General features: G+C 35.6%; 95 protein-coding genes, 1 pseudogene and 1 riboswitch (1 of these 97 only partly in view). Of the genes and pseudogenes, 59 read left to right on the plus strand and 37 right to left on the minus strand.

The window, feature by feature from the left end; all coding sequences use genetic code 11:
• The 6 genes from BW946_RS08085 to BW946_RS08110 form a co-directional block, all read left to right on the plus strand.
• Positions 1-657: the end of a vitamin K epoxide reductase family protein gene (locus BW946_RS08085; RefSeq protein ID WP_076595689.1), read on the plus strand. The gene continues 987 nt to the left of window position 1, outside the view; the window shows 657 of its 1,644 coding nt (coding positions 988-1,644); its start codon lies beyond the left edge, outside the window; it ends in the stop codon at positions 655-657.
• Between the two features lie 19 nt (positions 658-676).
• Entirely contained in the window at positions 677-1,246 is a 570-nt protein-coding gene (locus tag BW946_RS08090; protein WP_076595690.1) for a 2OG-Fe(II) oxygenase, read from the plus strand.
• Positions 1,247-1,321: 75 nt separating this feature from the next.
• Positions 1,322-1,528, plus strand: a complete 207-nt coding sequence (locus tag BW946_RS08095) for a hypothetical protein (protein WP_076595691.1) — start codon at positions 1,322-1,324, stop codon at positions 1,526-1,528.
• Positions 1,529-1,674: 146 nt separating this feature from the next.
• Positions 1,675-2,841, plus strand: a complete 1,167-nt coding sequence (locus BW946_RS08100) for a TlpA disulfide reductase family protein (protein WP_076595692.1) — start codon at positions 1,675-1,677, stop codon at positions 2,839-2,841.
• 17 nt (positions 2,842-2,858) lie between these two features.
• The gene (locus BW946_RS08105) at positions 2,859-4,211 is read left to right on the plus strand and encodes a hypothetical protein (protein ID WP_076595693.1); all 1,353 of its coding nucleotides are present in this window, start codon (positions 2,859-2,861) and stop codon (positions 4,209-4,211) included.
• Positions 4,211-5,002 (plus strand): hypothetical protein, encoded by a 792-nt coding sequence (locus BW946_RS08110; RefSeq protein ID WP_076595694.1) that lies wholly within the window; start codon positions 4,211-4,213, stop codon positions 5,000-5,002. The genes BW946_RS08105 and BW946_RS08110 overlap by 1 nt, the downstream gene beginning before the upstream one ends.
• 28 nt (positions 5,003-5,030) lie before the next feature.
• Here the strand turns inward: BW946_RS08110 and BW946_RS08115 are convergent, their stop codons facing one another.
• Together BW946_RS08115 and BW946_RS08125 are read right to left on the minus strand one after the other, a co-directional pair.
• On the minus strand, positions 5,031-6,035 hold the full coding sequence (locus BW946_RS08115) for a glycosyltransferase family 2 protein (RefSeq protein WP_076595695.1): 1,005 nt from the start codon (positions 6,033-6,035) through the stop codon (positions 5,031-5,033).
• Between the two features lie 693 nt (positions 6,036-6,728).
• Positions 6,729-7,895 (minus strand): THUMP domain-containing class I SAM-dependent RNA methyltransferase, encoded by a 1,167-nt coding sequence (locus tag BW946_RS08125; RefSeq protein WP_076595697.1) that lies wholly within the window; start codon positions 7,893-7,895, stop codon positions 6,729-6,731.
• A gap of 137 nt (positions 7,896-8,032) precedes the next feature.
• Between BW946_RS08125 and BW946_RS08130 the strand changes: the two genes are divergently transcribed.
• The 4 genes from BW946_RS08130 (at position 8,033) to BW946_RS08145 (ending at position 14,165) form a co-directional block, all read left to right on the plus strand.
• A complete protein-coding gene (locus BW946_RS08130) occupies positions 8,033-8,758 on the plus strand; it encodes a class I SAM-dependent DNA methyltransferase (RefSeq protein ID WP_076595698.1) in 726 nt (241 codons plus the stop codon).
• Entirely contained in the window at positions 8,758-9,486 is a 729-nt protein-coding gene (locus BW946_RS08135) for a ZIP family metal transporter (protein WP_076595699.1), read from the plus strand. The genes BW946_RS08130 and BW946_RS08135 overlap by 1 nt, the downstream gene beginning before the upstream one ends.
• 278 nt (positions 9,487-9,764) lie before the next feature.
• Complete coding sequence (locus BW946_RS08140; RefSeq protein WP_076595700.1) at positions 9,765-12,503, plus strand: SusC/RagA family TonB-linked outer membrane protein; 2,739 nt, start codon at positions 9,765-9,767, stop codon at positions 12,501-12,503.
• 9 nt (positions 12,504-12,512) lie between these two features.
• Entirely contained in the window at positions 12,513-14,165 is a 1,653-nt protein-coding gene (locus BW946_RS08145) for a RagB/SusD family nutrient uptake outer membrane protein (protein WP_076595701.1), read from the plus strand.
• A gap of 119 nt (positions 14,166-14,284) precedes the next feature.
• Here BW946_RS08145 and BW946_RS08150 read toward each other — a convergent pair whose 3' ends face one another.
• Together BW946_RS08150 and BW946_RS08155 are read right to left on the minus strand one after the other, a co-directional pair.
• The gene (locus BW946_RS08150; protein ID WP_228402495.1) at positions 14,285-15,670 is read right to left on the minus strand and encodes an OmpP1/FadL family transporter; all 1,386 of its coding nucleotides are present in this window, start codon (positions 15,668-15,670) and stop codon (positions 14,285-14,287) included.
• 54 nt (positions 15,671-15,724) lie between these two features.
• On the minus strand, positions 15,725-16,819 hold the full coding sequence (locus BW946_RS08155) for a prolyl-tRNA synthetase (protein WP_076595703.1): 1,095 nt from the start codon (positions 16,817-16,819) through the stop codon (positions 15,725-15,727).
• A gap of 144 nt (positions 16,820-16,963) precedes the next feature.
• Between BW946_RS08155 and proS the strand changes: the two genes are divergently transcribed.
• From proS to dnaJ, 5 genes are all read left to right on the plus strand, one after another.
• On the plus strand, positions 16,964-18,439 hold the full coding sequence (gene proS, locus BW946_RS08160; RefSeq protein WP_076595777.1) for a proline--tRNA ligase: 1,476 nt from the start codon (positions 16,964-16,966) through the stop codon (positions 18,437-18,439).
• Positions 18,440-18,558: 119 nt separating this feature from the next.
• Positions 18,559-19,890 carry an OmpA family protein gene (locus BW946_RS08165; protein ID WP_076595704.1) on the plus strand — a complete coding sequence of 444 codons (1,332 nt, stop codon included), beginning with the start codon at positions 18,559-18,561 and terminating at the stop codon, positions 19,888-19,890.
• Positions 19,891-20,003: 113 nt separating this feature from the next.
• Complete coding sequence (locus BW946_RS08170) at positions 20,004-21,338, plus strand: Nramp family divalent metal transporter (RefSeq protein WP_076595705.1); 1,335 nt, start codon at positions 20,004-20,006, stop codon at positions 21,336-21,338.
• A 230-nt stretch (positions 21,339-21,568) separates the two neighbouring features.
• Positions 21,569-22,105 carry a nucleotide exchange factor GrpE gene (locus BW946_RS08175; RefSeq protein ID WP_076595706.1) on the plus strand — a complete coding sequence of 179 codons (537 nt, stop codon included), beginning with the start codon at positions 21,569-21,571 and terminating at the stop codon, positions 22,103-22,105.
• A 98-nt stretch (positions 22,106-22,203) separates the two neighbouring features.
• Positions 22,204-23,322 carry a molecular chaperone DnaJ gene (dnaJ, locus tag BW946_RS08180; protein ID WP_076595707.1) on the plus strand — a complete coding sequence of 373 codons (1,119 nt, stop codon included), beginning with the start codon at positions 22,204-22,206 and terminating at the stop codon, positions 23,320-23,322.
• Between the two features lie 589 nt (positions 23,323-23,911).
• Here dnaJ and BW946_RS08185 read toward each other — a convergent pair.
• Complete coding sequence (locus BW946_RS08185) at positions 23,912-24,796, minus strand: DUF808 domain-containing protein (RefSeq protein ID WP_076595708.1); 885 nt, start codon at positions 24,794-24,796, stop codon at positions 23,912-23,914.
• Between the two features lie 329 nt (positions 24,797-25,125).
• Here BW946_RS08185 and BW946_RS21645 point away from each other — a divergent pair.
• Together BW946_RS21645 and BW946_RS08195 are read left to right on the plus strand one after the other, a co-directional pair.
• Positions 25,126-25,335: pseudogene (locus BW946_RS21645) on the plus strand (tetratricopeptide repeat protein); the annotation flags it as partial.
• A 65-nt stretch (positions 25,336-25,400) separates the two neighbouring features.
• Entirely contained in the window at positions 25,401-26,270 is an 870-nt protein-coding gene (locus BW946_RS08195) for an alpha/beta hydrolase (RefSeq protein ID WP_076595709.1), read from the plus strand.
• A gap of 272 nt (positions 26,271-26,542) precedes the next feature.
• Here the strand turns inward: BW946_RS08195 and BW946_RS08200 are convergent, their stop codons facing one another.
• From BW946_RS08200 to BW946_RS08215, 4 genes are all read right to left on the minus strand, one after another.
• Complete coding sequence (locus tag BW946_RS08200; protein ID WP_076595710.1) at positions 26,543-27,238, minus strand: DedA family protein; 696 nt, start codon at positions 27,236-27,238, stop codon at positions 26,543-26,545.
• 86 nt (positions 27,239-27,324) lie between these two features.
• A complete protein-coding gene (gene prfB / locus BW946_RS08205; protein ID WP_076595778.1) occupies positions 27,325-28,437 on the minus strand; it encodes a peptide chain release factor 2 in 1,113 nt (370 codons plus the stop codon).
• Positions 28,438-28,632: 195 nt separating this feature from the next.
• Complete coding sequence (locus tag BW946_RS08210; protein WP_076595711.1) at positions 28,633-29,736, minus strand: NAD(P)/FAD-dependent oxidoreductase; 1,104 nt, start codon at positions 29,734-29,736, stop codon at positions 28,633-28,635.
• Between the two features lie 71 nt (positions 29,737-29,807).
• Positions 29,808-31,160, minus strand: a complete 1,353-nt coding sequence (locus BW946_RS08215) for an ATP-binding protein (protein ID WP_076595712.1) — start codon at positions 31,158-31,160, stop codon at positions 29,808-29,810.
• A gap of 116 nt (positions 31,161-31,276) precedes the next feature.
• On the opposite strand from BW946_RS08215, the gene BW946_RS08220 reads away from it, so the two are divergent.
• The 3 genes from BW946_RS08220 (at position 31,277) to BW946_RS08230 (ending at position 33,778) form a co-directional block, all read left to right on the plus strand.
• Positions 31,277-32,179: an ABC transporter ATP-binding protein gene (locus BW946_RS08220; protein WP_076595713.1), complete on the plus strand. Its 903-nt coding sequence runs from the start codon at positions 31,277-31,279 to the stop codon at positions 32,177-32,179.
• A 2-nt stretch (positions 32,180-32,181) separates the two neighbouring features.
• Positions 32,182-33,027, plus strand: coding sequence for an ABC transporter permease (locus tag BW946_RS08225; protein WP_076595714.1), 846 nt, complete (start codon positions 32,182-32,184; stop codon positions 33,025-33,027).
• 100 nt (positions 33,028-33,127) lie between these two features.
• Positions 33,128-33,778, plus strand: coding sequence for a hypothetical protein (locus tag BW946_RS08230; protein WP_076595715.1), 651 nt, complete (start codon positions 33,128-33,130; stop codon positions 33,776-33,778).
• Between the two features lie 41 nt (positions 33,779-33,819).
• Here BW946_RS08230 and msrB read toward each other — a convergent pair whose 3' ends face one another.
• From msrB to BW946_RS08250, 4 genes are all read right to left on the minus strand, one after another.
• On the minus strand, positions 33,820-34,917 hold the full coding sequence (msrB, locus tag BW946_RS08235) for a peptide-methionine (R)-S-oxide reductase MsrB (RefSeq protein ID WP_076595779.1): 1,098 nt from the start codon (positions 34,915-34,917) through the stop codon (positions 33,820-33,822).
• Between the two features lie 17 nt (positions 34,918-34,934).
• Positions 34,935-35,378 carry a DUF417 family protein gene (locus BW946_RS08240; protein ID WP_076595716.1) on the minus strand — a complete coding sequence of 148 codons (444 nt, stop codon included), beginning with the start codon at positions 35,376-35,378 and terminating at the stop codon, positions 34,935-34,937.
• An 80-nt stretch (positions 35,379-35,458) separates the two neighbouring features.
• Positions 35,459-35,728, minus strand: a complete 270-nt coding sequence (locus BW946_RS08245; RefSeq protein ID WP_076595717.1) for a hypothetical protein — start codon at positions 35,726-35,728, stop codon at positions 35,459-35,461.
• A gap of 5 nt (positions 35,729-35,733) precedes the next feature.
• Positions 35,734-36,276, minus strand: a complete 543-nt coding sequence (locus BW946_RS08250; RefSeq protein WP_076595718.1) for a sigma-70 family RNA polymerase sigma factor — start codon at positions 36,274-36,276, stop codon at positions 35,734-35,736.
• 271 nt (positions 36,277-36,547) lie between these two features.
• Here BW946_RS08250 and alaS point away from each other — a divergent pair, with 271 nt between their 5' ends.
• From alaS to BW946_RS08275, 5 genes are all read left to right on the plus strand, one after another.
• A complete protein-coding gene (gene alaS / locus BW946_RS08255; protein ID WP_076595719.1) occupies positions 36,548-39,151 on the plus strand; it encodes an alanine--tRNA ligase in 2,604 nt (867 codons plus the stop codon).
• A 565-nt stretch (positions 39,152-39,716) separates the two neighbouring features.
• A complete protein-coding gene (locus BW946_RS08260) occupies positions 39,717-41,195 on the plus strand; it encodes a PhoX family protein (protein WP_076595720.1) in 1,479 nt (492 codons plus the stop codon).
• A gap of 70 nt (positions 41,196-41,265) precedes the next feature.
• Positions 41,266-43,080 (plus strand): cytochrome-c peroxidase, encoded by a 1,815-nt coding sequence (locus BW946_RS08265; RefSeq protein WP_076595721.1) that lies wholly within the window; start codon positions 41,266-41,268, stop codon positions 43,078-43,080.
• A 306-nt stretch (positions 43,081-43,386) separates the two neighbouring features.
• Positions 43,387-45,714: a DUF5686 family protein gene (locus BW946_RS08270; protein ID WP_228402497.1), complete on the plus strand. Its 2,328-nt coding sequence runs from the start codon at positions 43,387-43,389 to the stop codon at positions 45,712-45,714.
• 76 nt (positions 45,715-45,790) lie between these two features.
• Positions 45,791-46,027 (plus strand): hypothetical protein, encoded by a 237-nt coding sequence (locus BW946_RS08275; protein ID WP_076595780.1) that lies wholly within the window; start codon positions 45,791-45,793, stop codon positions 46,025-46,027.
• 396 nt (positions 46,028-46,423) lie between these two features.
• Here the strand turns inward: BW946_RS08275 and ilvA are convergent, their stop codons facing one another.
• The 7 genes from ilvA to folP all read right to left on the minus strand — a co-directional run bounded on the left by ilvA (position 46,424) and on the right by folP (position 54,687).
• Positions 46,424-47,686, minus strand: a complete 1,263-nt coding sequence (gene ilvA, locus BW946_RS08280) for a threonine ammonia-lyase (RefSeq protein ID WP_076595723.1) — start codon at positions 47,684-47,686, stop codon at positions 46,424-46,426.
• Positions 47,687-47,697: 11 nt separating this feature from the next.
• A complete protein-coding gene (gene ilvC / locus BW946_RS08285) occupies positions 47,698-48,744 on the minus strand; it encodes a ketol-acid reductoisomerase (protein WP_034692308.1) in 1,047 nt (348 codons plus the stop codon).
• A gap of 45 nt (positions 48,745-48,789) precedes the next feature.
• A complete protein-coding gene (locus BW946_RS08290; RefSeq protein ID WP_076595724.1) occupies positions 48,790-49,071 on the minus strand; it encodes an ACT domain-containing protein in 282 nt (93 codons plus the stop codon).
• Positions 49,072-49,081: 10 nt separating this feature from the next.
• Positions 49,082-50,806: a biosynthetic-type acetolactate synthase large subunit gene (gene ilvB / locus BW946_RS08295; RefSeq protein ID WP_076595725.1), complete on the minus strand. Its 1,725-nt coding sequence runs from the start codon at positions 50,804-50,806 to the stop codon at positions 49,082-49,084.
• A 5-nt stretch (positions 50,807-50,811) separates the two neighbouring features.
• Positions 50,812-52,494, minus strand: coding sequence for a dihydroxy-acid dehydratase (gene ilvD, locus BW946_RS08300; RefSeq protein ID WP_076595726.1), 1,683 nt, complete (start codon positions 52,492-52,494; stop codon positions 50,812-50,814).
• Between the two features lie 179 nt (positions 52,495-52,673).
• Positions 52,674-53,546, minus strand: coding sequence for a branched-chain-amino-acid transaminase (gene ilvE / locus BW946_RS08305; RefSeq protein ID WP_076595727.1), 873 nt, complete (start codon positions 53,544-53,546; stop codon positions 52,674-52,676).
• 370 nt (positions 53,547-53,916) lie between these two features.
• A complete protein-coding gene (folP, locus tag BW946_RS08310) occupies positions 53,917-54,687 on the minus strand; it encodes a dihydropteroate synthase (protein ID WP_083688813.1) in 771 nt (256 codons plus the stop codon).
• A gap of 336 nt (positions 54,688-55,023) precedes the next feature.
• Between folP and BW946_RS08315 the strand changes: the two genes are divergently transcribed.
• The 4 genes from BW946_RS08315 to tpiA all read left to right on the plus strand — a co-directional run bounded on the left by BW946_RS08315 (position 55,024) and on the right by tpiA (position 57,991).
• Positions 55,024-55,590 (plus strand): DUF1599 domain-containing protein, encoded by a 567-nt coding sequence (locus BW946_RS08315; protein WP_076595729.1) that lies wholly within the window; start codon positions 55,024-55,026, stop codon positions 55,588-55,590.
• A gap of 1 nt (position 55,591) precedes the next feature.
• Positions 55,592-56,701 carry a BT_3928 family protein gene (locus tag BW946_RS08320; RefSeq protein WP_076595730.1) on the plus strand — a complete coding sequence of 370 codons (1,110 nt, stop codon included), beginning with the start codon at positions 55,592-55,594 and terminating at the stop codon, positions 56,699-56,701.
• Between the two features lie 143 nt (positions 56,702-56,844).
• Positions 56,845-57,192 carry a tellurite resistance TerB family protein gene (locus BW946_RS08325; protein WP_034692300.1) on the plus strand — a complete coding sequence of 116 codons (348 nt, stop codon included), beginning with the start codon at positions 56,845-56,847 and terminating at the stop codon, positions 57,190-57,192.
• Between the two features lie 40 nt (positions 57,193-57,232).
• Positions 57,233-57,991: a triose-phosphate isomerase gene (gene tpiA / locus BW946_RS08330; protein WP_076595731.1), complete on the plus strand. Its 759-nt coding sequence runs from the start codon at positions 57,233-57,235 to the stop codon at positions 57,989-57,991.
• 360 nt (positions 57,992-58,351) lie between these two features.
• Here tpiA and BW946_RS08340 read toward each other — a convergent pair whose 3' ends face one another.
• The gene (locus tag BW946_RS08340; protein WP_076595733.1) at positions 58,352-59,620 is read right to left on the minus strand and encodes an esterase-like activity of phytase family protein; all 1,269 of its coding nucleotides are present in this window, start codon (positions 59,618-59,620) and stop codon (positions 58,352-58,354) included.
• Positions 59,621-59,854: 234 nt separating this feature from the next.
• A riboswitch (cobalamin riboswitch) is annotated at positions 59,855-60,046 on the plus strand.
• A 62-nt stretch (positions 60,047-60,108) separates the two neighbouring features.
• Between BW946_RS08340 and BW946_RS08345 the strand changes: the two genes are divergently transcribed.
• Positions 60,109-61,215, plus strand: a complete 1,107-nt coding sequence (locus tag BW946_RS08345; RefSeq protein WP_083688814.1) for a T9SS type A sorting domain-containing protein — start codon at positions 60,109-60,111, stop codon at positions 61,213-61,215.
• A 239-nt stretch (positions 61,216-61,454) separates the two neighbouring features.
• Here BW946_RS08345 and clpP read toward each other — a convergent pair whose 3' ends face one another.
• Both clpP and dnaG read right to left on the minus strand, forming a co-directional pair.
• Positions 61,455-62,141: an ATP-dependent Clp endopeptidase proteolytic subunit ClpP gene (gene clpP, locus BW946_RS08355; RefSeq protein WP_027373257.1), complete on the minus strand. Its 687-nt coding sequence runs from the start codon at positions 62,139-62,141 to the stop codon at positions 61,455-61,457.
• A gap of 112 nt (positions 62,142-62,253) precedes the next feature.
• Positions 62,254-64,236, minus strand: coding sequence for a DNA primase (dnaG, locus tag BW946_RS08360; RefSeq protein WP_076595736.1), 1,983 nt, complete (start codon positions 64,234-64,236; stop codon positions 62,254-62,256).
• Positions 64,237-64,361: 125 nt separating this feature from the next.
• Here dnaG and BW946_RS08365 point away from each other — a divergent pair, with 125 nt between their 5' ends.
• From BW946_RS08365 to BW946_RS08400, 8 genes are all read left to right on the plus strand, one after another.
• Positions 64,362-64,967, plus strand: a complete 606-nt coding sequence (locus BW946_RS08365) for a transglycosylase domain-containing protein (protein ID WP_170872065.1) — start codon at positions 64,362-64,364, stop codon at positions 64,965-64,967.
• Positions 64,967-65,374 (plus strand): tRNA (adenosine(37)-N6)-threonylcarbamoyltransferase complex ATPase subunit type 1 TsaE, encoded by a 408-nt coding sequence (gene tsaE / locus BW946_RS08370; RefSeq protein WP_076595738.1) that lies wholly within the window; start codon positions 64,967-64,969, stop codon positions 65,372-65,374. The genes BW946_RS08365 and tsaE overlap by 1 nt, the downstream gene beginning before the upstream one ends.
• A gap of 67 nt (positions 65,375-65,441) precedes the next feature.
• Complete coding sequence (locus tag BW946_RS08375) at positions 65,442-66,632, plus strand: alanine dehydrogenase (protein WP_076595739.1); 1,191 nt, start codon at positions 65,442-65,444, stop codon at positions 66,630-66,632.
• Positions 66,632-67,003 (plus strand): DUF4258 domain-containing protein, encoded by a 372-nt coding sequence (locus BW946_RS08380; RefSeq protein WP_034692291.1) that lies wholly within the window; start codon positions 66,632-66,634, stop codon positions 67,001-67,003. Before BW946_RS08375 ends, BW946_RS08380 begins: the two co-directional genes overlap by 1 nt.
• A 19-nt stretch (positions 67,004-67,022) precedes the next feature.
• On the plus strand, positions 67,023-67,796 hold the full coding sequence (locus BW946_RS08385; protein WP_083688815.1) for a histidine kinase: 774 nt from the start codon (positions 67,023-67,025) through the stop codon (positions 67,794-67,796).
• On the plus strand, positions 67,771-68,481 hold the full coding sequence (locus BW946_RS08390) for a LytR/AlgR family response regulator transcription factor (RefSeq protein ID WP_076595741.1): 711 nt from the start codon (positions 67,771-67,773) through the stop codon (positions 68,479-68,481). Before BW946_RS08385 ends, BW946_RS08390 begins: the two co-directional genes overlap by 26 nt.
• A 249-nt stretch (positions 68,482-68,730) precedes the next feature.
• Complete coding sequence (locus tag BW946_RS08395) at positions 68,731-71,010, plus strand: cation:proton antiporter (protein ID WP_076595742.1); 2,280 nt, start codon at positions 68,731-68,733, stop codon at positions 71,008-71,010.
• 306 nt (positions 71,011-71,316) lie between these two features.
• Positions 71,317-71,841, plus strand: coding sequence for a hypothetical protein (locus tag BW946_RS08400; protein ID WP_317043149.1), 525 nt, complete (start codon positions 71,317-71,319; stop codon positions 71,839-71,841).
• Between the two features lie 7 nt (positions 71,842-71,848).
• Here the strand turns inward: BW946_RS08400 and BW946_RS08405 are convergent, their stop codons facing one another.
• Complete coding sequence (locus BW946_RS08405) at positions 71,849-72,496, minus strand: hypothetical protein (protein ID WP_076595744.1); 648 nt, start codon at positions 72,494-72,496, stop codon at positions 71,849-71,851.
• 449 nt (positions 72,497-72,945) lie between these two features.
• Between BW946_RS08405 and BW946_RS08410 the strand changes: the two genes are divergently transcribed.
• The 12 genes from BW946_RS08410 to BW946_RS08470 all read left to right on the plus strand — a co-directional run bounded on the left by BW946_RS08410 (position 72,946) and on the right by BW946_RS08470 (position 84,955).
• Complete coding sequence (locus BW946_RS08410; RefSeq protein WP_076595745.1) at positions 72,946-73,968, plus strand: LysM peptidoglycan-binding domain-containing protein; 1,023 nt, start codon at positions 72,946-72,948, stop codon at positions 73,966-73,968.
• A gap of 1 nt (position 73,969) precedes the next feature.
• On the plus strand, positions 73,970-74,800 hold the full coding sequence (locus BW946_RS21375) for a DUF4280 and LysM peptidoglycan-binding domain-containing protein (RefSeq protein ID WP_076595746.1): 831 nt from the start codon (positions 73,970-73,972) through the stop codon (positions 74,798-74,800).
• Between the two features lie 225 nt (positions 74,801-75,025).
• Entirely contained in the window at positions 75,026-77,569 is a 2,544-nt protein-coding gene (locus tag BW946_RS21055) for a glycosyl hydrolase 108 family protein (protein ID WP_083688821.1), read from the plus strand.
• Between the two features lie 6 nt (positions 77,570-77,575).
• Positions 77,576-78,475 carry a hypothetical protein gene (locus BW946_RS08425; RefSeq protein WP_076595747.1) on the plus strand — a complete coding sequence of 300 codons (900 nt, stop codon included), beginning with the start codon at positions 77,576-77,578 and terminating at the stop codon, positions 78,473-78,475.
• Between the two features lie 203 nt (positions 78,476-78,678).
• Positions 78,679-79,575, plus strand: coding sequence for a hypothetical protein (locus tag BW946_RS08430; protein ID WP_076595748.1), 897 nt, complete (start codon positions 78,679-78,681; stop codon positions 79,573-79,575).
• 403 nt (positions 79,576-79,978) lie between these two features.
• On the plus strand, positions 79,979-80,311 hold the full coding sequence (locus BW946_RS08440; RefSeq protein ID WP_076595750.1) for a hypothetical protein: 333 nt from the start codon (positions 79,979-79,981) through the stop codon (positions 80,309-80,311).
• A gap of 96 nt (positions 80,312-80,407) precedes the next feature.
• Positions 80,408-81,433, plus strand: a complete 1,026-nt coding sequence (locus BW946_RS08445; RefSeq protein ID WP_076595751.1) for an SH3 domain-containing protein — start codon at positions 80,408-80,410, stop codon at positions 81,431-81,433.
• Between the two features lie 16 nt (positions 81,434-81,449).
• Complete coding sequence (locus BW946_RS08450) at positions 81,450-82,322, plus strand: hypothetical protein (RefSeq protein WP_076595752.1); 873 nt, start codon at positions 81,450-81,452, stop codon at positions 82,320-82,322.
• Between the two features lie 28 nt (positions 82,323-82,350).
• Positions 82,351-83,010 carry a hypothetical protein gene (locus BW946_RS08455; protein WP_139325986.1) on the plus strand — a complete coding sequence of 220 codons (660 nt, stop codon included), beginning with the start codon at positions 82,351-82,353 and terminating at the stop codon, positions 83,008-83,010.
• 107 nt (positions 83,011-83,117) lie between these two features.
• Positions 83,118-83,342 (plus strand): SH3 domain-containing protein, encoded by a 225-nt coding sequence (locus tag BW946_RS21380; RefSeq protein WP_076595754.1) that lies wholly within the window; start codon positions 83,118-83,120, stop codon positions 83,340-83,342.
• Between the two features lie 16 nt (positions 83,343-83,358).
• Positions 83,359-83,856 carry a hypothetical protein gene (locus tag BW946_RS08465; RefSeq protein WP_076595755.1) on the plus strand — a complete coding sequence of 166 codons (498 nt, stop codon included), beginning with the start codon at positions 83,359-83,361 and terminating at the stop codon, positions 83,854-83,856.
• Positions 83,857-84,112: 256 nt separating this feature from the next.
• Positions 84,113-84,955 carry a prephenate dehydrogenase gene (locus BW946_RS08470; protein WP_076595756.1) on the plus strand — a complete coding sequence of 281 codons (843 nt, stop codon included), beginning with the start codon at positions 84,113-84,115 and terminating at the stop codon, positions 84,953-84,955.
• A 108-nt stretch (positions 84,956-85,063) separates the two neighbouring features.
• Here BW946_RS08470 and BW946_RS08475 read toward each other — a convergent pair whose 3' ends face one another.
• The 7 genes from BW946_RS08475 to BW946_RS08505 form a co-directional block, all read right to left on the minus strand.
• A complete protein-coding gene (locus tag BW946_RS08475) occupies positions 85,064-86,482 on the minus strand; it encodes an L-serine ammonia-lyase (RefSeq protein WP_076595757.1) in 1,419 nt (472 codons plus the stop codon).
• Positions 86,483-86,582: 100 nt separating this feature from the next.
• Positions 86,583-87,926, minus strand: coding sequence for an ammonium transporter (locus tag BW946_RS08480; RefSeq protein WP_076595758.1), 1,344 nt, complete (start codon positions 87,924-87,926; stop codon positions 86,583-86,585).
• Positions 87,927-88,034: 108 nt separating this feature from the next.
• A complete protein-coding gene (locus BW946_RS08485) occupies positions 88,035-88,676 on the minus strand; it encodes an alpha/beta hydrolase (protein ID WP_076595759.1) in 642 nt (213 codons plus the stop codon).
• A gap of 177 nt (positions 88,677-88,853) precedes the next feature.
• Positions 88,854-89,480, minus strand: a complete 627-nt coding sequence (locus BW946_RS08490) for a YceI family protein (RefSeq protein WP_076595760.1) — start codon at positions 89,478-89,480, stop codon at positions 88,854-88,856.
• A 78-nt stretch (positions 89,481-89,558) separates the two neighbouring features.
• Positions 89,559-90,125 carry a YceI family protein gene (locus tag BW946_RS08495; RefSeq protein WP_076595761.1) on the minus strand — a complete coding sequence of 189 codons (567 nt, stop codon included), beginning with the start codon at positions 90,123-90,125 and terminating at the stop codon, positions 89,559-89,561.
• A 143-nt stretch (positions 90,126-90,268) separates the two neighbouring features.
• Complete coding sequence (locus BW946_RS08500; RefSeq protein ID WP_076595762.1) at positions 90,269-91,318, minus strand: glucokinase; 1,050 nt, start codon at positions 91,316-91,318, stop codon at positions 90,269-90,271.
• A gap of 116 nt (positions 91,319-91,434) precedes the next feature.
• Positions 91,435-91,998 carry a hypothetical protein gene (locus tag BW946_RS08505; protein WP_076595763.1) on the minus strand — a complete coding sequence of 188 codons (564 nt, stop codon included), beginning with the start codon at positions 91,996-91,998 and terminating at the stop codon, positions 91,435-91,437.
• A 404-nt stretch (positions 91,999-92,402) separates the two neighbouring features.
• On the opposite strand from BW946_RS08505, the gene BW946_RS08510 reads away from it, so the two are divergent.
• Both BW946_RS08510 and BW946_RS08515 read left to right on the plus strand, forming a co-directional pair.
• A complete protein-coding gene (locus BW946_RS08510) occupies positions 92,403-93,785 on the plus strand; it encodes a DUF1800 domain-containing protein (protein ID WP_083688822.1) in 1,383 nt (460 codons plus the stop codon).
• Positions 93,786-93,956: 171 nt separating this feature from the next.
• Positions 93,957-95,141: a DUF1501 domain-containing protein gene (locus BW946_RS08515; RefSeq protein WP_076595764.1), complete on the plus strand. Its 1,185-nt coding sequence runs from the start codon at positions 93,957-93,959 to the stop codon at positions 95,139-95,141.
• A 353-nt stretch (positions 95,142-95,494) separates the two neighbouring features.
• On the opposite strand, the gene BW946_RS21385 is transcribed toward BW946_RS08515, so the two are convergent.
• The 3 genes from BW946_RS21385 to BW946_RS08525 form a co-directional block, all read right to left on the minus strand.
• The gene (locus BW946_RS21385) at positions 95,495-95,632 is read right to left on the minus strand and encodes a hypothetical protein (RefSeq protein WP_168801952.1); all 138 of its coding nucleotides are present in this window, start codon (positions 95,630-95,632) and stop codon (positions 95,495-95,497) included.
• A gap of 106 nt (positions 95,633-95,738) precedes the next feature.
• Positions 95,739-96,758, minus strand: coding sequence for a helix-turn-helix transcriptional regulator (locus BW946_RS08520; RefSeq protein WP_076595765.1), 1,020 nt, complete (start codon positions 96,756-96,758; stop codon positions 95,739-95,741).
• Between the two features lie 67 nt (positions 96,759-96,825).
• On the minus strand, positions 96,826-97,161 hold the full coding sequence (locus BW946_RS08525) for a HopJ type III effector protein (protein WP_076595766.1): 336 nt from the start codon (positions 97,159-97,161) through the stop codon (positions 96,826-96,828).
• A gap of 739 nt (positions 97,162-97,900) precedes the next feature.
• Between BW946_RS08525 and BW946_RS21890 the strand changes: the two genes are divergently transcribed.
• The 3 genes from BW946_RS21890 (at position 97,901) to BW946_RS08540 (ending at position 102,073) form a co-directional block, all read left to right on the plus strand.
• Positions 97,901-98,701 carry an RtcB family protein gene (locus BW946_RS21890; protein ID WP_374709946.1) on the plus strand — a complete coding sequence of 267 codons (801 nt, stop codon included), beginning with the start codon at positions 97,901-97,903 and terminating at the stop codon, positions 98,699-98,701.
• A gap of 266 nt (positions 98,702-98,967) precedes the next feature.
• The gene (locus tag BW946_RS08535) at positions 98,968-100,722 is read left to right on the plus strand and encodes a hypothetical protein (protein WP_076595767.1); all 1,755 of its coding nucleotides are present in this window, start codon (positions 98,968-98,970) and stop codon (positions 100,720-100,722) included.
• Between the two features lie 145 nt (positions 100,723-100,867).
• Entirely contained in the window at positions 100,868-102,073 is a 1,206-nt protein-coding gene (locus BW946_RS08540) for a hypothetical protein (protein WP_076595768.1), read from the plus strand.
• Between the two features lie 152 nt (positions 102,074-102,225).
• Here BW946_RS08540 and BW946_RS08545 read toward each other — a convergent pair whose 3' ends face one another.
• From BW946_RS08545 to cobT, 3 genes are read right to left on the minus strand one after another with little or no spacing between them, the layout of a single operon-like run.
• Positions 102,226-102,780 (minus strand): histidine phosphatase family protein, encoded by a 555-nt coding sequence (locus tag BW946_RS08545; RefSeq protein WP_076595769.1) that lies wholly within the window; start codon positions 102,778-102,780, stop codon positions 102,226-102,228.
• Positions 102,765-103,547, minus strand: coding sequence for an adenosylcobinamide-GDP ribazoletransferase (locus tag BW946_RS08550; protein WP_083688818.1), 783 nt, complete (start codon positions 103,545-103,547; stop codon positions 102,765-102,767). The genes BW946_RS08545 and BW946_RS08550 overlap by 16 nt, the downstream gene beginning before the upstream one ends.
• Complete coding sequence (gene cobT / locus BW946_RS08555) at positions 103,548-104,552, minus strand: nicotinate-nucleotide--dimethylbenzimidazole phosphoribosyltransferase (protein ID WP_076595770.1); 1,005 nt, start codon at positions 104,550-104,552, stop codon at positions 103,548-103,550.
• Between the two features lie 268 nt (positions 104,553-104,820).
• Between cobT and BW946_RS08560 the strand changes: the two genes are divergently transcribed.
• The 4 genes from BW946_RS08560 (at position 104,821) to BW946_RS08575 (ending at position 111,089) form a co-directional block, all read left to right on the plus strand.
• Positions 104,821-105,573 (plus strand): nucleotidyltransferase domain-containing protein, encoded by a 753-nt coding sequence (locus BW946_RS08560; RefSeq protein ID WP_076595771.1) that lies wholly within the window; start codon positions 104,821-104,823, stop codon positions 105,571-105,573.
• A gap of 97 nt (positions 105,574-105,670) precedes the next feature.
• Positions 105,671-107,893 (plus strand): ATP-dependent nuclease, encoded by a 2,223-nt coding sequence (locus BW946_RS08565; protein WP_076595772.1) that lies wholly within the window; start codon positions 105,671-105,673, stop codon positions 107,891-107,893.
• Entirely contained in the window at positions 107,875-110,001 is a 2,127-nt protein-coding gene (locus tag BW946_RS08570; RefSeq protein ID WP_076595773.1) for a UvrD-helicase domain-containing protein, read from the plus strand. The genes BW946_RS08565 and BW946_RS08570 overlap by 19 nt, the downstream gene beginning before the upstream one ends.
• Positions 109,998-111,089 (plus strand): nucleotidyltransferase domain-containing protein, encoded by a 1,092-nt coding sequence (locus BW946_RS08575; RefSeq protein ID WP_076595774.1) that lies wholly within the window; start codon positions 109,998-110,000, stop codon positions 111,087-111,089. Before BW946_RS08570 ends, BW946_RS08575 begins: the two co-directional genes overlap by 4 nt.
• Positions 111,090-111,227 lie beyond the last annotated feature (138 nt).

The raw sequence follows: 111,227 nt of genomic DNA on the forward strand, positions 1-111,227 counted from the left end.
TTTCAAATAATTATAAAAATTTTACTAATCTATAGTGTTTTATCATTAATTTCAATCACTTTTTTCCCGATAATTAAAAATTACAAATTAACTGATAAATATAGATTACGCTGGAAGCGCTTAAAAGCAAATACTAATGTTTTTTATAGCATTCTATCACAACAAAAAAAAATACAATATTTTGGAGATATAGGTATCGTTTTGGGAAATCCTAACGCAAAAAATGAAATAATAAAAGTGTGTAATCCATACTGTTCACCATGTGCTAACGCACATCCTATTCTAGAAAATATTCTTAATCAAAATAATGATGTAAAACTTCGAATTATTTTTACAGCTAGTGATTATGAACATGACATTAAAGCTAAACCAGTAAAACATTTTATGGCATTAGCAGAAAAAAAAATAACAGACATGCATAATGTATTAAATGACTGGTATGTTTCAAAAGAAATCAATAAAGATTATAACATATTTTCACAAAAATATCCTCTAACAAACAAAGAAATTAACGAACAAGGGCACAAGCTATCAGCAATGAGTGAATGGTGTGACAAAGTAGATATTAAGGCAACTCCAACAATATACATAAATGGATACGAATTGAATGAAGATGTTTATTCAATAAATGATTTAGAAGACATTTTTGCCAATTAATTTTGCAACAACGTTTATTATGAAATTAGATTTAGTAAACCAGGAATTTGATGTATGGGAAATAAAAAGTTTCTTAGATATTGATGAATGTAATTATCTGATTAATTTTTCTGAAAAAGTAAATTTTCCAATTTCAAGAGTTGATTCTCAAGAAGTGCTAAATAAAATAAATCCTGAAAAAAATAATTTTGTTGACAGAGAATTAAAAAGACTTGTTATTGACAATAATGATATAGCAGTAATTATTTGGGAAAGATTACCTAAAGAAATAAGTTTGTTAAAATCCGGTAATTTTACACCTTCTTCTGTAAATAGTGAAATTAGAATATATAAATATTTAGAAGACGATGAATTTAAGGAACACTTTGATTCTAGATGTACAATTTCAAACAGTGAAATGAGCTTTTACTCTATTCTCATTTATCTGAATGATGAGTTTAAGGGGGGGGAAACATCATTTAAAACCTTTCAAGTCCTTCCTGAAGTTGGTAAACTTGTAATGTTTCCGCATAAACTGCTCCATGCTGGACAAAAAGTAATAAATGGCACTAAATATATTCTAAGAACAGATCTTATATTAAAAGAATAGCTAGAAATAAATACAATTAATATAGCCTAAGGTGATCTGGCTACAAAGATCATCAACATTAAAAACAATTTCATTATGAAAAAAATTAGTTTAAAAGATTTAGATCTTAACGTAAATGAATTTTTAAGCAAAGAGCAATTAAAAAACATTCTAGGAGGAATTGATTATTCCAGCGGTGGTAGCTGTTTAAAAAAAGGAGCAAGTTGCAACCATAATGCAACCAGTAAAAAATGCTGTTCAGGATTGGTTTGTGAAAGCTCTGAGTATTCAGTATGCGTATAAAATACTGAAATTAAGAGGCTGTCCAAAAGGTCAGCCTCTTAATATTTGTAATATTCCTTCTTCAAGAAAATGCATTCCATATTAGAAATTTTCAACAATAACAATGTTTTTTTAAAAAAAATATTCATTAAAAATAATTATAATTTATGAAATATCATATATTATTAATCCTATTATTAAATAATTTTTATTCTTCACAAACGAATAAAAATACATTTACTATTAGCGGAAAAATTAATGGTCAGGATAATCAGTATATTTATTTAAGCTATCTGAGGTTAGGAAAAGAGAAAAGAGAAAGAAAATGGGATAGTACAAAAATAAAAGATGGAAAATTTCGATTTACAGGAAAAATAACAGAAAGCAAGCATGGTTTTATAACTGTATTAAAAAAAGAAAGGACTCGTAATCTAAACAATAAAAGCATTACGCAAAGATTGTTTATAGATCCCGGCTCTGAAATAAAAATAACGATCAATAGCACAAATTTTCAAACTGCCAAAATAACAGGTGGAATTTCACAAGAAGAATATGATTCATTTAATAAAGAATATGCAAATTCTAAAGAATTTTACAGAGATTTAATCAAATTACAAAATATAGCTGATTCTTTAAATGCAGCCTATTACAAAATCAACGGTAAAACCGATGAACTGCTGGAAGTCAGACTCGACTCTATCAACTCAGAGCTTGAAAAAAAAGATCAATACTTTACCATTTTAAAGAAACATCTTTCTCGTCATCCGAATTCATATCCACTCTTATATTTACTTTCAGAGAACTATTCGGAATTTGAATATTCTGAACTCAGTTCGTACTATAAAACGCTTAGTACATCATCTAAAAAAAATGAATATGGAATACAACTTAAAAACTATATTGAAAAATTAAAATTGAATTTCCCCGGAAAGGAAGCTATAGATTTTCAAGCAACGGGTTATAATAACGAAAATGTCTCGTTAATGAATTATAAGGGGAAATATATTCTGCTGGATTTCTGGGCAAGCTGGTGCATCCCCTGTAGAAAAGGTAATCCTAAACTTATTGAAATATATAATAAGTACAAAGACAAGGGCTTTATCATTATTGGCATAGCAGATGATGAGGGAAAAAAAGCAGCCTGGAAAAAAGCAATCATCAAAGATAAGATTGGAATATGGCCGCAAATAATTGATGACAAAAATATTGGTGAAAAATACTTAATCCAATCCCTTCCTACTAAAATACTGATCAACAAAGATTTAAAAATTACACACAGATTTGATTATGATGATAACCTTGAATCTATAATTGATGAATTATTGAACAAATAAACATTCTTTTTATCACAATGCCTATTTTTATATCTGCCCAACCTGATGATCGCTATTTCATTTGGCAGCTTGAAATACAAATAAGAAATTTTCATTCTTTAGGAATAAGTAAAGATCAGATCCATATCATCGTTGGATATCATAATATAATTGGATTAAAAAAAGAATTTATTGAATTTATTGAAAACAATAAAGATTATGCCTCATTCTTTACATATCCTGACACTCGTAAATGCCCTCAATATATTTCTTCCATAAGACCTCATCTCTTGACTAAACATTGGCAAAAATATCCATGGTTAAAAAATAAAGAAATATTCTATCATGATTCGGATATTATTCTAAGTAGAATTCCAAGTATCATGCAACTTAGCGATAACATTAATTATGTTTCAGATACTCGTTCTTATTTAGACAGTTCATATATAATTGACAACTCCAACAAAAGTATTTTAAAAAAGATGGCAGCAATAGTGGGTATAGACTTCCGATTAATCTCTGATAATGATACGGATGCCGGAGGAGCACAGTATCTTTTAAAAAATATTAATTTAAAATTTTGGAAAAAAGTTTATACTGACGCTGAAAGTTTGTTCTTATTATTGGATAATTTTATTATTCATGAAAAACAAAAAAAATTATTTGATCCCAACCATAAAACAAAGGATATTAAACCGTGGTATGCAGATATGTGGGCTATTCTATGGAATTTATGGTATTTTAATATGGTTGTAAAAATTCATCCGGAAATAGATTTTTCTTTTCCTACAGATGATATAAAGTACTGGAAAAAAAATTCTATTATCCATTATTCTGGAGATCATACTGATAGGAAAGACTTCTTTTATAAGAGGGATTATACTTATTATCCTCCATGGTATGACGAAAATCTTGAAAGTATTCAGGAAGCAAACTGCAGTTATCCTATTGTAGAATTAATAAAGCAAAGAAAAAAAGAATTGGATACTTTTCGTATTGATTTAAAGAAATTCAATTTATTAATACGAAGTACAAATAACAAGATAGTAATAAATTATATTAAAAAGTACTTTAATATCAACGTTGTTTATACAGAACCATCATTTCAAATGGAAAAAGCACTTGACTTTGCTTCTGATTTAATAATTCCTGATTATTTATTACTAAAGATATATACCGCTATTGAGCTGGAAAATTATACCACAATTTGTTTTAAAAAAGTGTATAAGGTTGATGCTTTATTTACAGAAATATTTAGTAAAATGTTAGATTTTAAGCTTTTTGGTCTAAATAAAGGGAAATTCAATTTACATCATCCCATACAGATCTCCATTTTAAATATTACTACTGAAAAAGTACTTGAAATAGATGAAGAAGTATTTATACTATAATGGATTTAGCTTTTATTAATGATTCGTATTGCAATATTCTTAAGCTTTTTTTCTCTGAAAAAGAAGCAAATCAATTATGTGCCCAGAAATTATTAAATGAAGCAACAGATGAGTTATCAAATTCTATAAATCAAAATTTTAATAACATTATTAGCTATGGGTGGACTTTATCTTTCCTTAATGTTAGTAAATATATAAATATTAATACTGATCTCTATTTAGAAGATTTTGACGATCATGTTTATAAAGTAACTATGCAAGAACTTTCAGTTAAGGATTTTAATATTGACATTCTTCTAGATTTAACCAACTATTTAATAATCAGATTAAGAGACAAAAATCCAAATGAAGAATTTTACCGAAAATTCATACATGCAGAATGCATCAAACTAATTATAAATAAACTTGATTGTTATCTTGATTTATGTATATCAAATAAAAAATTAACAAAAGAGCAAATACATAATTGTAGCAGGATATTATTGAAATACAGTTATTGCCTTAATTTTATAGATATTAGAAAGACATCAGATTCATTAATTAACCATATAATTTTTTTCATCAATTACTTTAATAATAACTCAGATACGATTAACCTGTATCATGATGAAATTTCATTTATTATTTTGGCAACCATAAATAGGAAACACAAAATTCTGCTCAAAAGTCTATATGAACTCTACAAACTTTATTTTTCTCAAGAAAAAAATATTCCTTTTAAAAAGAAAAATAAATCTTGCGTTAATAATCATGACCTTATTTTCCTTTTAACTAACAGATCCACAAAATAATACTATTACTCAAGCTTATTCATTTTCTTTATTTCTTATAATAATGATGCGGAAAAGCATCTGCAGGCTTCATTCTGAAAACATTCAGCAGGATCCAGGATTTCAGGAAACCATATCCGTAAGAAAACATCTGAATATAAGTAGAAATAACCGCCATACCGGCAATGCTGATATTTTTAGTCAGCAACAAAGCATGAAACAGCACTAAAAAAGTATATAATCCATAAAAAGCAAGAATTATCCCTCTTCCCATCATAAAATACTCCAGAAAGCCCATCACATATCCCAGCAAAAATAAAGTAGGAAATGCAAAGGAAATTTTTACATAATTCGGATGTCTCTGATTAAGAATTGGTCTTGCACAGCCAAATTGGTAGACCTGCTTGGAGAACTTTCCAAAATCAACCCTACGTTTATGATATACGGCAATATCATCAAAAAAAGCTGTGGTAAAACCGTTTTCCCAAAGGGTCATGGAAAGATCCGGATCCTCTCCTATTCTCATTTCTGAAAATCCACCTACTTTTTCAAAAACAGTTTTTTTCACGCCCATATTAAAACTTCTGGGCTGAAATTTCGAAACGGCTTTCTTACTTCCTCTGATTCCTCCGGTAGTAAAAACAGAAGTCATAGAATATGAAATAGCCTTCTGCATCAGATTAAATCCTTTATGCGCTTTATCTGCTCCTCCAAAAGCGTCGCAAGGAATGGTCAGGATATCTTTTTTAATATGTTCGATATAATCTTTTTCAACGATGACATCACTGTCTACAAATACCAGCCATTCATTAGTTGCTCTTGCTGCGCCATAATTTCTTGTCAGTCCCGGTCCTGAGTTATCTTTTCTGAAATATTTAATATTCAGGATTCCATCAAAATTTTTAATAACAGGTTTCAGATCGATTAAAGAACCGTCATCCACGATAATCATCTCAAACTCCTTATCTGTTTGCTGAGTAAGGGAAGTCAGCAGCTCAAAAAGTTCGTCTTTTCGGTTGTAAATGGCAACGACAATGGAAATAGTAGGCTTCAAATTAAAAATTTTTCAAAATTACTTATTCGCAGGACAACCTACAAACAGTTTAACAGCTTATTCAGATAAATTAACGATAGAGAATTTTATCCGCTTTACTACATGGAGATTACAAATGAAATTCTGAACCAGGTAATTTGACATTTTAAACAAAATGAACAGTATGGCTTTGCGCCTTCACTGGCACGATAAAAAAAAGGTCGTACACATAAGTACAACCTTTTTTTATTATTCAAAACGGGAAATATTTCTTTAGATAAATAATCCCGATTTAAAGTAAATATATAATACTGCCGAAATAAAAAAAGTGATTACTGAACCACTGAAAAGAAGCAGTTTGAATAGCGATTTAAAATAATAAAGTTCCAAAACATATAAAACAAAAAATACCAAGAACGAAACTCCAACTCCTATTAAAGAAGCTATCACTAATGTTTGTGTATAATTTTGTACAGGTAAAGGATCTTTAAAAACAATAAAAAAATAAAATGCGGCCAATACAAAAGCTACGGCACTTACTTTCTCTGTGAAGTATTTTGATCTCTTAGATTCTTTCTTTTGAGGTTTCTCGTCATAATGCAGACTCTTTCTGTCAGCTTTTGAACGTGATGATTCCGAACCACTCTGAAACAGCCCGGATACACTAAATAGAGTGTCTAACAGATCAAAAAAATCCCCTAACAATTTTTATTGCTATTTATTATCCTCCAATTTATGTACTTTCTTCGTTCCTTCATACATTTCGTATTGTAAGAATCTCGTTTCCAGCTTTCCGTTGAAAAGTTTGATCTTTCTTGAAGGACGTAGCCCGATCTTTTTCACAGCTTCTAAATCTGAAGAAATAAGCCAAGCCAATGTATTGGGGTAATGCGTTTTGAAGGTATCTCCTATTTTCTTATAGAAATCATCATCATTAATGGAAATTCTCTCGTCATAAGGAGGGTTGAATACCATCAACAATGGGAAAAGCTCTTTTTTAGAATCAAAGAAGTTCTGTTTTTTAATCTCGATAACATCTTCCATTTCAGCTGCTTCTACGTTCATTCTTGCAGCATTCAGCATTCTTGCATCAATATCATATCCAACAATTTTCCCATCAAACTGTCTGACTCTGTTAATTCTGAATTCTTTGATTTTTGCAAACAGATCAGCATCATAGTTATTCCAGTTCTGGAATCCGAATCTCTTTCTGAAAATCTGAGCCGGAAGATCCATCGCAATCATTGCAGCTTCAATCAATAATGTTCCTGAACCACACATAGGATCAAGGAAATTTCCTTTTCCGTCCCAGCCTGCCAGCTGAAGCATTCCGCTCGCCAGCACTTCATTGATAGGAGCCTCGCCCTGTTCTCTTCTGTATCCTCTTTTAAACAAAGGATCTCCTGAAGAATCCATAGAAATCATCACCAATTCTCTGTCAATATGAAGGTGGAATTTGATATCCGGATTTCTCGTTTCTACATTCGGGCGTCTTTTGAATTTTTCCTGAAAATAATCCACAATAGCATCCTTCATTTTTAAAGTCACAAACTGAGAATGTTTGAATGTTTCGGAATTCACCGTTGAATCAATAGAGAAAGACTGGTCAACATCCATGAAGTTTTCCCATTCAAACTTAAATAATCTGTCATAAAACTGATGTTGATTAAAAGCTTTGAATTCATGAATAGGTACCAGAATTTTCAATGCTGTTCTCGCAGAATAGTTGATTTTATAAAGAAAGCCAAGATCTCCTTCACAATTTACTGCTCTGTTTTTAATTTCAACATTTCTTCCGCCTAATTTCTTGATTTCTTCTGCCAGAATCTGCTCCAATCCGAAGAATGTCTTTATCTGTATTTTAATATTTTCTGTATCCATAAGTTTGAATTAAAAGATTTAAAGCTTTAAAAATTAAAAGATTAGCTATCCAAATTCTTACCTAATTGAATTTTTCAATCTCTTAATGTTGTAAAATACTTTGCTTTTAACCGCACAAATTTAGTTATTTTTGCATTATGGAATGGTTTGAATCTTGGTTTGATACCCCTTATTATCATTTGCTTTATAGCAACAGAGACTATACTGAAGCAGAAAACTTCATTACAAAGCTCACAGCGGACCTTCAGTTGCCGCCTCAGTCGAAAATCATAGATCTTGCCTGCGGAAAGGGAAGACACTCTGTTTTCCTTAATAAATTAGGATATGATGTTTTGGGACTTGATCTTTCAAGACAAAGTATTGAATCTGATAAGCAATATGAAAATCAAACGCTGCTTTTTGAAGTTCATGATATGAGAAACCCGATTGATGTAGATCCTATGGATGCGGTATTCAACTTATTTACAAGTTTCGGGTATTTTGATAATGAAAGTGACGATAAAAAAGTATTCCAATCTGTTTACAACGTGCTGAAGCCTGGAGGATATTTTGTACTGGATTATCTGAATGAAGAATTTGTAAGAAATACTTTAGTTCCTGAAACTACCATCACCCGTGGTGATATTGATTTTAAGATCCTGAAAAAGATTGAGGGCAGACACGTTATCAAAGACATCCGTTTTGAAGCAGACGGTAAGCCTTTTCATTTCTTTGAAAAGGTAAAGCTTCACACACTGGAAGCTATTCACAATTATGCTTCCGAATGTGGTTTTGAAAGAATAAAAATCTGGGGAGATTATCAGCTGAATGAATTTAAAAAAGAAAACTCCCCGCGTTGCATCAATTTATTTAAGAAAAAATAATGACAACAGTACTTTTACTGATTTTAAGTGTTGTAACAGGAGTATTCCTTGGGAAACACTTTGGTAAAAAAGAAAAGCTGGCCAAAAATCTACTGATATTAAGTGCCGGTTTTTTGATTACGATCTGTCTCAATGAGGTCTTTCCACAGGTTTACACCTCTGCAGGAAGCAGCAGTCTTGGGATATTCGTCATCGGGGGAGTTCTTCTGCAGATGATTCTGGAAGTCCTTACCAAAGGCTTTGAACATGGCCACTTCCATCATCACAGTGAACATAATATCCTTCCCGTTGCTTTAATGGTGGGGTTATTCATCCATGCTTTTATTGAAGGAATTCCTCTAGCCAATGAAACACACGAGATGTCACCTTACCTTTGGGGAATTGTATTTCATAATCTTCCCATTTCATTTATTCTGGGAGCATTTTTATTTAACAGAAAAGGAGAATCCAAAAGTTCTTCATCCTATCCATCTATTCTCATTGTAGCCTTATTTGCATTGGCTTCTCCAATGGGAATGCTATTAGGTAATTATTTCAATCCCGATCTTCAGCCTTATTTTCTGGCTATCGTAGGAGGAATTTTCCTTCATATTTCATCCGTAATCATTTTTGAAAGCAATAAAAATCACAATATAGACTGGATAAAAATCGGGATGGTTATTTTGGGAGTTTCGCTTGCATTGATGATGCATGTTGTCCATCAACATCCCACTGCTCATTCTCACTAAATACAAAAAAGCTCCGAAATCCGGAGCTTTTTTATTTCCATTTTGTATTAATGGCCATGTTTTCCACGATCATTATCCTTAATCTTCACTCATAACATTTTAGACAAATAAGTTAAAATTCATTTTTTAAAAAATATTTTACATAAAAAAATAAATAAAAATTAAATGTTTACGTCATAAAATAAAATTAAACATTTTGTTTAACATTTTTTAACATATATGTAACAACGATACATTGTTTTTTGTACATTAGCCACATTACCATCACTTAAAAATGTATGAAAAGACAAAAAAGATTTACAACATCAGTCTGTTTTTTTTTGATGACCGGTTTTATAGCGGCTCAGACCACGAAGAAAACAGATTCTTTAGAAGAAAAAAAAATTGATGACATTGTAATTATCGGTTACAAAGCTCAGAAAAAATCCAGCCTTACAGCTGCTGTTTCTGTTATTTCCGACAAAAAACTCCAGGATTCCAATACCCCAAGCGTATCCGGTCTTCTGCAGGGAAAAGCTGCCGGAGTTCAGGTTTTGCCTGGCGGAGGTTCTGCAGGTTCTGTAGCTACTGTAAAAATCAGGGGTACTTCTACTATCAATGGTCCCAGTTCTGCCCTCTGGGTGGTGGATGGTGTAGTAATGCCCTATGCCCCCAACCTGGATCCTAATCAGATTGAAAGTATCAATATCTTAAAAGACGCTGCCTCTACAGCCTTGTATGGATCCAAAGCCGCCAATGGTATTGTACAGGTGTTTACCAAATCGGGAAATTCAGGAAAAGGAACATTAAGTGTTTCTCTTACTAATTCTTTTAATGTGTTTAACAACGGGCGCTTCAAACTTATGAACGGAACGCAGCTCTATGATTATTTCACCTCATTAAAAGACGCACCGGAAATCCCTGAAACACTTAGAAACGATGGCTACAACTGGCTGAAAGATGGCACACAAACAGGAGCGGTACAAAGTTATACTATTGATTTCAAAGGTGGGTCAGATCATTCCAAAACCTATATTTCAGGAAATTATTATAATGAAACCGGAACAGTGAAAGGAGATGAATATAACAGGCTCTCGTTCAGAATCAATCATGAACAGACCATAAAACCGTGGCTGATACTGAAACCCAAAGTCAGCTTATCCTATACCACAGGAAAAGACACTCAGGCTTCACTGTATCAAATGTACCTTAATATGCCATGGGACAATCCCAGAGATGCCAATGGAAATCTGATCGGGGTGGATGAGGATTACACAGATTGGTATGGAAGGGACAAAAGTAATTATCTTTATGACCTTCAATGGAACTATGGTAAAAGCAACCGGCTGGATCTCATAGGAAATCTGGATGCCGAAATCAGGTTTACCGATTATCTCAAATTCATCACTACGAACAATGTTACCTACAAAAACTATGATGACATGTACTATACCGATCCCAGATCGATCAGTGGAACAAGTAATAAAGGGGAACTAACAGAAAATTACCAAAAAGATATCAGCAAATTTTTCAATCAGATGCTGAGATTTGATAAAGATTTTGGAAGTCATAACATCAATGCATTAGCTGCGTATGAATATACCGACAGATTCTATAAGGAATCAAAAGCAGGTGTTTACGGTGTAGTACCTGATACAGAAATTTTTAATACCGGAGCCACCACAGGAGAAAAACCCAAGGGAAGAAAGCTTGACCGCGCCTATAATGCTTTCCTGTTTAACGCCGAATATGTATATAACAAAAAATATTTTATCCAGGGATCTTTAAGAAGCGAATCATCTTCTGCATTCGGTGCCAGCAAAAGAAACGGCTTATTCTATGCATATAGTGTAGGATGGAATATTCATAAAGAAAAATTTTTCAAAGTAAAGCCTGTTAACGAGTGGAAATTACGAGCAAGCAGGGGACTTGTAGGAAACACCCCATATCCGGATTACGGATGGCAGGACCTATACAGACTTACAGAGAAATATAACGGACAGATAGGAGCAACATGGTACCAGCTGGGTAACTCTGAACTAACCTGGGAATCTATCTATCAGAATAATATCGGGACGGATATCAGAGCGTTTAACAACAGGCTGACTTTAAACATTGATTATTTTAGTAATAAAACGAAAAACTTACTGATGCTTGTTCCTTTATCCTCACTGACAGGTGTTGACAAACAGTACCTGAATATAGGTGATGTTAAAAACCAAGGCTGGGAGTTCAATGTAAATTATTCCATTATCCGCTCAAAAGATGTCAGCTGGGATTTGGGATTCAATATCAGCACTTATAAAAACCACGTGCTTTCAACCCGAAACAACGGTACACAGATATTGGACAACTACCAAGTAGCAATGCCCGGATATGATGTATCCTCTTTCTATATGAGAAAGTGGCTGGGGGTAAATCCGGACAATGGCGAAGGCCAGTGGGAAGTGATAAATCCGGACGGAAGCAGAAGTGCAACTTCAAAATACAATCTGGCTACCATACAGGTAGTAGGAGCTACCACACCGGATTATTATGGTTCTGTAAGCACCAATCTGAATGTTAAAAATTTCTATCTTGCCGCGAATCTTTATTTCTCACAGGGCGGGCAGGTATATAACTCGTACAGGGAATTGTTTGATTCAGATGGCGCCTATCCTTATTATAACCAGATGGAATTACAGAATGGATGGACAAGATGGGAAAAGCCGGGAGATATCGCAACCCATCCGACTGCTGTATATAACAATAACTCATTAACCAATAAGACTTCGTCACGTTATCTGGAAGATGCCAGCTTCGTCAAATTAAGATCCCTCAGAATAGGATATAATTTACCGGCATCCCTAACAGAAAAGATGAAAATAAAATCAGCGAATATTTATATTATGGGTGAGAATTTGTTTACCATCACCAAATTCTCCGGTGTGGATCCGGAAATTGGTAATGCAGATGATCAAAACAGCTATTCCGGCAATGCAGGAGCCATATATCCTATCCCAAGAAGATTTTCCTTAGGCTTAAACTTTTCTTTTTAAAAAATAATTATGAAAAAAATACTTATTCCCCTTCTCATAGTAGCATTGACGGCATGTAATATAGACCGCTCACCATATGATTCAAAAGAATCTGATGTTATCCTGGCGGATGCAACAGGACTGAAGACCATCACATTAGGAAATTATGCATTGCTTAAAGGTGATGCCGACGGCGGTGGCTTTTACAACAACCTCTATAGAATCAGTGAATATGGAGGTGATAATATTGATATCAGCGGAACCACCAGTGATTCATTCTTTTATTATTACAACTATAAAAGTATTAAAAACAATGACCGTACCAATATCATCTGGAACTCAGGGTATAAAGCTATCATTGGCTGCAACAGAGTTATTTCAAAAACCACTGAGGGAAAAGATGCACAAACAGATCACCTCATAGGCGAAAACTATTTCCTGAGAGCCTATGTATACTTTTCTATGGTCAATGTATTCGGAAGACCTTATAATCAGGGGACAGGCAATGCCGGAATACCTCTAAAATTATCTGATGACGTCAACGATTTGCCTGCCAGAGCCACTGTGGGAGAAATATACAATCAGGTAATAAGCGACCTTCTGAAGGCTGAGAAACTCATGACAGTTGATAAAGCCAATATCTATGGATCAAAAGAAACAGCACAGGCTTTACTTTCCAGGGTCTATCTTTACATGGAAAATAATGATAAAGCGATAGAATATGCAGATAAAGTTATCAATTCCGGGAGATACGCACTTCTGTCTAAAGCTGAACTGCCTTCTTATGCTACCAAAACACCAGAAAACAATAAAGAAACCATTTTTGCATTTAAATATAATAAAGATGGTGACTACAGCAATGGCTGGTACACTATAGGCTCTATGTATGCCACCATACAGAATGTAGGCTGGGGTGAAATGTACGCTTCTTCCACTTATCTGGATCTTATCAATCAGAATCCTGAGGATGCAAGACTGAAGTTTATTTCTCCAAAATACAGCAGTCCGGCAGTTCCTGTAGCATACTGGGTACAAAAAGGAACCAGCTCATCAGGTTCCGCAACCTACAGCTATCAATTCCAAAATACTTTCCAGCAGAACGGAAATACTTATTTCACGATGAATAATATCAATTACCTGGTACAATCTGAGGCAGCGCCCAATAAAACAAACTATTATTTCGTTAACGCAGCCGGTGAAAAAACTTATGTATATCTGGATAATGACATGGATAAAAGAAACGGCTATCCTAAATTTTATGTTTTAAAATGTTCATTACAGGAAGGTGTTCCGCAATTGTGGTCTCCGGTTATTATAAGACTGGCCGAAATATATCTGAACAGAGCCGAAGCCTATGCGAAAAAAGGAAATATAGCTTCTGCACTTGCAGATGTAAATACCATCAGAACAAGAGCCGGAATACCTGTATATAATTCAGTTCCTGCAGGACAGACCATTCTGGACGCTGTTCTTCAGGAAAGAAGGCTGGAAATGGCTTTTGAAGGACATAGAAGATACGATGTCTTCAGAAACAAACTCGATCTCGACAGACAATATCCAGGCACTCATTTAAGCGGAAATAACGCCTTTTATACAGTACCTTATACCCATAACAGAGTAGTAGAATACATTCCAGAACAGCAAATCCAGATCCAGCCAAATCTTGTGCAAAATCCGGATTAAAAAATGGATATACATATATTGTTATTGTATATGAATATGAGACAAAATCAACAAAGAACAGGCTGTCCAAAATTTTAGGACAGCCTGTTTGTATATTTGATATTTTTTAAAGCTTCAGATTAGAATTTCCATCCTAATGTAAGGAAGAAATTATTTCTGTTGTTTTTCACATTACTTATAGCATAATCCGGACTTTCAATAATTTTACTCGAAGAATAATATGATGAATCAAAATTATCTCCCATATATCCTCTCATAAAAGGATTTACATATTTGGAAGAGATATTCTGATAAGATGCATCGATATAGAATGATTTGAAATCATATCCAATACCGAAAGAAAGTGTATTTCTGTCACTTAGCATAAGATTGTCGTAAGACTCATCTCCCACAGTGCCTGCATCATTAAATCTACTGATTGTAAGGGCATCAAAAGGACTTGATTGGTAAGAGTATCCTCCTCTCAATCTGAACTGCTGTACTCTGTACTCAGCTCCCACTCTTACTTCTGAAAGATTCTTGTAGTTTTCTTTGAAGAAATCATTCAACTCTCTTTCTGCTCCTCCATATACTTTATAATCAGGTTTTGTAAGTCCAAGGGTATAATCAACATTCAATGAGAAGTTTTTACTTGCTACGAAGGCAGCACTCACCGTTGCTTTAAGCGGTGAAGTAAACTTTCTGTTCTCAGCTCCTATATCATCTCCGTAAACAGCATCATTATAGAAATAATAATTTCTGTCTATCGTCCAGAAAGTAGGCGTTTCAAGAGAAGCTCCGACTCTGAAGTTAGGACTCAACTTTCCGATCACCCCTAATGAAGCAGAAAAACCAGAAGATCTTTCTGAATATGGAGTATCCTGCTTACTGAATGCTTCTGTAGAACCATTGGCAATGTTTCGGTACAATAAAGTATCATACTGATCCAATGAAGCATTGAAAAAATTGAAACCTGCTCCTAAATATAAATTATGATTATAGTTCGCTCCAACCCCAAAACTCATCTTTGACAAGTTACCATATCTTTCATACATATGCCCCGCTAATGCAGCATCTTTGGTAATATCATCCTTGTCAAAAGCATAAACAATATTATTATTTCCCGGAGACTGGATTACATTATCCAGTGTCTGGTTAGAAAAATTAATACCAATATTGATAAACTTCCATCCGGTTTCTGTCATCAAAGGAAAAGCAATTACACCTCCTGCATTCCCAAGGTCTCCTCTGGTTTTGCTATAATCTATTGTAGATCCTCCTAAAGTACTTTTGTTTTTATTTCCTAAAATAGATAAAGTTCCTGAAACCTCACCTGAAATAGCTACTCCTAAACCTGCCGGGTTCGTAAGCAAAGAGTTTGCATCACCACCCAGCGCACCATTAGCTCCAGCCATCGCATTAAACTTAGCTGATCCCACCATAGGAGTACTTGAATAAACCTCTACCGTATTTCTTATGACAGAAACATCCTGAGCCTGCGCATAAAATGCAGCAGAAATGCTCATTAATACTAAAGATTTTTTTAACATTATTTTTTAATAGTTTATTAATTTAATAAATTATCTGAAGCCACCTCTACCTCCGCCGCCGGATCTCATTCCGCCGCCTGAAGAACCACCTCTGAAGCCGCCGCCACCGGAGTTGAAGCCGCCACTAGATCTGAAACCTCCTGAATCATTAGATCTGAAGCCTCCGTTATTATTGTTATATCTTGGCTGTGGTTGCTGATAATTGTAATTAGGTCTTGTTTGTGGCGCAGAGTTACGGAATCCGCCGTTAGATTGTGTATTTCTGAAACCTCCTGAATTACCGTTTCTAAAGCCTCCTGAATTGCTGTTTCTGAAACCACCATTTGAGTTAGAATCTCTGAAACCACCGCTATTATTAGTGTTTCTGAAGCCTCCATTATTATTTCTGAAACCTGAGTTAGCAGTATTAGTCCTGTAAACTGCATTGGCTACGCCTGTATTCTGGAATCCGCCTCCGCTGATACCGCTTCTTCTGTAAACAGGTCTGTTGTAGTAGCCACCACCCCAGTAACCTCCTCCGTATCCCCAATATGGGTTTCCGTAGTATCCGCCCCAGAATGGATCATAATATCCTCCATAACCATATCCCCAGTATGGGCTTCCCCATCCGTAAGAGCCTCCCCAGCCCCATCCGAATGATCCGCCCCAACCCCAGGACATGCTTGCTCCCCAGCCCCAGCCACGGTTCATACCCCAACCCCAATATGGGCTGTAACCACCATACCATCCCCAAGGAGAACCCCATCCCCATGAGTTATCATAGTAGTTCGTCTGAGAACCTGCATAAAGTCCCCAATCTGAGTCTGTAGCATTGGTATTCCAGTTTGTATTGGTACCACTCCAGTCGTTATATCTGTTTTCCTGCTCTCTGGAATTCGTTTGTGCATTCTGAATTACATTGGAATCCTGATAGTAGTCATAATATTCTCCTACTCTGTTTCCGCTATCATTAATGATAACTCCTTCAGGTAGCGTATCCTTATTGGGGTCGTAATACACCCCGTCTGTCTCGCTATACCCTCCCATCTGAGCACCACAAGACACAAGCAATAATCCGCCTGATATGGCTAATATCCCTTTGGATCTTAGCAGACCAAGCAAATTTTTATGTATATTTCTTTTCATGATAACGTAAAAATTTTTAATTTAAATTATATTTGCAATCTGTACCAAAAATGTACCAAAATACTGGTAAAAAAATCTATCAAAAATAGATTTTTATTTTTAGATAACAATAATGTACAAAAGTTAAAAAAATTTAAAAAAATAATGGCAAAATTAACCTCAAGAAGCGAAGATTACAGCAAATGGTATAATGAGCTGGTTGTAAAAGCTGATTTAGCTGAAAACTCAGGCGTGCGTGGATGTATGGTGATCAAACCGTATGGCTATGCAATCTGGGAAAAAATGCGTGATGAAATGGATAAAAAGTTCAAAGAAACAGGTCACGTTAACGCATACTTCCCGCTTTTTGTGCCCAAAAGCTTGTTTGAGGCTGAGGAAAAAAATGCAGAAGGTTTTGCAAAAGAATGTGCTGTTGTTACCCACTACAGGTTAAAAACCGATCCGGACAATCCATCCAAACTGATTGTTGATCCGGATGCGAAACTGGAAGAAGAACTTATTGTTCGCCCTACTTCAGAAGCAATTATCTGGAATACCTATAAAAACTGGATTCAGTCTTACAGAGACTTACCGATACTAATCAACCAATGGGCGAATGTAGTTCGTTGGGAAATGAGAACACGCCTCTTCCTGAGAACTGCAGAATTCTTATGGCAGGAAGGACACACTGCTCACGCTACAAAAGATGAAGCAATTGAAGAAGCAGAAAAGATGAATAAAGTATATGCAGATTTTGCAGAAAACTTTATGGCTATTCCTGTGATTCAAGGGTTGAAAACTCCTTCTGAAAGATTTGCAGGAGCTGATGAAACTTATTGTATTGAAGCATTAATGCAGGACGGAAAAGCTTTACAGGCCGGAACATCTCACTTCTTAGGTCAGAATTTTGCAAAAGCATTTGATGTAAAATTCACCAACAAAGAAGGGAAAATAGAACATGCATGGGCTACATCATGGGGAACTTCTACCCGTCTGATGGGTGCTTTAATTATGACGCACTCTGATGATTTCGGATTGGTATTGCCTCCTACCCTTGCCCCAATTCAGGTGGTGATTGTTCCTATCTTTAAAGGAGAAGAGCAACTGGAACAAATCAGTGAAGTGGCTTTAGATATTCAGGCTAAACTGAGAGCAAAAGGAATTTCAGTGAAGTTTGACAATGATACCCAGAACAAACCAGGATGGAAATTTGCAGAATATGAATTGAAAGGAGTTCCTGTAAGAATCGCAATGGGACCAAGAGACCTTGAAAATAAATCTGTAGAAATTGCGAGAAGAGACAACCTTACTAAAGAAGTTCGTTCTATTGAAGGAATTGATTCTTATATCGAAGATCTATTGAAAACGATTCAGCAGGATATTTATAACAAAGCATTTGAATTCAGAAAAAATAATATCACGAAAGTGGATACTTATGAAGAATTCAAAAAAGTTCTGGAAGAGAAAGGTGGCTTCATCTATGCTCACTGGGATGGTACTGCTGAAGAAGAGGAGCAAATCAAGGATGAAACAAAGGCAACCATCAGATGTATTCCTTTAGATGATGACATAGAAGAAGGAATTTCATTGATCTCAGGAAAACCATCTAAGAGACGTGTATTATTTGCAAAAGCTTATTAAACTTTTTAATGATTTAGAAAAAAATCGTTAATTTTTAAAGAAATATTCAAAAAAAAATGACATTTGGACAGATTTTTGTTTAAATTTATATCAACATTAATCAAAAAAATTTATTTATTATGTCTTTAAATGTCATTGATTTAATTAAAGGACAATTAGGTCCCGCTTTGGTTTCACAGGCTGCATCGCAGTTTGGAGAAAGTGAATCCGGTATTTCTAAAGCAATTGGCGGATTATTACCTGCTGTAGTAGGTGGATTAGCCAATAACGCAGATAAGCCTGGCGTTGTGGATGCTATTACACAAGCCTCTTCAAGTGGAATTTTAGGAAATTTATTAGGCAGCTCGTCTAGCAATCCTATTATTTCAAACTTGTTATCTTCAATTTTTGGGGATAAAGTAAGTGCATTAGTCAATTCCATTGCCAGTTTTTCAGGAGTCAGCAATACGTCTGCTGGTTCTTTGTTAAACCTGGTAACTGGGGCTACAGTAGGTACTGTTGGAAAATATGCCGCAGACAATAATTTGGGTGCTTCAGGTATTTCCAGCTTACTGAATGATCAGAAAGGCATTATTTCTTCTTTATTGCCGGCAGGTCTTTCTTTGGCTTCCTTCGGATTAGGAGCTGAAAATTGGTTTGGTCAGGCAAAAGAAACAGTTGCTTCAGTAACTTCTACTGCTAAAGATAACATCGCTGAAGGTGTTGCTACTGCAAGAGAAAATGTTTCAGAAGGAGCCAGAGAAGTAAGAGAAAGATTTGAAAATAATAACAATAATAATCAAGGCGGAGGTTCAATCTGGAAATGGTTGCTTCCGCTTTTATTATTGATTGCTGCTGCTTATTTTTTATGGAAACAGTGCGAGAAAAAACAGACTACTACAACCACTACCACTACATCTGACTCAGCAGCAATGGGTTCAACTGCAGATACAGCTGCTACAACAGGAACAGCAACCCCTGCTCCTGCAACAGCTAAAACAGATGAAGATATTGAGCTTAATGGGGTAATGTTAAAAGGTTACAAAGGAGGAATGGAAGATCAGATGATTACCTTCCTGAAATCCGGTGGTTACAAAAATGCTGCTGATGATTCTGCATTGAAAGATAAGTGGTACGATTTCGATCACGTAAATTTCAAAATGGGAAGTTCTACTGAGCTTGAAGCAGGTTCACAAGGACAATTGGATAACTTAGTGGCTATCCTTAAAGCTTTCCCTGAAGCAAAAATCAAAGTTGGAGGTTACACTGATAAAACAGGAAACGAAGCTTCTAACGTAAAATTATCAAAAGCAAGAGCTGAATTTATCAAAGCTGCTTTAGCTAAAGCTGGCGTTGGCGCACAGGTAATTGCTGCTGACGGTTACGGAAGTCAATTTGCTAAAGTAGATGCAAAAGCTTCCGACGCTGAAAGAGCTGCTGACAGAAAAATGTCTATCAGATTTGCGAAATAATTTTTAGACTTAATAAAAATTAGATCCCGGGAATGAATTTCCGGGATTTTTTTGTGTCATGATTTTTCTGTTTACATTTATTTAATTAAATTTGTTAGTCATTCCTAACATTTATGAGTTTCAATATAAAAAGCGCCTGGCGAAAAGATAAAACAAACCATTCCTTATCAGAGGTTTATTCATCAATCAAAGTACCTAAAAATGCAACTTTCTGGAGAAAATATCTTGCCTTTGCAGGACCAGGTCTGATGATTGCCGTAGGATATATGGATCCGGGAAACTGGGCAACAGATATTGCCGGAGGAGCTCAATTCGGGTATACACTCCTTTCAGTTATCCTTATTTCCAATATTTTCGCAATGGTTTTACAACACTTATCTGTGAAACTGGGAGTGGTTGCAGAAAGAGACCTTGCACAAGCCTGTAGAGATCACTTCAGTCCTACCACTAATTTTATTCTCTGGATATTCTGTGAAATCGCGATTGCCGCCTGTGACCTCGCTGAAGTCATCGGATCAGCCATTGCACTCAATCTATTATTCCATATCCCATTGACGTGGGGCATTGTCATAACCACAGTAGATGTTCTGATTATCCTTTTACTTCAGGCTAAAGGTTTCCGATGGATTGAGAGTATTGTAGGTGGCCTTATATTTATCATTCTGGCTTGTTTCGTGTATGAAATTGTCATTTCTCAACCTGCTTTTAATGAAATTCTCGGAGGTTTGGTTCCTCAAAAAGAAATTATTCAGAATCCTGCCATGCTTTACATTGCAATCGGGATCCTGGGGGCTACCGTAATGCCGCACAACCTATATCTGCACAGCAGTATAGTACAGACCAGAGATTATACCCGTGATGCCCAAGGAAAAAAAGAAGCCATAAAATTTGCCACCATAGACAGTACCGTTTCATTAATGCTGGCATTCTTCATCAATGCTGCAATCCTTATTCTGGCTGCTGCTACATTCCATACAACAGGAAACGAACATGTTGCAGACATTCATGATGCTTATAAAATGCTGACACCTATTTTAGGAGCTTCCATGGCAAGTATTGCGTTTGCTATTGCTTTATTGGCATCCGGACAAAACTCTACGCTGACAGGAACTCTTGCCGGGCAGATCGTAATGGAAGGATTCCTGAACATCAGATTAAAACCATGGCTGAGAAGATTAATTACCAGACTTATTGCTGTAATCCCGGCACTTATTGTCGCTATTCTTTATGGCGAACAGGGAACCACTGAATTATTAGTTTTAAGCCAGGTAATTCTATCCATGCAGCTGAGTTTTGCTGTTGTTCCGCTGGTAATGTTTACCAATGATAAAGCCAAAATGGGTGATTTTGTCAACAAGCCGTTCCTGAAAATCTGTGTATGGATTATTTCCATCATTATCATTGTTTTAAATCTGTATCTGTTGTATCAGACATTTACGGGAGAATAAAAAATACAACTATAGTTTTTTAAATGGACTATTGGACATTATTAAATGAATGGTGAATAGTCAATTTTTTTGCTTCGCAAAGTCAATGTTTAAAATTACACACCTACAAATTCGCAAGCGAGGCGGATTGATTTATTCACTATTCAATGCTATCTATTTTTCTGCCTTAATGTCCAGATTTTGGATTTGGCAGGCTCTTTGTCAAACAATCAGTAAATAAATATTGAATTATGGAAAACCAGGATATTAACGAAGAAAGCATCAATAATCAGGAAGAAAACAATGTTCAGAATGACGCATCGTCTCAAGACAATGTGACAGTTGCTCCTTCTCCAGAGGAACTTTTGGCAGAAGAAAAAGACCGTTACATCAGATTGTATGCTGAATTCGAAAATTATAAAAAAAGAACGAGCAAAGAGAAGATGGAATTCTTCCAGTATGCCAACCAGGAAATGATGGTTTCAATGTTAGGAGTTTTGGATGATTTTGAAAGAGCTTTAAAAGAAATCGCTAAAAACGGAAATCCAGCTGACCTGCAAGGTGTAGAGCTTATCTATCAGAAATTCAAGAATAAACTTACCGAAAAAGGCTTACAAACAATGGAAGTAAAGGCTGGTGACAGCTTTAATGTTGATTTCCATGAAGCGATTACTCAGATCCCTGCTCCAACGGAAGATTTGAAAGGAAAAATCGTAGACGTTATTGAAACAGGATACACTTTGAATGATAAGGTAATCCGTTTTGCAAAAGTAGTAACAGGAAATTAAAATTCATAAATGATAAATGATGAGTGATAATTGAATGTTTCACTTATTAGCTTTAGAATATCTTTTATCATTTATCAACAATCAATTATAAAATTGTCATGTCAAAAAGAGATTATTACGAGGTTCTTGAGATCAGCAAATCTGCATCTGCCGACGAAATAAAGAAAGCATACCGTAAAATGGCCATCAAATTTCACCCGGATAAAAACCCAGGGGATAAAGAGGCTGAAGAAAAATTTAAAGAAGCAGCTGAGGCTTATGAAGTTCTGAGCGACGATCAGAAACGTGCCAGATACGACCAGTTCGGACATGCCGGAATGGGAGGAAATGGTGGTTTCGGAGGCGGTGGCTTCGGAGGCGGAATGAACATGGAAGATATTTTCAGCCAGTTTGGAGATATTTTCGGTGGTGGTTTCGGAGGATTCGGCGGCGGTGGTGGCGGCCGTCAGCAGGTGAAAGGTTCTAATTTAAGAATCAGAATCAAGCTGAACCTTGAGGAAATGGTAAATGGTACTCAGAAAACCATAAAAGTTAAAAAAATGAAGATGGCAGAAGGTGCCACTTCAAAAACATGTCCTACCTGTAACGGTTCCGGTGTTCAGTTAAAAGTAATGAATACCATGTTTGGTCAGATGCAGACCCAAACTACCTGTGGTACCTGTCAGGGAATTGGAAAAGTTGCTGACAAAATTCCGGCAGGAGCTAATGCACAAGGCCTTATTAAAGACGAAGAGGAAATTGCCATCAATATTCCGGCAGGAGCAAGAGACGGTATCCAGCTTAATGTGAGAGGAAAAGGAAATGATGCTCCGTTTGGTGGAATTCCGGGGGATTTATTGGTGATCATTGAAGAGGAAGTAGACCAAACGATCAAGAGAGAAGGTGATAATCTTCATCAGGAGCTGTATGTTTCATTTGCTGAAGCTGCTTTAGGAACGAAAAAAGAAATTCCTACCGTAGGCGGAAAAGTAAAAATTACCGTTGATCCGGGAACTCAGTCCGGAAAGATCTTAAGATTAGCAGGAAAAGGACTTCCAAGCATCGACAGTTATGGTAAGGGAGACATGTTCATCCACATCAATGTATGGACACCACAGAAACTTACTAAAGACCAGAAAGAGTTCTTTGAAAAGCAGATGTCCAGCGGAGAAATGGTTGCAGAACCATCCGGAAAGGAAAAAACTTTTTTTGATAAAGTAAAAGATTTATTCAATTAATATAAAAAAAGAGGTTGTCTCAAAAGTGTCATTCTGAACGAAATGAAATGTAGTGAAGAATCTCATATGTTTGGTTATCAATGAGATTATTCCTTCGTCAGAATGACAAAAGCCAGATTGTTTGACTTTTGAGACAGCCTCTTTTTTCCTTTGAAGAAAGCTCCACTTTTGTGGCAATGAAAGTAAATAATGGCGACTTTGTCACTGAAAAAGCCTTATAAACAAACGTATGCTTAAAGAAAATCAATTGATTTGATTTCAATTTTTTTTAGCTTTCCTTTTAGTAGCAATAGCTTCGACAGGCTCAGCCTGACAATGCTTATAAATTTCGGTTGGTATTCGGGTTATCCCCTGAGCCTGTCGAAGGGTTATCATGTTAATTATTAATCTCGAGTATTAATTAAAGGGATAAGCCCATCAACTTTAATTGATTTAACTAAAGATACTGAATGAATTCTTTACGTTAAACAAAATTTCATAGATATCAATTATAGCCAATATCAAGCGCTGGAATATCGAATAAACCTGTAAAAAAGTCCTGTACTCTCTCGAATACAGGACTTTTTTGGTTATTTAATTCTAATTCTGTTTATTTTTTGGTGGCTAAAGAATAAATTCCTTTTCCTAAAGTAAAAACGGCAACTGCTGCCAACCCACCAACAACACCAAGGGTAAGCTCTTTCAAAACATCCGGCCAAGTTGGAAGTATACCATGGAAAAATTCAATCCTATGTAGAAAAATTCCGCCAGCAACCATTATTAAAGCAATTGTTCCTACTACTGCTAATATTTTAATAACAATAGGTAAAGCCTTCACTAATACATGTCCAAGCCTCCCGAAAAAACCTTTATCGTTACTTTTCTTTATTAATTTAAACCCTGCATCGTCCATTCTTACAATCAAAGCTACAATTCCATAGACTCCAACAGTAGCGATAAATGCAACCAGGCTCGTTACTAAAATCTGCGTAATGAAAGGATGACTTTCTTCCAATACGGTTCCTAAAGCAATAATAACGATCTCTATTGATAAAATAAAGTCAGTTGTAATTGCAGATTTCACTTTCTCTTTTTCAATTTCTTCAGAACTCTTTTGGTCTTCTTCAATTTCCTCTATAACTTCATGACCTTTTTTTTCACGGTGAAAAAGAAATTCTATGACTTTCTCAACGCCTTCAAAAGCCAGATAGAATCCTCCAAGGATCAAGACATAATTAATAGCCGGAGCATACAACCAATTGAGTAAAAAAACGATAGGCAGAATGATCAGTTTGTTGATAAAAGAACCTTTTGTAATTGCCCATAAAACCGGAATTTCCCTGGAAGAAAGAAAGCCAGTGGCTTTTTCTGCATTTACAGCCAGGTCGTCTCCTAAAATTCCTGCTGTCTTTTGTGTAGCGATCTTACTGGTAACTGCTACATCATCCATCAATGCTGCAATATCATCCAAAATAGCAAAAAAGCCTGATGCCATATTTTAATAATTTTTTAATCTTTGTTAAGTTCAGCAAAAATAATTATTTAATTCCGTTTTTGTATTCTCAATATGACAATAATTTTGAAAATTATAAGAATCATTAAACGGATCTTCACTTTTAATATTTTATATCTTTGTTGAAAACCTATTCAATGGTTTAAAACTGGGAAGACCAATTACAAAGCATATGGCTAAAACCTGGAACAATAAACAATGAAGCGTTTATTCAGCAAATTAAAGATCATGTAGAGTTACTTACCGGTAAAAATTCCCAGACTATTGCTGATTTTGAAAGTCTATTTCACCGGACATGAAAAAGAAGAGCAAGAATCCAGCTGGTAATCACCCTAAGAAATAATGGAAAAACAGAAGAAAGCATTCATATTTTAAGGGAAGAAAAACCCCATTATTCTGATGAACTTAACGATGCGGTAGATTCTTTTTTAGCCCTGTCACTTTCTTCAGCAGGAAAATACGGGGAAGCATTATCATTAAGCTTAAAAGCAATATACCGCCATTTGTCCAGATACAACTGATCTGTCTACAATTATGCCAATGATCTGTATAAGGAATTGTAATAATATTTTTTTATTTTTACTCTATGAAAAAGCTCGTTCTCCGGTATCATTTTTTCGCTATGGGATGTGTTGGCTTCGTGCTGCAGTCCTGTAATACTAAATTCAGGGTTTGGGTCGGTACCGGAGGCCAGCAGAAGATTTACAATCTGAAATATGGTGAACATAAGAGGCAAAAAATGGATGTCTTTCTTCCCAAAGATTATGCTGAAAATTCTCCTGTTGTGCTGATTGTACATGGCGGAGCCTGGACTTTAGGCAGAAAAGAACATATGATCCAGGTTCAGAAAATGCTTTTTGAAAACAGAATTCCCAGTATCAATATGAATTACAGACTGGTTTCTGCAAAGGAGAAAATCACTTATAAACAACAGCTTGATGATATTGCGCTGGCCATTGAAAAATTCAACTCTTTAGCAGAAAAAGCCGAGCTTCAGCCTAACAATTACATTCTTCTGGGAGAAAGTGCCGGCGGACACCTTGCCTTACTTTACGGATATCAGCATCCTGAACAGATCAAAAAAATTATCTCTTTAAGCGGACCAACAGATTTTTACAGCTCTGAATATCTTAAATCGTTTTATTCTAAATATACTTCTCCCACTTTTCAAAAAGTAGTGGGAACTAAGTTTGACCGGAACAATGTTTCTGAAGCCTTTAAAGAAGCCAGCCCTATTGCCAATATTACCAATGTTCCTACCTTGCTGTTTCAGGGAAACAATGATATACTGGTCAACCAGCATCAGGGAATCGCCATGGATTCGGCACTTACGAATATGAATATTCCTCACAAATTCATTTTCATGAAAGGAGCCGGGCATGCACCCAGATTTTTCAGTAAAAGAAAAAGAGACAGCATTATCTACCCGAATATTCTGGAATGGGTCAGAAAATAGAAGTTTATAACTTTTTCTATTAAACGCTAAGGATAAATAATCCACTGTTTTATCTTCAAGGAGGCAAAGAGAAGTGACTTTGTCACTGATGAAGCTGATAAATATACATTCGCTCAGAAAGAATCAATTACAGTAATTCCCTACTTTGCTTTCTTACAATAATACTCTATCAAAATTAATCTTTGTGTTAAGAAAAAGCTTATCTATCCATAAGCAAAAAAAAAGCCATCTCATTATTGAGACAGCTGCATATTTTTTGATTGGATTCTTTCTTATTCAGAATCATTGTTTTCATATTTTGAGAAATCATCCTTTTTCCCGAAAACAAACTTAATAATCACAGGAAGTGTAGTTACCAAAACAATAACAATAATGATATATTCCAGTTTTTCTTTCAGATTGATACCAAACTGCTCCATAAAAAGCTTGTCCAGATAATGTCCTGCAAAGATCAGAATGAATGACCACAATACAGCACCAATAATATTATCTCTTAAAAACTCTTTTTTATCCATTTTTACAATACCTGCTACAATGGGAGTAAAAGTTCTTACAACCGGTAAAAATCTTGCCATAATAACAGCTAATGCTCCATGTTTTTCAAAGAAATCGTGTGCCTGATAAAGATATTTTTTTTTGAAAAGCATTGAATCCGGTCTTTTATACAAAGCTGGGCCTGCTTTTCTTCCGAAATAGTAGCCTACTTCATTTCCAACAATAGCAGCAAGAGCTACTCCGGAAGCCAGTAAGGTGGTATCTAAGAAATCGCTCCCTGTAGAGCCAAAAGTCTCTTTGATGATTTCAACGGCATAAATTCCCGAAACGAACAGTAGTGAATCCCCAGGTAGAAAAAATCCTACAAAAAGGCCTGTTTCAGCAAAAACAATAAACAAAATCAGCCAAAACCCTCCCATTTTTATATAAAACTCCGGGTTTAATAAATCCTTCCAGCTATTGAAATCTTCCATAAATATCGATGAACAACAAAAGTAAGCCTAAAATGTCTGAAACAAAAATTAATTATAAGATTTTAACTAAAATTCAAACATGATTTTTATAAGTCGGGATCATCATCGGAAACTGCCGTTCCGTCGGCCATTAAGAATGCTTTAAGGAAAGGAGTGATATTACCGTTCATTACCGCATCCACATCTGAGGTTTCATGACCTGAGCGCACATCTTTTACCAATTTATATGGATGCATGACGTAGTTTCTGATCTGGCTTCCCCATTCGATCTTCATTTTGTTGGCTTCAATCTCGTTTCTGGCTTTCATACGTTCTTCCAGTTCCATTTCGTAAAGTCTTGAACGAAGAAGCTGCATTGCCTTTTCTTTGTTCTGAAGCTGAGAACGGGATTCTGAGTTTTCAATGATAATTCCTGTTGGTGCGTGACGAAGACGTACAGCAGTTTCTACCTTGTTTACGTTCTGTCCTCCTGCTCCGGAAGATCTCATTGTTTCGAAACTGATATCAGCAGGATTGATATTAATTTCAATGGTATCATCTACTAAAGGATAGACATATACTGAAACAAAACTGGTATGACGTTTTGCATTACTGTCAAAAGGCGAAATTCTAACCAGTCTGTGTACTCCGTTTTCACCTCTTAAATATCCAAAAGCAAATTCGCCTTCAATTTCCAGGGTAACAGTCTTTACTCCGGCTACATCACCTTCCTGAAAGTTCAGTTCACGGATTTTATAGCCTTGTTTATCTGCCCACATGGTATACATTCTCATCAGCATGGATGCCCAGTCGCAGCTTTCTGTTCCTCCTGCTCCGGCTGTGATCTGCAGTACTGCAGAAAGTTCATCTCCTTCATTGGAAAGCATATTTTTAAATTCCAGGTCTTCAATTTTCTCCACCAATTGCGGAAATGTTTCGTCCAGTTCTTTTTCAGAATCCGGATCTTCTTTAGCAAAATCAGCCAAGACCTGAAGGTCTTCAAACTGTGTCTGAATTTCATCATAGCTTTCTACCCACTTTTTCTTGGAACGAAGCTGTTTTAAAAATGCTTCAGCCGTTTTTGGATTATCCCAAAATTCGGGTGCCGCAGTTTTTTCATCATCATTGGCAATTTCAATCTTCTTTTTTTCAATCTGAAGGTATCTGTGTAAGTCTTCAATTCTGGATTGAACTTCTTTTATCTGGTCGTTGCTTATCACGAATGTTTCTTTTTTGCAAAAATAAGGAATTCTTTTAGAGTGGAGCGTTCTGAGTTTAAAGTTCCAGATTTTAAGTTTTGGGTTCGAGGTGAGGGTTTGTGAGTTTGAGAGTAAGAGGGTTTTAAGGCTAGAGTGTGTATTTAACTTCCATTCTCCAACTTCCGGCTTCCAGCCAATAATTTCTAAAATCATCCATCAGATCATATCAGCTATTATTTCTCCAACCTTCGGAGCTAAGGCAACTCCCATTCCTGAAAGTCTTACGGCACAAAACTGTTTCTCCGAAACTTGTTTTACAATAGGTGACTTTTCTTCACCCATAGCCATTATTCCTGACCAGCGAAGGGCAATAGTAAAATCATTATCATGAAGGATCACTTCTTTTAAAAAGTTTTCCAGATGGTGCTGCAGAAATTCTGTGGTTTCAAATGCGGTTGTTTCTTCTTTTTTAAAATCCTGATTTCTTCCACCGCCCAGCAATATTCTGTTTCCTACATTTCTGAAATAATAATAGCCTTCGTCATAATGAAACGTTCCTTTAAGTTTTAAACCATCTATAGGCTCAGTGAGAAGAATTTGTCCACGGGCCGGAATAATATTTTCATTTTCCAGAAACTTTGATGTGAACGCATTGGTACAATAGATAAGCTGATCTGCTTTTACAGAAAGGTCGGCGGAAAGATGAACCTCAACGTTGTCTGCTTCTTCAATATGCTGAACTTCCGTTCCAAATAAAAATTCGATTTTCAGTTCATGACACTTTTCTAAAAGCTTTTGTAATAACTTTCCTGAATGCAGACTTCCTTCACAGGGATTTTCAATCAGGAATGCAGATTTTCCAAGTCCGAATTCCTGTATTTTGTTCTGTTTCAGAGTATAGGTCTGATTCAGACCAGTTATTGTTTTCAGTTTTTCATTGGCAGCATCCATCTGGGCTAAAAGCTCTTCATGGTTTACAATTTCATAGCCTCCGTTAAGTTCAAAATCAATTTCATTCTTTTTAAAATACTGCTGAATTTTCTGAAGTCCCTCAAATCTCATGGTAACGAGCTCCAATGTTTTTTCCCAACCCATTTTCTGCGAATCGGCAATGACTTCTGTAAAACTTCCAAAGCACGCAAACCCGGCATTTCTTGTGGAAGCCCCCAATGGAATGGCGTTCCGTTCAATAATCAAAACGGATTTTTCAGGATATTTTTCTTTGATGGATATGGCAGTCCACAGCCCGGAAAACCCCGCACCAATAATGATGATGTCTCTTTTTCTGTAGAAAGTATCCAGTTCCCAGATGCTATTCATGAGTATTTTTGTAAAATGTATAAAGTAGTAATGTATGATACAGTGCAACCTTAATTCTTAAATCGTAGTCACTATCCTTTATCTTCCTCATTATTATGTGAAAACCCGATTGCTCTTCTTGGTTCTTCTACAATTCTATAGGTTTCCAGCTCATTCTTCAATGCCTGGATTCTAAACTGAAAATCATCAAAATTATTAATAATGGCATCCGCGAGAAAACGTGCTACCTGATCAAGATATTCTTCAGTAAGCTTTGATCCTGCATCCCTTAATGCCCTGTCTAAAAGTTTCTGATCTATTTTCAGCTTTTCGTTTCTGGTTCTCTGGTAAAGATTTTTAATTCTTTTCTTTAAGCTTTGGGTAAAGTCTATCAGCATGGTGTTGCTGAATGCTTTCATTTTTGAAGAGATTTCGTGCCAGAAAGGTATTTTATCTGCTTTATTGTTTTTAAGTATTTTGTAGAGTAAAGAATCTTCTTCCAATCCTCTGGTCATGGCGTAAAGAATGATTTCCGAACGCTCAGAAGCATTGGGGGGAAAGACCGGAATCATCACATCGAATCTTCCGGGAGCAAGAATCTCTTCGTCAATTTCTGAAACAGAATTGGCAGAACCTACCATGAGGACACCTTCTTTTTCAAATTTTCCGATGTAGTGAAGAATAAGTTCCTGAGCTTCGAGATTACGGGAAGCTACATCTGTTTCTGCTCTTCTCTGCATCATAATTTCATCAAAATCATCCATGAAAAGCAGCATTTTGTTTTCCTTCATCATGTTCAGCAGAAAATCACTGAAGTTGATTTCATTTCCGTCAATCAATGAAGTTCCCAAATAATGCTTTTTCACTTCTTTAAACTGATAGCCAATAATTTCAGCAATTTTGTTAGCCCAGAAGATCTTGCCGCTTCCCGGAGGTCCATACAGAATAATTCCTGCAGGTTTGTTGATTCCCCAGTCTTTGATCTGCTGTGGATTCAGGAAGGGTTCCAAAACTGTGGAGGTATAAAAGAAAAGGTCTCTGTATCCTATAAAATCTCTTTGCTGAAGGCTGGTTTTATGCCCGAAATAATCATAGACAAACTGATAATTGCCGCCCAGTTTGTTATCAATTCCGTAGCTTGAAATGGAGGATTTGAAAAAGCCGTTATCAAAAATATTGAGATTATGATCTTTAATCACCTCCTCTACTTTATCTTTAGGCTGATTGATAACTTCAGCAATCTGCTCCAGTGTTTTATTTTTATCAAGATCTTTTTCGTATAACCTTAAAAAATCTACATTTTCGCGGGCAAATTTTTCAAAATCTTCTTTTACTTCAAAATTCGTACTGACACAGTCTACCAGTTCAAGATCGAAATCCTGGATAAACTGTTTGATGGCTTCTGCAGAAACATTTAATTCTTCTGCCAGTTCAATTAGCTTCATAACTGTTGATTAATACTATCAAATTTAATGTATTTGTTCATAAATTAATATTGATTTATGATAATTCTGTAACATTATCTAATTTATATAGACTACTACTATGTAAAACAAATTACATGGAAAAGATTTTATCAGTAAAAAATTTGACAAAGAAATTCAAAAGAGTTGTGGTCAACAATATTTCTTTTGATGTCGAAAGAGGAAATGTTTATGGCCTTTTAGGTCCGAACGGAAGTGGAAAATCCACTACTTTCGGAATGCTGCTGTCAACCATCAATCCTACCAGTGGAGACTGGTTCTGGTTTGGAAAAAAGGGAACAGATCCGGAAACGTTGAAAAAGATTGGGGCGATTATCGAACAGCCTAACTTTTACCCTTATCTCAGTGCAGAAACCAATCTTAAGATTGTCGCTGAAATTAAGCAAACACCCTATTCAAGGATTGACGAAGTCCTGAAGACCGTTAATCTGTATGAAAGGAGAAAAGATACTTTCAAAACCTTTTCTTTGGGAATGAAACAGCGTCTTGCCATTGCTTCGGCGATGCTGAACAATCCTGAAGTAATGATATTGGATGAGCCGACCAACGGACTGGATCCTGAAGGAATCATTCAGATCAGAGAAATCATCAGTGATATTGCAAAACAAGGCATCACGATTATCATCGCCAGCCATCTTCTTGATGAAATTGAAAAAATCTGCAGCCATGTAATTGTACTCAAAGAAGGAAATTCCATTTACTGTGGAAGAGTGGATGAAATGACTTCCAACAACGGATATTTTGAACTGAAAGCAGATAATAACACATTGCTGTTAAATACCCTTAACGAGCTTCAGTGGTTCTCTTCCATCCATCAGGAAGGTGATCTTATCAAAGCCCAGATCCGTGATGATGCTTCTGTTTCAGCTTCGGCAATGAATCAGAAACTGGCAGAGAAAGGAATCTATCTTTCCCATTTGACCAAGAAAAAAATGTCTCTTGAATCTCAATTTCTTGAACTTGTAAAAAACACCCATTAATCATGATCAAATTATTAAAACTGGAATACTATAAAAACCTGAACTACAAACCGTTCAAAGTTTTCACAATACTCTATTTCGCCATTCTTATTGCTTTACTTTTCATTGGATTGATTGACTTTGATGTTTTCGGAGGAACGATCAATTTAAAGGAAGAAGGAATTTATAATTTCCCTGAAATCTGGAATTTCACCACATGGATTGTTGCTTTGCTGAAAATTTTCCTGGGGCTGATCATTGTCTTCTCTATTTCACAGGAATTCAGCAACAGAATGTTCAAGCAGAATACGATTGATGGATTGAGCAGAAAAGAGTTCATCACTTCAAAACTTTTAACGATAAGTATTTTCACAATTGTTTCTACAGTGATTGTATTCGGGATTACTATTTTCCTTGGATATCAATATTCTAATACAAAAGAATCTGCAAAGGTTTTTGCTGAGATTTTCTTCATTGGAAATTACTTTGTGAAGCTATTTACATTCTTTTGCTTCTTAATGTTCCTTTCCATTTTACTGAGAAAATCTGTTTTTGTTTTTCTTGCCCTTTTCGTTTTGTGGATTGGCGAAGGAATTTTAACCGCTCTTGAAACGTATTCAAAAGTAAAGGGAATGCAGGGACCACAAAGAAACGAGGTTCTTCAGAACGATTTTTTCCTAACGCATCTTTTACCGCTGGAAAGTATGTCCAACCTTATTCCTAATCCGATGATGAGATTAAATATGGCTAAAATGATCGGCTTAAAATATGAATTTCACTACCCTTCGGAAAGTCTTATCGCCTGTCTGGTGTGGTGTGCTATTTTTATATTCGGATCGTACTGGATTCTGAGAAAAAGAGATTGGTAGATGTCTATATTTAGAATTTAAAAATTGTTTTTAAAGTGGTTCGTTTTCGGATCACTTTTTTTGGCTTAAAATTTTCATTCAGCATTGTCAAAAAACAGCCATGAAAAAAATATATTACTTTCCAGGATTGATCAGCGCAGTGCTGATTCCTGTTTTATTCTGGTATTATGGAAGCCAAAAGTCTGAAGATATTAACGTTTCTGTGATAGATATTGGACTTCCTGCCAAAGAAAGAGAGGGGATTAAAAATACTTTTGCAAGTTTTGAACCTGCAAGAAACTGGAATTACAAAAAAATAAAAATAGTCCCCGGTACTGCTAAAGAAAATTCAAAATCATATGTCTCTGAACTGAAAAATCTTCAGGAAAGAAATGAGAAAGAGTCTGGTATTGAGTTTATTTTAGATCAAAATAATAGCTATGGTGATTTTGTCTCTGTTTTGAATGATCTCGCAATCGCCAAACAGGAACAATATGCCGTTGACCTGGAGAAAACAGGACATATTTTTGCGGTTTATAGCTATATTGATCCTAAGGTGCAATATCCTGAATATGAATGTTTACTTTGTAATGATACTATAGATTGGGGGCCAGCAGAAACTATGAATGCTTTTGAATCTACCCGCTATGGGCAGATCTTTAACCTGTTTACAACCGCTTCCAAAGAAACTTCCTACATTATTTTCGGATTTCTCATATTTCTGAATATCTCTATGCTCAGCATCAAAGAACGGTTTCAATTACATCACTAACTCAAAATAAAAGGCTGCCAGATGGCAGCCTTCATTTCACATTACTTTTTATCTAACAACGGAAGATATTTTCCGTATCCTTTTGTTTCCATTTCTGCTTTTGGAATAAATTTCAGAGAAGCACTGTTGATACAGTAACGAAGTCCTCCTTTATCCTGCGGTCCGTCTGTGAAAACGTGTCCTAAATGGGCATCACCGGTTTTACTTCTTACTTCTACTCTGTCCATACCATGGGAACGGTCCAGCTTTTCATCAATCAAACCTTTGGTAATCGGTTTTGAGAAACTTGGCCATCCACATCCGGATTCAAATTTATCGGTAGAGACAAATAAAGGTTCTCCGGTGGTAATATCTACATAAATTCCTTCACGGGTTTCATTCCAGTATTCGTTCTGGAAAGGTCTTTCCGTACCGTTTTCCTGGGTAACATTATATTGTTCTGCAGTTAATTTTTCTTTTAAAACTTTTTTATCCTGTTTTTGATAAGCCGGTTTTGGAAGCGGATTGGCTTTTTTCGCCATTTCAAAAAGTCCCGGTTCAATATGACAGTAACCGCCCGGATTTTTATCCAGATAATCCTGATGATAATCTTCTGCTCTGTAGAAATTTTTCAATGGAATAGTTTCTACGACTACTGGTTTATTATAATTCTTTGCCAGCTTCTGAACTTCATCTTTTACCACCGCTTCATCTGTTTTATTGGTGAAATAAATTCCGGTTCTGTATTGGTTTCCTCTGTCATTTCCCTGCTGATCCTTGCTTGTAGGATCAATGGTTTTAAAATAAAGATCAATCAACAGTTTCAGATCTACCTGTTCAGGATCATATTTTACTTTTACGGTTTCTGCAAAACCTGTTGTATGACTTACCACCTCTTCATAAGTAGGATTTGGGGTATTTCCGTTGGCATAGCCTACTTCTGTTCCTACCACTCCACGAATCTGTTGAAAAAAATGTTCTGTCCCCCAGAAACATCCACCTGCAAAATAAATCTCTCTAACGTTTTTGTTATCCATAATTTTCTCATTTTCTTTTTTTATTTCCACTACATCAGGCTTGTTTTTTTTAAAAAGCCCGGATCCCGCAGCAAATACTGCTATACCCAGAATGATTCCGAGTACAATTAATATATTTTTCATTTTATCCTTTTTATTCATTACTTATTATTTTGAACAATCATGAATCCAAATCCTAAAAGCATAAGGTCTTTCAGAATAAAGAAATCCGTCACAGGCACTCCGTCTACTATTTTCCAGATTCCCGGTGTTGTAAATAAATAGCTTAATGTTACCAGAAAAGTTACGATCATTCCTATACCTGCATACTTTTTCAGTACTGCAAATTTCGCACTAAATATCAGGAGTAATGCAATGATAATTTCTATCGTTCCGATAAGATTTGACACTGCCTGGACGCTTATAATTTTATATACGAAAAAAGTTAAGAAATGGTTTTCCACCAAAGGTTTTATGGCTGCTGCTTCTGTGGGAGTAAATTTGAAGATACCAATCCACAGAAAAATAAGCGCTGCTCCGAATAGGGAAATGTAATACCCGGTTCGGGATAATAGATTTTTAGATTTTTGTGCTGTTCCGACCATGTTTTTAAGATTTTAAATGAATACTTTATTGTTTTCAAAAGTATAGTCGGAGCTATTTTACAATCCTGACAGAAATTTTCTTAGAAATTTAATTTATCGATCATTTTATTTTTAAAGTCCTGAATTTCAGATTCATTTATTTCCGTTTTTTGTTCAGAAAATTTCTTTTTAAACACTTTATCCAGAATTGCCAGCTTTTCATTGTACATTCTGCACCATTTGCAGATCATAAGGTGCATGCTGAGCATCCTGTTTTCTCTGGAAGAAATAGATTCGGCATTCCTCTTTTCCATCAGTAAAGTGGCTTCACTGCATGGTAAAAATAATTTATGTAGTATTCTTCTTATCATTTCACTTATGATTTTGAAAACCAGTTAAACTCCAGACATTCTCTCAACTGCATTCGGCTTCTTTGCAGAATCTTCCAAAGATTAGTCGTAGAAACTTCTACTTCCGGTGCTTTTTTTTCTTCGATATAATACATTTTAAGCAAAATCTTCCATTTGGAGGGCAATTCTTCAATACATTCTTCTAATGTTTTATTAAAATCTGCATTGTCTAAAAGCTCATCTCCATCGCCAGAAACATTCCAGTCGTTTAAAACATCATTATTTTTCCATGATCCGGTTTCATCAAAAAAATGATCAAGTCGGATATTGGGTTCGGATTTATATTTTTTCCGGTAAAAATCTGCAACTTTTCTATTGAGAATAGCCATCAGCCAGGTAAGCGCATTGCTTTTCCCTTCAAAAGAATCATAGGCAGAATAGGCTGCAAGAAAAACTTCCTGAATCACATCCTGTGCATCTTCTTTATTGGAAAGTACATACAGTGCTCTCTTCAAAAGTGGTCCTGAATATTGTTCTATCCAGTCTTTCAGCTCTTCATCTTTTGTCATTGGAAGGATTTTTTGTCTTTTTTCAGATCACAACGAAGGTAGTAAGTTAAACGGAAAATTGCAAAATTAGATAGACTATTATTGATTACAGTCATTACAAAACTACTATTACAAGCCTTACAGGTTTTGAAAACCTATAAGGTTTACCACATATCCCTTAGCCAAACTCGTTATCATTCAAAACATAGCATAAAATTATTACAAATCGCTTAAAAATCTTAAATTTGCATCTTATCAAAAATTTGATATTTAAAAAAGCAAAAGCAATACTATGACATCACAAGAAATACGTCAAAAATTTTTAGACTATTTTAAAAGTAAAGGGCACCTTATAGTTCCTTCAGCTCCTATTGTGCTGAAAGACGACCCTACCCTTATGTTTTCCAACTCCGGAATGACGCAGTTCAAGGATTTTTTTCTTGGCTACAAAACACCTACCGCCCCTAGAATTGCCGATACCCAAAAGTGTCTTAGAGTTTCAGGGAAGCACAATGACCTGGATGATGTAGGTAGAGATACTTACCACCATACCATGTTTGAGATGTTAGGAAACTGGTCTTTCGGGGATTACTTCAAAAAAGAGGCTATTGCTTTTGCCTGGGAATTACTGACTGAAGTATACGGAATTCCAAAAGAAAATTTATATGTAACGATTTTTGAGGGTGATGCTTCAGAAAATCTTGACAGAGACCAGGATGCATATGATTTCTGGAAATCTCATATTTCCGAAGACAGAATCATCAATGGAAATAAAAAAGATAACTTCTGGGAAATGGGTGAAAGTGGACCGTGCGGACCGTGTTCAGAAATCCATGTTGACTTAAGAACACCGGAAGAGAAAGCGAAAGTTTCTGGACTTGAATTGGTGAATAATGACCACCCTCAAGTAGTTGAAGTATGGAATCTGGTTTTCATGGAATTCAACAGAAAGGCAGATAAATCTTTAGAGAAGCTTCCTGCTCAGCACGTAGATACAGGAATGGGATTTGAACGTCTTTGTATGGCGCTTCAAGGGAAGTCTTCCAACTATGATACGGATGTTTTCACTCCGCTTATTGCTAAAGTTGAGGAACTTTCAGGTAAAAAATACACCGGAATTTTAGAAGACGAGAAAGATATTGCGATCCGTGTTGTGGTAGACCACATCAGAGCTGTTTCTTTTGCTATTGCAGACGGACAATTGCCATCCAATGGAGGTGCCGGTTATGTAATCAGAAGAATCTTAAGAAGAGGAATTTCTTATTCTTACAGATTCCTTGATATGAAAGAACCTTTCCTTTACAAATTGGTTGCTGTGCTGCAGGAGCAGATGGGAGCATTCTTTCCTGAGCTTGAAAAACAGGGGAAACTGGTTGCTGAAGTGATCAAAAGTGAAGAAGACTCATTCTTAAAAACCATTGAAAACGGTCTGATCAGAGTTGAAAAACTGATCCAGCAGACAATTGGCAATAACCAGAAAGTATTACCAAGCGAAGAAGTTTTTGAGTTGTATGATACGTACGGTTTTCCTGATGATTTAACAAGAATTATTGCTGAAGAAAAAGGATTAACGATTGATGAAGCAGGCTTCAAAGCTGAAATGGAGAAACAAAAGCTTCGTTCAAAAGCAGATTCTGCTCAAAAAGTATATGACTGGGTAACTCTTGAATCAAAACCTGAAACCTTTGTAGGATATGACCAGATTGAATCTGAAACCTATATTACAAGATACAGAAAGGTAGAAAATAAAGACGGAGAATTCTATCAGGTGGTATTAAGCAGTTCTCCTTTCTATCCTGAAGGAGGTGGACAGGTTGGAGACAAAGGTGTTCTTGAAAATGCTGTTGAAAGTTTTGAAGTGCTGGAAACTAAAAAAGAAAACGGATTAATTATTTCATTAATCAACGGTCTTCCAAAAGATGCAGGTGCTGTTTTCTATGCTAAAGTAAATGCTTCTGAGAGAAAAAATTCTCAGGCTAACCACTCTGTGACTCACCTTCTGCATGAAGCTTTAAGAGAGATGTTAGGAACTCACGTAGAACAGAAAGGTTCTTATGTTGGGCCGGATTATCTTCGTTTCGACTTCTCTCATTTCAACAAAATGACTGAGGAAGAATTAGCATTAATTGAAGAAAAAGTAAATAAAAAGATCAAAGAAAGTATTACTTTACAGGAATTCAGAAATATTCCGATTCAGGAAGCTCTGGAAAAAGGAGCAATGGCTTTATTTGGTGAAAAATATGGTGACAGTGTGAGAATGATCCAGTTTGGAAGTTCAAAAGAACTTTGCGGGGGAACTCACGTAAAAAACACCAGCGAAATCGGTCATTTCAAAATTACTTCTGAAGGTTCTGCTGCAGCGGGTATCAGAAGAATAGAGGCTATTTCAGGAGATAAATCTGAAGAATATTTCCACAATCTTGAAAAACAGATCATTGAACTTTCTCAATTATTAAAATCTAAAGATGTGGTAAGATCTATTGAAAAACTGATCGAAGAAAATACCTCATTGAAGGCTGAAGTAGATGCTCTTAAAAAGGAAAAGGCAAAAGGAGAAATCGGAGAATGGAAGAATGCATATGAGCAGAAAGGCAACAAGCAGCTTCTTGTAAAGAAAACGTCTCTGGATGCAGGTTCTGTAAAGGATATTGTATTCCAATTGAAGAAAGAAATTCCGGCTTCAGTTACCATCATTCTTTCTGATGCAGACGGAAAACCAATGATTACTGTTGGCGTTTCTGATGATCTTGCAGCAGATTATCAGGCTGGAGCTATCGTAAAAGACCTTGCAAAAGAAATCCAAGGTGGTGGTGGCGGAAACCCTGGCTTTGCAACAGCTGGTGGTAAAAACCTCGAAGGTTTGGAAAATGCTTACCAAAAAGCTTTGACTCTCTAAAATAGAAACCTCTATTATAAATTTTAGCCCCGGCTGTCTCAGAATTAAGACAGCCGGGGTTGTTTTTAGTGCATATCATATTATTTTAACACAAAGTCTTTTCTATACTACTTTATAATTTCAGGAGGCAAAGAATGAAATCAACTTCATTGATTCTGACTAAGCGTGTGTACTATTCTAACTTCTCGCAGATGAAACAGATTACTCAGATTTTCCACAAGCATCTGCATAATCTGTTTCATCTGTGAGAGATTAAAATAAACTTAGAAGTTTATATAAGCTGGATATATGTTTTATTTAACGCCAGGATCGCCAAGAAATTCTCATGCTATCATCAATATTTCCGTTCCACTCCGCTATGAAATGTTTGCGTACTCTGCGCTATAACATACTATTCTTTATTACTAAGATTTCATCAAAGTCTTTTTTATTTATATCCGTTCTAATTATTGACCTTATCTTAACAAATGATCACCGAATCTTAAACTATTTGTTTTGTCTTCTTAAAACTCAGTTAACACCAGACCTTTAGTTTTGCCATAATCGAAATTCAAAAAATGTAATTATGAAAATTAATAAAACTATTGGAGCTCTTCTGCTTGCTTCCCTTATATTTCAAGGCTGCAACGATGACAACAACGGGAACTCCGATACTCCTGTCAATGACAAAATCAAACTTGAAAATTTTTCTAAAGAACCCGCTTTCGTTTATGGAATGCAAGGTTTTGAAAATTTAAATATTACCACCCTTATTTCCAGCTCAGATGTACTTCCAGGTTCTCCTGACTTTGTTTTCGGAGGACAGCCGGACGGAATGGGGCTTATGAAAGATCCTAATTCTGATGGTTATCTGATGATCACCAACCATGAGATCAAACAATCTGTATCAAGAGTATACCTCGACAAAACGTTTAAGCCTGTAAAAGGAGAATATATCTTAAACGGAACCGGAGGAATGACTAGATTGTGTTCCGCTACATTGGCAACACCTGAAATTCATGGTTTCAGTGCATTCCTTACTGCCGGAGAATCTGGTGAAGAAAGTATGGTTCACGCTTTAAATCCTTTAGCACCGACATCTCAGGCTACTGATAAAACAAGGGTAAAACCAGCTTTAGGAAAGGCTTCCATGGAAAATGCAGTTCCGCTTCCTAAAGATGTATCTAACGGAAAAACCTATATTGTCATTGGTGAAGATCAGTCTTACTCTTCTTCCCATCAGTCTGCAGGACAATTAATCATGTACGTAGCTGATACACAAGGTGACCTTGATAACGGTAAGTTGTATTCTTTAAAAAGAACCAACAGCAACTATACTGAAACGGATATGACGAAAGGAGGCAGTTATGATGTAGAATTCGTAGAAATTCCGAACGCTAAAAATCTTACAGGAGCTCAGATCAATCAGAAAAACATTGACAATAATGCGATCCGTTTTTCAAGAGTGGAAGATGTAGATTACAGAAAAGGAGCAGGAAAAGGTAGAGAAATCTACTTTACTGCTACCGGAGAATCTTCTGACGGTATCAATCCGAAAGCTGGATTAACAATGTGGGGAAGAGTTTACAAGCTTGTTCTTAACGCCAATAATATGCTGACAGGAAAACTGGAAGTGGTTGCAGAAGGTGATTCTAATCCTGGAAATAATCTGATCAATCCGGATAATCTGTGTGTGACTGAAAACTTCGTATACATCCAGGAAGACGGAGATTCCTATTACAAAAATGCAAAACATGATTCTTATATCTGGCAGCTGAATATTGCTACGAAACAATACAAACCGTGGCTGAATATGAGGCACAACAGAAATGATACGGCATGGCAGACGGCTTACAACCAATCCGGAGATCTTCAGAAGTTCGGTTCATGGGAATTTGGAGCAATGGTTGATATTTCAGATATCATCGGAATTCCGAATACTTTCTCTGTGAATATCCATTCTCACACATGGCAGCTGGATAAATTCAAAAATCCTGACGGTTCCGGAATCAACACCAACAAAGAAGGTGGCCAGATTGTTATCATCAGAAACGTAGAAAAATAGTTTTAATTCCTTCATATCAAATTCAATTAAAGTATCAATAGAAAACCTCTGTTGATACTTTTTCATACTCATGAATAAACTTTCAAAATACCCTATACTTCTTTTCTTATACTGTGCTGCCGCACTTTTTACGCTTTATTATTGCAAAAATGAAAAGCCGCAGCCCGTATATGAAGATCTTGGCTCTGTAAAAAACAGGATTACCAAAACCAATGCTGATTTTGAAAAACAAATCAACGAACTGAAAACCATGGTTTCTAAAAATTCTGATGAAAAACTTCTTCAGGAAAAATTTCAGGACATCCGAAAAACTTACAAAAAAATGGAATGGGCTGTAGAATACTTCCTTCCTCACTCCGCCAGGTTTATCAACGGACCTGCCCTTCCGGAAATAGAAATGGATGAGCATACAGAAATAGAACCCGAAGGACTGCAGGTTTTGGAAGAAATGCTCTACCCTTACAATAAAGAAAATCAAGAAGAAATAATCAGAATGCTCAATAAGCTGATCAATAAAAGCAACACTATAGAAACCAACTTTCAGGTCATTACCATCAGTAAAGATCAGGTTTTTGATGCATTGAGACAGGAAGCTTTCAGAATTTCCAGCTTGGGAATCTCAGGTTTTGACACTCCGGTTTCGGGAACATTTTTGCAGGAAATGCCTTATTCACTGGAAGGAATTAAAGAAACGTTAGAACAAATCTCCACTGAACGTTCAAAAGATAAAGCTTTAAAAAGCATTGTTGCAGAGATCAGTTCAACCATTGCAGTTCTGAAGAAAAGCTCAGACAAAAATACGTTTGATTATGTCAATTTTATTCCGGATCATTTAAACAAGATCACAGCTCTGATGTTGGATTTTAAAAATCAGGAAAACATTCCGGACGTTGACGTAGCTACTGCTTTAAACAAAAATGCGGCTACTTTTTTTTCTAAAAATGCTTTTAATCCTAATGCTTTCACTCCCGGAAAAGAATATGCCTACACTGAAGAAAAGGCAGCACTAGGACATCAGCTTTTTAATGACAAAATACTATCCAACAGCAATAGCCGAAGCTGTGCAACCTGTCATATTCCAGAAAAAGCTTTTACAGACGGACTGGCCAGAGCAATGTCTCTTGAAAACTCAGAATTGACTAGAAATACACCTTCTCTCAATTATGCAGGATATCAGCATGGTCAGTTTTGGGATATGAGAAAGGATGATCTGGAAGGACAAAGCTCAGATGTGATTTCCAATAAAGAAGAGATGCATGGTGACCTGAATGTGATCCTTGCCAAAATCAATCAGGATAAAAATTATCAGGCTGCATTCAAAAAAATCTATCACTCCCCAAAAACCGAAGTATGGCAGCTGCAGAATGTACTGGCAAGCTATATTCGTTCTCTGGCGAAATTCGATTCTGCTTTTGATGAATATATGAGAGGAAACAAATCTGCAATGACAGAAAATCAAAAACTTGGTTTCAATCTTTTTGTGGGAAAAGCTCAGTGTGCTATCTGTCATTTTATTCCTTTATTCAACGGGACAGTTCCTCCGAACTTCAAGAAAACCGAGCAGGAAATTCTGGGTGTTGCTGTGAATGCAGAGAATAAAACATTTGACGCTGATCCGGGAAGAGGAAAATTCCACGAAACGGTTCCTTCATTACAGCATTCTTTCAAAACCCCCACTCTTAGAAATATTCAAAAGACAGCTCCTTATATGCACAACGGAGGCTATAAAACCCTGAAAGAAGTGATGAATTTCTATAACAAAGGCGGCGGAAAAGCTTTTGGATTTAAAGTAGAAAACCAGACCCTTTCTGATGCTCCACTCCAGCTTACTGATAAGGAAATTGACAATATTATTGAGTTTATGAAAGCTCTTGATGATCAATAAATACGATTCCGGAACACAAAACAGCGAAAAACAATCAAAACTCCTGAAACTTAACGGCAAAGGAGTTTTTTTATTTAAAAATCCCGTTAAGATACAGAAAGACTATCTGTCAATTTCTTCATGGGGCTTTGTTCTTGCAAAGTTCATGAAAACATTAGATTAAATCAATATTATACTCTGTTAAAAACTTTTCTACAATAATAAATATCATTATTTTTGACGTAGTTTTTTTACATGAAAAGGGGTTTACTGTTATTATTTTTTATGATCTGCTTTTTGGGGTATTCACAAACAAAAATTAAGGTTGTGGATGACGCCAGTCAAAAACCTGTCTTTAAAGCAAAGGTATCCTGTGATAATTCAGTTATCGGATATACAAATGAACAAGGTATTCTGGAATTTAAAACAGGATGCAAAAACATTGATGTGGATGCTGATTCTTACCAAAAAGAAACCATTACAGTAGAAAGCAGTATGGAAGTTTCCCTGCTAAAAAAAACAAACAAAACCACCGATATTGAAACCGTAGTTATTGAGGATAAAAGTGATCCCAGGGCTCTGGAAATCCTTAGAAAAGTTAATAAGCTCTTCAAAGAAAACTCACCGAAAAGCTTAGGGTCTTATTCTTACAAATCTTACGAGAAAATATCTCTGGATATTGATGAAGACAGTCTTTCTGAATTTAATCAGTATTTCAATGATCTCAATATTTTCAAGAAAAAAAGAGAAAAAGATTCCCTGAATAATAGTAACGCAAGAAAAATATTTTCAAAAAGCAAACTCTTCCTTTGGGAAAGGGCTCAGGAGTTTTTATATTCCAAAAAGTACGGGGAAAAGATCAATATTCTGGACAACAGAATCTCCGGCCTGAAGCAGCCTATTTACGAAATGATTGCGCTCCAGCAAAGTAACAGAGATGTTGTTCCGGAGCAGTTGAAACCTGAAAACAGAGGTCTTTACCGGTTCTTTCTTTCAGATACCATTACCCTTGACGGCAGGAAAAACTTTGTGATCCGCTTCCGTGAGGTGAATTACAAAAAGCCGGACAGAAAACGAAAGTATAATGGTGCTATCTATGTAGATACTGAAACTTACGGAGTCAAAAAAATTGAAAATTTCAGTAAAAACAAAAACGAAGGAATTATCACCAGTACCTGGGTATTTTATAATAACAAATGGTTTCTTGCCCACGAAAAAGCGAAGCTTAAAATGGGTAAAATGGCTATGGATGACAAAGTGCATGCTGATGATAAGAAAGATAAAAAAAGCTTTGGCACTTACGCTTTTCTTACCTCAAAATATTTTGATTTTGAAGCTCCTATTGAAGAGAATCCAAAAGACTTCAAAGGCTATACTTTCTCTGTAAAGAATATCGATGGGCATTCTCTGGACCAATATAGAACGGAACCTCTTACCGAGAGGGAACAAAATACCTATAAAACCATCGACAGTTTAGGAAAAAAGTATAAAATTGACACCAAAGCCCAGATTTTATCAGGATTACTGAACGGACAGATCAGAGTAGGTTCCGTAGATTTTGCTGTAGATGAAATTGTTAATTATAACTCCTATGAAGGTTTCAGATTAGGTTTAAAAGCCAAGCTGAATGAAAACTTCAATCCTTATTTTTCACCGGATTACTACTTCGCATATGGTGTAAAAGACAGAAAATGGAAGTACGGAATGGGGCTTGATATGAGAACCACACTGGAGAAAAACTCCTTTTTCAGATTTGAAGTCTATGATGATGTAACGGCCTCAGGAGAATTCAACAGAAAGCTGTGGAATTTTAAGATGAGGATGATGAATTTCGGAAATAATCTGAATAACGACAGATATTTTCACTTTAAAGGAGTGTCATTATCTTATCTGAACGATGTCACCAACGGACTTACTGTTGCCATTGCTGTAAGAAGAAATACAGAAGAGGCTGAATTCGATTATCAGTTCAGGGACAGAGGAACTTCATACAGAAACTTCAATACCCTTTTTACCTTAAAATATTCCCCGAATTCCACCAATATTATGACGCCACAGGGAAAATCTCTGATTGATCAGAAATACCCTGAACTCTATTTTAATTATGAGCAGAGTTACAAAATACTGCAGGGAGATTTTAATTATTCCCGTTTTGATGCATTGTTTGTTCATAATTTCAAAACACCAATCGGGACTACAGGTTTCAGATTATACGGAGGTCTTGTTCTGGGTGGAGCGCCTATCTGGAAAAACTTTACGATGAACGGACTGGCTTCTCCGGGTAAAGATTTTAATTTTAACCTTACTTCTTACCTTGGATTCGCAACACTGGAGGGAGGAAAATACTATAACGACAGATTCGTCGCGTACTACTTTACCCATAAGCTTCCCTGGTATTTCAAAAGTTTCGGCCATAATGTTTCCAGCTTTGATTTTGTCTTAAGAGGAACTATCGGAGATATGAAACATCCGGAATACCACCAGTTTAAGTTCAGAAAACTGGATCATCTGTATCAGGAAGTAGGTTTGGAATGGAACAATTTCCTTTCCAGTTATTTTAATCTTGGGTTATTCTACAGAGTGGGTTATTATGCGACACCCCATTTCAGAGAAAATTTTGCCATCCAGTTTAAGCTGAAGTTTCTGGAGTTTTAACACCTCGTGAAATACAAAATCTTTATTTTTGAATCAGAATTCAGAAATATTCAACGATAATATATATAAAAAGAACATGCAGAAAATCGAAATCAAAGCAGAACAGTTTTTTGAATTATTAAAATTAAAAGACACTCCAATGTGGGAGATTTTCTCACAAATGATTGATGGAAATGAGAAGGAAATTATCTTTTTAGACCATGAAGACAAGATCCTGTTTAATTATATTTTACCTTCTACAAAGGAAAAACTGGAAGAAGACAGAAAAGAATTTTCAAAACAGTTTTCAGATAAACTGGCCAACTTCAATTAAGGATTCTTATGAATAAAAATTTTTTTTAACGTTCACAGAATTCAGTTTTTTATGTCATTTGAAATTGTTAAAAACAATAAAAGCTTCACAGATTGTGAAGCTTCTTTCATCATTGTGTTTTTAGAATCTGCGAAAAAAATATCTTTTACGATTCTTTTACTTTAAAGCAAAAGAACCCAACATTCAAGACTTGCAAACTTCCGCTAAAAATGAAATCTGTTCTCTAACACTCTAGTTTGTACGGAAACATTCTATATTGAGGATTATATATTAGCCCACATTCAGACACTAGAGTTTTTTTAATGTTCACAGAATTCATTTTCTTAACGCTTCAGGTTGTTATGTCGTTTTTTAATTTCATCAAAAAAATATTTTTCTTTTTTCATCTAAAGTCTTTTAAATAAGAAGGTTCATCAGCGAAGGATCATTGTTCAGATAGTTGACAAAGAAATCATATTGTTTCATCTTATTGATCAATGGGTTGAAATCTTTGTTTTGCTTCAGAGCAATTCCTACAACTGCAATTCCCTTTTCTTTTGAATTTTTTTGGGTGTACTCAAAATAGGTAATATCATCATCAGGACCCAGCACATCTATCACAAAGGTTTTCAATGCTCCGGGACGCTGTGGAAATCTGACCAGGAAATAATGCTTTAATCCTGCATAAAGCAATGCTTTTTCCTTGATCTCTTCCATACGGGTAATATCATTATTACTTCCGCTGATGATACACACTACGTTTTTACCTTTTATTTCTTCTCTATATTTTTCCAATACGGCTACTGAAAGTGCGCCCGCAGGTTCTACTACGATAGCATCTTTATTGTAGAGTGACAGTATGGTTTCACAGACAAGTCCTTCATCTACCGTAGCCATATCATACAGGATATTTTTACAGCATTCAAAAGTGAGATCTCCCACTTGTTGTACGGCGGCTCCATCTACAAAACGGCTTATCTTTTCAAGAAGAACAGGTTTTCCCTTTTCCAGGGCTTTTTTCATGCTTGCTGCTGCGGAGGGTTCTACTCCAATAATCTTTGTTTGTGGAGACAAATGCTGAAATACAGTACAAACTCCTGCTGCCAGTCCACCACCGCCTATTGGAACAAAAAGATAGTCGACAATACCTTCTGCCTGTTCCAGAATCTCCAATGCTGTTGTCGCTTGTCCTTCAATAATTGCCGGATCATCAAAAGGATGAATAAATGCGCTGTTATGATCTTTGCAAAACCTCATTGCAGCATCTTTTGCCGCATCAAAAGTATCTCCATAAAGTATAACATCTATGTATTCTCCTCCGAACATCTTTACCTGTTCAAGCTTTTGTCCGGGTGTTGGCAAAGGCATAAAAATGGTGCCTTTCACCTTCATTGTCTGACATGCAAATGCAACACCCTGCGCATGATTTCCGGCACTGGCACAAACAACTCCATTTGAAAGTTCTTTTTCAGACATGGTTGCCATCTTATTATAGGCACCTCTTATTTTATAGGATCTTACCCTTTGAAGATCTTCTCTTTTAAAACGAATATTCGCATTGTAAATAGCTGACAGATTATTATTGACAGCCAAAGGTGTTTTTACCACTACATTTCTTAATCGTTCCTCCGCTTTATAGACATTCTCTAAAACGGAGGAACTTACTCCCTCTTTCATCATTTGTTTAGTAATTAATTGTTTTCAGGTCTCAGGCTTCGTACCGTCTTACCCGCTTTCCACATTTCGCTTTCTCTCAACTCAGTAAGTTCGGCTTCTAATTTTTCACGATAATCCGGTTTGCTGTTACTGTCGATAGAACGTTGTGCTTCGTTTCCTTTCGCAACATTGTCATACAGTTCTTCAAACAAAGGTGAAGTAGCATCTCTGAAACGCTTCCACCAGTCTAAAGCTCCTCTCTGGGCTGTTGTACTGCAATTGGCATACATCCAGTCCATTCCGTTTTCTGCAACTAAAGGCATTAATGACTGAGTGAGCTCTTCTACGGTTTCGTTAAATGCTTCGGAAGGGCTGTGTCCGTTTTTTCTCAATACATCGTACTGGGCAGCAAATATTCCCTGTACAGCTCCCATCAGTGTTCCACGTTCTCCTGCAAGGTCACTGTATACTTCTTTTTTAAAGTCGGTTTCAAAAAGATACCCGCTTCCGATTGCGATCCCCAATGCTGTTACCCTTTCTCTGGCTTTTCCGGTAGCATCCTGATATACGGCAAAACTGCTGTTCAGACCTCTATCCTGCAAAAACATTCTTCTCAAGGATGTTCCTGAACCTTTTGGTGCTACCAGAAATACGTCTACATCAGCTGGAGGAACAATTCCCGTACGTTCACTGAACGTTATTCCGAAGCCATGAGAAAAGTATAATGCTTTTCCTGGGGTAAGATGTTGTTTTACTTTTGGCCAGTATTCAATTTGTGCAGCATCACTTAAAAGATAACAGATAACAGTTCCTTTTTCCAATGCTTCTTCAATTTCAAATAAGGTTTCTCCCGGTACAAATCCGTCTGCTACCGCTTTATCCCATGATTTAGAATTCTTTCTCTGCCCTACAATGACATTAATTCCGTTATCTTTTTGATTCAAAGCCTGTCCCGGTCCCTGTACTCCATATCCGATTACTGCTACTACTTCATTTTTTAATACTTCCTGAGCTTTTTCCAATGGAAATTCTTCTCTTGTTACTACATTTTCCTCTACTCCTCCGAAATTTAATTTTGCCATTTTATTTATTTTATTGATTATTGATTATGATGTTTAGTTTTATGCTTAGCTTGCGTGTTCTACTGCTGTCAGATATGGAGTTCTGTGATAATGTACTTCAAGAACATCTACCTGTTTTTCCATTTGTCTGCTGATCTTCTGAACAGAGTCTTCTGTTTCTCTGATTACAATAACAAACTTTTTTACCTTTTCAATTTCCGAAGGGCCTACATTGAAGGTCACCATAGAAATTCTTCTTCTTGAAAAAATAGCATTGATGCGGCTGATCAACCCTAAATAGTCTTCTGTATACGCTGTGATGGTATATTCTTTATAATCTGTTTTCATCTTTTTATTTTTACATTTTATTATTTAATACAATCTCCGAAACACTTTTTCCCTGGGGAATCATCGGAAATACATTGTGTTCTTTTCCTGTCATTACTTCAAGCAGGAAAGATCCTTTATGATCAAGCATTTCACGGAGTGCCCGTTTTAGTTCTTTCCTCTCGGATACTCTCTTTCCAGATATATTGTAACCTTTTGCTACCTGAACAAAATCCGGACTCTGAATATCTACTGAGGAATATCTTTCTTCGTGAAACAATTCCTGCCACTGCCTTACCATTCCCAGATAGCAATTATTAAGAATTAAAATCTTTACTTCCGGGTGGTACTGCATTATAGTTCCCAGTTCCTGAATATTCATCTGCGCTCCCCCATCACCCATTACTGCAATCACAGGGCGATTGGTCTCTGCATAAGAAGCTCCTATCGCGGCGGGCAGACAGAATCCCATTGTTCCCAGCCCTCCGCTTGTTACATTGGTTCGGGAATGCTTGAAATGAGAGTAACGGCAAGTCGTCATCTGGTGCTGTCCTACATCTGTTACAATAATTGCTTCACCTTCTGTCATCTCATTCAGATGACGGATAACTTCCCCCATTGTAATCTCACCTTCTTCAGGGTACAGCTCTGTATTAATCAGATTGATAGTTTCAATTTCATGACATTTTTTAAATCTTTTATGCCAGTGATGATGTTCTCTTTTTATAATCCTTTCCGTAAGAAGAGGAAGAGTATGTTTGCAGTTCCCAAGAACCGGAACATCCACTTTTACGTTTTTATTAATCTCAGCATGATCAATATCAAAGTGAATAATCTTTGCCTGTTTTGCATACTGATCCAGTCTTCCGGTAACACGGTCATCAAACCTCATCCCGACAGCAATGAGAACATCACATTCGTTGGTTAATATATTCGGGCCATAGTTTCCGTGCATGCCTACCATTCCTACAGCTTGCGGATGATTGGTTGGGATAGCGCTCATTCCTAAAACAGTCCATGCTACCGGAATTCCCGATTTTTCAGCAAACTGTAAAAACTCTTTTTCTGCTTTCCCCAGCATAATCCCCTGCCCTGCAATGATGAATGGCTTTTCTCCATTATTGATAAGCTCTGCAGCTTTTTCGATACTATTAAAACATGGATCAGGATCCGGTTTATAACTCCTCAATGAATAACATGGAGAATATCCTTTATAAGCAACAGACTGCAGCTGGGCATTTTTAGTCACATCAATCAATACAGGACCGGGACGACCCGATTTTGCAATGTAAAATGCTTTTGCCAATACTTCGGAAAGCTCATTGGCATCAGTAACCTGATAATTCCATTTGGTAACCGGACTTGTAACGTTGATTACATCTATTTCCTGAAAGGCATCGGTTCCGAGAAGGTGTTCAAAAACCTGTCCTGTGATACATACCAAAGGAGTATTATCCAGTAGAGCATCTGCCAAACCTGTTACAAGATTAGTTGCTCCGGGTCCACTGGTTGCCAATACAACACCAACTTCTCCTGAGACTCTGGCTAAACCCTGCGCCGCATGTACAGCTGCCTGCTCATGGCGTACAAGAATATGTTTCAGATTTTCCTGATAGTCGTAAAGGGCATCATAAATAGGGATAATAGCACCTCCCGGATATCCGAAAACGGTTTTCACCCCTTCCTGCAGAAATGTTTCAAGAATGATACGGCTTCCGCTAAGTTGTATTTCTGTTGATGTATTAAGGTTTTCCATATTTTTTATTGAGTGATTTCGTCTGTTACACAGCCTTCTGCCGCTGATGATACTGTTAATGCATATTTATAAAGCAATCCTTTCTGTACTTTAAGGGGGGGCTTTTGCCATCCTTTCCTTCTTCTTTCTATTTCTTCTTCCGAAACTTTGAGCTGTATGGTATTGTTTACAGCATCAATTTCAATCAGGTCATCATTGTTTACAAAGGCGATCAGACCTCCTTCATGAGCTTCCGGAGTAATATGTCCTACTACAAAACCATGAGTTCCTCCGCTAAATCTTCCGTCTGTAATCAAGGCAACACTGCTTCCCAATCCTGCTCCTATCAGCGCGCTGGTAGGTTTCAGCATTTCCGGCATTCCGGGAGCTCCTTTCGGACCTTCATGACGAATGACAATGACATCACCATGCTGTACAGTTCCATCCTGAATTCCTCTGATCAGATTTTTTTCACCATCAAATACACGGGCTTTGCCTACGAAGCGTTCACCCTCTTTCCCTGTAATCTTTGCAACACTTCCCTTTTCAGCAAGATTTCCATATAATATTCTCAGATGTCCTGTCTCTTTTACGGGTTCTGATAATGGTTTAATAATTTTTTGAGTATTAAAATCAAGATCAGGAACATTTTCTAAATTTTCGGCTACTGTTTTCCCGGTTACTGTTAAGCAATCACCGTGTAATAATCCCTGATTTAAAAGGTATTTCATTACTGACGGTATTCCTCCGTGTTCATACAGATCCTGCATCAGATATTTTCCGCTTGGCTTCAGGTCTGCCAGTACCGGAGTTTTATCACTCATCTTCTGGAAATCATCCTGAGTAAGTGGTACTCCCACACTTTTTGCCATGGCTATAAAATGTAAAACCGCATTGGTACTTCCTCCAAGAATAACAATCATACGAAGAGCGTTCTCAAAAGCTTTGCGGGTCATGATATCCGAAGGTTTAATATCTTTTTCCAATAATACTTTCAGATATTTTCCTGCTTCAAGACATTCTTCCTGTTTTTCTTTACTTAAAGCCGGGTTGGAAGAAGAATACGGAAGACTCATTCCTAAAGCTTCTATCGTGGAAGCCATTGTATTGGCTGTATACATTCCGCCACATGCGCCTGCCCCCGGACATGAATTCTTTACAACCCCATCAAAATCTTCTTCAGTGATTTCTCCTGCAATCTTTTTACCCAACGCTTCAAAAGCAGAAACAATATTAAGCTGTTCCCCTTTATAGCATCCCGGAGCTATAGTTCCTCCATACACCATGATTGAGGGTCTGTTCAGTCTTCCCATCGCAATGATGGTTCCCGGCATATTTTTGTCGCAGCCTGGCAATGCGATCAATCCGTCGTAGTATTGTGCTCCACAGATGGCTTCGATACTGTCTGCAATTACATCACGGCTTACCAGAGAATAGCGCATTCCATCTGTTCCGTTGCTCATTCCGTCACTTACTCCAATGGTGTTAAAAATCAATCCGGCTAATCCATGATTCCATGTTCCTTTTTTTACAACCTGAGCAAGATCATTCAAATGCATATTGCAGGTGTTTCCATCATAGCCCATACTGGCGATTCCGACCTGAGCCTTGTGCATATCTTCTTCTGTAAATCCTATCCCGTACAACATAGCTTTGGCTGCGGGCTGTTCACTGTTCTGCGTGAATGTTTTTGAATATTTATTTAACATATTTATTATGCATTTCCTGTTCTTTTCTCTCCTAAAAATGGAGTTCTTTACTAAATTTCGATCCAAAACTACATTTTGTAATATTCTTTTCATTTTCCGTTTTTCTAAAAAATACAATATTCAATCATTCACAAAATACACACAACCAACTAATAATCAAATATTTAAATCCTAAAAATCTACAATGACAGAACTCTTACCAATTTTAAATATGCCTGCTGTACTCTCCTGCTTGCCGTATTTTCCCAATTTTTGGCAAACGGAACATCATCAAGCGAATCCAGGGCAACAATTTCTGCTGCAGTACCACAAAAAAAGCCTGCATCTGCACCTCTCATTTCTTCCGGCTTAAAAAAGGTTTCTTTTACTGGAATATCAAGCTCATTACAAATCTCCATCACGGTTTGTCTTGTAATTCCCGGGAGGATACTTCCTTTGGCCGGAGTATATAAAACTCCATCTTTTTCGTAGAAAACGTTAGCGCCTGAACTCTCGGCAACATTTCCGTTTTCATCCAGAACCAGTGCTTCATCATAGCCTTTGTCTTTGGCATCCTGACAGGCTAATATGGAATTTACATAATGCCCTCCTACTTTGGCCTCCACCTTGAAGGCTTTAGGATTAGGACGTTGAAAAGGAGAAGTCATAATTTTCATTTTATCTGCCAGATAGCCATTGTTCCATTCCCAGGCAAGAAGAGACAGGTAGGATTTTTGTCCTTTTGAAAGTGACATATTGGGAGAACACGTAACCAATGGACGGATATAAGCATCTGTAAACCCATTTCGATCCAGAAGTTCATAAGTCAATTCTGTAAGCTGCTCTGCAGAATAATCAAAGGGAATATGCATGAGTTCTGCTGATCTTTTCAGTCTTTCGTAGTGTTCTTTTGCTTTGAAGATTTGGGTTCCCTGATCCGTACTGTAGGATTTGATTCCTTCAAAAACAGAGTAACCATAGTGAAGTGATTGTCCATAAAGATCTGTTCCGGCATCTTTTGCTTTCATAAATTTTCCGTCAAAATAGATCGTCGTGTCGTCGTTGTAATACATGTTATAGAGGTTTAAAAAAATTAATATTTGGAAATAAAAAAGCCCTCTCACGTTGTGAGAGGGCCCAATATATGTACAGTCATACATTTTCCTTCTCACAGACGCAAGGGAATAATAATGACGATAATAATTACTGATAATAACTGATACATATTTTTGTACTATAAAAAATTAAAATAAAAAAAACCGTTTCATAATTTGAAACGGTTTTATATATAATTTAAATTAAAATCTATTTAAAATGCCGTTTCCTTACTGTTGCTAATGACAACAGCGATAATAGAAATGACAACAATATTTTTCTGATTCGTAAAATTCATATTGCAAATGTATAAACTTTTTAATTACTCACAAATTTTTTTTAAACTTTTTATTTTTTTCGTAAAAAAAGAGTCAGTGTTGCCTTTGCTGAAGCTACATCATGAACTCTTATAATTTTTGCTCCCTGTTCCAATACTTTCATATGAAGTTTTTGTGTTTCCTCATTGATATCAAGAGGTGATTTTCCCAAAGGTTTATAGATAAATGACTTTCTGGAAATACCTATTAAGACAGGGAATTTTCCAAGTCCGAGATATTTCACTTCCTGGATCATTTTCATCTGGTCATCTACTGTTTTTCCGAAACCAAAACCGGGATCAAGAATGATATCATTCACTCCTTTTTCTAAAAGTTCTTTTGTCTTTTTAGAAAAATATTGGTTCACTTCCAGCGTAATATCTTCGAATTTAATTTTGTCGTGCATGGTTTCGTAGGAAGGATTTACATGCATCAGGATGTAAGGAAGCTTCGTTTCAGCAGCTATATCAAACATTTCTGCATCATACTGACCGCCAGAAATATCGTTGATGAGATCTATTCCTTCATTAAATCCGAATCTTACTGTTTCTGCATAAAAACTATCAAGCGAAATCAGAGCTTCCGGAAATTCTTTTTTGATCAGAGAAATAAGATTTCCTATTCGGCTTATTTCTTCGGCAGCGTTTAAGAATTCGGCATTTGGACGTGTAGACTGAGGTCCGATATCCAGTATTTCAGCTCCTTCTTTCAACAGCTTTTCGGCATGATGCAACGCAGATTTTTCATTATTGAATTTTCCACCATCAGAGAATGAATCCGGTGTCAGATTAAGGATTCCCATGATTTTTGGAATGTCGAGCGGTACTAACCGGCCATTGCAATTGATTGAATAGGTTTTAGGGTCTGAGGGTTGTAAAGTTAGAGGGTTGGAGAGCATGAGTTGGATGATGATGGGTAAATGATAGTTGATAATTGATGAACGATTTCTGTACTGCAAAATTAGTGATTTATGAGTTTTTAATGAGAAGAAATTAGAATTTACAGGTTGGAAGCTAGAAGTTGGAGGCTGGATGTTAAATAAGCCCTCTTACTCTCCAACCCTCTTACTCACAAACTCAGCTTTTCAAATTCAAAAATCTAAAACCGAATTCGTATATTTGGAAGATTAAGAAAATTTATGCTAAAAACATCAGTACAGTTCGAGAAAGTTATCAGTCAGTGTCGTGATCTTTTCGGTAAAAAATTACAGGATTATGGTGCGGCATGGAGGGTTTTGAGGCCTAGTTCCATTACAGATCAGATTTATATCAAAGTCAACAGAATCCGTACGCTGCAGATGACTGATAAAAAAATGGTGGATGAGAGTGAGGAAGATGAATTTATCGCTATTGTGAACTATTCTATCATTGGGCTTATTCAGCTGGAGAAAGGTCTTTCCAATGATTTCAATGAAAATAAAGAAGAAATTTTAGGTCTGTATGACCAATATGCCAATGAAGCAAAAGCTTTGATGGAAAGAAAAAACCATGATTATGGTGAAGCATGGAGGGATATGAGAATTTCTTCCATTACGGATCTTATTTATCAGAAAGTATTGAGAACTAAGCAGATTGAAGACAATCAGGGAAAAACAATCGTTTCAGAAGGGCTTGATGCCAACTATTTCGATATGCTGAATTATGCGGTCTTCTGTCTGATCAAGTTTTCAGAAAAAGAAAATCAATTTGAACCCAAAACTATTTAATATGCTCAAAGGTTTATTACGCTTTATTATTGCTGTTATTTTTATCCTTTCAGGCTTTGTGAAAGCCGTGGATCTGGTAGGTTTTTCTTTCAAGATGGAAGAATATTTTGCGCCTCCGGTTTTCAACATGCCATTTTTAGAAAAGTTTGCCCTGCTGTTTTCCATTATTGTGGTGGTACTGGAGCTTTTCTTAGGATTTATGCTGCTGCTTAAATTAAAGCTTAAATTTACCTTGTCCATATTAATCGCACTTTGTATTTTCTTTGGATTTCTTACATTCTATTCTGCCTATTTCAATGTGGTAACAGATTGTGGATGTTTTGGAGATGCTATCAAATTCACTCCCTGGCAGAGCTTCTTAAAAGACGTTGTATTGCTGGTAGGATTGATTATTTTATTCATCCTTTACAGAAAAGATTTCCGTAAAAAGGATGAGTATGGAATCACTCAAAAAGAGCCTTCCAACACATTTAAATATATTCTTTTAACCGTATTTTCTCTAGGCATGATTTACGTTATGGCACAGGGAATTATGCATGAACCGATCATTGATTTCCGTGATTATAAAATCGGTACTGATATTAAAGGTGAAAAAATAAAAATTGATAAAAATCCTTCAGAATATAAAACTTTCTACACGCTGAAAAATCAGAAGACAGGAGCTGTTGTAAAAGTAAATCAGGATGATTATATTAAAAAAACAGAATACTGGGCAGAAGGATCTCCCTGGAAAATTGAGGATGGAAAGAATGAATCTGTTCTGATCAAAGAAGGTTATAAATCTGAGATTGTAAAATTCAAGATTGAAGATCCTACAGGAATGGAAGTTACCCAGGAAATCATTAACGCTCCTAAAGCCATTCTGGTTTTCTCTTATCATCCAAAAGATGTTCCTGCAGATCTTCTTCAGAAAGTGGAAGCAAAAGTAAATACCCAGAAAGGAGCACTTATCTACGGTGTTTCCACCGAGCCGAATACTTTTAAAACCATCAAAAATCTAATGATGGACGGAACTGCTATCAAAACAATAGCAAGAAGCAACCCATTTGTACTTATCCTTGTAAATGGAAAAATTGTGGATAAACAACCTGCAAAAGACTACATTAACTAATTATAAATGATGAGTGATGAATTATAAATGATCTTTTTGACGAGAGCCAATCGTAGATCAATTATCAATTATCAATTATCAATTATCAATTATCAATTATCAATTATCAAATTTAAACACTAAACTTAAACATACAACAACCCATGCAAAAATCAAATAAATCAATCGCCGGCTATCACTTATTAATGATCCTTTCTTCTGTAGACGGAGAATTTGCTCCTGAGGAAGGAATGCTGGTACAGCAATACATGGCAGATGAATTCCCGTTCAGAATGAATCTTGACAACGAGCTTGAAACGCTGGCACTTTTACAGCCTGAAGAATGGAAAGATCATTTTGAATTCCATGCAAGATGTTTCCATGAAGATTCCACCGAGGATGAACGTGTAAAATTTGTTCAGTTTGCAAAGTCGCTGATCAAAGCCGATAATAAAGTAACCGAAGAGGAACATACGTTTTACGTTCTGTTGAAAAACCTTTGGGGATTATAAACAACTACGAAAAAATAAAATAAATCTATATTTAAATCTTATGAGAAGAAAAATAGTTGCAGGAAACTGGAAAATGAACAAAAATGTAATTGATGCACAACAATTAATGATTCAGTTACTAAGCTATAAAAACAACAATGCTACCAACTGTGAGGTTTGGATTGCTCCACCTGCATTGTATCTGATGATGGCAAAAGATGTTTTTGAAAAAGATGAAATCGGGGTGTTTTCTCAGGATATGAGCGAGCATGAAAGCGGAGCTTATACTGGTGAAATTTCTGCTGATATGCTGGAATCTATTGATGCAACAGGTTCATTAATCGGGCACTCTGAAAGAAGACAATACCACGGAGAAACAGATTCTCACTGTAACAGAAAAATCAAATTAGCGCTTGATAAAGGTCTTATTCCTGTTTACTGTAACGGAGAAACTCTTGAGCAGAGAAAAGCAGGACAACACCTTGAAGTCGTAAAAAATCAGACTGAAGTAGCTCTTTTTACGCTTTCTGCTGAAGAGATCAAAAAAGTTGTGATTGCTTACGAGCCGGTTTGGGCTATCGGAACGGGAGAAACGGCAAGTCCGGAGCAGGCTCAGGAAATCCATGCTCACATCAGAAATATTATTGCTGCAAAATACGGACAGGAAGTTGCTGACGAGATTTCTATCCTTTACGGAGGATCTGTAAAGCCGGACAATGCTAAAGAAATATTCTCTCAGCCGGATATCGACGGTGGTCTTATCGGAGGAGCAGCTTTGAAATTGGAAGATTTTTCTAAGATCATTGAAGCTTTTAATTAAAATAAAGAATCTTTTAGGACAAACATGAAAAATTTCATTTTGATATTCTTCGGACTTCTTTTATTTGATTTTCTTTATGTATTTGTTTATGATCAGTTTTTAATTGGCATAAAACCTGACTTTTTGAGTTATCTATTGGCACTGATCAAGGTTCTGGCGATATCTCCGGCAGTTTTATTTAATAAATCATTGCCCTTTTATGCCATTATTCCAACTTATCAGGCGGTACTCGTATTCATTGGAAACGTTCTGATACAAACTTTTTTAGTATATAGATTTTTCTTTAAAAAGAGAAAGGTTAGCTCACAATAAAAAGCGGCGGAATCTTCGATTCCGCCGCTTTTCGTTAAAAAAATCCAATTATTGAATATCGACTACATACATCGTTCCCTTGTCTACTTTACCCGTTTTAGGTAAAATTTTGGCTTTTGGATTTCCGTTTCCATTATCCACTACTCCAAAGTCATCATCATTGAAAACAGCCAGTTTATTATTTCCTAAATAAACAATTCCCTCGAATTTATCGTGTTCGTAGCCCAGTTTTGCTACCAGATCTACGGCTAATGTTTTGGTAACAGGCTTTATTCCGGCATTGCTAATTTCATCCCATGAGCATTGCTCTAAAGATTTACCGTTAATTTTCATTCCGTCTACAGCATTTATATCAGCTCCGTTTACATCACTGGCATTGCTTAAGTTTATTCTGTATACTTTTTTTATACCTCCCTGAGAACCGAAATTTCCGTCTCTTTCAATCACCAGGAATTCATTGTTACTTAATGCGGTAATATCACACACCGAATCAGAAGCACCTCCGTCCTGTCTATATAAAAACTGTCTGGTTTGCCCTGTAATAATATCAAAAGTGACAATTCTCGTTAAAGTGGTATTGGTTGCCAATGCTTTGCTGGGGACAAGCATCATTGACTGTATTGTTCCTACCAGCGTTCTTCCATCCGGAGTGATGCAAAGTCCTTCCATTCCTCTGTTGGCTCTTCTTTTGGCTAAAACAGCAGGTAATTTTCTTGGTCCTGTATCTACCCCAATCGGGCTTATTCTCTCCATCTCCATTCCATCAGCACTGTAATGCACAATGTGCGGTCCATATTCATCGGAAACCCAGAATGTACCATCAGCAGCAGCAACAATACTTTCACCGTCCAATCCATATTTATCTGTCCCTAAAATATTGCCGGAAGCATCATAAGCAATTTCTCCAGTACTTCCCATTCCGACAGGGTTTGGAAGTCCGGTAATTGGTTGTCCGTATGGATTTTTAAGTTTAATATATTTAATTACCTCTATATTTCCGTCAGCATTGATTTTAAAATGCATAATGGTTGGGGTAAAATTAGGAGCAAGAAACTTTTTACCATTCTGGAAATCGGTATTAGGACCTCTATCCGTAATGACGTAGAATTCACCTTTTCTTGTAGGGTGAGCGGCTGCACCGGAGCCAAATCCTCCGTTTATCACATTTACTCCATTGATGGCAGCAAGTTTTGTAAATGGAAATTCCTGAGGCAGTTTGGAATAATTAATATCCTGATTAATCATTGTGGTATCGTCATCATTTTTACATGAAGCCAATACTGCCAGCACTACGGCAGACAATAGCAATTTTTTCATATTTACTTTTATGGCTGCGAAAGTATAAATTGATTGTAAACTGATCTTGAATATAATGATAATTGTTTTTTAACAATAGAACAGATAAAATAGTTTGAAAGTGAACACAAAAACAACAGATTTATAAATAAAAATTCAATAATCCGGTTGAGTAAACAATCAATATAAAAATCGACTTTTTAAGAATATCTGAAAAATAATAATTCACAAAACGGACTCACAGATTTATATGATATATTTGCAGCGTTTTAAGGCTGAACAATGTTCATTAATAGGGAATCAAGTGAGAATGATATTCAAATCTTGAGCTGTACCCGCAACTGTAAACTGTTTAAACTTAGCGCAAAAAATCCACTGGATCTTAAAATCCGGGAAGGAAGCTGTAAGATGTGAGCCAGGAGACCTGCCTTAGAATACTGACTTCAGAGAACGAACCGTTTCTACTCTGAAGATAAGTTTCGGGAATAAAACTTTAAATTAATTATATCATGAGGAAAATTTATCTTTTTTTCTTACTGCTTTGCATGCAGGTATTATCGGCCCAATTCACAGAAAACGACATTAAATTTTGGGTAGGAACCGGATCTAAAAAAGCATATTTCATTGCGGACTTTAATGACAACAGCACACCCAATTCTTATGCATGGGGATACCGTTTTGATGGTGATGGCCTTTTGATGGAAGATCTTATCAATGCAATTGTGGCAGCAGAATCCAAAATGCAGGTTGACATTCCTACAGGATATCTTTCTATTCTGAATTATAATCATCACACATCCACTACTGATGACAGCTGGATAACATGGTCTGGATCCAGTTTATCAAACATGACTTGGAACAATGGGGTAGGTTATACTCCTTTGGTGGACGGAAAATGGTATGGGGTTACATACGGCCTTGATCATTATGATATTCCTCCCTCTCCTCCCGTTCCAGCCTACAGTTCTGCATGGTTTACTCCGTCTCAGGTTACAAACTGGGTGGGAAGCGGAAGTAATAAAAGCCTAATAGTTATTGATTTCGGAACTGATAATGCTAACGGGAATGCCAATTCTTTTGTTTTTGGAATTAAATATAACGGAAGCATCACTGCTGAACAGGCGTTACAATTGATCCAGGCTCAAGCTTCCTATTTTAATTTTGCATCAGCGAATAATCAGATTACTACCCTATCATTAAATTCCTTTACCGGAAATACTTCCGGATCAGACAGCTGGAAATTGTATAAAGGAAAAGACCTATCAAGCTGGCAAGCGAAAGCCAATCTTTCTCAGATTCAACTGGGTAATAATGATTGGTTTGGATTAAGTTTTGGGCAAAGAAGACCATTTACCCCCACAGAAGCACAGCTGACTTTAGGGATTTCTTCTGTTACAAAGAAAAAATTCAGTGTTTATCCAAATCCGGCAAGTAATTTCATTCAGATTGAAACGGCTGAGAAACTGAAAGAAGTGAATATTTATTCAGCTACAGGACAGAAAATAATGACTTCTCAGGTTACTAAGATTGATGTTCATTCTTTAAACACAGGTGTTTATTTTGTGGAGATTAAAACCAATGATAGTTCCACGATACATAAGATGGTTAAGAAATAAAGAAAAGTACCTTTAAAAAGGCGCTTTTTTAATGAGGATATGTGGAAAATCACCCCGTCAAAAATTCTTTGAATTTTCGCGACCTTTCCAAAGGATGGGAATTTTTACATCTTCAGTTGGAGTTTGGCCTGGATTACAGATTCCTTGTGAATAATCAAGAATACAGTTCAAAATCCATAATTGATTCAACAAAAAAACCGCACCAGATGGGTGCGGTTTTCTTATGATATTACCATCAATTATTTTTTCTCAGTAGATCTTTGTAAAACTTCATCTACCATTCCGTAGCCTTTAGCTTCTTCAGAAGTCATCCAGTAATCTCTGTCAGATGATTTTTCTACCCACTCATATGTTTGTCCTGAGTGATGGCCGATGATTTCATAAAGCTCCTGCTTCAATTTCAACATCTCTCTCAGGTTGATCTCCATATCAGAAGCGACCCCCTGCGCACCTCCTGAAGGCTGGTGAATCATTACTCTGGAATGTTTAAGCGCAGAACGCTTTCCTTTTTCTCCGGCAACCAGTAATACAGCTCCCATGGAAGCAGCCATACCTGTACAGATAGTCGCTACATCCGGCTTGATGATCTGCATAGTGTCATAAATACCTAAACCTGCATAAACACTACCACCAGGAGAGTTGATATAGATCTGAATATCTTTTGAAGGATCAGCACTTTCTAAGAATAAAAGCTGAGCCGTAACGATGTTTGCAACCTGATCATCAATACCTGTTCCCAGGAAGATAATTCTATCCATCATCAAACGGGAGAAAACGTCCATCTGAGCAACGTTTAATCTTCTCTCTTCCATGATGTACGGAGTAAGATTCGTTGGGCCATACATTCCCATATACTGATCGGTAACCAAACCGTTGTTTCCTAAATGTTTTACAGAGAAATCTCTGAATTCTTTTTTAATGTCCATATTTCTATTATGTATTATTTTTAAAATATTCTCGAAGTTTAAATTACAATATTTATTCCTAAAATTTTATAGGACTTTTTGTCACAGAACATCAAAAAAATCTGACTTCAAATTATCTTTTTCTATCTACATAAATCCCTTTGATAGGCGAATATTCGATGATATTGCTCAACCGTATGGAAGCCTGCTTCAGTAAAGTGATTTTTTTGATCAGCTCATAATACTTTACTTCATCTGTACTGCTGTACTGATCAAGTTCTTTGGCTGTTTCCCTGATCAGATAATCAATATATCTGTATTTATGTAACAGAACATCTCCCTGAATCTGATCTGCCAATTTATCACCATAATTGGGAGGGTAAATATTTCTGGAAGCCCAGTTTTCAAGCTCATCCAGCGGGATCAGAGCATCTACAACCTTTGTGGTGATTTCTTCATCCATAAAAGATACAAAAAAGTTTCCACTTCTGAGTTCATCTTTTTGAATCCCTTCCCTCACCTGATTGATAATAATTTCATTTTCTCTGACTAAAAATGTATACTGCTCCTCTTCGAAATGATGAAGGATTTCTTCAATAACAGTTATCTCATATTCTTCATTCTGTTCGTTTTTTCTTTTCAGAATAATATCTCCGAACATCAGCATATGATCTACCAGTTTGTTTTCCATGAACAGTACATCATACAGAAAAGGATCTTCTTTTTCCTTATCCAAAGGAACAATCTCCATCTTTGGAGCTGCTTTTTCCTTCTGCTGCTGAACATGATGGGTCTGATTTTGCGTGATCTGCTTCTGAACATCCAGCTCATTAAACAAGCTTTGCTCCGAAAGTCCGAATTTGTTGGAAACCTCTTTAAGGTAAACCTCTCTTTTCAGGGCATTCTGTACAAAAGAAACAGATTTTACAATATCTCTGATCGCTTCAGCCTTTTTAATAGGATCATTCCCGATATCCCTCAGAAGAATTTCCGCCTTAAAGTCGATGAAATCCATCGCTTCATTTTCGATGTATTTTTCAACATACTCCTGCGGATGTTTTCTGGCAAAGGAATCCGGGTCATCTCCGTCAGGGAAAAGCAGAACACGGATGTTCATTCCCTCAGTCAGTAACATATCAATACTTCGGAAACTGGCTTTGATACCTGCATTATCACCGTCAAAAAGAATCGTTACATTTTCCGTAAGTCTCTTAATAAGTTTGATTTGTTCTGTTGTCAAAGACGTTCCGGAACTTGCCACTACGTTTTCGATCCCGGACATATGAAGTGAAATCACATCCATATATCCTTCCACCAAAAGACAGGCATTCTTTCTTGAAATCGCTTGTTTACTCTGGTTTAATCCATAAAGAACATTGGATTTATGGTAGATCTCTGTTTCCGGTGAATTGAGATATTTTGCTGTTTTGACATTGTTCTTCAGGATTCTTGCCCCAAAACCTAAAACCCTTCCTGAAAAACTGTGAATAGGGAAAATGACCCTTTCTCTGAAACGGTCAACACCAGCAGGTGTATTTTCCGGAAAGATAGAAAGTCCGGATTTCTCAAGAATTTCTTTATTATATCCTTTTTCCAGTGCATAAGCTGTAAAAGCATTCTTCTTCTCGGGAGAATATCCCAGCTGGAACTTTTTAATAATATCATCCCGGAGTTCTCTCTCTTTGAAATAAGAAAGACCTATGCTTCTGCCTTCCTGATCATCCCAAAGAATCTCCTGAAAATAAGTATTCGCTACTTCATGGATTTTATACAGCAGATCTTTTTCAGTCTGTGCATTTTTTGCTTCTTCAGAAATTTCACGCTGGTCTTCTTCAATTTCAATTCCATATTTTTTTGCAGCGTGGCGAAGTGCCTCAGGATAAGTAAAGTTCTCAATTTCCATAAGGAAAGAGATGGCTGTACCACCTTTTCCTGTAGAGAAATCCTTCCAGATCTGTTTGCTGGCAGAAACTACAAAACTGGGGGTTTTTTCATCATGAAAAGGACTGAGTCCTTTATAGTTAGACCCTGCTCTTTTCAGCTGCACGTATTCACCCACAATCTCTTCAACGCGGATTGTGGAGAATATCTTATCAATGGTCTGTTTGGAAATCATGCTGTAAAATTAAGTATTTTTATAGAAATTTTAGACACTAGAAGGTAGAGGTTAAATTTTTGATTATGCTAAGATTTTATTTATAAATCATATTCATTGATTATTTTTGAACAATGATTTATCTTATGAAGTATCTAAAAAAAATCTTGTTATTTATAATTATTGTTATCTTTTCATTTGTCTTATATGTAGAATTAGGTGGCAGATATATTTTAAATACAACTGATAAAAGATTAATTACATGGTCTGTTAGAAGTAGTAATAAACTACCAGAAAATTTCAATACCTTTTATAATATCGTTTATCCAAACTCGTTACTCCAAAATTCTTGGATTTTTCTAGGAAATGCTATCATAAATCAAAATTCTCAAAAAAAAGAATGTCCCTGTAATCAGATGGCTTCCAACATTTTTCCTAGATTAGAGTATCAAAATAAATCTTCTTTCGATCAATTTCTTATAGCAAGATATATTGAACATTCTTACAGGCAGAAAGATTGCCTGAATTTTAATTTCCGTAATTTTGACTTTTTAGAAAATAGAAAAGGGATTGAAAATGTTTCCAAATCATTATTTAATAAAGAAGTTAAAGATTTAGAGCCAATGGAGATAGCTGAAATATTAGCTTTATACGAAAATCCAGTTAAAAACAATCGTTATAGAAGTTCTGAAAGAGCAAAAAACAGGACTGAACATTTTTATAATTTATATTCTAAAAATTTAAAGAGATAATGAATTACACTATACATACAATCGAAGACTGGCAGGAAGTTGTTGACAGCATCATTCCTCAATTAAAACATAATATCTTTTTATTAAAGGGAAATCTTGGAGCCGGGAAGACGACCTTCACGCAATTTCTGCTTAAAAACATGGGCAGCAAAGACGAAGTAAACTCTCCTACTTATTCTATTGTGAATGAATACAATACTGAAAAGGGAAAAGTATATCATTTTGATCTTTACCGCCTGAAAAATATTGAAGAAGTCTATGATATCGGAATTGAAGAATACCTGGACAACTCTTTTTTATGCATCATCGAGTGGCCGGAAGTCTATGAAGAGGAGCTTTATGGTCTTAACTACCACACAATGAGCATTGTGAATACGGATGAAAAAAGAGAAATTTCATTCGAGTAAATATTATGTATCTTTGCTTCTTAATTGAGTGTAAAAAACAATCTGTAAGACATAATTTAATTTAAGGATGAGTACAAACATTTTTACTCCTTTCACAGAAGAAGAATTAATGCCGAAAGAGGAAAAATTGGAGGTTATAAAGAAGGGAAAACAGTTCAGTATTGGAATTCCTAAAGAAACCTGTCTCAACGAAAGGAGAACCTGCATTACTCCTGACGCCGTACAGGTGTTGGTAGAACACGGCCATGAGATCATTATTGAGGCGGGGGCCGGAGAAGGTTCATTCTTTACAGATTTACAATATTCGGAATCAGGAGCGAAGATCACTAATGATCCTAAGGAAGCTTTCGGACAGGATCTTATCCTGAAGATAAATCCTCCTACAGAAGATGAAATTGAGTACATGAAACCTAATACTTATCTGGTTTCGGCACTTCAGATCAATCTCAGAGACAAGGAATATTTCTTAAAGCTTGCAGAGAAAAAAATAAATGCCATCGCCTTTGAATTTATCGTGGATGAATACAAGCAGCTAGCTTTGGTAAGACTGGTCGGGGAAATTGCAGGTACCGTTTCTATTTTATACGCTTCCGAATTATTAGCCTTATCCAATGGTTTAATGCTGGGCGGAATTACAGGAGTAAGACCTGCAGAAGTTGTGATTCTTGGAGCCGGAATTGTAGGGGAATTTGCTACAAAAGCAGCAATAGGTCTTGGAGCCAGCGTAAAAGTTTTCGATAACTCTTTATCAAAACTGAGAAGACTCCATACTATCGTTGACAGCCGTGTACCTACTTCCATTATTGATCCCAAAGAACTCAGCAAAAGCTTAAGACGTGCCGACGTTGTGATTGGAGCCCTTCCAAGATTGAACATGACCCCTATCGTTACCGAAGATATGGTCATGAAAATGAAAAAAGGCAGTGTAATCATTGACATCACCATAGACAACGGTAAAGTGATTGAAACTTCAGAGCTTACCACCATGGAAGATCCTTATATCATCAAGCATGGTGTTATCCACTGCGGACTTCCGAACCTTACTTCAAGAATGCCGAGAACCACCACCAAGGCCATCTCGAATTTCTTCCTTTCCTATATTTTAAATTATGACGAGGAGGGCGGCTTTGAAAACATGCTGATCCGCAAAAATGAAATGAAGCAGAGCTTATATATGTACAAAGGAAGACATACCAAGAAGATCATCTGCGACCGTTTCGGACTTACGTACCACGATATCAATCTTTTAATTTTCTAATGAAGAAACTGAAATTTTATGCAATAGGCTTCGTTCCGGGGCTTTTGATCGTATTTTTTATTTTAAACAAAAAAGGAGCAAGCTGCAGCGGTTATTTACCGAACAGCCGCGTTATTGCTGAAAGTCTTTCCAAAGAATTCAAATATTCTGAAGAGGCTAAAAATGCAATGACGACCTACAAGATTGATGAGAAATTTATAAAAGACAGTATTATTACGAACGGAAAAGTAGACTTTGACCGCAGCCATGCTCAGAAAAAACCTTGTCCTGATTATCTTATCACTTATCCTGAAAAAAATCCTTCTTACGAGATCACTTTTGAAAAATGTGAAGAAACCGTGACGGTTAACGGTCTTAAAAAACTGAAATAGTTTTCAATAACAACAAGCTATGGACGGCAATTACTACATGATTCATGACTATCTGATATTCATCGGAGTTTTTGCAATTTTTCTTTTCCTGACAATAAGCATTTATCTTTTCAGCCAGAATCAGAAGCTGAAACAGAGAAATACCAAATTGTCAGAAACCAATAAGCTTATTGAACAGCGTCTGAATGAAGTTCGTCTGGAACATATCGGGACAAAGCTGAATCCGCATCTGTTTAAGAATATTCTCAATTCGGTGCAGTCTCATGCCTATCAGACCTATATGTCACTGGATAAGCTGGCGAATGTGCTGGACTATATTTTATACGAAAGCAACAATAAGTATGTAAGTCCGAAAGAAGAGCTTAATTTTGCTTTAAGCCTTATTGAGATTAATAAAATCAAGATCAATCCCCTTTTTGATTTCAGGATCAAATCCAGGATCAATAAATCTGATGCTTTATACGAAGAAAAGGTATTTGCTCCGCTGATTTCTGTGGATCTTATTGAAAATGCCTTCAAACATACGGATTTCCTGGCCCAGGATTCTTTTATTTCTATTTATATGGAACTTGAAGGTGGAATTTTCACCATGAAAGTCAGTAATAAAGCTTCCCTGAAAAACATTCTGGAAAAAGAAAAAAGCGGTTTTGGAAGCCAGTCTTTTGATCAGAGGCTCAAAATGATCTACAGTACTTATTATCAGCTTGAAAGAAGCTCAAAAAACGGAATCTTTACGGCGGAATTAAAAATTAATTTAGGAGAGTTCTATGATAAAATGCGTTATTCTGGATGATGAATTACTGGCCATCAGTTATTTAAAGCTTCTATGCGAACAGATTGACAATGTAGAAGTGGTAAAAGCATTCAATGATCCTAAAGTTTTCCTGAACGAAATAGACAACCTCGACTGCAACTTGTGTATTCTGGATATTGAAATGCCCGGAATGACAGGCCTTCAGGTAGCTGAGATCATTTCAGGTTCCAAAAAAATCATTTTTACAACGGCTTACAAAGAATACGCAGCTGAAGCTTTTGATCTGAATGTGGTGGATTATGTACGAAAACCCATCAAAAAAGAACGGCTGGTTCAGGCATTTGAGAAAGCTAAGGAACTGGTAAAAGAAAGCCCTAAAAAAACTTTTATCGAGTGGAATACCAATATCGGGAAAACCGTCATATTCACCGAGCAGATTTCTTATATCAAAACCTCTGAAATCGACAGCCGGGATAAAGATATTATGCTTATAGACGGAACTACCATCGTTTTAAAAAACCTGAATTTTAAAAATCTTCTGGAAATGCTTCCTGCAAAAGATTTTGCACAGGTCAACAAAAAAGAGATCATTGCACGCTCTTCCGTTAAAGTATTTTCCACCACCGAAATTATTACGACCATTCCTACCGAAGACCATACTTTTCTAAAACTTCAGATTGGAGATGCCTATAAAAATTCCCTGATGGAGCTGTTCGGAAAATAGGACTATTTCAAATATTTCCGGTTTCACCACATAACTTCCAGCCTGTACTGCAACTCTCTTTTCAATACAGAATCCGTTTGCTTTTGTTCAAAACCCATTGATATGATGAAAGCCAGGCTTTAGCTCAAAACATCAAACCAGCTTTCCATTAGATTTTTATTACATTTTTCAGAGCATTCATTACATTTAAAAAAAAAGAGTATTTACCATAACTATATTCTTATCAACTTTGCATAAAATATTGGAATCATGAATTTGGGAAAATACAAAAATCTAATTTTCTATATTACAACCATAGCCGTTTTTTCTGCACTGATGTATTATTTCATCATCGAAGGACAGACATTGGAAGTAAAAGAAAATATCGTTGCTAAAACCAGCAGCGGCTCAACGTGGGAAAATTTTCTGGAATCATTTAAAACCAATCTTCACCATCCGCTTGCTTTATTATTGGCCCAAATCGTCACCATTATTATAACGGCAAGGCTTTTCGGATGGATTTGTATGAAAATAAAACAACCCACCGTAATCGGAGAAATGATTGCAGGTATTGTGCTTGGGCCATCTCTTGTCGGAATGTATTTTCCAGAATTTTCAACATTTCTTTTCCCAAAAGAATCATTGGGGAATCTGCAGTTTCTGAGTCATATAGGTCTTATTCTTTTTATGTATATCGTAGGAATGGAGCTGGATCTGAGTGTATTAAGAAAAAAAGCTCATGATGCCGTGGTCATCAGCCATGCGAGTATTATTATTCCTTTTGCTTTGGGAATTGGGCTTTCTTATTTTGTGTATCAGGAATTTGCACCGGATGGCATCCAGTTTACCTCTTTTGCCTTATTCATAGCGATCTCGATGAGTATTACAGCATTTCCGGTACTGGCGAGAATCGTACAGGAGAGAAACCTTCAGAAAACCAAACTCGGAACGATTGTGATTACCTGTGCTGCTGCCGATGATATTACAGCATGGTGTATTCTTGCGGCCGTAATTGCTATTGTAAAAGCAGGCTCTTTCACAAGTTCAATCTATGTGATTATCATGGCAATCACCTATGTATTTTTAATGATTAAAATTGTCAGACCATTCCTGAAAAGAATCGGAGACCTTCAGGCAGGAAAAAATACGATCAGCAAACCCATGGTTGCTATCTTTTTCCTGACCCTGATCCTGTCTGCATACGCCACTGAGGTAATTGGTATCCACGCCTTATTTGGAGCTTTTATGGCCGGAGCTATTATGCCGGAAAATACAAAGTTCCGCACCCTTTTTATTGATAAGGTTGAAGATGTGGCTTTAGTACTTCTGCTTCCATTATTCTTTGTATTTACAGGACTTCGTACCCAGATCGGCCTGCTTAACGACAGCCATCTGTGGATGACGGCCGGATTTATTATTATGACCGCAGTTCTCGGAAAGTTTGCAGGAAGTGCCCTCACCGCCAGATTTGTAGGTATAAACTGGAAAGAAAGCTTAACGATAGGAGCTCTGATGAATACAAGAGGTCTTATGGAACTTATTGTCCTGAATATCGGATACGACCTTGGTGTTTTAAGCCCCGAAATATTTGCAATGCTTGTAATTATGGCACTTTTTACAACCTTCATGACAGGGCCTGCACTGGACTTCATTAATTTTATTTTTAAATCTAAAAAAGATCCGGACGAATCTATGCAGAGTAACGATTCTAAGTACCGCGTTCTTCTCTCTTTTGATAAACCGGAATCCGGAAGTACTTTGTTGAAACTTGCACACAACTTTACCCATAAAATGAATGGCAATAAGAGCATCACTGCCATGAATATTGCTCCGGTAGATGAAATGCATGCCTATGACATCAATGAGTATGAAGAATCCCAGTTCCAGAAAGTGATTGAAACCTCTCATGACCTTAATCTGGAGGTTACAACATTCTTTAAAGCATCTACCGATATTGAAAGTGACCTTGCCAATATTACCAATAAAGGCCATTATGATCTCCTGCTGATCATGCTTGGAAAATCAATGTATGAAGGAAGTTTATTAGGAAGATTATTAGGCTTTACAACCAAAATTATTAATCCTGAAAAGCTTCTGAATACGGTAAAAGGCAAAGGAAATATCTTCAACAATTCTCCTTTTGACGATTTTACCCTTCAGATTCTCGATAAAACCAATATTCCTGTAGGTGTTCTGGTGGAAAAAGATTTTAAAGCAGCCGACAAAGTATTTGTTCCGATCTTTAATCTGAGTGATTTCTACCTTCTTGAATATGCTAAAAGACTGATCAATAACAATAATTCTCAGATTATCATCCTTGATGCTGCAGGACAGATCCGAAATAATATTGAAGTGAAAGAACTGATCAGAAGTATTGAACAGGTTGCTCCTAATCATATCACCCTGTACAATGAGAAAAAAATTGAGAAAGAATTCCTGAATTCTCAGGACCTGATGCTCATCAGCAGCAAAAGCTGGAAAAATCTGATCGATACAAAGAGCCTATGGCTGTCTGATATTCCATCCACATTAATAATATCAAATCCATAACACATAACACACACCGATATTTCTATTTCTATTGAAGCTGTAAATATTATTCGTGGTCTGTAAAGAAAAACCGGGTATATTTATAGCTTCAATTTTTTGGGTCATGCTGATTAAATGCCACCCATTAAAAAAAAAAAAACACCTTACCCAAGCTGTACATTCACATTCCCTTGGGGAAATTTAAGGTCGGTCTACGATCCTGAAAGTGCAAGCAGCCTGATGGGAATCAACTTTAATGAAGAGGAAAAAACAAATACAAAATAACTTATAACCAAAGAATAAGATAATACTATGTGCCGATATGCCATGATGGTTTACAAAGGACATTATGCCTGTTTCAACTGCCAGAAAACATTCAAACGCCGCCACCTGAAAGATGTGGACCGGGATGTTCAGACCTCTGTGGAAGCCAAGTGTCCGGAATGTGGGAATCTGATGGCTAATATGGGACTTGACTTTAAGTCGCCGCCCAAAAATGATGACAAGCAATGGGCTCACATCCGGGATTTGTATACGGTTGGAATCACTTTTCATTCCTGTGGATGCTCGGGACCGGGATATATTCCCCAGGACCGGAAGGCTATTATTGATTACCTTGAAAAAGTTCGTTCAGAATATATGAAATCCCTGGTATTCTGGAGATACCGGATAGAGCCTGAAAATAAAAAAGAACGCGAACTGGACTATCAAAAAAACAGCTCACACCTATGGGCCGTCAACCGTAATGCTTTCAAAGAAACGGTGACCAATCAGGAAGGAATTAACTATTGGCTTAAAAGAATCACTGAACTGGAAGAAAGGCTGAATATTATCAAAGCTGATAAACCATAACGCTACTCTAATTTGCAAGCTTCAGAAGCTTTTTGAAACTCTCTGTTAAGTTTTTCTCCTGTTCATACGGATAATCAGCACTGATATTAAATCCACGTCCTGTAGTATTGGTGATCATAATGATGTTTCCATTTTCAAAATAATTCCGGGTCATTATTACTTTTGATTTTTTCAAGTCAAATGCTTCCATGTCATTATTTTCTTTCATTGCTTTAATGTCATAGAAAAGCGGTCGGTTATACCTATACTCTTTCTCGAAAACAAAAGAAAGCTGTCCGTTCATAAGATAATATTCTATCAGCATTTGTCCCATTTCTCCATAATGTCTGGCTATAACTTTTTCCAGCCCTTTATCTGTATAATAAAATGTGGCCTCCCCGCCTTCTGCAGATTCTCCTTCAATATCCTTCTTTTTGACAGAAGTCCATTTTGTCACGGAATTGATACTTTTAAAATTAGCCTGGATAGGTTTTATCCTGTTTTTTAAACTCTTGCTGCCCGTAGTATCTTTGTCAATCAATGTTTCACCCATCTTTACAGTATCCTGTGCTTTAGTGGTGAAAAAAACAGGCACTTGACCTCCGGACTTCTGAGCATATGCAGAACTCAAACTGATCCATATTATGAAAAATCCATGCAAGAATCTATTCTTCATATTTTCTTTTTTATAGCTTTAAAATTAATAATAACTTTTGGTTGTATTGTATATCATGAAACCACAAAAGTCACAAGAGTTTTTTTGGCTTGCTTTAAACTGTTTTTAAAAGTACATAAGTTTTAAAATATAGCTGCTTAGATTCCTACGGAATGACATAATTGGAGTGATAGTTTTACCCATACAGTTTGTCATTCCGTAGAATCAAGCCACATTAAACCAACACGAAAAGCATCAACAAAAACTCCAATACTGACCAGCATCACAACTGAAGACGTAAAAATTCCCATCCTCCGGAGGCATGCGAAAATTCAAAGAATTTTTGACGGGGTTGTTTTCTGTACGACATCAATCTCATGTCGTAATTCTACGACAATTTTTAAAATTTAATTCCAAAAATTAATTTAAAATAGAGTTTTTTAATAGCTTTATCTGATAATTCACTTTGGATGGAAATTGATTTCTTACAATATCAGGTACGAAACGGAGACACGCTTACCTCCATTGCTTCCCGGCTGGGTATGACCAGTGAGGAGCTTAAGCTGTTTCATAATTCCCATTGCCCGAAAATGGATAAAGTCTGGTTTGAAAACCTTAATGACGTTAAAAGAATCTATGTTCCAACTGATTTCAAAACCGAAACGCAAAAAGAACAGAAAAGGAAAGACATCCTTCCTGCTCAGCTATCAGATGCTTTTTTTGCTAAAACATATACTGTTCAGGAAACGTTTGAATCTACTTTTCAATCTCCGGTAAGCATTCATTATACTATTCAGCTTGATCTTCAGAAAAACAAAAATACAGATCAGTATGTCGTTAGTTACATTCAAAAAGACTTTAAATCCGGAGGAAATGAACCTGATGATAAGGTAAGCGGCCTTTCTATAGCCTGCATGAAAAGTATTATGCCGCTTGAATTTATCCTAGATGAACAAGGCAGGATAAAAGGATTGACAGATCATAAAAAAATCACTGACACTTTTACCAGGCAGCGTAAAGAGCTTGAAGCGTTTTATATAGGCGAAATCGCTCAAAATTATATGGATTCTTTTGAAAGGAGTATCAGCAATGAAGCGTTTTTATTACGACAATTTCAGAGTACGCTTCTGTTTCAGGCCCTGTTTCCCCAAACAGACTGGTTCCGGAGAAAGATAAAGTGGACAGAACATTTTTATTTTATACAGAACTCATTTCCGGTAGCCTGTGAAATCAATACTGAACAGAAAAATGAAGAAGAAGACTCTGTTTTGACTATTTTAAACGGAAAAATCACCGAAAAATGCACTTCACAGGAGATCATGCGCGGGATCAGACTCAAAGAATCAGCAGCAATACCAGCTTCAGGAAATATTGTATTAGAATACACCACTCACACTAAAAATAAGAATCTTCTTCAGGCTAAAGCCTCAGTTTTACTCAGCCATGAAGAGGTATTGATACACCAACATCACATCATTATAACACAAGGATAATATGAAAAATTATGTCATACAAAAAGGCGATACTTTCAGTTCACTGGCCCGGCAGCTTAAGCTGAAAAATGAAGGTATTTTAAAAACTTACCATAATCTCCACTGTCCGCCGGAAGACATCATGGAGGAACCTGTTCCGGGAAAAACGATTTTGATTCCGGAAGATCCACAGCTCATGACTGAGGAAACAGAACCTCAAAATATAACAGCATCTTCTCAGGAGGAATCTACAGAAAATGTAGGTTCTGATGAAGGAAATTCAACGGAAGAAACTCCACAAAATGAAGAGCAGTCATCCGGAAAAACGGAACAACAAAGTGATAAAGAAGACAGTGGTTCCAGTCCTCATGAAGGAAAATATTTCATTGTGCAGAAAGGAACCGTGCAATGCAATCAGGGGTTCAAATTTCCAAAATTTAAAGTGACCAGCCACCAGAAACACTACTGGAATGATGAAGAAGGAAACGCTGATTATCTGGCCGTAACAGAGGATGATCTTCAGCTCGATCCTGCGGCACAGCCGTTTGGACAATGCAAACTAAAGCCAAGTTCGGGAGGATATCTTCCGTGTGCTTATGCTCCTGCAGGAAAGTGGCAGAAGACGTATGAAAAAGTAAAAGTGATGGGAAAAAGCTGTCTTACGGAAATCTCAGAACTGATGTGCAGCACGGGCGGGAAAATTACCATCCTCAAGCACGGACAGCAAAGCGAAATCGGTAAAAGCCAGGTTGCCAAAGCAAATACGCAGGAACAGCAGGTTTATAATCCCGTTGTGGATTTTGATGAATTCAAGGAAGATACAAAAGGTACAGACGAACTTTATTACAGCTAAGCCATGACAGGAACTATTATCGGGAATCAGAATCCTCTGGTAGGAACAACTTATACCTACGAAATAAAACCTTCAGGACTTTCATTTGGTCTTAAAGGTGATTATGAATGGCATCTTCTTAAAAAACAGAAAAACGGAAGCTGGAAAGATATCACCGGAAACCCCAAAACCGGTGAAAAGGTAACGTACAACTTTGGAGAAATAGCGCTGGGAATAGAATTTCAAATGAAAGTCTATGAGATTAAAAAAGGTCTTTTACCCGGCCTTCCTTCTACCAAGGAACTGGCTGGCAGCTGTATATTAATTCCTACCAGCAACAAAGTTCCGAAGATTGATAAAGTAGTGCTTTTCAACAGAGGAGCAAAAGACATCAATAAAGCCAGCTATCGTGATACTCTTATTGCCCAGGCTCATTGCATAGCGATGTTTAATAAAGAAATTGAATTTCACCTTTGGGAAGATGACGCTCCTGGAAAAGGCCACGATGCCGGTATTAACAAAAACAACCGTCACACCCGCAGCTATAAGGCTCGCGTCAATGAAAAAGGGATTGCAGAAGTGTCAATACCTCTGATGTCTGATGAAAAAATCCTTCGTCAGATGGTCAATCAGTTTCTGATGAAAGGTGACAGGAATGAAGGCGCGAATCATGAGTATTATGTTACAGCCACTTATTCAGGGCAAATCCAGGGAGCCAGCCAGGTGAATGTAGCTGTAGCCAACCCTGATTATAAAGGGCAGCCTCAAAACCAGCCAAAACCCAAGCCACAACCTGAAAAACACACGCCAAAATTCCCGGCCGGACAAGGAGGTGGTCCCAAACAGCCGGATCCTAAAGGCAATATTATAGAAGCGGTTTTCATTGATGATACAGGAAAAGAACTTTCCAAAGTCGCTGTAGGTGATAAAGTAAGGGTAAGAATCCACTCCAAAAATATGGTGGGAAAACACATCCAATATGTAGTCTGGGAATATGATACCACTTCCAATGATGAAGTTTACAGAAGTGGAAATATTAAAATTCCTGCTGATGTATGTGATACTTCAGGATTTATCATTACCAAAGATATTTTCGGAAAAGGAATAGACTCCCCTATCGGCGATCCGGATTCCGATACACAAAACTATTTTATAGAAATTATCTCCAAAGATCTTTCTGCGGAATCTCAGAAATTTGGGGTAAATTCGGAAGGACTGATGAAGGTGGAGAAGGTGAAAAGTGCGGCGGGGGTGCAGAAACAGCCGAAAACAGACAAAGGATGCGGTGGCAAATATTGTATTGATAAAAACTCCCCTCCTAGCGAGCTAATTAGAGAAATTAATATTCGCTTAGCTGGTTTTGGAGGAAATGTACCTACAGATAAATTTACAGACAGAACTGAAAAAATGGTTAAGCAGTTTCAGAGAGATTATATGAAGGTGACAGAAACTGGAAAAATTTGTGGTAATGTTTTGAGAGCCATTGATGAATTCTCTAAAAATTTTGAAATTAGTACAATATTATGGAATCAATTAAAATGCTCGTGCAGTACAAAAGGAAAAATGGCAACTAGTAAGCTTCGCCGTATTAAGGAAGTAAATAATTGTTCAGGCTTTGGAGATGGTACAGGTAAGAATACATATAAAGGAAATATTAAAGATGAAGCATATAATATGTATGAATACCCTGGTATACATAGGAGTCTATTATTTGGTTTTAAGGCGTTACAATTTTATTTTAGTAAACAAAACACTTATAAAATAGATTCTTTTTCTTCAGGATATAGATGTAGATTTAAAGATTATGTAACTACAAATCATCAAGGAAAAGCAATTGATATACAATTTAGTAAAGGAAATTGGGAGATAAGAGGTCCACAAAAGAAAAATCTAGTAGAGTTAAGAAATATGAGAGATACTATTTTTATTAAATATTTAGGAGCTCAAAAAGAATGGCCTAATCCAAATGTATTTTCCATAGAACCTATTGATTTATTATACGATAGTAAAGGTAATCCTAGGTATGATCATACTTTTAGTTGGATACATATGGATGTTAGAGAATTTGATTCAATTTATTTAGAAAATAAATATTTTTGTAAAAATTCTACTAATCTAAATGGCAAAAATATTGTTCAATTAGCAGTCGAATTAGGCTATACAAATACATGCAATTGTTTTGACTCATATCAAACCCAACAAAATCAACCAGCTAAATCATTAAATGACACTAATTGTGAAGATAGGTTTAGCAAAGTTGCTCCAATAATTCTAAGACATGAAGGTGGATATGTTAATCATGCAGCAGACAAAGGTGGACCAACAAATAAAGGAATAACTTTAGCTACATGGAAACAGTATGCAAAGGAAGATCTTGATATTGATAACCCAACACTAGAAAAACTAAAAAAAATAACTAATGAACAAGCAACTATAATTTACAGAAAAAGATACTGGGAACCCAAAAAATTCTGTGAAATTAATGATGAAAGAGTCAGTCTAATGATTTACGATTGGACAATAACTTCTGGAGGAGCTGCTAAACAAGTACAAAAACTTCTAGTTAATGAGTTTGGAAAAGATATAGAGATTGATGGCGGTATTGGTTCCCAAACTATAAAAGCTATAAATAATGTTGAAAACCAAGATAAATTACTTAATAGATTAGCTGAAATAAGAAAACAATATTATACTAATCTTACATATACAGATGGAAAGAAAAATGACCAAGATGTTTTCTTGGAAGGTTGGCATAATAGAGTTGATGATTGTTTAAAATTTAAACCATAAAAAAATATGAGATTTTTGATTATAATACTAATGTTTCTTTTTAGTTGTAAAGAAAATAATACGAAAGCCATTAATGGTGATAAAATAAATTTAAAAGATTCAATAATAAAAATATCTGATAAAAATTTCATTGATATATCAGGGAAATGGAAATATGTTAAAAAGGATCAAAATTCAACTGTCCCTGAAGAAATGTTTACATTAAATATAATTCAGACCGATAATAATATAAAAGCTCAATATTGTGCAATTGCAAATAGTGGTGGGAAAATAGATTGTGAAAATGACCTAGAATATAATGTTAAAGGAACTGTAAATAGAGGAAAAATTATTGTTGATTTTTATAGTTTTTTCAGTAGTCAAAATGATAAGGGAAAAGCAGAAATTATCATTAATAATGACGGTACCTTAAAATGGAAAATTATTAAGTCTCCACAAGGACTATTTTATAGTCCTGATGAATGTATATTGCAAAGAGAAAGTAAGATAGAAAACACTCAGAAAAACTCAGCATCAAAACAACTGCTACCATTTGATTATAAAGATATTGGGACTAAAATCCAATTAGAGGCAAAATCTGAAAAAAATATTGAGATATTATTTAAACAAAAATATCAGTTAGGTATAGATGCTATGGCCAAACTTCCATCGAACGGTAACTATGACTTATATATCATAAGCAATATTAGTGGAGATAGTGAATTAATGTATCTAATTACAACAAAAAACGGCAAATTAATAGATGGCTTGGAAATAAGTAATAGCAATGGAGATAGCGAAGAAGTTAAGGTATTTTCTATCAATGAAAACTATGAAGTTTCTATTTATTCCGAAAAAAACAGCACTAAAAAATTAACAGAATTGTATTATTTAAATGATAAGGGAATTTTCAATAAAAAAAACTAATTAGAATAATTCTGAATGCAAATGATGAAAAACTTTTTAATCCATTTAATATTATCATCTTTCGTCTTTTGGAGTTGTAAAGAAAAGAACAAGAAGGAGTCAGAAAATGCAAAAAAAGAACAAAACTCAACTTTGATTGAGGAGCAGTTTCAGCAATTTTTCTTTATTTACAGATATTAAATTTTAAGTAATTACTCAAGCATATGAATAAATTACTTTTATTAGTAATTATCCTATTATCCATGATTGGATGTAAAAAGGATCCACAAAAAACAATACTGAAAACACCATTAGCCCAACAAAACCAAAGCATTTCAAATTCTCAAAAGACAAACGTAGAAAATAATAAATCTTTTGTGATTAGCTGTGGTTCGGGTTGCGCAATGACTTATACTGCTGAAAATATTCTACAAAATGATGCTAATTCAATAAAAGTTAAGTTCAAAGTTGAGATGTATACTGAAGAACAGTTATCCGATACCTACTATGAAACTTATTTTTTTTCATATAATAAAAATAAAGAAATTGAAAAAATAAGTATTGAAGGAAAAAATGAAAATGTTCTAAGTAATCTTATGCCCGATGCACAAGACTCTTTTAGAGAGTTTGCTGCTGAAATTATCCGAAATAAGAATTTTGATCATTCACAAAAAGAGGCAAATAATGCACTTAATAACAAAAAATATAATATCTGTGCACTACCTTTTGATTTTGATAATTATTATTCTACTTGTAATGAAAATGAGGGTGAGTGTCAAAGTAGGTATCCATCATACCAATATTCTGAATATAAAAGTATTTTAGAATCATATGGTATTAAGGATGCTCCAAGTAGTTTTTTCTTACTTCCAAAAATCAATAATTTTCAACCAATAATCCTCGCTTATACAGATTCGGACATTGAAGGTTATTATTTAAAAGTGGTTGAAAAAAATAAATTAATTTCTTCTTTACAGATAGCTAAATTTGACGAACAAACAGTTGAAGATTTTCTAATCACCAAAGATTTTGAAGTTGAATTATATACAAGGAAAGATGCAACTGAAAAAAGAATCTTAAAAAAGAAATATAAAATACAAAAAGATGGTTTTATAAGATAGTTCTTCTATCGATTACATTTAAAAATAAACCTTCAGCTATATAATGAAAAGCTTTTTAATTTTACTATTGCTCATATTTCTATCATACTCATGTGAACAGAAGAGAGAAGAAAAAAAAGACAGCCCTAATAATCAAATTTAATTTTTGCTATTAACTATGAATAAATCTATTTACATTTTTTCGTTCATTCTAATTTTCACAACTCTTAGCATTTGTTGTAAGGATAACACTTCCATTAAAGAAAAAAAATTAGATTTTTTTTGGGGTGATAAAAAAATTTCAGACAAAAAATATTTTGAATCTCTGGCAAGTTCGCAAGGATATTCTATTTTAAAAAATCAAAATTTGTTATATGAAAAAAATATTCAGAACACGCAACTAACTAAAAGTAAATAATTATCTATGGTATTAAGCAGAAGTGTGGCTAATGAAAAAGATTACAAATTTGTATTATATACTTTAGTAAATAAAGAAAAAATAGATTCTATTCAATTTTATAGAAAAGTTAATAATGTAAGATATAAGTCTGATCGTTATACTTGCTTATCATACTTAGATTTAAAAAACAAAAAAATATGGCAAATTACCTATTTTTCTTCTAACAAATCTTTTGACATAATATCTTATTCGACAAGCAAAATTAATAAAAATGGTACCATAACTAAATTTGATTCAATTCCTTATTTAGATGAAGCATTAGAAACAGAATTAAATAATAATAAAGTTTACTACTAATTATAATTATAAATCTAAATAACAATGATAAAACCCTTTTTAATTCTATTATCATTTATATTCTTTTCTTGTTCAGGCAAGCAAGAAGAGAAAATAATGGAAACAGAAATAATTGAAAGTTATTTTACCAATCAAAAATTCAAAAATACTAAGGAAAATTTTGATAAAATAAATATGGATTTACTTGGAATTAGACCTGATAAACTTCAAGATGGATATAATAATATTTTAATTTTCAATGAAGCTACCAATTACCAAATATCTAAAGAAGGAAAGTATATTAAAATAGGCAATGATATTCTACCTGATTTAGATAATGTTAGAGCAAGCATAAATAGTAATCAAAAATATCCTTATTTTGAGGAATTATTAACTTTGAATAAAATTATTTATCAGAATGATTTAACATCGATTTTAAGTGTAGCAACTAAAAATCCTGATCTTGCAACTGATTTAGTAGTCTTATTTAATTATGAAAAAAATGAAGCCCTTTTTAACTCTGCGGTTAAAAATATTGAAAACTGGGATGATATTGAACAAAGTTCCAGGCTATCATTTGTATTTTATAATAACAATACGAATTCATTTAAAATTAGAGAAAAACTATTAGAAAGTTTAAAATCCAAAGATTCTTTTCTGTATGCACTAACAACTTATCTTGCTGATAATAAAGATAGTATTGTAAAAACAAATGGTATTGAACATTCTTTAATAGAAAAGGCTATTGCTTATCTTTTACAACTTGGCTTTACGGGTAAGGAAAATGTTGATATCCAATCTGACAAATCATACTTATTATTAAATAATGTCTATATTTCTCACCCAGAACTAAAGAAATCTTTTCAAAAAAATAATTATTATGGTTATACTTCCCTTGAAAAATACTCAAAAGACTATGGTCTTCTTCAGGAAGATAATCAAGAAAAAAAATATTCAACAATAGTAGATCCAGACGGTTTTACTAATCTAAGAAAAGATAAAAATACAACAGCACAAATTCTTCAAAAGATTAAAACCGGTGAACAAGTTGAAGTTTTAGACCAAAACGGAGATTGGTGGTTAGTGGTTTCTAAAGAAGGTAAAAAGGGATATGTTCATAAAAGCAGGATAAAATCTGAATAAATAACTTAATCAAATTATGAAACCTTTTTCAACTTTATTCTCTATTATATTTTTCCTGTGCTCCTGCAAAGGTCAAAAAAAGGGAGATGATGATACTAACTTTCTAGATGCAAAATTCCAAGCAACTGGTTTTTTCATTCCAGACATCTCCAATCCTTACCCAACATACACCTATTCAGATAAAAAAATAGGTGTTTTCAGCGTAGACTTTATTGGAAAAACAGATGAAACTCAATATTTTTGGAATCCTAATAATTCGAGAGGTTATTTTTCAAAATCCGCGAACCTCGAAAATGATGCCCAAAATTCAAAAGCGATAAAAAATCTTATTAAAGAAAATGATTATTATGTAGTTGCCTCGTATTTACCTGTTAAATTCATCACTTATACAGGAGGGGAAGATGGAGAATTTGAACCAAAACAAAATGCAAAAACAACATTTTATTTATATGAAAAGAATAAATGGAAACAAATAGGAGAAATAGAAACTGTGAAAACTCCAGAAGATCTTTTAGCTTTTGAAACCAATCTTATTCAGAAAGAGCTTTTTAAAAAACTTAAAAACAATTCATCAACTTATGATGGTACTCATTCTATTTCAGTAGAAACAGAAGCAACCACAACAGGTATGGCTTCTATTTCATATAAATTTGACATAAAAAAAAATAACGTAATCTTATCACTAAATACATATAAAGAGTCCAACCTTTGTGAAGGTAAATATATAGGGATCGAAAAAGGCAATCAATTAGAAATCTATTATAGTGGTGATCAATTAAATTGTGTAAGTATTGATCCAAAATTTCTAATTAAAAAAGATAAAACTCAATTTTACATAAAAGGAATAGGAGGAGAAGCTACTAATAATGAGTGGATAATGATGCAATAAGCCCTGATGACACAATCAAAGAAACCAAATGATGAAAAACATTTTTTTAGCTCTTTTGTATTCATTTGTACTTTCTTGCACTGGACAAGAAAGTAAACTTAAATTGCAGAATATCAAAGAAATAAACTCATTAAAAGACAAACCTTATAACATTACAAATGAAGGAGACGGCACAAAATCAAACTATGATGACCTGTCTCCTGAATTTATCAACAAAGCGAAAAAAGTATTAGAGCAAAGAAAATTTCAATTTCCTGATGAAAATACCTTTAATCAAAAAATTTTGGATATATTTTCTTTCAATTTGAAAGATTATAAAAATTCCATAATTGCTTTACGTCCGGCAATGTTTCCAGAGGTAGCTATTAAAGAAAATAAATTTATTTTCATTCAGGACGCTGGTGCTGCCGAACCAGAGTTTATAAATCCTGACTTGTTGTATCATTTTAATTCTTATATATTTTATAATACTCCCGTATCTTATGTTTGGCTGCAAACAAACAATTCCAATCTTTTATACGATTTAGTTGTTTACTATGGATACAATAAGGATAAAAAGCTTGTAGAATCAGTATTTAAAAAATTCGATTTTAATAGTCTTTCCGATATGGAGCAGTTAATTTTTATAGATTCTGGCGGGTATAAAAAATTGAAAAAACAATATCTTATTTATTTGAGAGAGAATTAAGACTTGGAATACAAGGTGATATTGAAAACTATTTAAATAAAAATCCAACATATAAATCAAATCTGGAAAAAAATAAATTTTATGATTTACCTACTTTAAAAGACTATGTGAAATACATTTACCCAAAAGAAAGTAATACCAATTTTATCATTCAGGATAGTGATGGTTTTACCAACCTAAGAAAGGAGAAAAACTCTTCTTCCCAAATCCTGCAAAAAATCAACACAGGTGAACAAGTAGAAGTTTTAGACCAAAACGGAGATTGGTGGTTAGTGGTTTCTAAAGAAGGTAAAAAGGGATATGTTCACAAAAGCAGGATAAAATCTGAATAAATAACTTAATTAAATAATGAAAAACTTTTTAATTTCACTATCGCTCATATTTCTATCATACTCATGTGAGCAGAAAAAAGAGCAAAAAAGCATAACTGCAATAAATAAGACAGAATTAAACAAAACTGACTCCTTAATTTCTCATAATGAAAATGAGTCATCAACAGTAGTAACATATAATAATTTTAAAAAAAATAATATTGATTTCTGGAAAGGAGAATATTATTTTGAAGCATCAAATAGAGACGAAGCAAAAACTGTTTTTAACATTACAATAAATTCTCTTGAAGATATTTCTATAGATGTTACTGAAGAAGGAACAACAAATAAATATTCTAAATTAAGTGCTGAAGAAGTTAATCATCAAAAAATTAAAATAAAGTATGATGACTCTTCTGATGAGATGGGAATTATTTACATTGAAAAATCAGATGACAATTACTTTATTTCAGGAAATCCAATATACTTTATAAACCCCGGAAATAATGAGATGCCTTTACAGAAATTGAAATAATAGGATGCTAGAACTGATGCAGCAATGTAAAAGCCTAAAAACCATCCTCAAAAAACCAATTCCCCCCATCTATATACAATTTCGAAAAGAAATTTCGTTTCATTTAAAAAATATTTTTACCTTTGCTCTGTGATTTTTAACAACGGAACATATTATTATAGAATTTTTACCTCAGCTCTGGGATAGGGATTCTTATGAATATAATTTAAAACCTCGTCCTAGGGACGAGGTTTTTTTATTTTAAAAATGTAAAAAGATGAAAATAAGTATTATTGGAGTGGGATTAATCGGAGGTTCGATGGCTTTGAAATTAAGAGAAAAAAAACTGGCCAGCTTCATCTACGGAATCGATAACAATACACAGCATATCAGTGACGCATTGGAAATTAAAATCATTGATGCAGGAGTAGATCTTGAACATGGAATTAAAAATTCGGATCTGATTATTCTTGCTATTCCTGTAGATGCTGCACGAAAACTATTGCCTTCTGTTTTGGATCTTGTGTCTGACCAGCAGACCGTAATGGATGCAGGCTCTACCAAAGCAGGAATTGTAAATGCTGTGAAAGACCATCCGAAGCGTTCAAGATTTGTAGCGTTTCACCCGATGTGGGGAACGGAAAACAACGGTCCGAAATCCGCTATTGCAGAAAGTTTCTCGGGAAAAGCAGGTGTCATCTGCAACAAAGAAGAATCAGCTGATGATGCTCTGGCTACCGTTGAAAAAGTAGTCCATGCTCTGGATATGCACATGATTTATATGAATGCAGAAGATCATGATGTTCATACCGCTTATATTTCCCATATCTCCCATATTACATCTTACGCCCTTGCCAATACCGTATTGGAAAAAGAACGTGAAGAAGAAACGATTTTTCAGCTTGCCAGTTCCGGTTTTTCAAGTACTGTTCGTCTTGCCAAGTCGCATCCGGAAATGTGGGTTCCTATCTTTAAACAAAACAAAGAAAATGTACTGGACGTTCTGAACGAACATATCACTCAGCTCAGAAAATTCAAATCTGCGCTTGAAAAAGAAAACTATGAATATCTGGAAGAGTTGATTTCCAACGCCAACAGAATCAGAGGAATTTTAAGATAAAAATTCTTATACAATACTAAAAGCCCGACGGTTTTTACTTTTATTTTATTAAGAAACCCTTAGTCATAGTAGCTAAGGGTTTTATATTTTGAAATAAAATGATTTCTATTAACATTCCGGAACGTTGACTGCAATGGCCAGTCCGCCTTCTGAAGTTTCTTTAAAACGGTCACTCATAGACTGAGCGGTTTCCCACATCGTCAGAATCACCTCATCCAATGTTACTTTTGCTTTGGCAGGATCACTTTCCAATGCAATATTAGCAGCAGTAATCGCTTTCATAGCGCCCATCGTATTTCTTTCAATACATGGTATTTGTACAAGTCCTTTAATTGGGTCGCAGGTTAATCCAAGGTGATGCTCCATCGCAATTTCTGCCGCCATCAATACCTGTCCTACACTTCCTCCTAAGATTTCTGTAAGTCCGGCTGCTGCCATTGCAGAAGATACTCCGATTTCCGCCTGACATCCTCCCATTGCTGCAGAAATAGTCGCATTTTTCTTGAATAATGTCCCGATTTCTCCTGCTACCAGCAAGAATCTTATAATATCTTCCTCACTCGTAAATGGTGTAAATGCCTGAGAATACATCAATACCGCAGGAATAACTCCACTCGCTCCATTGGTAGGTGCGGTAATAATTCTTCCGAAACTTGCATTCTCTTCGTTCACTGCCAGTGCAAAACAGGCAATCCATTTGTTGATATTGGTAAAGTTCTCTTCAGCATCTACCACCTGCTGGAACCACTCATCTTTATTTTTATAAATTTTGTCTCCCAGCAGTTTTCTGTTGATTCCTGCTGCTCTTCGGGAAACATTCAGTCCGCCCGGAAGGATTCCTTCCTTATTGACGCCTTTGTAAATACATTCTTTGATCTGCTGCCAGATATAAAGCGCTTCCTGCCTCGTTTCCTCCTGACTTCTCCAGCTTTCTTCATTCATGAAAATCAAATCTGACATTTTATCAAATCCCAGCTTTTCACAGTATTTTGCAATATCTGAAGCTTTATGACAAGGATACAGCGTACGTACACACTGCTTCTGAATAGAGTTTTTTTCCTGGCTGGCAATGAAACCGCCTCCTACAGAATAAAAATCCTGCACAAGTTCAGTTCCGTCTTCGAAAACAGCTCTGAAGATCATTCCGTTCGGATGAAAATCAAGGCTCTTTTTCATGTTTAAAATCAAATGATGCCCGTAGATAAACGGAATTATCTTCTCACCACCAAGATTAATGGTTTGAGTACTCTTGATGTAATCTATCTTTTCATCAATTTTTGAAGTATTGATGGTTTTAAAATCTTCCCCATTCAACCCAAGCATTCCTGCAATATCAGTTCCGTGCCCAATCCCCGTTTTTGCGAGTGAGCCAAAAAATTCAAGAAAAACCTCTTTAACTTCTTCTATTGATCTTTCTCTTTTTATAATCCTGATAAATGCAGCTGCTGCATTCCAAGGTCCCATTGTATGCGAACTGGATGGGCCTATTCCTACTTTAATAATTTCAAAAACCGATATTGATTCCATAAATGATTCGTCATTTTCCTCAAAAACAAAGATACATGATAAATCCCAAAATCAATCTTCAAATTCTTATTGAAATCAATATCTGACCGGAATATAAAAGCTATTGCAGGCATTCCTCATGCTGAGAAAGATCAAGTCCTTTATTTTCGGACTCTTCGGAAACTCTTAATGTGATCATTGAATCAGTAAGTTTATATAAAATTAATGAACCTAAAAAAGTAAAAACAGATACCAAAACAAGGGCTGCCATATGATGAAGAAAAACATCAACTCCGCCATGAAGCAGACTAGCTTTTTCACCATGTGCAAAGATAGCGGTAAGGATCATTCCCATAATTCCTCCTACTCCATGGCAGGCAAAAACATCCAGGGTATCATCTACTTTCTTTAAAACCTTCCAGTTCACCATCAGGTTAGAAACAATCGCAGTAATAAACCCGATAAAAAGGCTTTCCCGGATGCTTACAAAACCACATCCCGGAGTAATAGCAACAAGTCCCACTACAGCTCCGATACAGGCTCCTAAAGCCGATACACTTCTCCCATTGATTCTGTCGAAAAAGATCCAAGTCATCATTGCTGAAGCAGAAGCAATGGTAGTTGTTCCAAATGCTGTAGCCGCAGAAGCAGAAGCACTTAAAGCAGATCCTGCATTGAAACCAAACCATCCAAACCACAACATTCCAGTTCCCAGAAGTACATACGGAATATTGGAAGGCTCATGGTGAGGGTTCTTCCGGTTTCCTACCACCAAAGCGCCGGCAAGCGCAGCAAAACCGGCACTCATATGCACCACGGTTCCCCCTGCAAAGTCTTTCACCCTAAAATATTTGTTTAAAAGACCATCAGGATGCCATACCATATGACAAAGCGGTGTATAAATAAACAGGCTGAAAAGAACAATGAATAATAAATAAGATATAAAACGAACTCTTTCCGCAAAAGATCCGGTAATAATAGCCGGAGTGATAACCGCAAATTTCATCTGAAACAGGGCAAAAAGAATAAAAGGAATTGTGGGAGCCATCAGTTTATGAGGAAGATTTCCTACTCCACTAAAAAAGGGGTAACTGAGCGGATTTCCAATGATACCGTAATGCTTTCCGGCAATTGTAATCCCGATAGATTCACCGAAGGATAGAGAAAACCCTACAACCACCCAAACCATGGAGATAACGCCTAAAGCAATAAAGCTCTGCAGCATGGTAGAAATTACATTTTTTCTCCCGACCATTCCTCCGTAAAAAAAGGAAAGCCCGGGAGTCATCAACAGGACAAGACCCGCAGCCGCCAGAATCCAGGCAACATCAGCACCTACAATTTTATCTTCACTTAAAAATTCTCCTGTATCAGGAATATCCGCAGCCGGATTCCAGAACAAGCCGCCTATGGCAACGATTGCAATAACACAGAATGAGATGATCCATTTTAATCCTATTTTCATGAAATTTATATTTAACCCTATCAAATTTAAACATAAATTCTATAAAAATCATGTTTTTAAACCAAACACCCCTAAAAAAAATATTCAACTAGTGGTTTTTTCTATTTTTTATGAAAACACTTCTTTCAGTATTTTGGAAACTTCTTTAGATTTGGTGGCCGGAAAAAGATGTGTCCCTCCTTTCACCACATAATTCGGATTGGAATAGCGGATGGGGAAAACAATGTCTTTATCACCTAATATCTGAATGACATTGGGATTCTCCTCAAATTTCCATTCAGAAACCTTTTCTACGGACCATTTCAGATAATAAGGATCTCTTACTTTAAAATATTGAAGGAGTTTAGGATTTTTAGGATCAAAAAGCTTTCGGATTACGGCATATACATTAGCAGCTTTGTCGTTGAACAAGCTTACAGGAAGAATTCTTGGAATTTTGGTAACTTCACCCGTCCTGATGAATCTGGATTTTTCCCTGTCGGATTTTATACTTCCCAGGATCACCACTTTTTCTGCAGGTTTCAGTTGATTGATCTCCTGAACAATAATTCCTCCGAAAGAATAGCCCAGCAGGCAGAAAGGCTCGGAATCATCTATTTTTTCCGCCATTCTTTTAACATAAGCACCGAAAGGCTCATTTTTTTCAGGAATAAGCCAGTCTATAAAAATCAATTCACAATGTTTGGGAAACTCTATTCTTTCAAGGACCTTGAAGTCTGCTCCCAGACCGCTTACGATATAAATTTTCATAGCACTAATTTATAAAAAATACGGAAACAAAAGAATGTACTCCTTAGATTTAACAGCGAGGCTATTTAAACTTTTATAATCATTATTTTAACAACAAAAAGCACAAAAGTTTAAACAACTTTGGCATTAAAAAAGAGCAATTCTCATGAACTGCTCTTCTGTATTAATAAATATATCTTATTTTTTCTTTTTCGGAACCCTGTTCTCGTTATCCAGCATTTCTGTAGTAACTTTGAATTGGATATCCATTTCGTTCTTAATGAAATAATCTTTCAATGAAGACTGATAGAATACTTTAAAGTCTCTTCTGTTCAGAGAAAACTTTGCAGACTCAATAGAAGTTGTGAACTGAGTAACGTATACATTGGCAGGGAAAGAAATTGTTTTTCTCACTCCTTTAAGGGTAAGGTCACCGTACACTGTAGAGTTGTATTCACTGTTTGCTAATGGAATAATTTTAGTCAAATGGAATTTTGCAACAGGAAATTTTTTCACTTCAAAGAAGTTTGAGCTTTTCAGATCATTAGTAAGCTTGATCTGATCTTCATCAGACACATCGCCCGCCATCAGACTTCTCATATCTATTACAAACTCTCCATCTACCAGAACCGTATGGTCAAAGTTGAATTTTCCGCTTTTCAGTTTTACTGTTCCTGAATGGGATGTTTCTTCGGTTTTCACCACTTTATACCCCCACCATCTGATCTCTGATGAAGTCACTTTTGACACTTTATCAAATTTCTTCTGGGCAGAAACAAACGACATGCTTGCGCACACCATAGCAAACAATAGTAATCTTTTCATTCTTTTTTATTTACAATTCAACAAAAATAAAAAAAAGTGTAGAACTTCTACACTTTTAACAATCTTTTTTTGATTAATTTATTGAGCAGTTACCTTTACAAGCATATCAATATCATCTTTCACAAAAACATCCTGCATAGTAGACTTGTAAGCTACGTCAAATTTCTGTCTGTCGAAAGAGAATTTATTGGATACCAAACTTACTACTCCTTTGCTGTAAGAAATCTTCGCAGGGAAAGAGATTGGGCTGGTTTTTCCTTTTACAGTAAGGTTTCCTGTTACAAGAGAATTGTAGATTTTATCATTGTTTTTCTTTACTCCTGTAATTTTAAAGGTTGCAGTAGGGAATTTTTCAACTTCAAAGAAGTCACCATTTTTAAGGTGTCCGTTTAATTTCTGCTGATATTCTCCTGTAAGGTCAGTAGAGTTAATTGAAGTCATATCCAATACGAAGCTTCCGCCTACCAATTGGTTTCCTTTCATTACCATATCTCCGGACTTTACTTTTACAGTACCTTCGTGAGAGCTGGCCTCAGATTTTGCTACTTTATATCCCCACCAGTGTACATCAGATGCTACTACTTTTTTCGACTGTCCGAAAGCCAGACCACCAGCTAAAACTGCTAGTAAAAATATTTTTTTCATTGAATAGAGTTGTTTACTTATTTAACGATACAAAGGTAGGTATCTTACTCAATAGATTTCATTGATGTATATCAAGAAAATTTATTATTTTCATGAATAATATCATCTCATAAAAAAACTCCGAATTTCTTCGGAGCTTTCTTTTATACCTGATAGTAAGCCGTATAAAGTGCTATACCATTTAATGCAGTGTGATTTTGCTTGACCAGATAGATTGGGATATTTTTAAGCATTCCCTCCATTTTATCACTGATCTTAAATTTCTCATAGAATTTAGCCTTATCGATATATTCCGTGATCATCTGTGGAATATCTCCGGCAATCAGTAGTCCTCCGGTAGCTTTTAATTTTAAGGTTAAGTTATTCGCTTCTCTTGCCAGAAATTCAAGGAAAGTATCTAAAGCAATTCTGCAGATTAAAACATTCTCCTCTACAGCAGCTTTATAAAGCTCTTCCACAAAATTCCCCTGCGCAAGACGTTCTCCTAACCATTCCGGCTCAGGATGCCTTTTTACATCTCTCAGGAATCTGTATATATTGAATAACCCTGACTTGGATAGTACATTTTCCCAGCTTACAATACCATAGATATTATTTAAGAACTGGTAAAATTCAACTTCCACGTTGGTTCTTGGAGAAAACTCTGAGTGTCCTCCTTCTGTTGCAAAAGGTCTCAGGTATTTTCCGTCAAAGAAATATCCCGCTTCTCCCAATCCGTTTCCGGGAGCAAGAACCGCTACATTTCCTTTTTCAAGATGTCCGCTTGTATAGATAGCTTCCAAATGATTGTCTTCAAGAAGAGCCATTCCATAGGCAGAAGCTTCCAGGTCATTCAGCATATCCACTTTTTCAAACCCGAAATCGCGGGCATATTCAGCAATATCCAAATGCCAACCTAGTCTTGCCGGACTGCTTTTCCCGTCCAATACAGGACCTGGCACTGCCATTCCCAGGCGTTTTACATTTTCAAGCTGATTATCCTGAATAAACTTCTTTAAGATATCTGAAAAGGAAGCATATTCTTTGGTTGCATATGTATTTTGTACTTTTATCTCAAGACCTCCGTTCCCGGAAACGAAATAGCCTAAGATTGTTATATCTTCACGGAGGCTTGCCCCAATGATAGAAACATTATCATTATTACTGTTCTCTACTCCTGGTAAATAAAGTGGAAATTTTGGATTCAGAATCATAACCTCAAATTTTACCAAATATAATAATTGTTTTTGTAAATCCTGCACAGAACAAAAAAACCTTTTCACTTTCGTGAAAAGGTTTTGGTTAATAATTGTTTATATATTAAATCTAACTACTTTCCTAATGGAATATTGTAACCGAATCCTACTCCGATATTCCCCACATTATAGTCCTGACCTGGCAAATCTCCTTTAGTTCCTACAAAAACCTTTTGGTACTGTACGAAGAAATTCCAGTCTCTGTTGTGATATCCGATCTCAGGCTTAAGGTAGAAACCTCCGCCAGCTCTTTCAACATTGGTATTGGATGCTACTGTTTTATCTCCAACAAGGAATCCGTATCCTAAATCAGTTCCGAAATAGAAACCGGTTTGTTTTGGATAAATTCTGATTAAAGCGGCTACAGGAACTACTCCTACATCATTATTTTTATATCCGTTGTTTTCTTTTCCAAAATAATGAGTATAACCTGATGCGATACCCAGTCCGAATCCTGGTGTGATCAGATTCTGGTAAGCTACATCCACTCCTACTGCTGCAGAAAGGTTATCTGCGGGAACTGCTAAACCAACATTTGCACCTACCTTGATCATGTTATTCATTTGAGCACTTTGGGCGCTTGCGATACCTGCTGTTAAAATACCAGCCAGTACTATTGCTTGTTTAAACATTTTCATAACTCTAATTTTTAAATTTTACTAAACAGGAGGATGTAAAAATCATGCCAAGCAAAAGATTTTCTTTGATTTTAACATTCAAAAAATTCATAAAACAATGATTATCAAATCGTTATTTTTAACAAAATTTAAATATTTGTTTAACAAAAATTATCAAAAATGATAGCTAAAAAGTGAATTAAAGAAAAAAGGAAGGAAGCAAGAAGATGGAGGCTGGAAGTAATATCCTGTTATATAAAACTTATGTCTATTATGATTAAAGTAAAGGACAATTTCTTCTTCCTGCTCACCATAACTCCCAGCTTCATTCCTCCAGCTTCCAGCCTTAAAAATAATATTAACAATCCTTAACCCTTTATTATTTTAACTTTTTTCCCGAAATGACATCAAAAAATAAATTCTCCATGATGGCTGATTCATTATCAAAAAACAAGCATCTTCTTTGGCGCGCAGGTTTTGGTGTTGGTATTAATCAAATTGATGATTTGAAAAATAAAAACATTAAAGCGTTACTTAATGAATTATTTAAAGAAGAAAACTTCAGCGAAATTACATATGACACTCCTGATCCTGTTTCTGCAGCGGATTATATGAGCAGTACAGCTCCCGCAGAGAAAAAAAAAGAAATGCAGCGGATTAACAGAGAGCAAAATAGTGAACTCAACCTGAATTTCCTGAACGCCATCGTTAATAACAAGGAGCAGATGAGAGAAAAGATGGCCTTTTTCTGGCATGGACATTTTGCTTCAAGGGTACTCAATCCAAGATTCAATAAACAGCTTTTAAATACGATCAGAAAAAATGCGCTTGGAAATTTCAAAGATCTGCTTTTTGAAGTAAGCCAGTCGCCGGCGATGCTTAATTTTCTCAATAACCAACAGAATAAAAAAGACCATCCTAATGAAAATTTCGCCCGTGAAGTTATGGAACTTTTTACCATGGGAAGAGGAAATTACACTGAAAAGGATGTAAGAAAAGGCGCCAGAGCCTTTACAGGATGGAGTTATGATAAAGATGGGAATTTTAAGGAAAGAAAAAATCTCCATGATGAAGGCAGCAAAACTTTTTTAGGAAAAACAGGCAACTTTGATGGAAGCGATGTTTTAAATATTATTTTGGAGCAAAAATCTACGGCACAGTTTATTACAACAAAGATCTATAAGTTTTTTGTGAATGAAAAAGTGGATCAGGATATCATCAATAAGCTCAGCAACAATTTCTACAATTCAGGATATGACATCAAAAAGCTAATGACTGAGATATTTTCGAGCACCTGGTTTTATGATCAGAAGAATATGGGCAACAGAATAAAATCGCCTGTAGAACTGATGGCAGGAATCATGCGAATCCTTCCTATGCAAATTCAAAACCCTGAAAACCTCATCGTTTATCAGAAGTTATTGGGACAGATGCTGCTTTATCCACCCAATGTAGCAGGATGGCCAAATGGAAGATCGTGGATTGACAGTTCTACTCTGATGCTGAGACTTCAGATTCCGCAGATATGGTCAGGACTTCGCCCTTTGGAATACAGTCCCCGCCAGGATGATGATATCGATATGGGAATGAAGCCGCGTGAGACAGCTTTGAACAAAAGCTTTAAAAATCCCAATATCACTATCGATTGGGGCCGCATTGAAAAGATTTTCGCCCATAAAAACTGTGAAGATTATCTTCTGCAAAGCACCAAAAGCCTCGACATGAGCTCTGTAAAGAATTTTTCAGACAAGAGTATAAAAATGAATGTTATCAATCTGATGTCAACCCCGGAATACCAGTTGATGTAGGTTGCAGGTTACAGGTTGCAGGTAATAGCTGTTAAAACATAGCTTAATTGCCATCTATTTATCTTTTACTAATATAAAAATGAATGCCAGTAAAAATGTCGCTCAGCCCTACAATCAGCAACCTATAAACCGCTACTTATCACCCGCAACCTTCAACCTAAAAGCAAAATTATGTTAATCAAAAGAAGAGAATTCCTCAAAATAAGTTCACTGGCTACCGCTTCCATGCTGATGCCGAATTTCTTAAAAGCCATGACTCTGGATGAAGCGCTGAATCCCGGCCAGAACATTCTGGTAGTTCTTCAGTTTACAGGTGGAAATGATGGTTTAAATACGATCATTCCGGCTAAAAATGATGTTTATTTCAGAGAAAGGAAGACACTGGCTATTCAGGACTCTGTACCCCTTACAGATGAGGCAGGAATCAATCCGTCTCTCTCCTATTTCAAAGAGCTTTTTGACAGCGGAGAGCTTTCTGTGATGAATAATGTGGGATATCCCAACCCGGATAAGTCGCATTTCCGAAGCATGGATATATGGCAGTCGGCAAGCAGAAGTGATCAGTTTCTGGAAACAGGCTGGCTGGGGCGTTTTCTGGACGAAGAATGCTATCGCTGCGACCATCCTACACAGGCACTGGAAGTAGATGATATGTTAAGCCTTGCATTAAAAGGAGAAAATAATAAAGCATTTGCCTTTAAGGATCCCAAAAGACTGTATCAGACCAGTCAGGAAAAATATTTTAAATCTCTCTATGACCACCATCACGATGATGAAACCGTCTCTTACCTTTACCAGACTTTAGGTTCTACGATTAATAATGCTGACTATATTTTTGAAAAAAGCAAAGCCAGAAAAACCGAACAAATTTACCCCAATTCTCAGTTGGGAAAAGACTTTAAAACAGTAGCTTCTTTAATAAAATCTGACATTAATACTCAGGTATACTATCTTTCGATCGGAAGTTTCGATACACACGTCAATCAGAATGACAGACAGAAAAAGTTATTCAATGATATTAATGAAGCTGTAAAATCCTTTGTTGCCGATATGAAAAGCAATGGTCTTTTCAAAAATATCCTGTTAATGACATTTTCAGAGTTTGGTCGCCGTGTGGCACAGAATGCCAGTAACGGTACAGACCACGGAACTGCCAACCAAATGTTCTTTATCAGTGGAAACCTTAAGAAAAAAGGCATATTGAATGCTCTTCCTGATCTACAAAACCTGAGTGAAGGTGATCTCATCTACAAAGAAGATTTCAGAAAAGTATATGCTACGATTTTAAAAAACTGGCTTAAAGCAGACTCTTCCAAAGTATTGGGATGGAAAGACGGAATTTATGATTTTATATAGGGAAAACGCAACCGCAAAAGTCACAATTTTTTTTAGAAGCATTGATCTAAAAAAAATGGATAATAAGTATGTTTAGATTCTTACCGGAATGACACAATTGGAATGGTAGTCTATCCACACAGTTTATCATTCCATAGGAATCCAGCCTTCTTTTCCCAAAAACATAATCCAGACCAACACCTCAACCGAAGACGTGAAAATTCCCTTCCCTCGGAAGGTTGACAAAAATTCAAAAAAATTTTTGACCGGGTAGTTTTCAGCATTCATCAAAAAGATCCATTAACAAAAAAAGAGACCGTACATCCTTATGACAGTCTCTTTTCAATAATTTTAAATTTAAACTACTTTTACATTTAAGCCGTAATCTGCTTTTTTTCGCTCTCTTTGTCTTCCTGTTTTTTATCTATTTTCTCAGATATTTTTTTCACGATATACTCTATCGCCAGTGGTGCTATGATCGCAATTAATGCTTTAAATATTCTTGATTTCATAATTAATTTGGTATTGTTAACGTAATAATACAATTTCCAAGCCAAGATAAAATGTGGAAATAAGTAATTTGCAATAATGCTTTGCTAATCATACATCTAAAACAAGTTAGTTTTCCTCAGGAATAATCAGACTCTGATAATTTCTACATCCTGCATTAAACTTTTCCTCCATTTTCAGCCGTAGCTTTTTAGGCTTATGTACAATCAGAGAATCTCCGAACCCAAGGAGCAATCTTTCCAGTTCATAATTGATCTGAACGCATATTTTAAACAAAGTTCCGTCATAGTCTTCCTTTAAGATCTCCTGGCTTTTATGCAGCGGTTTTGTTTTCACATAGGGAGCATTTCCTGCGTCTACCCAAAAGATCACATTTCTGGGATCCATTGATTCTGAAACGGTAACCCCGACAATATCTTTGAAGTATTCATCTCCATCCAGTTCCTTATCAATATATACAAGACTATCATCTGTTTCGATACTTTCCATTCTGTCCAGTGCCAGATTGTACATTTTCTGTTTGTAAAGACAAATCAGAAACCAGCGGTTGTTGAATTCCTTCAGCAGCTGCGGATGTACTGTAAAAACATTGGATTCTCTTGCTGTAAAGCTTTTATAAAGAATCTTCAGTACCTTTTTACTTGCAATGCTTTCATACAGAATATCAATATGCTCCAGCCCTTTCAGCTGTTCATTTTTATCCAGATGAATAATGGATTTCTGGCTGGTGGCATGAATGGAATCTTCCAGTTTCTGAATAACCCCATTCATTTCTTTGAACATGGAAAAATCCTTGAACTGTTTTAAAATCTGAACTGCATTGTTCATTGCCTTCAGATCGCTCTCATTCACAGAAATATTATGAATACTGTACTCCGGATCGCTGTAACGGTAATATTTTCTTTCGTAAACTTCAATAGGAGCTTCATACCCGAATTTCTCACTCCGCATATTCTGAAGATCAAGCTGAACGGTTCTCTTACTTACATAAGATTCTTTTCCCTCAAATTCAAACAATGCTTCTGAACATTCATCAATGAGATCTTCCAGCGTATATTTCCTGTATTTGTTTTTAAGACATTTATCTAATGTTTTGTACCTGATCAGAGCATTTTTATTGGATGACATACCTTAGTGTTTAATGATTTGGTGTTTTTTAATAAGAATTGCTTTTCTTTCTGCTCTTTTCCTACAATTATTTTTCTTTTAATGCATTGTCATCAAAAGTAATTCCTTCCCAGCCGAATTTCATAAAGTTCCGGATATTCTGATGATCATTTCCTTCAGGTTTTTTCAAAACATCTTCTCTGTAAAACTCACCAAACAGCCAAAGTGTTTCGTCTTTCGTCAGATCTTTAATGCTTGCAAAGCTGAAAACTTTGCATGAACCGTTGTTCTGCCCGGCCTGGTTGGTGGTTTCACCGTTTTGAAATGCGGTAGGAGTAAATTCATAATGTTCATCAATATGAGCGATCACATCGTTAAACTGGATGGTTTCCGGGAAATGTTTTAATTGTTCTAATAATACCATGGGCCTTGTTTTTTTAATTATATACTCTTTTACGAATCTGCCAAAGGGCTTTTTTTCACTTTTTTAATAAATCTTTGTAAAAATAATTAAAATTTCTTTACCTGCGCAAAACTATTGCGCAATAATGATATTACTTTGCATCATCAAAATGAACAAAATGGAATTTAATGGAAATCATTTAATCGAATTAGGATATAGACCGGCAAAATGGTTTAAAGATGCCATCAGCTATATCAATGAGAATAATCTGGATGAGCATCAGACCGCAGAATATCTGCTACAGTTCAAACAACCTGATATTATTCCGCTTCATGAAACGGCTAAAGATTTTATGATCAACATCCGTGCAGAACATGAAAGTGAAAATGATAATGTGGACAAGGTAATCAAAACCATGAATGTTCTGATGAAAACCCCTACTCTGGTTGGCGGAGCTTTAATGCCTGATGCCTGCCCTACAGGCCCTGAAGGACAGATTCCGGTAGGAGGTGTGGTTGTCGCTCAAAATGCCATTCACCCGGGATTTCACAGCGCCGATATCTGTTGTTCAGTAATGCTGACGGATTTCGGAAAGACCAATCCTAAAGATGTTCTGGATGCTGCGCATTCTATCACCCACTTCGGATATGGAGGAAGACCAAGAGGTGAACAGATGCCGATGTCTCAGGAACTAATGGATGCTTTCAGAGAAAATGAATTCTTAAATGATGAAAAACTGATCAGCATTGCCCGTTCTCATATGGGAACACAGGGAGACGGAAACCATTTCCTTTTCGTTGGAATTTCCAAAAATACAGGAAACACGATGATGGTAACGCATCACGGATCAAGAGCACCGGGAGCTGCCTTATATGATAAAGGAATGAAGGTTGCCAACCGTTTCAGACAGGAAATCTCCCCTGAAACATTGAGAGAAAACGCCTGGATTCCTTATGATACCGAAGAAGGGAAATCTTATTGGGAAGCACTGCAATTGATTAGACAATGGACCAAAGAAAACCATACTTCTCTTCATGACGCCGTACTGAACAAACTGGAAATGGAGAAAGAAAACAGATATTGGAACGAACATAACTTCGTTTTCAAAGACGGAGACCTTTTCTATCATGCGAAAGGAGCTACTCCACTGGATGATAAATTCATGCCTGATATCACAGGACCAAGACTGATTCCTTTAAATATGGCAGAACCGGTACTGATTGTTCAGGGAAAAACGAATGAAAGAAACTTAGGTTTTGCACCGCATGGAGCAGGAAGAAATTTCAGCAGAAGCCAGCATAAAAGATCTTTGGCTCATAAAACAACCGAAGAAATATTCAATGAGGAAACGGCAGGATTGGATATCCGTTTCTACTCCAATGAGGTTGATATTTCTGAACTTCCAAGCGCTTATAAAAGTGCTAAGAATGTAAGAGCACAGATAGAAGAATACGGACTTTGTGAAGTTCTGGATGAAGTGATGCCCTACGGATGTATCATGGCCGGAGACGTTCAGAAGAATGCTCCATGGAAGAAAAAGAAGAAATTCAGAAAAGCATAATTTTTAATAGAATGGCCAAACCTTACGGGTTTTAGAAACCCGTAAGGTTTAAATAAAAACAATAGCTAAATTTTAAAATTAAGGCAAAGAAAGTTCCTATATTTCCAGATTTACTTTCCGCCTTTTTACAAATTATAAGGCAAACGGAGTTCCTATATTTTTTGGAAAAATACTCCCCGCTTTTTATAGACTATAGGTAAAAGGAGTTCCTATACCCTTCACTTTTAATGAATCTACTCCTCACTTATTTTTTTAAAATTAAAACAATGAAAACACTACAATTATTCAATGCTGTACTGGCCAGGAAGTCCGATGAAAAGCCATTTATTTCTGATGAGGGTTTCATCATTGAACCGGATGCTTTATGGGCAAAAAATGAGATCATCTCTTTTTATGCAAAGGAAAAACTGAATGGCAATGATTTGAATAAAACTTTTCATAAATCCTGGGAGAAAATAAAGAATACTTCCAGAATTGATTTATTTTTTGAACAGATCAGACATTATATTTCAACCTATGGAAGTAATTTCCAAAGTGAAATTTATATTCCTGATGAAATACTGAATGTTCCTGGTACAAAGTTGATTTTTAAAGTTATCAAGGCTTATTCTGTGGAAGAAATGCAGGAAAAATGTCTTGCCCTTTTAAGATCAGGCATCGCTTTAAAAGAAGAAACCATTGACGACTTGCTTTCTATTTTACATACGGAACTGGAATACGATTTTACAGGAAAAGAGAACATCAGAAATAAAGAAGCGGTTATAAAAATAGCGGATCTCTATGATGTTTATCCTGAAAATCCCGTTGAGTTTTTCCGTTATGTTATTTATAAAACAACGAACACTACACTTTTAATCAAAAATGATGATTTGATTAATTTAATTAAGCAAAGTAATTTCAATCCGACATACCTGTTTGAAAGCTTTGGAATGGAAAAAATGGCAGAAATTTTCAACAGATTCAAACCATTATTCCTGGCGTATAAAAACAGAGCACCAAAAGCGATCAACAAAATATCCAAGCTGTCTAAAGTACACCATAAACCATTGGTTTCAAACCCGTTGAATGATGCTACCAATACATTACTGGAAAACAGTGATTGGCACTGGCTGGAAAACGCGACACCATTTGCCCTATTCAAGGCATTATCAGCATGTTATTCAAGAATGTATGGTCAGGATACTTTTGTTTACAGAGTTCGAAACGGAAAATCATGGACTAAAAAAGGGAAAGAAACTTACGTGAATCAGTTCAATTATGATTTCATTCTGGACTTTTTGAAACTGAAATATGAAAACCTTTCCGGAAAGAAATTCTACTTCCCAGAGAATGTAGAATTTGCATTGCCAACTTCTGAAAAAATGTTTGTTGGAAATATTCCTGCCGGAACGCGTTTTTATGGTGATAGACTTGCGGTAGGTATTTATTGGGAAGACAAATGGGGTGCGAATGACCTTGATCTTTCAGGATTGAATATCGCCGGAAAAATAGGTTGGAATGCAGCTTATAATCATGGTGACGGACAATTGATGTATTCCGGAGATATGACTTCTGCTCCCAACGGTGCTGTTGAATATCTTTACGCCAATAAAGGACATTGTGCGCCAACGCTTGTCATGAATAATGTTTTCAGCGGGGACGCGAATTGTGGATATAAAATTGTGATCGGAAAAGGAGATGATATTTCCTACGATTATATGATGAATCCTAACCATCTTTTTGCTGAAGCCAGGTGTAATTCTGTTCAAAAGCAAATGATTCTGGGAATGCTGGTGACAAAAAATGAAAAACAATGTTTCATACTGTTGAATTTCGGAGCCGGACATTCTCATGTTTCAGGAAACAGCCAGGTTTCCATGATGGCAACACGTGCATTGTATCAGCAATGGTATGAAGCGATGCCTTTCAATGAGCTTATCAAAGAGCTTGGAGGTAAGATTACCTCAGAAAAAACAGATACTGATTTTGATTTCTCGCTGGAAAGCCTGGAAAAAGATAGTTTTATCAGAATTTTTAAATAAATTCCATGACGTCATCTGATTATTATATTGGGTGGCGTATTTGGTTTGTATCTATTGCAACAGTCTCAACGACAGGCAATTTTTTTTTAAAGTGATCATCTTTTTCTATATATTTGCCAACCTAATTAAAACTAATAACATAATCATGAAGAAATTATTATTTCTATTCTTATCCCTTACGCTGGTATCATGTGGTTCAGACGGCGGCAGAGATGATGAAAACGGTACAACCAACAATGTCAATGCTTCTCCAAAAGTGGTAACCGGTAAACCTGCTTTCAGCAATGCACAGTTCAAATTTGCAGGAACAGTAACCTCTTCCGGATCCGGGTATTCAAGACGTGGATTCTGCTGGGCAAAGAATATTAATCCTACTATCAGCAATTCCAAAATGATTGAAGAGTATACTAATACTACAGGAGATTATCAGCTAATGGCAACTTACAGTACTGATTTTGAAAAATCAACTACTTATTATGTAAGAGCATATGTTGCAGCTAATAATGGTGATATTATTTATGGAGATAACGTAACATTCGTTACGCCTGCAAAGATGGATATTGCATTCAAAATGGCTAAAGCAATATATACTACTTCAGCCACTTTAAGCACGGACGATATTACGGTCAATTATCTTGAAGCGTTCTCTCCTGATGAAAAAGGATTCTGCTACAGAACGAGTGCCGGAGTGAATATCTCAAACGGTCAAATCATCAAAATATCAAATCCTAATAATTATTCAGCGTACGAGCTGGAAGCTACGGCATTACTTCCGAACACTACATATTATGTAAGATCTTATGTAAAAGAAGGTGCACAGGTATATTATTCGGACGAAAAAACATTTAAAACAGCAGGTGCCATTGGTGCTTCAGGAGGATATGTTTTTTATGATAAGGGAGAGTTTACGGACGGCTGGAGATATCTGGAAGCTGCTCCTGCCAACCTTACTTATAATGGTTCTGATAAGATCAAATGGGGATGTACATTTAATATCATAAACCAGACTCAGGCTGTAATGGGATCAGGACCTGCTAATACCACAAGAATTATTTCCCAATGTTCGGATGCCAACTGCGCGGCCAGACTATGTGCCAATTATACTGTAAATGGCGTTGGTAGCTGGTTTTTACCTTCTGAAGAAGAATTAATGGCATTCTATAAAAGTGCCAAGAATGTTTACAATATTGCATCCAACCCATGGAATGATGTATCTCAAAAGTATTATTGGAGTTCTACCGAAATACCGGGTGGTAACTCAGCAAGAATTCTGGACGGATATGCTGGTTATATGTGGGAATACAACAAAGATTACAACATGGTAAGGGTAAGACCTTTCAGAAGATTCTAAAATATGAGTTAGCCTCACAAATAAATGATGTGGTTGAGAATCTCCTGTATGAAACCCTTTCTCTGAAAGGAAGTCGAGAAAAATCATAAAAAAAGTCCGTTTTCACTAGTTGTGAGACGGACTCTTTATTGTAATGAGAATATAAAATGATTTTAAACATTCACCTTTTTAACAGAAAATAGTCCGTCATTCCAATTAATAATCACTTTTCTCCCGTAATCAATCTGAATACTGAACATATTCTCTAACGGAAACTGAAGCACAGCCTGAAGGATCAGACGAATAACTCCGGCATGAGTAATGAGGAGCACTTTCTCCCTGTTTTTTTTCCGAATCAATTCATTCCAGAAGTTGAGGACCCGGTTTTGCATTTCGAGAAGATTTTCTCCTCCGGAAGCGTTTACATGGATAAAATCCTTGTACCAGGGATTGATTTCCTCTTCAGGAATATCTGTCCATTTCTTCAGTTCCCAGTTTCCAAAATTCATTTCACGAAGCCTTTCATCTGTTTGATAATCGAATTTAAAATAATCAGCTAAAAGACTGCATCGCTCAGAAGGACTTGAAATAATTACATCATAATGATCATCAATATCCACCGATTTAAAATCATGGATACACTCTTTACGTAAAGGCATTTCAGCAAAACCATAACATCGGTTTTCCGGATTTTCTACAGCTGTATGCCGGATTACATGAATTTCCATACGATGATTGTTCCTAAATAAAATAAAACTTCACAAACCTGCTGTACTGAACCCAGACAGTCGCCGGTATAACCTCCGATATGCCTTTTAAAATACCAGCCCATATATATTTTTCCTAAATAAGCCAGAGCAAAAGCAAAAATCAAACGCCAGTCCTGAACCAGGGCAAATGCAATTAAAACACTGATGAACCCTACCAGCAAAGCCATCTTATCCAAAGGTTTATTGGCTAAAGGTTTCGACTTGCTGACATCAATATCAGTGACATATTGATGGGTATAAATCATCGTTCCCGATATAAACCTGCTTGTGGTATGAGCTAAAATAACAATCAGTAAAACGCCTATTGGATCACTCATTCCCAAAGCCTGAATACTGTAAAATTTTAAAGCAAAAAGCAGAATAATCCCTATCGTACCATACGCTCCTACCCGGCTGTCCTTCATAATCGTCAGAATTTTTTCTTTCCCGTATCCGCCTCCGAAGCTGTCGCACATATCCGTAAAGCCGTCTTCATGAAACGCTCCTGTCAACAGAACACTTGAAATCATCATGACAACAATTCCTATTTCAAGATTAAAAAGCAATGTGGAAAGATAAAGAATCACAGCATTGAACAATCCAACCAATAATCCCACCCAGGCAAAATATTTCTGAGATTTATTCATGATTTCACCCGAATACGGAATGGTAAACGGAACCGGAATTCTTGTGAAAAACATGAGGGCGGTTGCAAAATAGATCAGTTCATTTTTTATAGCTTTCATTTAGTTTTTATTTGATACATCTGCATCTTCAAAGCTGGACATTTCATTCAGGAAATTAACCGCACTCTGAATAATCGGATAGGCCAATGCACAACCTGTTCCTTCTCCCAGGCGTAGATTCAGATTGAGAACAGCTTGCTCTCTCATCAGTCCCAGCAGCTGAGGATGGGCATTTTCATTGCTTACATGGCAGAAGATACAGTTATTCAAAACTTCGGGGTTCTTTTTCCATACCGTGGCTACAGCGACAGTGGCGATAAAACCGTCTACCATAATCAGCATATTGTGATGGTACGCTTCTTCTATTGCACCAATCATTTGGGCAATTTCTAACCCTCCAAAAGTTTGGGCTATCTCATCCTCAGTCATTTCAGCCGGATATTTTTCAATAGCTTCTTTCAAGATACTGATCTTATTGTCCAGCTGATGATCATTCAGTCCCGTTCCGCGTCCTATACAATTGGTGATAGGAATATCAAACAGCTTGCTCATCATTAAAGAAGAAGCAGAAGTATTCCCGATTCCCATTTCTCCAAAACCAATGATATTGCAGCCTTTTTTAGCAATATCAGCAACCACAGACTTTCCATTTTTAAGAGCCTGATGATATTCTTCTAATGTCATGGCAGGTTCTTCAAGGATGTTACGGCTGGATTTTCTTACTTTTTTGTCTGCCAGATTCAGTCCTTCCGGAAAATCGAAATTGACTCCGGCATCTACAATTTTTATGCTGATACCATTCTGCCTGCAAAAAACATTGATGGCAGCACCTCCGCCAAGGAAATTCATGACCATCTGATAGGTGACTTCCTGTGGATAGGCACTTACCCCCGCTTTGGCAATGCCGTGGTCGGCTGCAAAAACTACCATATGGGGATTCAATAACTGTGGTGAAGTAGTTTTCTGAACCATTCCGATTTTATGGGCAAGATGTTCAAGATGTCCTAATGCGCCTAACGGTTTTGTTTTAAAATCAATTTTATGCTGTAATTCTGATGATAACATGGATGTTTATGGTAATGTTAAATGGAAAAGTGCAATATTAGTGAAATAGAGAGGATTTTGTATGATTTGTCTGGAGTTTTTATAAGCGGGAAGCCAGAAACTGGGAGCTGGAAGTTAAATATCCCACAATTTCAAACTCTCTGATCTTATAACTCTCAAACACTCTCACTCTCCTACTCTCAAACCCAAAACCCGGACCTCGCAACAAAAAAACAACGTAAGAACATTGCGCACTTCACTCTTTACTTTGCATCATCAATCAATACCAATGACACCAAAAATACTTGAAAAAATAAGAGAAGTGGAAGCTGCAAAGGGCGTAGAAGTCCTTCTGGCCGTAGAATCAGGGAGCAGAGCATGGGGTTTTGCGTCTCCTGACAGTGATTATGATATACGTTTTATCTACCGTCACGACAAAGACTGGTATCTTTCTCCGTGGGATAAAGATGAAACGATAGAATTTATGACAGAAGATGACCTGGACGGTTCCGGCTGGGATCTGAGAAAGACCTTTCATCTCTTGTTAAAGTCGAATGCAGCTTTGCTGAGCTGGTTTTATTCTCCTATCGTTTATAAAGCGGATGAAAAGTTTGTAGAACTGTTCAAACCTTTGGCAGATGCCTGCTTTTCTCCGGTTGCGGTTTCTTACCATTATCTGAGCATGAGCAGGAAATATCTGGAAGCCTGCAGAAGTGATGAAGTAAAATTAAAAAGCTACTTTTATTGCTTACGAACCACATTAACAGGAAAATGGATCATAGAAAAAGGAACGGTTCCTCCTGTGTTATTAAGTGATCTGCTTGTTTTGACAGATGATGAAACCAAACGGAAAATAGAAGAACTTATCGCTTTAAAAGCCACCAAAGGAGAATCTTATTACCACCCGAACGATTGGGAACTCTTTAATTTTCTGGAGAAAACAATCGCTGAGAATGAGGAAAAATCGAAAGGTTTATCTGGAGGAAAGGCGGATAAAAGTGAGATGGAGAGGGTTTTTAGGGAGATATTGGAAAAATGTTAAGGATTACGGGAAGCCGTAGTCTTTTTTTATGGATTGGGAATATATTTGTTTCTTGGAAAATTGTATTAAATATTTATATTAGAAAAAACTAAAAACTATGAAAATAGAATCTATTTATATAAGCAATTTCAGACTACTCAAAGATTTCAAAATCGATTTAGAACAATCTCTTTCATTGGTCTTAGGTAAAAATAATACTGGAAAAACTTCATTTTTAACTTGCTTAGATAAATTTATTAACAATTCAGATAAGAAAAAAATTGTTTTCGAAGATTTTAATCTTGACTACAAAAAGGAAATTGAAAAACTAATTTCTCAAATTATTGAACTTAATGAAGAAGATTTTAATAAAGATATTCACGGTGTAAAATTAAGAATTGTAATATCTTATGAAGAAGGAGAAAATACCTGTAATATTTCAGATTTAATGATGGATTTAGATCCTAATCATAACAAAATAATTCTTGGATACGAATATTATTTAAATTATGATCAATATAAAAATTTTCGAAAAGAATATAAATCTTTTGTGCTTACTGAAAGCAAAAAGGTAAAAGAATGTGAAGAGAAAGAAAAAGATAAACCCGAGGAAGAAAGAAAAAAATATATTCCAAAAAACTTTGATTATTTTTTTAAACTAAATGCAGAAAAATTCTTTAAATACAGATGGAAAAGTATTAATTATAATTATGAAAATTCAGTAATTGATGAAAGTAATTTTAATGATTTAGAACAATCTAAAACAAAAAGTAACTTAAATGATATTATTAATTTCAAATATATCAGTGCAAAAAGAAACGTTACAAATAAAGAAAATGAAAAAACTTTATCTACACAAACATCTGAAATATATGAAAGAAGTGAGAAAAATGATGAGGATGAAAAGAAAATTGACGAATTTAAATCAGTAATTGAAGATACTGATCAAATTTTAGGAAATGTTTATGAAGCTTTATTCAGCGATATTACTGAAAAAGTAAGTTTATTTGGAGGAATAAGAAAAGATGAGTCTATAATAAAAGTAATTTCTACTTTACAACGAAAAGAATTATTAAAAGGAAATACAACTGTTATATATAAACACAGTAATGATTCTGAATTCCCTGAACATTATAATGGTTTGGGCTATATGAATCTTATAAGTATGATTTTTGAGATTGAAATTTTAGTAAGTGAATTCAAAAAAGGTAAAGATGAAAACCCGGCAGACATTAATTTACTTTTTATTGAGGAACCGGAAGCCCATACTCATCCACAAATGCAATATGTTTTTATCAAAAATATTACTGAACTTTTAAAGAACGGGATTGTTCTTGAAAAGGATGCAAGGGGAAAGATTATAAAAAGTCAACCTTTCCAATATATTATTAGTACACATTCATCTCATATAGTTGCTAATTGTCAAGAATTTAATTCTATTAAATATTTAAAAAAAGAATCCATAAATGACATTAAAGCAAAAAACATAAAAGATTTAGAAAAAGAATATAATGATGCAGGAGAAGAAAAAAATTATCGTTTTTTAAAACAATATTTAACTTTAAATAGAGCTGAATTATTTTTTGCTGATAAGGCTATTTTTATTGAAGGCGATACAGAAAGGATTCTATTACCTGCAATGATGAAAAAATTAGACTTAGAAGTCGATTTAGAAGACAATGAACTACATTTATTATCACAAAACATTTCAATTATAGAAGTAGGAGCACATTCTCATATTTTTGAAAGGTTTATTGATTTTATAGGTATAAAATCACTAATTCTAACCGATTTAGATTGCTATTATACAGAGCCTGTTCTAGATGCTGAGGGAGTACCACAAATGTATCAAAATGGAAATCCAAAAGTAAAAGAAAATAAATGTCCTGCAAGCCATGTCAATGTACAATTCACAAAAAATTGGGCTTTAATATTTTTTCACAAAGAGAAAAAAGAAATAAATTATTTTAAAGAATTAGAACTTAATTGGAAAATAATTAGAAGAAATAGAAAGGGAAAATGGAACTCTAATAGAAAGGGGAAAATTCTTTTAATGTTTCAAATAGAAGAAAATGGCTATCATGCAAGAAGTTTTGAAGATGGTTTTTTTCATATTAATTATGATTTTATTTGTAATGAAAACAATAGCTTCCAGTCATTAACAGAGAAATGGTTTGAAGATTTCAAAGCAAATAAAAATGCTTTTGATCTTTCCGAAAATGGAATAGAAAGCAAATCTTCTTTGGCGATAGAAATATTATTAAACAGTGATGAAACATATTCTAACTGGCAAATTCCAGCTTACATTAAAGAAGGGTTATTATGGTTAAGAAAAGACTAGACATACAAAATCAGCCAGAAGTATTATCAATTTTTGAACACATTGATAATGGGCACAATTTTCTATTAAGTGGTGGCGCAGGAAGTGGTAAAACATATTCTTTAGTTTCTGTAATCAGGCAAGTCATTAAAGAACATCCTAACATTAAAATTGCCTGTATGACATATACAAATGCTGCGGTCAAAGAAATTGAGGATCGTGTAAACCATAAAAATTTAAAAGTATCTACAATTCACGATTTTCTCTGGGATAGTATTAAAAACTTTCAATCAGAATTAAAGTCGATTTTAATACAATTAGCAAAGGAAAATAGTATTACTAATATTGTTATAAATAATCCCGAAGAAATTTTATCGAGTGATATTAAAGTTCAATACAAAGAATATGTCAGATTGAGAGAAGGAATCATCTCTCATGATGAATTATTAACTATTTCTGAACATATGTTTGCAAAGTATCCTAAGTTATGTGATATTTTAAAAGATAAGTTCAAATTCATATTCATTGATGAGTATCAGGATACTCATGAACAAGTAATTAGAATATTTTTAGATCATCTACAAATATCTAAAAAAGACTCTATAATAGGTTTATTTGGAGATGCAATGCAATCTATTTACGATAATGGAATTGGTAATATAAATTCTTATTTGGAAGAGGGTTACATAAAAGAGGTTGTTAAAAATCAAAATAGAAGAAATCCAAAAAAGATTTACGAGTTGGCAAATAAACTTCGTACTGATAATGTTATACAAGAACATTCTTCTGATTTAAGTGCTCCTAATATTTTACCGGATGGAAATGTAAAAAATGGTAATATCTTATTTTTATACTCTGTAGAAAAGGATACTGAAAAGATAAAGCATTATTTAAAAAACCTTGATCAAGGTTGGGACTTTGCTAATTCTAAAACAACCAAAGAATTAAATCTTACTCATAATTTGATTTCTGCACAAGCTGGATTTTCAACATTAATGGAAATATATGATGAAGATCCAATTATTAATCTTAAAAATGATTTAATTGAGAAAATTAAAAATGAGAATTTAAATATTGAAGATGAGAAAACATTTGATGAAATACTTGATGAATTAAAGTTAGAATCTCGATCATATCTATTAGATGAAATAAAATTAGATGTAGCAGCATTAAAAGAATTTGATAAAATAAAAGATTTATCTACAGTAAATTTTTCAGATTTAGAATTTAAACATAAACTATTGATCGAACTAAAAGAAAAAACGTTAAAGCAGAAAAAAATACCTAAAAAAAATCTAAATAAATACAAGACGATTGGCGAATTTGTAGAAGAATTGAATTTTATAACTAGTGTTTTAAAGAAAGATAAAATACTATCAAATGAAACTCATAGATTATTTTATGAAAAAATTAAGGATAAATCTTTCAATGAAATAAGAAAAATTTATATTGATAAAGAAAATCTTATTGATGACAAAAGAGAATTAGATGATCAAGACTCAAAAAAAGGATCAAAAAGAGATAATTTTATTAAGCATTTGTTCAAAATTCAAAATGTATTAAGATTTTATTCTGATAAAAACTTTCCTGAGTTTTTTAGAGTAATAAAGAGAAATGCAATTACTATCAGAACAATTAATGATAAAAGAGTACTTAAAAACAATATTGAACAATTACTGACTAATCAAAACGTAACGATAGGTGAGGTAATAGATGAAGCAGATGAATTGGGGATTGTAAAAAAAGATGATAAGATAGAGGAGTTTATTAATTCTTCAGAATACATATATGATAGATTAAAAGGAGTTTCATATCAAGAGTTTATTAAATTATATAATTATCTGGAAGGTCTAACCCCTTTTTCTACACAACACAAAACCAAAGGATTAGAATTCGATAATGTCTTAGTCATTTTGGATAATGGAAACTGGACAAAATATAATTTCAATTATTTATTTACAAATAGAACAGACAGAGCAAGTGTTTTAGAAAGAACTCAAAAGTTATTTTATGTTTGTTGTACGCGTTCAAAAGAAAACTTAGCAGTGTTTTTTCAAAATCCTTCACCACAAGTTATTGAGACTGCAAAAAATTGGTTTGATGAAATTATAGATCTAGACAACTTATGACCATCCAGGATTTAAAAACCAAAAGCCTCATCCTCTTTGAAGCCATTTCCGGAAGCCGGGCTTTTGGGCTGGCCTCGGAGAATTCTGATACGGATATCCGTGGAGTCTATTATCTGCCGAAGGAAGATTTCTTTGGGCTGAATTACATTCCGCAGATTTCCAATGAAACGAACGACATTACCTATTATGAAATCGGGAGGTTTGTAGAACTGCTTCAGAAAAACAATCCTAATATTCTGGAAATTCTGGCGAGTCCGGAAGATTGTATTCAATATAAACATCCGCTGATGGATCTGCTGAAAACTGAAGATTTCCTGTCAAAACTCTGTAAAGATACTTTTGCGGGCTATGCTGTTTCCCAGATTAAAAAGGCGAAAGGTCTCAACAAAAAGATTGTAAATCCTATCGATAAAGAGAGAAAATCAATCCTGGATTTCTGTTTTATTCTTGATGGACAAGGTTCTGTACCATTGAAAAAATGGCTGCATGAATTCCCTTCCTCTGGAGAACGGGGTGGTTTATCACAGGAAAAATGTGGATTGGTAAATATTGACCATACAAAAGGAATGTATTCGTTATTTTATGATGAATCTGGAACGTTGGGCTATAAAGGAATCATTCAAAATGAAGAAGCGAACCAGGTTTCCGTATCATCCATTACTAAAGATGAAAAACCTGTTGCTTATCTGTTTTGCAACCTTGATGCCTACTCTGTGTACTGCAAAGATTACAGGGAATATTGGAAATGGGTAGCTGAGCGCAATGAAGACCGTTACAATGTCAATCAGAACCATGGACAGAATTACGACAGCAAGAATATGATGCACACCATCCGTTTATTACAGTCCTGTGAACAGATTTTTAAAACCAACTCTTTGAACATCCGTGTTGATAACCGTGATGAACTGTTAGACATCAAAGCGGGAAACCAGTCTTACGAAAGCGTCATGCAAAAGGCAGAAAACCTGATACAGTCTATAGAAAATCATTATTCCATTTCCAGGCTACCCAACGCTCCGGATCTGGAAAAAACAACAAAAGCCTTAATTCAGATAAGGAAAAAACTGTATCATAATAATGAGTTATGAGTGGCAGGATTGATGAATTTCAACACTTCTACTGTCAAAAAAAGGTAGTGTCTCACTAACTGTGTAAGTTAAAAAGTTATTCTGGAAAATTTTGAGCCCTCATAGCTCAAAAAATTTTACGGAAATAACTTTTTATTA

Origin of the sequence: Chryseobacterium sp. RU33C, assembly GCF_900156015.1 — a bacterium.
Taxonomy (GTDB): Bacteria; Bacteroidota; Bacteroidia; order Flavobacteriales; family Weeksellaceae; genus Chryseobacterium; species Chryseobacterium candidae.

Coding starts and splice junctions, on each gene's coding strand:
- BW946_RS08525 (WP_076595766.1), bottom strand. CDS start 97,161: ATGGTATTATTAGAACAATTAAAACATTTCCCGGAAACCATCCAGTTT.
- BW946_RS21055 (WP_083688821.1), top strand. CDS start 75,026: ATGAAAGTCTATGAGATTAAAAAAGGTCTTTTACCCGGCCTTCCTTCT.
- ilvA (WP_076595723.1), bottom strand. CDS start 47,686: ATGATGAAAGAGGGAGTAAGTTCCTCCGTTTTAGAGAATGTCTATAAA.
- BW946_RS08275 (WP_076595780.1), top strand. CDS start 45,791: ATGCAGAAAATCGAAATCAAAGCAGAACAGTTTTTTGAATTATTAAAA.
- BW946_RS08450 (WP_076595752.1), top strand. CDS start 81,450: ATGAAACCTTTTTCAACTTTATTCTCTATTATATTTTTCCTGTGCTCC.
- BW946_RS08325 (WP_034692300.1), top strand. CDS start 56,845: ATGCAAAAATCAAATAAATCAATCGCCGGCTATCACTTATTAATGATC.
- BW946_RS08545 (WP_076595769.1), bottom strand. CDS start 102,780: ATGGAAATTCATGTAATCCGGCATACAGCTGTAGAAAATCCGGAAAAC.
- BW946_RS08570 (WP_076595773.1), top strand. CDS start 107,875: ATGGTTAAGAAAAGACTAGACATACAAAATCAGCCAGAAGTATTATCA.
- ilvD (WP_076595726.1), bottom strand. CDS start 52,494: ATGTTAAATAAATATTCAAAAACATTCACGCAGAACAGTGAACAGCCC.
- BW946_RS08535 (WP_076595767.1), top strand. CDS start 98,968: ATGAAAACACTACAATTATTCAATGCTGTACTGGCCAGGAAGTCCGAT.
- BW946_RS08250 (WP_076595718.1), bottom strand. CDS start 36,276: ATGACAAAAGATGAAGAGCTGAAAGACTGGATAGAACAATATTCAGGA.
- BW946_RS08490 (WP_076595760.1), bottom strand. CDS start 89,480: ATGAAAAGATTACTATTGTTTGCTATGGTGTGCGCAAGCATGTCGTTT.
- BW946_RS08150 (WP_228402495.1), bottom strand. CDS start 15,670: ATGAGCATTTCTGCTGCATTTTATGCGCAGGCTCAGGATGTTTCTGTC.
- BW946_RS08230 (WP_076595715.1), top strand. CDS start 33,128: ATGAAAAAAATATATTACTTTCCAGGATTGATCAGCGCAGTGCTGATT.
- BW946_RS08220 (WP_076595713.1), top strand. CDS start 31,277: ATGGAAAAGATTTTATCAGTAAAAAATTTGACAAAGAAATTCAAAAGA.
- BW946_RS21890 (WP_374709946.1), top strand. CDS start 97,901: ATGGGAACACAGGGAGACGGAAACCATTTCCTTTTCGTTGGAATTTCC.
- BW946_RS08290 (WP_076595724.1), bottom strand. CDS start 49,071: ATGAAAACAGATTATAAAGAATATACCATCACAGCGTATACAGAAGAC.
- BW946_RS08125 (WP_076595697.1), bottom strand. CDS start 7,895: ATGGATACAGAAAATATTAAAATACAGATAAAGACATTCTTCGGATTG.
- BW946_RS08380 (WP_034692291.1), top strand. CDS start 66,632: ATGAAGAAACTGAAATTTTATGCAATAGGCTTCGTTCCGGGGCTTTTG.
- BW946_RS08315 (WP_076595729.1), top strand. CDS start 55,024: ATGCTAAAAACATCAGTACAGTTCGAGAAAGTTATCAGTCAGTGTCGT.
- folP (WP_083688813.1), bottom strand. CDS start 54,687: ATGGGAATCCTTAATCTGACACCGGATTCATTCTCTGATGGTGGAAAA.
- ilvC (WP_034692308.1), bottom strand. CDS start 48,744: ATGGCAAAATTAAATTTCGGAGGAGTAGAGGAAAATGTAGTAACAAGA.
- BW946_RS08515 (WP_076595764.1), top strand. CDS start 93,957: ATGTTAATCAAAAGAAGAGAATTCCTCAAAATAAGTTCACTGGCTACC.
- BW946_RS08445 (WP_076595751.1), top strand. CDS start 80,408: ATGGAAACAGAAATAATTGAAAGTTATTTTACCAATCAAAAATTCAAA.
- BW946_RS08100 (WP_076595692.1), top strand. CDS start 1,675: ATGAAATATCATATATTATTAATCCTATTATTAAATAATTTTTATTCT.
- BW946_RS08135 (WP_076595699.1), top strand. CDS start 8,758: ATGACAACAGTACTTTTACTGATTTTAAGTGTTGTAACAGGAGTATTC.
- BW946_RS08425 (WP_076595747.1), top strand. CDS start 77,576: ATGAGATTTTTGATTATAATACTAATGTTTCTTTTTAGTTGTAAAGAA.
- BW946_RS08480 (WP_076595758.1), bottom strand. CDS start 87,926: ATGAAAATAGGATTAAAATGGATCATCTCATTCTGTGTTATTGCAATC.
- proS (WP_076595777.1), top strand. CDS start 16,964: ATGGCAAAATTAACCTCAAGAAGCGAAGATTACAGCAAATGGTATAAT.
- BW946_RS08185 (WP_076595708.1), bottom strand. CDS start 24,796: ATGGCATCAGGCTTTTTTGCTATTTTGGATGATATTGCAGCATTGATG.
- BW946_RS08565 (WP_076595772.1), top strand. CDS start 105,671: ATGAAAATAGAATCTATTTATATAAGCAATTTCAGACTACTCAAAGAT.
- cobT (WP_076595770.1), bottom strand. CDS start 104,552: ATGTTATCATCAGAATTACAGCATAAAATTGATTTTAAAACAAAACCG.
- BW946_RS08090 (WP_076595690.1), top strand. CDS start 677: ATGAAATTAGATTTAGTAAACCAGGAATTTGATGTATGGGAAATAAAA.
- BW946_RS08130 (WP_076595698.1), top strand. CDS start 8,033: ATGGAATGGTTTGAATCTTGGTTTGATACCCCTTATTATCATTTGCTT.
- BW946_RS08210 (WP_076595711.1), bottom strand. CDS start 29,736: ATGAATAGCATCTGGGAACTGGATACTTTCTACAGAAAAAGAGACATC.
- BW946_RS08540 (WP_076595768.1), top strand. CDS start 100,868: ATGAAGAAATTATTATTTCTATTCTTATCCCTTACGCTGGTATCATGT.
- BW946_RS08550 (WP_083688818.1), bottom strand. CDS start 103,547: ATGAAAGCTATAAAAAATGAACTGATCTATTTTGCAACCGCCCTCATG.
- ilvE (WP_076595727.1), bottom strand. CDS start 53,546: ATGTATTACAACGACGACACGACGATCTATTTTGACGGAAAATTTATG.
- BW946_RS08200 (WP_076595710.1), bottom strand. CDS start 27,238: ATGGAAGATTTCAATAGCTGGAAGGATTTATTAAACCCGGAGTTTTAT.
- alaS (WP_076595719.1), top strand. CDS start 36,548: ATGACATCACAAGAAATACGTCAAAAATTTTTAGACTATTTTAAAAGT.
- BW946_RS08375 (WP_076595739.1), top strand. CDS start 65,442: ATGAGTACAAACATTTTTACTCCTTTCACAGAAGAAGAATTAATGCCG.
- BW946_RS08430 (WP_076595748.1), top strand. CDS start 78,679: ATGAATAAATTACTTTTATTAGTAATTATCCTATTATCCATGATTGGA.
- BW946_RS08170 (WP_076595705.1), top strand. CDS start 20,004: ATGAGTTTCAATATAAAAAGCGCCTGGCGAAAAGATAAAACAAACCAT.
- tsaE (WP_076595738.1), top strand. CDS start 64,967: ATGAATTACACTATACATACAATCGAAGACTGGCAGGAAGTTGTTGAC.
- BW946_RS08440 (WP_076595750.1), top strand. CDS start 79,979: ATGGTATTAAGCAGAAGTGTGGCTAATGAAAAAGATTACAAATTTGTA.
- BW946_RS08505 (WP_076595763.1), bottom strand. CDS start 91,998: ATGAAAATGTTTAAACAAGCAATAGTACTGGCTGGTATTTTAACAGCA.
- BW946_RS08225 (WP_076595714.1), top strand. CDS start 32,182: ATGATCAAATTATTAAAACTGGAATACTATAAAAACCTGAACTACAAA.
- BW946_RS08485 (WP_076595759.1), bottom strand. CDS start 88,676: ATGAAAATTTATATCGTAAGCGGTCTGGGAGCAGACTTCAAGGTCCTT.
- BW946_RS08575 (WP_076595774.1), top strand. CDS start 109,998: ATGACCATCCAGGATTTAAAAACCAAAAGCCTCATCCTCTTTGAAGCC.
- BW946_RS08110 (WP_076595694.1), top strand. CDS start 4,211: ATGGATTTAGCTTTTATTAATGATTCGTATTGCAATATTCTTAAGCTT.
- tpiA (WP_076595731.1), top strand. CDS start 57,233: ATGAGAAGAAAAATAGTTGCAGGAAACTGGAAAATGAACAAAAATGTA.
- BW946_RS08385 (WP_083688815.1), top strand. CDS start 67,023: ATGGACGGCAATTACTACATGATTCATGACTATCTGATATTCATCGGA.
- BW946_RS08470 (WP_076595756.1), top strand. CDS start 84,113: ATGAAAATAAGTATTATTGGAGTGGGATTAATCGGAGGTTCGATGGCT.
- BW946_RS08510 (WP_083688822.1), top strand. CDS start 92,403: ATGATGGCTGATTCATTATCAAAAAACAAGCATCTTCTTTGGCGCGCA.
- BW946_RS08265 (WP_076595721.1), top strand. CDS start 41,266: ATGAATAAACTTTCAAAATACCCTATACTTCTTTTCTTATACTGTGCT.
- BW946_RS08095 (WP_076595691.1), top strand. CDS start 1,322: ATGAAAAAAATTAGTTTAAAAGATTTAGATCTTAACGTAAATGAATTT.
- BW946_RS08165 (WP_076595704.1), top strand. CDS start 18,559: ATGTCTTTAAATGTCATTGATTTAATTAAAGGACAATTAGGTCCCGCT.
- msrB (WP_076595779.1), bottom strand. CDS start 34,917: ATGAAAAATATATTAATTGTACTCGGAATCATTCTGGGTATAGCAGTA.
- BW946_RS08105 (WP_076595693.1), top strand. CDS start 2,859: ATGCCTATTTTTATATCTGCCCAACCTGATGATCGCTATTTCATTTGG.
- BW946_RS08140 (WP_076595700.1), top strand. CDS start 9,765: ATGAAAAGACAAAAAAGATTTACAACATCAGTCTGTTTTTTTTTGATG.
- BW946_RS08405 (WP_076595744.1), bottom strand. CDS start 72,496: ATGAAGAATAGATTCTTGCATGGATTTTTCATAATATGGATCAGTTTG.
- BW946_RS08560 (WP_076595771.1), top strand. CDS start 104,821: ATGACACCAAAAATACTTGAAAAAATAAGAGAAGTGGAAGCTGCAAAG.
- BW946_RS08500 (WP_076595762.1), bottom strand. CDS start 91,318: ATGATTCTGAATCCAAAATTTCCACTTTATTTACCAGGAGTAGAGAAC.
- BW946_RS08145 (WP_076595701.1), top strand. CDS start 12,513: ATGAAAAAAATACTTATTCCCCTTCTCATAGTAGCATTGACGGCATGT.
- BW946_RS08175 (WP_076595706.1), top strand. CDS start 21,569: ATGGAAAACCAGGATATTAACGAAGAAAGCATCAATAATCAGGAAGAA.
- BW946_RS08215 (WP_076595712.1), bottom strand. CDS start 31,160: ATGAAGCTAATTGAACTGGCAGAAGAATTAAATGTTTCTGCAGAAGCC.
- BW946_RS21375 (WP_076595746.1), top strand. CDS start 73,970: ATGAAAAATTATGTCATACAAAAAGGCGATACTTTCAGTTCACTGGCC.
- BW946_RS08495 (WP_076595761.1), bottom strand. CDS start 90,125: ATGAAAAAAATATTTTTACTAGCAGTTTTAGCTGGTGGTCTGGCTTTC.
- clpP (WP_027373257.1), bottom strand. CDS start 62,141: ATGGACATTAAAAAAGAATTCAGAGATTTCTCTGTAAAACATTTAGGA.
- BW946_RS08410 (WP_076595745.1), top strand. CDS start 72,946: ATGGAAATTGATTTCTTACAATATCAGGTACGAAACGGAGACACGCTT.
- BW946_RS08365 (WP_170872065.1), top strand. CDS start 64,362: ATGAAGTATCTAAAAAAAATCTTGTTATTTATAATTATTGTTATCTTT.
- BW946_RS08455 (WP_139325986.1), top strand. CDS start 82,351: ATGATGAAAAACATTTTTTTAGCTCTTTTGTATTCATTTGTACTTTCT.
- BW946_RS08395 (WP_076595742.1), top strand. CDS start 68,731: ATGAATTTGGGAAAATACAAAAATCTAATTTTCTATATTACAACCATA.
- BW946_RS08240 (WP_076595716.1), bottom strand. CDS start 35,378: ATGGTCGGAACAGCACAAAAATCTAAAAATCTATTATCCCGAACCGGG.
- BW946_RS08465 (WP_076595755.1), top strand. CDS start 83,359: ATGAAAAACTTTTTAATTTCACTATCGCTCATATTTCTATCATACTCA.
- BW946_RS08245 (WP_076595717.1), bottom strand. CDS start 35,728: ATGATAAGAAGAATACTACATAAATTATTTTTACCATGCAGTGAAGCC.
- BW946_RS08345 (WP_083688814.1), top strand. CDS start 60,109: ATGAGGAAAATTTATCTTTTTTTCTTACTGCTTTGCATGCAGGTATTA.
- BW946_RS08400 (WP_317043149.1), top strand. CDS start 71,317: ATGATGGTTTACAAAGGACATTATGCCTGTTTCAACTGCCAGAAAACA.
- ilvB (WP_076595725.1), bottom strand. CDS start 50,806: ATGGAAAACCTTAATACATCAACAGAAATACAACTTAGCGGAAGCCGT.
- BW946_RS08155 (WP_076595703.1), bottom strand. CDS start 16,819: ATGAAAAGAAATATACATAAAAATTTGCTTGGTCTGCTAAGATCCAAA.
- BW946_RS08260 (WP_076595720.1), top strand. CDS start 39,717: ATGAAAATTAATAAAACTATTGGAGCTCTTCTGCTTGCTTCCCTTATA.
- BW946_RS08320 (WP_076595730.1), top strand. CDS start 55,592: ATGCTCAAAGGTTTATTACGCTTTATTATTGCTGTTATTTTTATCCTT.
- BW946_RS08475 (WP_076595757.1), bottom strand. CDS start 86,482: ATGGAATCAATATCGGTTTTTGAAATTATTAAAGTAGGAATAGGCCCA.
- BW946_RS08195 (WP_076595709.1), top strand. CDS start 25,401: ATGAAAAAGCTCGTTCTCCGGTATCATTTTTTCGCTATGGGATGTGTT.
- dnaJ (WP_076595707.1), top strand. CDS start 22,204: ATGTCAAAAAGAGATTATTACGAGGTTCTTGAGATCAGCAAATCTGCA.
- dnaG (WP_076595736.1), bottom strand. CDS start 64,236: ATGATTTCCAAACAGACCATTGATAAGATATTCTCCACAATCCGCGTT.
- BW946_RS21385 (WP_168801952.1), bottom strand. CDS start 95,632: ATGAAATCAAGAATATTTAAAGCATTAATTGCGATCATAGCACCACTG.
- BW946_RS08520 (WP_076595765.1), bottom strand. CDS start 96,758: ATGTCATCCAATAAAAATGCTCTGATCAGGTACAAAACATTAGATAAA.
- BW946_RS08340 (WP_076595733.1), bottom strand. CDS start 59,620: ATGAAAAAATTGCTATTGTCTGCCGTAGTGCTGGCAGTATTGGCTTCA.
- BW946_RS08390 (WP_076595741.1), top strand. CDS start 67,771: ATGATAAAATGCGTTATTCTGGATGATGAATTACTGGCCATCAGTTAT.